The following is a 115,343-nucleotide window of genomic DNA, read 5'->3' as shown; positions in this document are numbered from 1 at the left end:
AATTCAGCTTAGTGCCGTTCAAGAGGCAATGAATCAAATGATGGGTTCTGCTGCAACATCCATGTCTACGGTATTTAGTAAGAAAGTGGATATTTCCCCACCTTCCATCGATTTGATGTATATACCTCAAGGAGAGGGAGAAGAAAACCTTCCTGATCAAGATCTATTAGTAAAAGTATCATTCTCATTGAAAATCGGAGATCTCATTGACTCGAGCATCATGCAGCTCTTGCCCTTAAGTTTTGCCAAGAGTCTGGTGGATGAATTAATGAATGGTGGAGCTACTGATGAAGTTGCAGCAGCGGTTACACCGACCGTGGAACATCCTACTGCTCCACAAGCAGAGCCATATAGCGGTATGTATGAGGAACCTGTCCATGCTTCCCATCAGCAGACATCTCATCAGCATTTGGGGGGACAAGGGGGGTATGGAGAAACCGTAAATGTACAACCCGCTACGTTTAGTAATTTTGAACCGACAACATTGGGTCAACAGGAAACAAAAAATTTGAATATGCTACTAGACATTCCTTTGCAGGTCACAGTTGAGCTCGGAAGGACGAACCGTTCGGTCAGGGACATACTTGAGTTATCATCTGGTTCCATAATAGAGCTTGATAAACTAGCAGGAGAACCGGTTGATATCCTTGTGAACAGTCAATTGATGGCTAAAGGAGAAGTAGTAGTGATAGATGAGAACTTTGGTGTCAGAATTACAGACATTGTAAGTCAAAGTGATCGTATTAAAAAACTTAAATAACCTAGACGATGATGGAGGATGACGTAATGGCTAATAAAATTCTAATTGTAGATGATGCGGCTTTTATGAGAATGATGATTAAAGATATTTTAACGAAAAATGGGTTTGATGTAGTAGGAGAGGCAGCCGATGGAAGTCAAGCTGTTGATAAATACAAGGAACTGAAACCTGACCTTGTCACCATGGATATTACGATGCCAGAAAAAGATGGTATTGCAGCTCTAAAGGAAATCAAAGCAGTCGACGCCGGTGCGAAAATCATTATGTGCTCTGCAATGGGTCAACAAGCAATGGTGATTGATGCCATACAAGCGGGTGCAAAGGATTTTATCGTTAAACCATTCCAGGCCGATCGTGTAATCGAAGCCATTCAAAAAGCTCTAAGCTAACGATTAGTAAGAAGGTGCATGTATTGAAAAAGATTCAAATTCTAGTGAGTCTTATTGTTTTTATCATTACTGCAAATGCTGTAAATCTAACAGCATTTGCAGAAGTGAATAATGTCAAGGACTGCATAGAACATCCAGAGAAATGCAATGAACAGCAAAATAATGAGGCTGACGCCTCTGAATCAGGTGTTGCTACCTCAGTTACTTTTTCGGATTATATTAAAATGATCTTTGCTCTTATCTTTGTAGTTGCTCTCATATATTTTTTGTTGAAATTTATAAATCAAAAAGGAAGATCCTTTCAACAAACAAAATTAATCAATCATTTAGGTGGAACGCCTCTTGGGGGAAATCGTTCTGTCCAAATGGTTAAGGTAGGCAAACAAGTACTGGTACTCGGTGTAGGAGAAGATATTCAGCTATTGAAAGAGATTCAGGATGAAAAAGAAAAAGAAGAGATACTATCCTTTTATCAGGACGCTCAATTTCCCGATGCCAAAACCGCCGTTTCCAGTTGGTTAGCAAAGGTAAAAAGTCCTTCTCAATCATCTAACACAAGCTCATTTCAATCACATTTGAAATCACAGCTTGAGGAAATGAAAAAAGGAAGAAAGAAGATGTTTAAGGATTTAAAGAATAAGGAGAATCATTCTGATGAATGAATTCATGGAGTTTTTTAATAGTAGTTCTGCAGATAATGTATCGACAAGTGTTAAGCTGCTATTACTATTTACCGTCCTTTCACTGGCACCCAGTATTCTGATATTAATGACATCTTTTACCCGGATCATGATTGTCCTATCCTTTGTCAGGACTTCTCTTGCCACACAGCAAATGCCACCGAATCAGGTATTGATTGGAATTTCTTTATTTCTTACGTTTTTTATCATGGCTCCAACTTTTCAAGAGGTAAACGATGAAGCATTGACTCCTCTTTTTAACGAAGAGATTAATCTTGAAGAAGCTTACGATAAGGCTTCGATCCCATTTAAAGAATTTATGAGTAAGCACACAAGACAAAAGGATTTAGAGTTGTTCTTACAATATTCCGGGGCTGAACGACCCGAATCTGTGGAAGACATTCCTCTTACATCCTTAGTACCGGCATTTGCGTTAAGTGAAATTAAGACGGCTTTTCAAATAGGATTTATGATTTTTATTCCTTTCTTAGTCATCGACATGGTAGTAGCGAGTGTCTTGATGTCCATGGGGATGATGATGCTCCCCCCTGTTATGATTTCATTGCCTTTCAAGATTTTACTGTTTGTGTTAGTAGATGGCTGGTATTTAGTAATAAAATCTCTTTTACAAAGTTTTTAAGTAGGTGAGTTTCAATGAATGCTGAATCTGTTATCGCGATAGCGGAGCGTGGAATATATGTAACCCTCATCGTTTCTGGTCCATTACTGCTGTTAGCCCTTGTAGTAGGATTGATCGTCAGTATTTTTCAAGCAACAACACAAATACAGGAACAAACTCTTGCGTTTATTCCTAAAATCGTGGCGGTCTTGATCGGGATTGTTTTCTTTGGACCTTGGATGTTAACGAAGCTTGTGACGTATACCTCACAAATCTTCTCAGATTTAACAAGGTTCGTAGGGTAAGAGAATGGAAGAGCTTGTACCCATTCTATCGGTATACTTACTAGTGTTTGTAAGGGTTTCGGCTTTTTTTGTTACGATGCCTCTGTTTTCATACCGTAACATACCTGCACAACATCGGATCGCATTCTCGGTGGTGCTCTCTTGGGTCATGTATTATACGATTGAATCTGCGGCATTTGAAATCAACGGCCACTATTTTTTATTGATCATGAAAGAAGCCATGATCGGTCTTTTCATCGGTTTTGTTGCCTATATGATTGTTACGGCCATTCAGATAGCCGGGGGATTCATAGATTTTCAAATGGGGTTTGCCATTGCCAATGTGATCGATCCTCAAACAGGAGCACAAAGCCCCTTGATGGGACAATATCTCTATACATTTGCGCTTCTTTTATTGCTTGCTCTTGATGGTCATCATCTGCTCCTGGATGGAATTTTTTATAGTTATCAGCTGATCCCAATTGATAGTCCGTGGATACCTTTTGGAGATGAAAGATTAATTGACTATGTTATGACATCTTTTAACTCAATGTTCATCATTGCTTTTCAAATGTCGATTCCTGTCGTCGCAACGCTGTTCCTTGTAGATGTGGCCTTGGGGATTGTGGCTCGTACTGTACCGCAGTTAAACGTCTTCGTCGTAGGATTTCCTATCAAGATTGCCGTTGCATTTATCGTGTTGTTCATTGTAATGGGAGTGATGTTTGCTGTCATGCAGCAGCTTTTTGAAATGATGTTCGTGACCATGAGAGATTTAATGAAAATTATTGGAGGCACATAATTTGAAGTGGCTATCATTAGACCTACAGTTTTTCAGTGGGGAAAAGACGGAGAAAGCGACTCCGAAAAAAAGGGATGACGCGCGGAAAAAAGGACAAACAGCAAAAAGCCAGGATGTGAATACAGCAATCATACTTCTTGCCGTCTTTTTGTTCCTTACCTTCAGTGCTTCATATATTGGGGATATTGTGTTCGATCTCTTTAATCAAACCTTTCAGGAATACATGCTGATGGAGCTGACAGAGAATACAGTTCAAATCATAACCATGGATATTATGAAAGAGCTTGCATTACTTCTCGGTCCGATTATGTTAGTGGCCTTACTTGCCGGATTGTTTTCGAATTATATACAAGTAGGAGTCATGTTTACGACTAAACCGCTTGAGCCCAAGTTAGAAAAGATTGATCCGATTAAAGGGTTTAAGCGCATCTTCTCTTTAAGAGCAATCGTTGAACTATTAAAATCCATTCTAAAAATTTCCTTCGTAGGTGCAATCACGTTTGTCATTCTCTGGAAGAATATTGATCAAGTGTTAAGCTTATCGTTTAAATCAGTGGGTGATTCATTAGCGACGATGGCGAGCTTAACTGTACAAATGGGAATCGCTGCTTCACTAGCGTTACTATTCTTATCTCTATTCGATTTTCTTTATCAGAAATATGATTTTGAAAAAAACATTCGAATGTCAAAGCAGGATCTAAAAGATGAACATAAAAACATCGAGGGCGATCCTTTAATTAAATCCAAAATTAAGCAGAGACAGCGTGAAATGGCCATGAGACGCATGATGCAGGAAGTTCCTGAAGCGGATGTGGTGATTACAAACCCTACTCACTTTGCCATTGCTCTTAAATACGATGAGAATAAAATGGATGCGCCTTATGTAGTGGCCAAAGGCGTGGATTATCTAGCACAGAAGATTAAATATATCGCCAATGAAAACGATGTGGTTATGGTGGAAAATCGTCCTTTAGCCAGGTCCCTTTATGACTCGGCTGAAATAGGCGATGCCGTTCCGGAAGAATTTTTCAAAGCAGTTGCAGAAATTTTAGCTTATGTTTACCGAATAAAAAATCAAATGTAAGCAGTTAGGAGAGAAACAATGTCAGCAAGAGATTTATCCGTACTAGCCAGTGTCATATTAATCGTTGCCATGCTTATTATCCCGTTCCCATCCTGGTTATTAAGCTTATTGATCATCGTTAATATTTCACTTGCACTCCTTGTACTCCTAACCTCTATGAATATGAATGAACCATTGCAATTTTCTATATTTCCTTCCCTATTATTATTGTTAACACTTTTTCGATTAGGTCTAAATGTTTCCACAACGAGATCGATCCTTAGTAAAGGTGAAGCAGGGGACGTTGTGGAAACGTTTGGAACATTCGTTGTAGGAGGAAATATTCTCGTCGGTCTCGTAGTATTCATCATCCTCATCGTGATCCAATTTATTGTCATAACAAAAGGGTCTGAGCGTGTGTCCGAGGTTGCGGCAAGATTTACCCTTGATGCGATGCCTGGTAAGCAGATGAGTATAGATGCCGATTTGAATGCTGGGATGATATCAGAGCATGATGCCAGAAATCGTCGGGAAAAAGTAGGTCGGGAAGCAGATTTCTATGGTGCCATGGACGGGGCATCCAAGTTTGTTAAGGGGGATGCCATAGCTGGAATTGTCATTGTCATGATTAATTTAATCTTCGGTATTATCATCGGCATGACACAACAAGGGCTGCCTATCGCCGAAGCGGCAACCCGTTATTCCTTACTGACAGTCGGAGACGGAATTGTCAGCCAGATTCCTGCCCTATTGATCTCAACAGCCACGGGCATTGTGGTAACAAGAGCCGCATCTGAAGGAAATCTGGGACAGGATATCATGAATCAGCTACTGGCTTATCCTGCGATGCTGTATGTAGCTGCCTTCACGATCTTCATGTTGGGTGTAGCAACTCCTATTAATGATATTTTAACTATTCCAGTGGCAGCCCTATTAGGGGTAGGAGCCTTCATGCTTTCAAGGTCACCTAAGGAAAATGAATCTGACTTGATGGAAATGGAAGAAGAAGTAGAGCAGGACGAAATGAAAAGTCCGGAGAGCGTCGTGAACTTACTGAATGTGGATCCGATTGAATTTGAGTTCGGCTATGGTCTGATTCCCCTTGCCGATACGAATCAGGGAGGAGATCTCCTTGACCGGATTGTAATGATACGACGTCAATTAGCGATAGAGCTGGGGCTGGTCATACCTGTAGTAAGAATCCGGGACAATATACAACTTCAACCGAATGAATATCGCTTGAAAATTAAAGGCAATGAAATGGCCCGTGGAGAGCTTTTGCTTGATCATTATTTAGCCATGAGTCCAGGTGTGGAGGATGACTCCATTGAGGGAATTGATACAATCGAGCCCTCATTCGGTCTTCCGGCTAAATGGATTTCAGAAGAAATGAAAGAGCAGGCAGAAATATTCGGATATACGGTTGTGGATCCGCCTTCAGTGGTGTCAACCCACATAACCGAAATGATTAAAACAAATGCTCATGAGCTTCTGGGCAGGCAGGAGACGAAACAGCTCATTGATCATTTACAGGAATCCTACCCAATATTAGTGGAAGAAGTGACGCCGAATCCTTTAACTGTAGGTGAAGTACAAAAAGTATTAGCCAAGTTGTTAAAGGAAAATGTGTCTATCAGAAACCTGCCGATTATTTTTGAAACACTTGCTGACTATGCCAAAATGAGTTCAGATACAGATCTTTTAGCTGAGTATGTTAGGCAATCGTTGGCTAGACAAATTACCAGTCAATATGTTCAAGGAGATGCTTCCTTAAAGGTTGTGACTATGTCAGGAAAGGTTGAAAAATTGATTGCCGACGCCATTCAACAAACGGAGCATGGAAATTATTTATCCATGGATCCCAACGATTCTCAAGGAATCCTGGAAGCAGTCGCATCTCAAGTGGAACAGTTGTCTCTTATGGAGGAGTCACCGATTATTCTGTGTTCCCCTGCCGTGAGAATGTACGTAAGACAATTAACAGAAAGGTATTTTCCTCAAGTACCTATCATTTCATATAACGAATTAGAAGCAAATGTAGAAGTACAAAGTTTAGGGGTGGTGAATGTCGGATGAAAGTAAAGAAATATGTAGCACCTTCCATGAATGAGGCAATGAAAAAGGTCAGAGCTGAATTAGGGGATGATGCCGTCATCCTAAATTCTAAAGTAGCATATACGGGTGGTTTCATGGGGTTATTCAAAAAGAAAATGATTGAAGTCATTGCTGCCATTGATCCAGAGGTTGAGAGTGAAAAGATAGAGATGAGTAGAATGAAAGCTACATCTGCACCAATTGCTCCTCCTTCTCAATCCGAAAAAAAATACGAAGTTCCTAATAAATCGGTAGAGTCAGAATTAAAAGAACTAAAACAAATGATTTCTACTATTAAATCAAAAAATCAATTCGAGAAATTCGCTGAAGATGTTCAAGAAATCTTGCTATTTCTCAAAAATCATGACATTAGTGACACAACTCTCTTCCGATTGGGAGACTATCTTGAAGAGAGAATCAAGAGTGGATTTCTTCCAGGGAACAATCGAAATGAATGGGCTAAACAGGAAGTCAAACATTTTCTGGATGGTCTTCTGAAAGGAATCGCTTTGGGTGGTATGAGTTACAAGAAGAAATACATTAACGTGATAGGCCCAACGGGTGTGGGGAAAACAACTACTTTAGCGAAAATGGCGGCTGAAGCAGTCATTGAGAAACGGATGAAAATAGCTTTCATCACGACAGATACATATCGTATTGCAGCGATCGAGCAATTAAAGACGTATGCAGGTCTGTTGAATGTTCCAGTTGAAGTAGTCTATAAAATAGAAGACTTTAAAAAAGCAATCGATAAATTCCAAGACTACGACCATGTTTTCATTGATACTGCAGGCAGGAATTTTAGAGAAAAGAAATATGTAGATGATTTGCGGGGAATTATTGACTTCGATCACCATATGGAGACGTTCCTGGTTCTTTCCCTGACGAGCAAGGAGAGGGATATGAAGGAAATCATTTCACAGTTTTCTTCTATTGACATTGATCGGTTTATTTTCACGAAACTAGATGAAACATCCAGTTACGGTTCTATGATCAATATGATGACAGAGGTGAGGATCGGTGCATCTTATGTAACGATCGGTCAGGATGTACCGGAGGATATTACCGAGGTGAATGTTGAAGAAATAGGTCATTTGCTTATGAAAGGATTTCGATATGAAAGATCAAGCATATAACCTAAGGCGGAAAATGCTCATAGGCGACTCTTCTCCCGCTAAAACGATTGCAGTAGTAAGCGGAAAGGGGGGGGTTGGAAAATCGAATATCTCCACCAACCTTTCCGTTTTGCTTGGTAAAGAAAATCAGAAAGTATTATTAGTTGACCTGGATATCGGCATGGGAAATATTCATATTTTACTAGGAAGTCATCATTCTTACTCAATCATGGATTATATTGAGGAAAAAGAACTAGATATCAACACAATTATATGTGACAATGTTCATGGTATTTCTTACATAAGTGGGGGGAATGGTCTTAAAAATATAGTGGAGTGGAAAGAGAAGCAGATAGAACGGTTCTTTGAAGTGATGGAGCATGCAGTTCAAAAGTATGATTACATTCTTTTTGATATGGGTGCAGGAGCTACGAAAGAGACGTTGGAATTTCTCTTGGCGATGGATGAAATCATTGTTGTCACAACACCTGAACCTACCTCGATTACAGATGCCTACTCGATGATGAAATATATTTATTTGAGGGATCCAGAGAAACCGTTCTATCTGATATGTAATCGGGCAGAATTCAAGAAGGAAGGTCTTGAAACGATTACGAGATTACAAGAAACGGTGAGGAAATTCCTCCAAAAGGAGATAGTTTCTTTAGGGGTCTTACCTGAAGATTCAACGGTAAGGAAGGCGGTCATTCATCAAACACCCATAGTTGTCGGATACCCTGCTTCAGAAATGACCTTAAGTCTGCGTACGATGTTGTATCACCTCGTCGGGGGATCGAATCGACCAGTGAGTAAACAGGCAGGCTTTTTAAAGAGTATGAGAAATTTATTTTTTGGGAGGTAAAATTCCTGAATGAAAAAAGTTCTAGTTGTAGATGATTCAGCATTTATGAGAAAACTTATTAGTGATTTTCTAACAGCCTCTAAACAGCTAGAAGTGATAGGAATTGCTAGAAATGGTGAAGACGCGATTTCAAAAATTAAAAAACTCCGTCCCGACGTCGTGACCCTTGACGTGGAAATGCCAAAGATGAATGGAATAGAAGCCTTAAGGAGAATCATGGGGGAGTGTCCGGTACCTGTCGTGATGCTCTCATCTACAACCAAAGAGGGGGCGGAGGAGACTGTCAAAGCCATGGAGCTTGGAGCTGTTGATTTTATCGCGAAACCATCTGGAACCATTTCATTGGACCTTCATAAAGTTCAAGATGAAATGGTTGAAAAAGTAATATCGGCAAGCAAGGTGAATTTGACGAAAATAACCAGCGCTTTTCGAAAAAGGACAGAGTCGGAAGATTCAAGTGAACCTGCTAATGGAGGTGTACCAACGTTACCTTCTGAACTTAAATGGAGCAGGGATTCACCGAAATTGATCCTTATAGGAACATCAACAGGAGGTCCACGCGCTTTACAGCAGGTGCTTACAGAATTATCTCCTCAACTGGATGCACCAGTGGTAGTGGTACAGCACATGCCGCCCGGCTTTACCAGCTCACTAGCCAATCGGTTAGATGGTCAATCCGCCATTAAAGTGAAGGAAGCGGAGCATGAAGAAATCCTCCAAAAAGGAACAGCATATATAGCACCGGGTGGTTTTCATACAAAAGTGGTCGAGCATGGAGCACGTTTAGCCTTTGAACTATCAAGAGAAGAAGCACCACGAAATGGTCACAGACCTTCCGTTGACATATTGTTCGAATCCGCATGCCTGCTTCGAAATTATGGCAAAATAGCTGTCATTATGACTGGGATGGGCTCCGATGGCTCTGAAGGATTAATCAAGCTTAAAGAAACAGGCGAAGTGAGAGCCATTGCAGAATCAAAAGAGACTTGTATTGTGTTTGGAATGCCGAAATCGGCTATCGCTACAAATTTAGTAGACAGCGTGGAACATATCGAGGATATTTCTCAATCTATTATGAAGTACATGTTGTAGAGAGGTGTGGAGCACATGGAATTGAGTCAATATTTAGAAGTTTTTATAGAAGAGAGTAAGGAAAATCTACAAACCTGTAATGAGCAATTACTGGAATTGGAGAAAAATCCTGAAAACCTGGCGATTGTTAATGAAATTTTTCGTTCAGCTCACACGTTAAAAGGAATGTCTGCAACGATGGGGTACGAAGATTTAGCAAACCTTACCCATAAAATGGAGAATGTTCTGGATGCTATACGTAATGAAAAAATTAAAGTGACACCAGAAATATTAGATGTAGTGTTTAAATCCGTTGACGACCTGGAAGCAATGGTGTTTTCTATCGCGGATGGCGGAGATGGAAAACGGGACGTGACAGAAGTAGTCACCCTCCTCCAAGCAATTGAAAAGGGTGAAAATTTACATTCAGCAAGTAATGAAGCTGCCGCAACCATAGCCCCTGAAATACATACATTGTCCATGAAGTATGAAGCATTTGAACAAACCGTTATTCAGCAATCCTTCGAGCAGGGATTCCGTTGCTTTGAAATTACCGTTTCCTTGCGGGATGATTGTCTGTTAAAAGCCGCAAGAGTATATATGGTTTTTGAAGTGCTGGAAAAACTCGGAGAAGTCATTAAGTCTTTCCCAACTGTAGATCAGCTGGAAGAAGAACAGTTCGATCATTCCTTTGTTATAGCTGTTGTGTCAAAAGAGGATGCAAGTGACATAGAAAAGAGTATACGTAACGTCTCTGAGGTTGAAGAAGTCACGATAATGGAACTGACCTCACAACATATTCACAACAAAGAAATGAATGCAATGGAGGAACAGTCAGGGGAAGCTGTTGTAATAGAACAGGAAGACAGGATACCTAAAGAAACAAATAAAACATCCAAACAATCGAATCCTTCGAGTAAAACGATACGTGTAAACATTGAGCGACTGGATGTACTGATGAACCTTTTTGAAGAACTTGTCATTGATAGAGGCAGATTGGAACAAATCTCAAAAGATTTAAATAATCCGGAATTAAATGAAACGGTTGAAAGAATGACACGGATTTCCGGAGACTTACAAAGCATCATCCTCACTATGCGGATGGTTCCTGTAGAAACGGTATTTAACCGCTTTCCCCGAATGGTAAGACAGCTTGCAAGAGATTTAAATAAGAAAATTGAACTGGAAATCATAGGGGCAGAAACAGAACTTGATCGGACGGTGATCGATGAAATCGGTGATCCTCTCGTCCACTTAATTCGAAATGCCCTGGATCACGGAATTGAAATGCCTGAGATTCGCTCAAAAAATGGTAAGCCTGAGCAAGGGACGGTCAAGCTGAAAGCCTATCATAGCGGAAACCATGTATTTATTGAACTTGAAGATGATGGTGCAGGTATTAATAAACAGCGAGTGATGGAGAAAGCGATTCAAAAAGGAATTGTATCAGATGAAGTTGCGCAAACCTTATCCGATAGACAAATCTATGAACTTATCCTGGAATCAGGTTTTTCAACAGCTGACCAAATCTCAGATATCTCTGGTAGAGGTGTTGGATTGGATGTAGTTAAAGCGACGATTGAGTCATTAGGTGGTGCCATTACAATTGACTCCAGTGCTGGTCAAGGATCATTGTTTTCTATCCAATTGCCATTAACCTTATCGATTATTTCTGTCATGCTTGTTGAGGTTGAAGCTGAGAAATACGCAATCCCGCTTTCTTCCATTATCGAGACGGCCATAGTAAAAAAAGAAGAGATCATGAATGCACATAATCAAAGAGTGATAGATTTCAGAGGCAAAGTGGTCCCGTTGTTATTCCTGGAGGATGTATTCGAAGTTCCTAAAGATTCAAAGGATGAAGAGTTTTATTCTGTCGTGGTTGTCCGAAAAGGAGAAAAAATGGCAGGATTAGTAGTGGGTTCATTTATTGGTCAACAGGAAATCGTCCTAAAATCATTAGGGAACTATCTTAATGATGTATTTGCCATTTCAGGTGCAACCATATTGGGTGATGGGCAGGTAGCACTGATTGTTGATTGCAATGCATTGATTAAATAGGAGGTAAGGGAAATGAGTGTAGTGACAGAGACGATGGAAGACCTAAAGCTTATCGTATTTCAATTGGTGGATAAGGAATATGCCATTCCTGTCGAACAGGTCCGATCAATTGAGAGGCTACAGCATATTACGAGAGTGCCTAGAACGGCTTCCTATGTTAAAGGTGTAATAAATTTACGTGGTGTCGTAACCCCCATCATCGATTTAAGAAGTCGGTTCGATTTATCCTCTTCTGAGCCAACTGAGAGCACCCGTGTGATTATCGTGGGTCTAGAGGATAAGGAAGTAGGATTGATCGTTGATGCGGCAAATGATGTGTTGGATGTAGAAAGAGAAATGATTGAACCATCACCGGGAGTTGTCGGAGTAGTAGAAGCAGAGTACATTGGTGGGGTAGTAAAGCAAAATAAACGATTATTGATTCTACTTCATTTAGACAAAATACTGCAATCCATCTAAGGGGAACAGATACGAATGGGTTATGAGAAGAAAATTTCGGCAATGCACTTAGATATTTTGAAAGAAATCGGAAATATTGGAGCGGGGCATGCAGCAACTGCCCTCTCTACTCTTCTGGATAAGAAAATTGACATGAAGGTACCCAGTGTCCAGGTTGTTACATTCGATGAAATGATGGACATGGCAGGAGGACCGGATAATGTGGTCGTAAGTGTGTTCTTAAGAATTGAAGGGGATGCACCAGGAAGTATGTTTTTTTTATTACCTCTTGAACAAGCTTCTACTTATATTCGAACAATGATACAGGATCGTTCGTTTTCCTTTAGTGAACCGCCGTATTCAGAATTGGGTTTATCAGCCATGCAAGAGTTAGGGAATATTCTCTCGGGTTCTTATTTGTCTTCCTTATCCGACTTTACGAGTCTTAAGCTATTACCTTCAGTTCCCGCTTTATCTGTAGATATGGCAGGTGCCATTATCGGTTTCGGATTACTGGAAATTTCACAGGTTAGTGATTACGCGATCGTCATAGATACAGCCTTAAAAGAAGAAGAATTGGAGAAATCTGAAAGTGTGAAAGGTCACTTCTTCCTCTTGCCGGATCCCGATTCATTTGAAATCATTTTCCAATCCCTCGGTGTGAAGCTATGATTGTGGTGAACACAGTGGTAAGGGTGGGTATTGCAGATATGAATATCGTTAGTAATGGAAGTTCAATTCGCACATCGGGCTTAGGTTCTTGCATTGGGGTGGTATTATACGATGAGTTCATTAAATTGGCTGGTATGGTCCACGTCATGCTCCCTCATTCATCGTTAGGGAAAGAGCCTTCCATGAATTTAGCTAAATACGCAGACACTGGAATAGATGAACTCATTCACCAACTGGGAGAACGGGGTGCGAAAGTGGAGAGACTTAAGTGCAAAATGGCGGGCGGTGCACAAATGTTTCAATTCAAAGCAAAAAGCGATGTGATGAGAATAGGCCCAAGGAATGCTGAAGCGGTCAAAGAGGCTCTCTTGAAGCATCGAGTGCCCATTGTAGCAGAGGATTTAGGTGGTAATAAAGGGAGAACCATTGAATTCTTCACGTCGACTGGAATCCTTCATGTTCGCACGGTAAATGAAGGAACAAAAGAATTATGAGTTTATGAAAAGCTTCAAGGAGCAGATGTAACAGGAAAGATCCACTCGTTTTCTCATACCATGGAGTTCTATACCTTAAAGCAGGTTTCAAGGAAGAAAATAGTAAGCAAGGAGGATTCTTATGTCTCAGCAACCCCCTCGAACAGATGAACAACTATATTGGGAGAAATGGATTAACAGTCGTGATACCCAGGCAGGTGACATGTTAGTGAAGAAATACATGCCCCTTGTGTCATATCATGTTCAGAGAATTTCCGTTGGGCTGCCAAGAAACGTCTCGAGAGAAGATATAAAGAGTCTTGGGTTAATGGGTTTACTGGATGCACTTCAGAAGTTTGATCCAACAAGAGATCTAAAGTTCGATACATATGCTTCGTTCAGAGTCCGGGGAGCCATTCTCGACGGACTGAGAAAAGAAGACTGGCTACCAAGATCAACAAGAGACAGGGCGAAAAAAATCGAAGCCAAAACAGTAGAGCTGGAGCAGATTTTATTACGCCACGTGACCGCCGAGGAAGTAGCTGCATCATTAGAGATGGCTCCTGAGGAAGTATATCAAACCACCAATGAACATTTCTTTGCCAATATCCTTTCCATGGATGAGCAACTAACCGATGAAGATCATGAATCTCAAAGCTATTCTATTAAAGATGATAAGACGATCACACCTGAGGAAGAAGTGTTAAAAGGTGAAAAGGTAACAGAGTTAGAGGAAACGATTCTAACACTTTCTGATAAAGAGCAGCTTGTGTTAAGCTTATTTTATAAAGAGGAATTAACTTTGACGGAAATCGGGGAAGTCATGAAACTATCAACCTCACGAATCTCACAAATACATTCCAAGGCCATTTTTAAACTGCGCAATTTATTAGGCTCTTGAACCACTCTATTGACAGAACGGTCCACACAATGAGCCCAAACCATAGATGTTGATGGACTGTTCCGACGAAATACGGTTTAAAGGAGCAGTCCTTTTATATGCTTAGGAAAAACTAAAATCAAACTAAACTAAGGTGATGACATGGTAACATTCCTGCTTTTTATATCTTTTCTTCTTAATATCGTTTCCTTGCTTGCGATCGTCATTTTATATTCAAGGCAAACTCGTTTTCTTAACATGGAAAAAGAACCAAAGAAAATGATCAAGGAATTGGAAGAAGTCATTTCTACTTATCTGATAGAAATGAAAGAAGAGAATGAAGAGTTCATTAGGACTTTTAATCATCATTCTAAAAGTCAAACACGTATCACTGACAAAACGGACGATGAGAATGTAAACAGTTCCCCGCTTCAAACCAATCCCAAGTGGTCAGGAGCAGGATATAAGCAAGCTTCAATGGCCTATCAACAAACACCAACACCACAAGTGGGAGCTGTCGAAAAAAAGTTGGAAGTGAAACCAACAGTAAAAACCAACGAAGATCCCCTTATCCAACAGGTTCTCTCACTAAAAAAAGAAGGGATGACCATCGAGGAAATAGCTCAAACCGTCGGAAAAGGGAAAACGGAAATTGAGCTCCTGCTGAAATTCAGTCAAATTATGTAGGAATGTCTTGATTGGTTGGAATAGGTGTGCTATAGTATTCATGGTGTGATTACACACGTTTCTCGATTGAGGTAGATGGTGCTATTCAAACGAATAGTTTCTACTACAAGATGACGGAAACGGAGGAGAAAACAAAAACCATTTAGGAGGAAACACACATGTCAGTAATTTCTATGAAACAATTGCTAGAAGCTGGTGTACATTTCGGACACCAAACTCGCCGTTGGAACCCAAAAATGAAGAGATATATCTTCACTGAGCGTAACGGTATCTACATCATCGACCTTCAAAAAACAGTAAAAAAGGTTGAAGAAGCTTACAAGTTCGTGAAAGAATTAGCTGGTAACGGCGGTAAAGTTCTTTTCGTTGGTACGAAAAAACAAGCACAAGAGTCTGTTAAAGAAGAAGCAGAACGTGCAGGTATGTACTACATCAACCAACGTTGGTTAGGTGGAACACTTACTAACTTCGAAACAATCCAAAAGCGTATTTCCCGTCTTAAAGAAATTGAAAAAATGGAAGAAAACGGAACGTTTGAAGTACTACCTAAGAAAGAAGTAGTACAACTTAAAAAAGAACACGAACGCTTAGTGAAATTCTTAGGCGGAATCAAAGATATGAACACGCTACCTGATGCATTATTCATCATCGACCCTCGTAAAGAGCGTATTGCTGTAGCTGAAGCTCGTAAACTTCATATCCCTATCGTGGGTATTGTAGATACAAACTGTGATCCGGATGAAATCGATGTTGTCATTCCTGCGAATGACGATGCAATCCGTGCAGTTAAGCTTCTTACAGGTAAAATGGCAGATGCTATTTTAGAGGCTAAGCAAGGTGAAGAAGCAGCTGTAGCAGCTGAGTAATGAATGGAAGGTGATAAGAGGGCTTACCCTTATCACCTTTTTTTAAAGAGTATTCACATTTACTGTACTCAAATCGAGAGACAGTACATTTTTGACTAACACCCATGGGTGATATAGTCTACATAGTTAAAATAAGGAGGAAACCCACTATGGCAATTACTGCACAAATGGTTAAAGAACTTCGTGAAAAAACTGGCGCTGGAATGATGGATTGTAAAAAAGCGTTAACAGAAACTGATGGAGATATGGACAAAGCAATTGACTTCTTACGTGAAAAAGGAATTGCAAAAGCAGCTAAAAAAGCTGATCGTATTGCAGCTGAAGGTACTACTTATATTGCAAGCGAAGGGAATACTGCTATCATTTTCGAAGTGAATGCAGAAACTGATTTCGTTGCGAAAAACGAAAACTTCCAAAGCCTCGTTAAAGAATTAGCAGATCACTTACTAGCTAACAAACCGGCTTCTGTTGAAGATGCTCTAGAACAAAAAATGGCGAATGGTTCAACTGTAAGTGAATTCATCAACGCCGCTATCGCTAAAATCGGAGAAAAAATCACTCTACGTCGTTTTGAAATCCGTACTAAAGGTGATAACGCTGCATTTGGTGAATACCTGCACATGGGTGGCCGTATTGCTGTTCTGACAGTAGTAGAAGGCACAACAGATGCCAATGTAGCGAAAGATGTTGCTATGCATGCTGCAGCATTAAATCCTAAGTATGTATCCCGTGACCAGGTTTCTGCTGAAGAAGTAGAACGTGAACGTGAAGTACTTAAGCAACAAGCATTAAATGAAGGAAAGCCTGAAAACATCGTAGAAAAAATGGTTGAAGGCCGCCTTGGAAAATACTTCGAAGATATCTGTATCCTGGATCAGACATTCGTTAAGAATCCAGATCAAAAGGTACGTCAATACCTTGAAGCGAATAAAGCTACTTTAACTGATTTCATCCGTTACGAAGTAGGGGAAGGTCTTGAAAAACGTCAAGATAACTTCGCTGAAGAGGTAATGAGTCAAGTTAAGAAATAATAAAAGCTAAACAATTCTTAGTAGGGAACACTTAGCGTGTTCCCTATTTTTCAAGAAAAATTCTATTTTTATGGAGGTTCCCATGAGCGTTCCTAAATACAAACGTGTCGTTCTGAAACTTAGTGGAGAAGCATTAGCAGGCGATGATGGCTTCGGAATAAACCCTTCTGTTATTAAAAATGTTGCAGAAGAAGTAAAAGAAATTGCTGAACTTGATGTTGAAGTTGCAGTTGTCGTTGGTGGAGGTAATATCTGGCGTGGTAAGATAGGTAGTGAGATGGGAATGGATCGTGCATCTGCTGACTATATGGGGATGCTGGCTACCGTAATGAATTCTTTGGCTCTTCAAGACAGCCTTGAGCAAATTGGCATCGAAACCAGAGTTCAAACTTCAATCGATATGCGTCAAGTGGCAGAGCCTTATATCAGACGCAGAGCCATCCGTCACTTAGAGAAGAAACGTGTTGTGATTTTTGCAGCAGGTACCGGAAATCCTTACTTCTCAACCGACACAACTGCAGCACTTCGAGCTGCTGAAATCGAAGCAGAAGTCATCCTGATGGCTAAAAACAACGTAGATGGTGTATACTCAGCAGATCCTAAGAAGGACGAGACGGCTGTTAAATATGAAGAACTATCCTATTTAGATGTTCTGAAAGAAGGTTTGGCTGTAATGGATTCAACAGCTTCTTCTCTTTGTATGGACAATGATATTCCACTTATTGTATTCTCTATTATGGAGGATGGGAATATTAAGAGAGCCATCACAGGTGAAAATATAGGTACAATCGTTAGGGGGAAAGCATAATGCCAAATACGATCATTACAAACGCAAAAGAAAGAATGACAAAAGCTATTCAAACATTTTCTCGTGAGTTAGCAAGTATCCGTGCAGGAAGAGCAAACGCATCTCTACTTGATAAGATTACAGTTGATTACTATGGTGCACCGACACCTGTTAATCAATTAGCCGGTATTTCGATTCCGGAAGCTCGAATGTTAGTCATCCAGCCTTATGATAAATCAGCTTTAGGTGATATTGAAAAGGCGATATTGAAATCAGACTTGGGAATTACACCTACAAGTGACGGGAACATTATCCGGATCGTTGTTCCTGCATTAACAGAAGAACGTCGTAAAGAACTTGTGAAGCTTGTGAAAAAAGAAGCTGAAGATGCAAAAGTGGCGATCCGTAATATTCGTCGTGATGCAAATGATGATCTTAAGAAGAAAGAGAAAAGCGGGGACATTACAGAAGATGACCTTCGTGGATATTCTGATGATGTTCAGAAAGCAACAGATGACAGCATTGTCAAGATTGATGGCATTGCAAAAGATAAAGAACAAGAAATGTTAGAAGTATAATTAATCATATTCTAATCCTAAGGGGCTGACCTATAAGTGAACTCATATTCCTTATGGGCCGGTCCTTTTGTTTTATGCTTGTTTAGAGTGTTTATGATGATAGTCGTTTTTTCCTTTTCTCTGATTGCCTGATTTTATTCGTTTAGAGAAAAAACATCGTTTACACGTTCAAAATACATATATGAATGTACATAATCTAATTTCTTAAAGATATCTTCCTTATTTTTTGATATGATAGTAAAGGTAAATATTTTTTGGATTGTTGGTGGAGGATTTTTTATGCTAAACAAGCTTAAGCAATGGAAACGACAGCAAACTTCCGAAGAAGTGGATGATCGATTTCAAGAATTAGTAAAACACCCGATTCCGGGTCATATAGCTATTATTATGGATGGTAATGGACGATGGGCCAAAAAAAGGGCCTTACCCAGAGTCGCTGGACACCATGAAGGCATGAAATGTGTGAGAAGAATAACGAAATTGGCAAACGAATTAGGTGTAGAAGCTTTAACTCTATATGCTTTTTCAACTGAGAATTGGAAACGTCCAAAAATGGAAGTTGAGTTTCTCATGAAGTTGCCAGAAGAATTTCTAGGAACATTTCTACCTGAATTAGTAGAAGAAAACGTTCAGGTGAAAATGATGGGTTCTCCGGATGCCTTGCCGAACCACACTAAGAGAGCCGTCACTAAGGCGATGGAAGCTACGGAGAATAATGACGGTCTGATATTAAACTTTGCTTTAAATTATGGCAGCCGCTCAGAAATTATAGATTCTATGAAGCATGTCTTAAAAGATGTTCAGAATGGAATACTAGATGAGAACCAATTGAATGAAGAAGTATTTTCAAGTTACTTGATGACGAAAGATTTAAAAGATCCAGACCTGCTTATTCGAACGAGTGGAGAAATCCGCTTAAGTAACTTTATGCTTTGGCAATTAGCTTATACAGAGTTCTTTTTTACAGACGTACTGTGGCCGGATTTTGGCAAGGAACATTTATTAGAAGCAATTGAAGCATATCAAGGACGTTCAAGAAGATTTGGTGGGTTACAAAGCGAGGAATCCTAATGAAACAAAGAATTATTACAGCAGTGATAGCTGCAGCAATATTTTTGCCAATCATCATTTTTGGTGAAACACCATTTATTATTTTAATGTATCTTATTGCTTCCATCAGTTTATATGAAGCTTTAAAGATAAGAGGGCAATGGATTTTTACCATTCCCGGGTTATTATCTTTAGCATTGTTATGGGTATTTTTGATCCCAACCGATTCTATCGGGATCATAGCAGATTTTGGCTATTCCAAAATCGAAATGGCCTTTCTTGCCGTGCTGCTCTTCTTAACATATACAGTAGCAACTAAGAACCGTTATACATTCGATGATGTGTCTTTTGCTCTGTTAAGCATTTTATATGTAGGAATTGGTTTCTATTACTTTATGGAGATCCGTTTGGATGAAGGAGTACAGTTTGTTTTCTACGCTTTATTTATCATATGGGCAACCGACTCAGGGGCTTATTTCATCGGAAGAGCATTGGGGAAAAAAAAGCTATGGCCTGAAATCAGTCCTAATAAAACCATCGAAGGTTTTGTTGGTGGGATAATTTGTGCCATCGTAGTTGGAGTCATCATGACGTTTTTCACAGATCTTGATATGTCCATTCCTAAACTTATTATCGTGACTGCTATTCTATCTGTCTTTGGGCAAGTTGGAGACCTGGTCGAATCAGCTTTGAAAAGACATTACAAAGTAAAAGATTCCGGGCATTTATTACCGGGACATGGTGGAATGCTCGATCGTTTTGATAGTTTATTATTTGTGTTTCCCCTTCTACACTTTCTTTTATAAAGGTAGAAGGCTTCTAGCGGGAGGAGTGTAGTTGTTGAAAAAGATTAGCTTATTGGGAGCTACCGGTTCTATCGGAACCCAAACCCTTGATGTAATCCGTGAGCATCCTGAAGAATTCAAACTGACAGCTATGTCTGTTGGCAGAAATATAGAAGAAGCTAGAAAAATGATTCTAGAATTCAGTCCTCAATTGATTTCTATTCAACGAAAAGAGGATGCTGAATTACTAAAGAAAGAAATGTCATCTTCTGTAAAGGTCCTTTATGGGGAAGAAGGCTTGGTGGAGGTGGCTTGCCATCAGGATGCGGACCTACTTGTTAACGCAGTGCTGGGAAGCGTGGGACTTCACCCCACATTACAAGCCATCGAGTCAGGGAAAATGATTGCGATTGCCAATAAGGAAACGCTTGTAACGGCTGGACATCTGGTGATGGAGGCTGCCCGGAAAAAGAATACTTCTTTACTGCCGGTTGATAGTGAGCATTCTGCCATATTCCAGGCGCTACAGGGAGAACAAGAAAAGAATATTGAAAAACTGATCATTACAGCATCCGGAGGCAGCTTCAGAGACCGGACGAGAGAAGAATTAGTGGGTGTCACAGTAACAGAAGCTTTGAACCACCCGAACTGGTCAATGGGAGCAAAGATTACCATCGACTCTGCTTCAATGATGAACAAAGGGTTAGAGGTCATCGAAGCACATTGGTTATTTGGTATTCCTTATGACCAAATTGAGGTGGTGCAGCATAGAGAGAGCATAATCCACTCCATGATTCAATTCCACGATTCATCTGTGATGGCTCAATTAGGCACGCCTGATATGCGTGTGCCGATTCAATATGCTTTAACCTATCCGGACAGACTTATTAGACCAGGTAAGAGATTGGACTTAGTCAGAATGGGTAAGCTTCATTTTGAAGAGATGGATTTAAATCGTTTCCGCTGTCTTGCTTTCGCCTATGAAGCAGGACGGATCGGCGGTAGTATGCCGACGGTACTAAATGCTGCAAATGAAGCGGCAGTTTCCATGTTCCTGGAAAACAAGATATCTTTCCTTGACATTGAAACGTATATTGAGAAGGCTATGTCTACTCATCAAGTGATACATAGACCAGATCTTGAATCTATACATGAGATTGATCAACAGACTAGACAACTCGTTTCAAGCTGGTTGTAGAGTACTTGGGCATGTTTACATGTTCTGTAACGTAGTATGATAGTGGACATGTTTCTTACCTATACTTCAAACATTGAGATCTGTTACCAACAGGTTATAAAAAAGGTGGTTTTTTATTTGCAAACGGTGATTGCCTTTGTTGTTATTTTTGGAGCTTTAGTATTTTTTCATGAGCTTGGACATTTAATTTTCGCTAAGCGTGCAGGTATTCTATGCCGTGAATTCGCAATAGGGTTTGGTCCTAAAGTGTTTTCATACAAAAAGGATGAAACTACCTACACGATTCGCTTATTGCCTCTTGGGGGCTTTGTCCGAATGGCCGGGGAAGATCCGGAAATGGTTGAGCTAAAGGCTGGGCATCGGGTTGGTCTTGTACTCGATCAGGATGAAAAAATAAAAAAAATTGTCTTAAATAACAAAGATCGCTATCCGAATATTCGTGTCATTGAGGTAGAAGAAGCGGATTTAGAGCACAGACTGCATATTCGTGGATACGAAGAAGAAGAGGAGGAACTGAAAACCTTTTTGATTTCCAGGGACGCCGTATTCATTGAAGATGGTGTCGAGACACAAATCGCTCCCTGGGATCGACAATTTGCATCTAAGTCATTACCCCAACGGGCGATGGCCATTTTTGCAGGGCCGCTATTTAACTTTATTTTAGCATTCTTCATTTTCATCCTTGTAGGCTTATTGCAAGGGGTTCCTACGAATGATCCTGTTCTTGGTGAACTCACAGAAGATGGGGCAGCAAAAGAAGCCGGCCTTCAGAAAAATGACGTGATTTTAAGTATAGATGGTAAAGAGATTTCGACATGGGATGATATTGTCACCATCATACAGAAGCACCCAGGCGATGAGCTGCGGTTTAATGTTGATCGTAACGGCTCAAACACAGAAATTCCAGTCACCCCAAAACCTCAAGAAATAGAAGGGGAAGAAATAGGGATCATTGGTGTTCATAGTCCTGTTGAAAAGTCACCTCTCAAAGTAGTGACCAATAGTGCACAACAAACCTATGAATGGACCAAAATGATTTTTGTTCTATTAGGAAAGCTTGTGTCCGGGGAGTTCTCAATTGATGCATTATCAGGGCCGGTCGGAATCTATCAGTCAACGGATGTTGTTGCTAAATCAGGTATATTCTACCTAATGAGATGGGCAGCCATCTTAAGTATCAACCTGGGAATTATGAACCTTCTGCCAATTCCTGCCCTTGACGGAGGCAGACTCCTGTTCTTCGCAGTTGAAGCGGTAAGAGGGAAGCCGGTGGATCGCCAAATGGAAGGAATGGTCCATTTTGTCGGGTTTGCCCTTCTCATGGTTCTCATGCTCGTTGTTACATGGAACGACATTCAAAGATTTTTCTTATAAAATATGATGCATGAATCATGAACAGGCAGTTTCTCCCTCCAGAATCAAAAAAATGAGGGTGTCACTGCCTGTTGATTTAAGATAAAATAGTGAGAAGGAAATTCCCACACTACATAAATAATATATATGGTAACTGAGGTGCTAAATAGATGAAGCAACGTAATACATTCATTCCTACTTTAAGAGAAACGCCAGCTGATGCAGAAATTAAGAGCCATCAGCTTCTCTTAAGAGCAGGATTCATAAGACAAAATGCAAGTGGTATTTATAGCTTTTTGCCATTAGGAAATAAAGTATTAAAAAAAGTGGAAGAGATTGTTCGTGAAGAATTAGATGCAGCCGGTGCTGTTGAAATGCTCATGCCTGCCCTGCAACCTTCCGAGCTCTGGAAAGAATCGGGACGCTGGGGAACGTATGGCCCTGAATTAATGAGAATGCATGATCGCCATGATCGTGAATTTGCCCTTGGAGCAACACATGAGGAAGTGATTACAAGTTTAGTAAGGGACGAAATTAAATCATATAAACGTCTACCCCTCACCATGTATCAAATTCAAACAAAATTCCGTGATGAAAAGCGTCCACGTTTTGGACTCCTTAGAGGAAGGGAATTCATTATGAAGGATGCCTATTCATTCCATTCTTCTTCTGAAAGCCTGGACGAAACATACGATGCATTATTTCAGGCGTATTCAAATATATTCAGCAGATGCGGGCTGAATTTCAGAGCAGTTATCGCTGACTCTGGAGCAATGGGCGGTAAGGATACACATGAATTTATGGTATTATCTGAAGTCGGCGAAGATACGATTGCATACTCCGATAATTCCGATTATGCAGCGAATATCGAAATGGCTGAAGTAGTGGATTCCTATACTCAATCCACTGAAAATATGCTTGAAATAGAAAAGCTATCAACACCAGAGAGTAAATCGATTGAAGAAGTTTCCTCTTTCCTATCTATTGAGAAAGCTCAATGTGTGAAGTCGCTACTATTTAAGGTAGATGATGATTATGTATTGGTATTATCCCGTGGTGATCACGAAATTAACGATATCAAAGTGAAAAACCTTCTAAATGCCAGTGTAGTTGAATTGGCATCAGCCGAAGAAACCAAAGAGCTCATCGGATGTGAAATTGGATCAATTGGCCCTTGTTCATTAGATAAAGATGTAAAAATTGTTGCTGATCAAGCAGTTAAATACATTCGAAACGGTGTAGCCGGAGCAAACGAAGTAGGCTACCATTACACAAACGTAAACCCTAAACGTGATTTTGAGGTTTCTCAATACGCAGATCTTCGCTTCATTCAAGAAGGTGACCCTTCTCCTGACGGAAATGGTACGATTGTTTTCGCAAAAGGAATCGAAGTGGGACATGTATTCAAACTGGGGACAAGATATTCAGACGCATTAGGCTGCTCATTCTTAGATGAAAATGGCCGATCTCAATCGATCATGATGGGTTGTTACGGAATAGGTGTCTCTCGTACCCTTGCAGCAGTTGCAGAGCAATTCAATGATGACAATGGTCTGGTTTGGCCAACGAACCTTTCACCATATGACCTTCATTTAATTCCGATTAATATGAAGGATGAATCACAGGCTACACTTGCAAACGAACTATATGACAAATTTAACGAGAATCGTTATGATGTATTAATGGATGACCGGAATGAGCGTCCAGGAGTTAAATTCGCTGACTCTGATCTGATTGGACTTCCAATTCGTATAACGGTCGGGAAGAAAGCAGGAGAAGGCATCGTTGAAGTGAAAGTAAGAAGAACAGGTGAGATGCTGGAAGTGCATAAGGACGAGCTTCTACCAAAACTGCAAGAACTATACAAGACTCTTTCTTAAAAAGAAAAGGGCTCGACTTTAAAGGAGGCAATCCTTAGCTGTCAGCCCTTTTTCTACTGTAAATAACACGATTAGAAATGGGGGAGAAGGATCATGGAAGAAAAGCCCCTGGGCAAAAGAGAGAGGTTTCAACTGTTGCTAAAGCAATTAGGGTTAACAGAGGATGCGTTTGTGAAGTACTTTCAAAACGCTGAAATTGAAAAACTAGCGGTGTTTCGCAAGGAGAAGAAATGGCATTTTTACTTTACATTCGAAGAAATCATTCCGTGTAACGTGTGGAGTAAATTTTCAATCGCACTGCAAACCTCCTTTAAACATATTGCAAACGTCGGATTTACGATAAAAGTGGTGAATACCCAAATATCAGACCAGCACATTTTAGATTATTGGCAGGACTGTGTGAAAGAAATTCAAGGTATATCACCGCCATTATTAAAATTATTAAATACTCAAAAGCCGAAAATCAATGGAAATAAAATTATTGTTCAGGCTTCCAATGATACAGAAGCAACACAGTTAAAAAGAAAATACGGTGAAATGATCACCTCTACTTTCGAAAACTTTGGTTTTCCTAAACTAGTGTTGGATGCAGAGGTAAGTCAAGTAGAGGAACAAAACAGTGAGTATGAGAAATTTTTAGAAGAAAAGCTTAAAGAAGATCAAGAGAGAGCCCAACAAGCTCTTATTGAAATGGAAAAAGCTGAAAAAGAGGAAGCAAGTGATGCACCCAGTGGTCCATTCATGCTTGGTCTTACGATTAAAGACGATGCTGACTTCCGAAAGATTGAAGAGATTTATGATGAAGAACGACGAATCGCCATTGAAGGTTATGTTTTCGATTGTGAAACACGTGAATTACGTAGCGGTCGTACTTTATTAACATTTAAAGTAACAGACTACTCAAGTTCGATCCTGGTCAAAATGTTCTCGAGGGACAAAGAGGACGCTGCTATCATGAACAATATGAAAAAAGGTATGTGGGTCCGTTGTCGTGGAAGCATTCAAAATGATACATTCGTACGTGACCTGGTGATGATCGCCAACGATGTGAATGAAATCAAACCGGTTCTGAGATTGGATACTGCTCCTGCTGATGAGAAAAGAGTGGAGCTTCACATGCATACTCCAATGAGTCAGATGGACGCCGTTTCTTCAGTGGCAAGTCTTGTTGCCCAAGCAAAAAAATGGGGGCATAAAGCGGTTGCTATAACGGATCATGCCGTTGCGCAATCTTTCCCGGAAGCCTACAGCGCAAGCAAGAAAAATGATATTAAACTTCTCTATGGTGTGGAAGCCAATCTTGTTGATGATGGGGTTCCAATTGCCTATAACGACCGGGATCTACCTTTAGAAGATAGTACTTTTATTGTCTTTGACGTTGAAACGACTGGACTTTCGGCCGTTTACGATACCATCATTGAACTCGCCGCGGTGAAAATCAAAGATGGTGAAGTCATTGATAAATTTGAATCGTTTGCCAACCCTCATCATCAGTTATCCGCTACAACAATTGAATTAACGGGGATCACCGATGATATGGTGCAAACGGCACCTGAAATAAACGATGTTCTTCACGACTACCATAAATGGGCAGGAGAAGATATATTAGTTGCACATAATGCTTCCTTTGATATGGGTTTCTTGAATGCGGGGTATCAAAAAGCAGGACTGCCTAAAGCGACTAACCCTGTCATCGATACTCTGGAGCTTGCCAGACTACTGTATCCTCAATTCAAAAATCATCGTTTAAATACGTTAGCCAAGAAATTTGATATTGAACTGACCCAGCATCACCGAGCGATCTATGATGCGGAAACAACTGGATATTTGTTATTGAAAATGCTGAAGGATGCCGTTGAAAAAGGAATCACCAATCATAATCAATTCAATGATTATATGGGGAAAGGTGATGCATACAAACGGTCAAGACCATATCACTGTACACTGATTGCCCAAACGGAAGAAGGCTTAAAGAACCTTTATAAACTAGTATCCATTTCTCACATGAATTATTTTTTCCGTGTTCCGCGAATTCCCCGCTCTCAGCTTCAAAAGTATCGAACGGGAATTCTCGTAGGTTCAGGCTGTGACAAAGGCGAAGTGTTTGAAGGGATGATGCAAAAAGGGAAGGAAGAAGTTGAGGAAACTGCTCAATTTTATGATTACCTGGAAGTTCATCCAAAAGAAGTCTATCAACATTTAATCGAGTTGGATTTGGTACAAAGTCACAAAAACCTTGAAGATATCATTAAAAACATTGTGGATCTCGGTAAGAAATTGGATAAGCCGGTAGTGGCTACCGGTAACGTTCATTACTTAAATGAAAACGACAAGATTTACCGGAAGATTCTCGTAGGCTCTCAAGGCGGGGCGAATCCGTTAAATCGACACGAACTTCCTGATGTTCATTTTAGAACAACGAATGAGATGCAGGATGCATTCTCTTTCTTAGGGAAAGAAACAGCGAAAGAAATTGTTGTGGATAACACCAACAAAATAGCCGATCTTGTAGATGTAATTAAACCAATCAGAGATGATCTTTATACGCCTAAAATTGAAGGCGCAGATGAAGAAATGCGTCGCATGAGTTATGCCATGGCGAAAAGCATATACGGAGATAAACTACCTGAAATTGTAGAAGCAAGGCTCGAAAAGGAATTAAAGAGTATTATCGGGCATGGATTCGCAGTCATTTATTTAATCTCACATAAGCTCGTGAAAAAGTCACTGGATGATGGGTATCTGGTAGGTTCCCGTGGATCAGTAGGGTCATCATTTGTTGCGACAATGACAGAAATAACGGAAGTAAATCCTTTACCTCCCCACTATGTATGTCCATCTTGCAAGAAATCCGAGTTCTTTGATGATGGATCGGTAGGATCCGGGTTTGATTTGCCGAATAAAGATTGTCCTGATTGTGGAATTCCATACAAGAAGGATGGTCATGATATTCCGTTTGAAACATTCCTTGGATTTAAAGGAGACAAAGTTCCTGATATCGATTTGAACTTCTCAGGTGAATATCAGCCTAACGCCCATAACTATACGAAGGTTCTGTTCGGTGAAGATAATGTATATAGAGCAGGTACAATCGGTACAGTAGCGGAAAAGACCGCCTACGGGTATGTAAAAGGCTACGCCAATGATCATCAGCTGCAAATCCGCGGAGCAGAAATCGATCGATTGGTAAGTGGATGTACCGGAGTGAAAAGAACAACCGGACAGCATCCTGGAGGGATCATCGTAGTACCTGATTATATGGATATCTACGATTTCTCACCAATTCAATTTCCTGCTGATGATTCAAGTTCGGAATGGAAAACAACACATTTTGATTTCCATTCCATTCATGATAATCTTTTGAAGCTTGATATTCTTGGTCATGATGATCCAACCGTTATTCGCATGCTTCAGGATTTATCAGGTGTCGATCCGAAGACGATTCCGACAGATGACCCTGAAGTGATGAAAATCTTCAGTGGAACGGAATCGCTTAGAGTGACAGCGGATCAAATCATGTGTAAGACCGGGACGCTTGGAATCCCTGAATTCGGTACACGGTTTGTTCGTCAAATGCTTGAGGATACAAAACCGACGACATTTTCAGAGCTTGTTCAAATATCAGGACTTTCACATGGTACTGATGTATGGCTTGGCAATGCACAAGAGCTTATTCATAATAATATTTGTAATCTGAGCGAAGTAATCGGATGTCGTGATGATATTATGGTTTATCTTATCTATCAAGGACTCGAGCCTTCACTTGCCTTTAAAATCATGGAATTTGTACGTAAAGGGAAGGGACTGCAGGATGAATGGGTAGAAGAAATGAAAAAGAATGGGGTACCGGACTGGTATATTGATTCTTGTCTGAAGATCAAATATATGTTCCCGAAAGCCCATGCCGCTGCCTATGTATTAATGGCTGTTCGTATCGCTTACTTTAAAGTGCATCATGCTCTGCTTTACTATGCTGCTTACTTCACCGTTCGTGCAGAGGATTTCGATATTGAAGCCATGGTGAGGGGATCTCAAGCAGTCAGGGCTAAGATAGAAGAAATCAACAGCAAAGGCCTGGATGCATCTCCAAAAGAAAAGAACACGTTAACAGTACTGGAGTTGGCACTTGAAATGTGTGAGCGGGGATACAAGTTCCAAAAGGTAGATCTGTATCGTTCACAAGCGGCTGAATTTGTGATAGATGGAGATTCATTGATTCCACCGTTCAACTCGATTCCCGGGCTTGGGACAAATGCGGCCATCAATATTGTGAATGCAAGACAGAATGGGGAGTTTCTCTCAAAAGAAGATCTTCAACAAAGAGGTCGCGTCTCCAAGACAATCATCGAGTACCTGGACAATCACGGCTGCTTGGAAGCCTTGCCGGATAAGAACCAATTATCCCTATTCTAAGCTGATACCATGGGAATTGTTTGCATAAAAATGTTGATTATGGTATATTTTTATTGGAAATACTAAAGATAGCTCTAAAGGTAGAAGAGTGGGGTCGCACCCCACTCTTTCGTTATTACATGGAGATTTTTTGAACTATCATTTCTAGTCTTGGTGCAAGATTTTCATATAGACCAGGAGGTAAGTATGAGCAAAATAACAACACTTGTAGAAGAAATTGTTACGCCAATCTTAGACGACATGTCATTAGAACTCATCGACATGGAATATGTGAAAGAGGGATCCAATTGGTTTCTTCGTGTATTTATCGACAAAGATTCTGGTGTTGACATTGAAGAATGCGGAATAGTAAGTGAAAGACTTAGTGAAAAGTTAGATGAAATTGACCCAATTCCTCATAATTACTTTTTAGAAGTTTCTTCACCAGGAGCTGAACGTCCTTTAAAGAAAGAAAAGGACTTCGAGAAAGCCATCGGCAAAAACGTTTATGTGAAAACATATGAGCCGTTGAACGGTGAAAAGGCCTTCGAAGGCACACTTCTTTCCTATACTTCAGACCAATTAGCATTAGAAGTAACCATTAAGACTCGAAAAAAGAAGGTTGAAATTCCAACAGATAAGATAGCGATCGCACGATTAGCTGTTACATTTTCATAGGAACTAACCGCACTATAAAGGGGGATGAAACCACCATGAGCACTCAGTTATTAGATGCTCTTACTGTTTTAGAGAAAGAGAAAGGCATTGCAAGAGATGTCATCATTGAAGCAATTGAAGCTGCACTTGTGTCGGCTTATAAACGAAATTTTAACCAAGCACAAAATGTCCGTGTAGACCTCAACCTTGAAACGGGTACGATGAGAGTTTTCGCTCGTAAAGAAGTTGTAGACGAAGTATTTGATTCCCGCCTTGAGATTTCTGTCGAAGACGCGGGGGAAATCAACCCTAGCTACGAGGTTGGAGACGTTGTTGAGTTGGAAGTTACACCAAAGGACTTTGGCCGTATCGCTGCCCAAACGGCTAAACAGGTTGTTACCCAACGAGTAAGAGAAGCTGAAAGAGGAATTATCTATTCCGAATTTGTGGATCGCGAAGAAGATATCATGACAGGTATCGTTCAACGTCAGGACAATCGTTTTATCTATGTGGCACTAGGCAAGATTGAGGCGCTTTTACCAGTGAGCGAGCAGATGCCAAATGAAACATATAAACCTCATGATCGCATTAAAGTGTTTATTACAAAGGTTGAGAAGACGACAAAAGGTCCTCAAATCTTTGTTTCAAGAACACACCCCGGATTACTGAAGCGGTTATTTGAAATCGAAGTTCCTGAAATCTTTGATGGAACGGTAGAAATCAAATCTGTTGCACGTGAAGCCGGAGATCGCTCTAAAATCTCTGTTCATGCAGAAAATTCTGAGGTAGATCCCGTTGGAGCTTGTGTAGGAACCAAGGGGGCACGTGTACAGGCAATTGTAAACGAATTAAAAGGTGAAAAAATTGACATCGTTCAATGGTCAGAAGATCCTGTAACATTCGTAGCCAATGCATTAAGTCCATCGAAAGTGCTGGATGTACAGGTAAATGAAGATGATAAAGCGACAAGAGTAGTTGTTCCGGATTATCAACTTTCACTTGCAATCGGTAAACGTGGCCAAAATGCCCGTCTTGCAGCCAAATTGACAAACTGGAAGATTGATATCAAGAGTGAAACAGACGCTCGTGACCTGGGATTATATCCTCGAGAAGAGTCATTCCTTCCGCAAGATGAAGAGGAAGAGTATGATAACGAGCCTTTAAATATTGATTTCGACAATCAAGATTAAGAGGTGAGTAAGATGAGTGTAAATAAGAAGATCCCGTTGCGCAAATGTGTGGCAACGGGTGAAATGAAACCGAAGAAAGAAATGATACGGATTGTCCGCTCGAAAGAAGGGGAGGTTTCCATCGATCCCACCGGTAAGAAGTCTGGGCGTGGAGCTTATCTTTCCAAGGATAAAGACATCATTTTACAAGCTAAAAAGAAAAATACATTAGCCAATCAATTACAAGCGAAAATAGATGAATCTCTTTACGATGAATTGATTAGCCTTGTGGAGAAGGAGTAACGTTTAGCGTATGAATCAAAATCGTTGGATGTCACTTTTAGGATTGGCGAATCGGGCACGTAAGATTATTTCAGGTGAAGAACTTGTTATTAAAGAAGTTCGTAGTGGACGAGCAAAACTTGTCATTCTTTCCAAAGATGCTTCTGCTAATACGTACAAGAAAATCACGGACAAATGTAAATCCTACAATGTCCCGGTTAGTTTGGTGGATAGCAGAAATGATTTAGGTCAGGCCATTGGAAAAGAAGCCAGGGTAGTGGTGGCTATAATGGAAGCAGGCTTTGCCGGGAAATTATCCGAACTGCTCGATGAATCTCAGTGGGGGTGAACATATGAGCAAGATGCGTGTTTATGAATATGCAAAAAAATACAATGTTTCAAGCAAAGATGTTATCGGAAAATTAAAGCAACTGAATATTGAGGTATCAAACCATATGGCAACTATAGAAGACGACGCAGTAACAAAGTTAGACGCGATGTACAAAGGGAATTCAGGCAGTCAGAAACCAAGCCAAAAGGATTCTAATGCAAATGCTTCAAAGACAGAAGAAGCTCCGAACAAAGAAAAAGTAAAATCAGCACCGAAAAGTCGTGAAGGAAAAAAACACGAACAACAGCACCAATCAAAGGAGAAGAAGGTCTTCAATAATAATAATAACAACAACAAAAACAAAAATAACAAACAAAATAGGCAAAATAAAAATTTCAAACAGGCTCCTCAGCAACAGCAGCCTGCAAAGAAAAAAGAACTTCCTTCAAAGATTACGTTCTCAGAGTCATTGACAGTTTCAGAGCTTGCGAAAAAGCTTCACAAAGAGCCTTCTGAAATCATTAAAAAGCTCTTTATGCTGGGTGTAATGGCAACAATAAATCAAGAATTAGATAAAGACTCAATTGAGCTGATTGCAGGAGAATATGGAGTCGAAGTAGAGGAAGAGATCAAAATAGATGCCACTGATCTTGAAGTATACTTCACTGAAGATACACAAGAACAAGTAGAAGAGCGTCCGTCTGTTGTGACAATCATGGGTCACGTTGACCATGGTAAAACAACTCTGCTTGATTCCATCCGCAACACAAAAGTTACGGCAGGAGAAGCTGGTGGAATCACTCAGCATATCGGTGCGTATCAAGTAGAAGTGGACGAAAAGAAGATCACCTTCCTTGACACACCTGGACATGCTGCCTTCACAACGATGCGTGCCCGCGGTGCTCAAGTAACGGATATTGCGATCATTGTTGTTGCTGCTGATGATGGGGTCATGCCTCAAACAGTTGAAGCAATCAACCATGCGAAAGCTGCTGAAGTTCCAATTATCATTGCCGTTAACAAAATGGACAAAGAAGCTGCGAATCCGGATCGTGTAATGCAAGAACTGACGGAATACGAACTGGTTCCTGAAGCGTGGGGTGGAGACACAATCTTCGTACCACTATCTGCATTATCGGGAGAAGGTATCGATAATTTACTTGAAATGATCGTTCTTGTTAGTGAGGTGGAAGAGCTTAAAGCAAATCCGAATCGCCTTGCTCAAGGTACGGTAATTGAAGCACAATTAGACAAAGGCCGGGGATCTGTAGCGACTTTACTTGTTCAAAACGGGACATTAAAAGTTGGAGACCCAATCGTAGTAGGAAATACATTCGGTCGTGTTCGCGCAATGGTCAATGACCTTGGTCGCCGTGTGAAAGAAGCAGGTCCATCTGCTCCTGTTGAAATCACAGGTTTAAATGATGTTCCTCAAGCTGGAGATCGTTTCGTTGTATTCGAAGACGAGAAAACGGCTCGTTCCGTTGGTGAAGCTCGTGCTTCTCAAGCTCTGCAAGCACAGAGGGGAGAGAAGTCTAAAGTAAGCCTTGAGAACCTGTTTGAACAAATGAAACAAGGTGAAATGAAGGACCTCAACCTTGTTCTTAAAGCAGACGTTCAAGGTTCAGTAGAAGCTCTTGCCGCTTCATTGCTGAAAATTGAAGTTGAAGGTGTAAATATTCGTATCATCCATACTGGTGTCGGAGCGATTAACGAATCAGATATTACACTGGCAGCAGCGTCCAACGCCATTGTTATAGGTTTTAATGTTCGCCCTGATGTAAATGCGAAACGTACAGCTGATACTGAGGGAGTAGAAATTCGATTACACCGTATTATCTATAAGGTAATGGAGGAAATTGAAGCTGCTATGAAAGGGATGCTGGACCCTGAATTCGAAGAAAAAATCATTGGTCAAGCAGAAGTTCGTCAAACATTTAAAGTGTCTAAAGTTGGTACAATTGCGGGAAGCTATGTAACAGAAGGTAAAATTTCTCGCGATAGCGGCGTTCGTCTAATTCGTGATGGAATTGTTATCTTTGAAGGTGAACTGGATGCCCTTAAACGTTTTAAGGATGATGCGAAAGATGTAGCCAAAGGTTACGAGTGTGGTATTACGATTAAGAACTTTAACGATGTGAAAGAGGGCGACGTAATCGAAGCCTTCATCATGGAGGAAATTACACGTAAATGATCACATATGTAGAATGTGAGTGCATGATTTATGATTCTCACTCTTTAAAAGAAAAGCAGGCGGTCCTGCAGAGGGTCTTGTCACGCCTCAAACAAAAATTTAATGTATCTGTCTCTGAAATCGGACACCAGGATGTATGGCAACGTACCAGGATTGCCATCGTCACCGTCGCTTCTTCTAAAGGAGCCAGTGAAAGAGAAATTGAGCATGCATTGAAATTCATTGATTCTTTTCCAGAGTGGGAGAGACTGGAGACCAAAATCGAGTCATTATAGAGAGTTGCTTATGTTCCAACATATAACCATTAACGATATATAAGAGGTGATATTGATGAGCCATCGTGCGAATCGTGTTAGCGAGCAAATGAAGAAAGAGCTCAGCGATATTATCGGACGAAAAATAAAGGACCCACGCATTGGCTTTGTTACAGTTACAGATGTGCAGGTAACTGGTGATTTACAACAGGCAAAAGTGTATATTACCGTTCTAGGTGGAGAAGACCAAAGAGAAAACACGCTTAAAGGTCTGGCGAAGGCAAAAGGGTTCATCCGTTCTGAAGTAGGACAGCGAATCCGTCTACGCAAAACACCTGAAATTATTTTTGAGTTTGATGAATCGATTGATTATGGTAATCATATTGAAACTTTATTAAGAAAAGTTCAAGATGAACCAGAAGAGTCTAAAGACACAGAAGAGTAACTAGAAAGGGCTGATCCGGAGGGAACTACAATTCCAATGGATTAGTCCTTTTGTTTTCTAATTGTTGTATTAAAGAAAGAACAATAGTGGAGGTATTAAGATGAATGGAATCCTGCCCCTATGGAAGCCCCGTGGCATGACGTCCCATGATTGTGTATTTAAATTAAGAAAGCTCCTTAGAACGAAAAAGGTCGGCCATACAGGCACACTTGATCCGGAAGTATCTGGTGTACTTCCAATTTGTATTGGAAGAGCGACGAAGATAGCTGAGTACATTACAGCATCGGGAAAAACCTATGAAGGGGAAGTCACGCTCGGTTCCTCGACTACGACAGAAGATGCTTGGGGTGAACCAGTTGAAGAGAAGACGGTGGACCGTACGATTACCAGAGCAGAGGTTGAGGAAATTCTCAGAAGTTTAACCGGCGATATTACGCAAACCCCTCCAATGTATTCAGCGGTAAAGGTAAACGGTAAACGGTTATATGAGTATGCAAGACAAGGGATTGAAGTTGATAGACCATCAAGAACCGTTCATATCCATAAGCTTCAATTACTGGAGGAGTGGGATGAGTTAGACAGGAATGATCCGGCTTTTTCATTTGAAGTAGCTTGCGGCAAAGGTACATATGTGAGAACCCTTGCTGTTGAAATTGGAAATAGACTTGGATATCCAGCTCATATGTCAGCCCTTACCCGTACACAATCAGCCAGTTTCAGGAAAGAGGACTGTATTACCTTAGAAGATGTAAAAGAGTTCGTTGATAATGAGAATCCACAAGAACTTCTTCTTCCACTGGAAATGGGCCTTTCTCATTTGCCGAAAATGGCAATTAATGATACATTAGCAGAGAAAGTGAAGAACGGAGCACGCTTGGAAGAGCCTGAGGATTGGCCGGAAACCAGAGAGGTAGTGATGGAGTATCATGGTAAGGCTATTGCCATCTATCGCCGTCATCCGGACAAACCAGGGGTCATCAAGCCTGTCAAAGTGCTTTTCAACGACTAGTGAAAAAGGTGAAATACTGTGAAAGTGATAACTGTACATCATCCACATTCAATTAGTAAGAATGATTTTCCACCCCTTGTATTGGCTCTGGGGTACTTCGATGGAGTGCATAGAGGACATCAGAGGGTAATCAGGGCAGCAGTAGAAAAAGCGAAGGAGCTCAAGGCTTGCAGTGCGGTGATGACATTTGATCCTCATCCTTCAGTTGTGCTTGGTCATAAACACAAGCATATACACTACATAACACCTCTGGAAGATAAGAAAGAAATAATAGAGGAACTGGGTGTGGATTATTTATTTATTGTCCGTTTCACTTCAGAATTTGCAAGTCTGATCCCTCAGGACTTCGTTGATCAATATATGATTGGGCTCAATGCACTGCATGTAGTAGCAGGCTTCGATTACTCATATGGACGTTTAGGAAAAGGGACGATGGAAACACTTCCATTCCATTCACGCGATATGTTTACTTCTACTACAATTTCGAAGCTTACAGATGATGATATGAAAGTAAGTTCAACGTTCATAAGAGAAAGCCTTAAAGAAGGCGACGTAAAGAAGGTTCGTCAGCTCCTGGGCAGGCCGTTTAAAATGAAAGGGACAGTCATACATGGGGATAAGAGGGGCAGAAAAATTGGCTTTCCTACTGCCAATATTGAGTTGGCCTACGACTATCTGACCCCTAAAGTGGGAGTGTATGCTGTTAGAATGAAAATTCATGATAAATGGTTCGATGGTGTATGCAATATTGGTTATAAGCCTACTTTTAAAAATCCTGATGAATACTCTCTATCAATTGAAGTTCACATTTTTGATTTTCATGCATCAATATATGGCGAAGAAGTGTATATAGAATGGTATGAAAGAATTAGAGATGAACAGAAGTTTTCGGGGATAGAGGAATTAATCTCGCAAATTCAGAAAGATAAAGACAAAGCGATACACTACTTTTCGGAAATTTGAGGTTTATACTTGATTTTTGTTGAAAAGAGTAGTATTCTAAATAGCGTATGAAATGAACCTTTGCTTGGCATCACGATTCACCAACGGCTGCTCAGTAACAGGGGATTTGAAAGAAATTATTAGGAGGTGAAAAGGATGGCTATCACTAAAGAACGTAAAAACGAACTTATCAGTGAATACAAAGTACATGAGAACGATACTGGATCTCCAGAAGTTCAAATTGCTGTCCTAACTGAAGAAATTAATAACTTGAACGATCACTTACGCGTTCACAAGAAAGACCACCACTCTCGTCGCGGTCTTCTGAAAATGGTAGGTCACCGTCGTAATCTATTATCTTACCTACGTAAGAAAGATGTACAACGCTACCGTGAGTTAATCAACAAATTAGGTTTACGTCGATAAACAGACAAAGGAAGCGGGATTATGTCCCGCTTTTTCTTTAGTTTTGATAAGTGGAAATCATTGTATGATCCCCCACTTATTTTTAAATATTTTTATCGCGAAAAGTATTCAATTATATAGTTTTTGTCTAAAATACATAATATGTACATAAGAGTTAATTCGAATCTTTAATGCGAGTAAATAGAGCTTTCCATTGAGAGTTCTTACTATAGTTACATAGTTCCTTATGTTATTCACCAAAGCGAATATAACGGCACAAATGTGCATGATATAGATTAGTTTATTTACAATATTTATCCGGGTTAGGTACAGACCGAACCCTTTAGTGATATATAAAGAGAGGGGCACACTTTATGGAACAAACTAAACAAACCTTTTCCATTGAATGGGCAGGAAGAGAATTAACGGTCGAAGTAGGCCAATTTGCCAAACAAGCCAATGGAGCGGTAATGGTACGCTACGGAGATACTGCGGTATTAAGTAGTGCAACAGCTTCAAAAGAGCCAAAACCACTGGATTTCTTCCCACTAACTGTGAATTATGAAGAAAGATTATACGCAGTTGGTAAAATTCCAGGAGGATTTATTAAACGTGAAGGGCGTCCGAGTGAAAAAGCGATCCTGGCAAGCCGTTTAATCGACCGTCCTATCCGTCCATTGTTCGCAGATGGATTCCGTAATGAAGTACAAGTAATCAGCATAGTGATGAGTGTAGACCAAAACTGTTCATCTGAAATGGCAGCTATGTTCGGATCTTCACTTGCACTATCTGTTTCTGATATCCCATTTGAGGGTCCGATTGCTGGAGTAATAGTTGGTCTGATTGATGGAGAATTTATTATTAACCCTTCAGTGGAGCAGCTGGAGAAAAGTGAGATTCATTTGTCAGTAGCCGGTACGAAAGATGCCATCAACATGGTTGAAGCAGGTGCAGATGAAATACCGGAAGAGACAATGCTTGAAGCAATCATGTTTGGTCATGAAGAAATAAAGCGTTTAGTTGCCTTCCAAGAGGAAATTGTTGCTAAAGTCGGTAAAGAGAAATCAAAAATTCAACTTGTTGAACTTGATCAAGCCGTTGAAGCTGAGGTTCGTTCATTATGTGAAAGCGAACTGATCCCTGCGATTCAAGTTCAAGAAAAACATGCCCGTGAAGACGCAATTAAAGCAGTAAAGAATAAAGTGATGGCTGTTTATGAAGAAGAGAAAGAAGCCGATGAAGCTACACTAAAGCAAGTGAAAAAAGTATTAGACAAGCTTGTTAAAAATGAAGTTCGTCGCTTGATTACTGAAGATAAAGTGCGTCCTGATGGTCGTAAAGTCGACGAAATCCGTCCACTTTCTTCCGAGGTTGGTTTATTACCAAGAACACATGGTTCGGGACTGTTCACTCGTGGACAAACCCAAGCACTAAGCATTTGTACATTAGGGGCTTTAGGAGATGTTCAGGTTCTTGATGGTCTAGGAATTGAAGAATCAAAACGATTCATGCATCATTATAATTTCCCTCAATTCAGTGTAGGGGAAACAGGCCCAATCAGAGGACCAGGTCGTCGTGAAATCGGACATGGAGCACTAGGGGAAAAAGCCTTGGATCCCATTATTCCAAACGAGAAAGACTTCCCGTACACAATCCGTCTTGTTTCCGAAGTACTTGAGTCAAATGGTTCAACTTCCCAAGCAAGTATCTGTGCCAGTACATTAGCGATGATGGATGCCGGTGTTCCTATTAAAGCACCTGTAGCAGGGATCGCCATGGGTCTGATCAAATCTGGTGAAAACTATTCCATCTTAACGGATATTCAAGGGATGGAAGATCACCTGGGTGACATGGACTTCAAAGTAGCTGGGACTTCTAAGGGTGTAACCGCTCTTCAAATGGATATCAAAATTGATGGGTTATCTCGAGAGATTCTTGAAGAAGCACTTCAACAAGCGAAAAAAGGAAGAATGCAGATCCTTGATAGCATGTTAGCAACAATAGGTGAAGCAAGAACCAGCCTTTCTCAATATGCACCGAAAATCTTAACCATGCATATTAACCCTGATAAGATCCGTGATGTTATTGGGCCAAGTGGTAAACAAATCAATAAAATCATCGACGAAACAGGCGTTAAGATTGATATTGAACAGGACGGAACGATCTTCATCTCTTCTACTGATGAAGAAATGAACAAAGTTGCTAAGAAAACAATTGAAGATATCGTAAGAGAAGTTGAAGCTGGACAAATGTACTTAGGGAAAGTAAAACGAATTGAAAAATTCGGTGCATTTGTAGAAATCTTCAGTGGTAAAGATGGACTGGTCCACATTTCTGAACTTGCAGAAGAGCGTATTCGCAAAGTAGAAGATGTAGTAGCCATAGGCGATGAGATCCTTGTTAAGGTTCTTGACATCGATAACCAGGGTAGAGTCAACTTGTCTAGAAAAGCTGTTCTAAAAGAGCAGCGTGAAAAAGAAGAACAAAACCAAGCATAATCTTTTGAGATTGGCAGGCTGTCCTGTAAGGAGCAAACGCTCCTGAGGGGGCGGCTTTTTTTATCTGTGGAGCTATCATTCAGGGCTGAAGGAGTAGCCTTCTCTTTTGTATCAGTCAGCTCCGGGGCTTAGAGGCTCGAGGTCATAAGACAAACATGCCCAAAAGGCAAAATGCTCCTTTCCGCCATGTTTGCCATATGCTAGTCGCCTCTGAGCAAAGCCCCTCCGCTTTTGTATCATCTAGCTCCGGGGCTTAGAGGCTCGAGGTCATAAGACAAACATGCCCAAAAGGCAAAATGCTCCTTTCCGCCATGTTCGCCATATGCTAGTCGCCTCTGAGCAAAGCCCCTCCGCTTTTGTATCATCTAGCTCCGGGGCTTAGAGGCTCGAGGTCATAAGACGAACATGCCCAAAAGGCAAAATACGCCTTTCCGCCATGTTCGCCATATGCTAGTCGCCTCTGAGTAAAGCCCCTCCGCTTTTGTTCTACCAGGTCCTTTTCCTTCATATGTTTTTATGAGAAGGAAGGTGGACAGGTATGGAAAGAAAATACTTGATTGGAATTAGTCTAATTGCTATTCTGACTTTAGTTGTCGTTGAAAATCCGTTATCAGATCAGTATGTGACAGGACTAAAACAAGAATCGCTAGAAGTGAATGGAGTTAGCCAACCAAATGATCTAACTCGAAAAATAAAAGAAGAAGCAAAATTGAGAGAAGTCCCAGCTCAAGATGCTGTAATAGATACAGTTTGGAAAGCTACACCAGGATATAATGGTTTGAAAGTGGATGTAGAAGCGTCTCTTCAAAATATGAAAAAAGAAAAATCATTCGATGAAGATAAACTGATCTACAAGCAAATCCCTCCTGAAAAGCACTTACCTGATTTGCCTGCTTCCCCTGTTTACCGGGGGAATCCGGATAAACCAATGGTCTCCTTTATTATCAATGTAGCATGGGGAAATGAATATATCCCGGATATGCTTGGAACTTTGAAAAAACACCAAGTATATGCTACGTTCTTTTTAGAGGGGAGATGGGTGAAAAATAACCCGGACTTAGCGAAGATGATCGTGGACGCAGGACATGAAGTAGGTAATCATTCATATTCTCACCCGGATATGAAAACATTGGAGTCAGCCAAAGTAAGAGAAGAATTGAAAAAGACCAATGAAATGATTGAAGTGACCACAGGGGAGAAAGTGAAGTGGTTTGCTCCACCAAGCGGCAGCTACCGGAAGGAAGTCATAAATATCGCAGACGAAATGCACATGAGAACGATTATGTGGAGTGTGGATACGATTGACTGGCAAAAACCACAACCCAGCGTGTTAATCGAGCGTGTGATGAGTAAGATGCACAAGGGGGCAATTGTACTTATGCATCCGACAGCTTCAACTGCCAATTCGTTAAACATGTTGATCCTTCAAATAAAAGAAAAAAATTTAAGACTTGGTACGATCTCAAGCTTAGTTAAAGAAGAGAGAATCGTAGAAGACGTCGATAATTCGTCACAACAAGGAAATAGTAATAAGAAGCAGTAAGTTTGCATCATGAATAGGAGGAAATTTCTTGATAAAAAAATATACATGCCAAAATGGACTAAGAATCGTGCTGGAGGAAATACCTCACGTCCGCTCTGTAGCGATTGGGGTCTGGATTGGGACCGGATCACGAAATGAAACGGAACAAAATAACGGGATATCCCACTTTCTGGAACATATGTTTTTCAAAGGAACAAAAACGAAAACGGCCCGTGAAATAGCAGAGTCCTTTGACAGCATCGGCGGACAGGTCAATGCATTTACTTCAAAGGAATACACCTGCTATTATGCAAAAGTATTGGACAATCATGCGGATTATGCATTACATACACTTTCTGATATGTTCTTTAACTCTACCTATGTGGAAGAGGAATTGAATAAAGAAAAAAATGTAGTGTATGAAGAGATTAAAATGTATGAAGATACCCCTGATGATATCGTTCATGACTTACTTAGCAAGGCAATCTATGAAGAGCATCCGCTTGGCTATCCGATTCTAGGAACGGAAGAAACTTTGAACTCATTCAATCAAGCTAAATTAAAAGAGTATATGCATGACATGTACACCCCGGATCAAGTAGTGGTGTCTGTAGCAGGAAATGTGGATGAAACATTCATCAAAGAAGTTGAGAAGCTATTCGGATCTTATGAAGGCGGTAAAGGACCTGAGAACCGTGTGAAACCTGCCTTTCACAACAATAAGCTTGCCAGGAAAAAGGATACAGAACAAGCCCATTTATGCTTAGGGTTTGACGGCTTGCAAATCGGGCACCCGGACATTTATAACCTGATCGTATTAAACAACGTGTTAGGTGGCAGTATGTCATCCCGTCTGTTTCAAGAGGTTCGCGAACAAAGAGGACTTGCGTATTCTGTGTTTTCTTATCACTCCGCATATGAAGATAGCGGAATGGTTACCATTTATGGAGGGACAGGGGCCAATCAGTTAGATCAATTATTTGATACGATCGACAGCACCCTGCAAGCCCTAAAAGATGATGGAATAACGTCTAAAGAATTACTAAACAGCAAAGAGCAGTTAAAAGGTAACCTTATGTTGAGTTTAGAAAGTACGAATAGCCGCATGAGTCGTAACGGGAAAAATGAACTGCTACTAAAACGCCATCGAACGCTGGATGAGATTGTCGAAGAAATCGACGGCGTTACGATGGACAAGGTAAATCAGTTAGCCATTGACATCTTTAAAGATGATTATGCATTATCCCTTATCAGTCCAGATGGGAATCTTCCCCAAAATATGAGGAAATAACTTGAAAAGCAGACTTTTTAGTCTGCTTTTTTGAATGGATTATGACATTGCATAAGAATAAGGAAGAAATTCTTCTAAAAAAAGTGGACAGTGTATACACTGTAATACAGAGTTTTTTTAGGGAGGAAACCTTCATGAGATTAAGCGAGTTAAGCGGAAAAGAAATAGTCGATTATAAAAAAGCAGAACGACTTGGTATTCTAGGGCAAACCGATCTTGAATTCAATGATAAGTCAGGAAGTATTAATGCGCTTATCATTCCAACCGGTAAATGGCTGCGAAAGCAAGGTGGAGAAATCCGGGTACCTTGGCATCAAATCAGAACAATCGGAGCTGATATGATCATTCTGGAAGTATCGAATGAATAACGAAATAGATCGTTTATTAAAACGGGGCCTCCCCGTTTTTTTATTTGATTTTAATTAAAAAGGCTTTTTCGCGAAGTTTGTTGTTTTGTAACATAATATCTGCCATGGCTCTGTCAATCAGTGTGTGCTTGATGGTGAGGGGAACCGCTCCGCTTGCAGCTAGCGTTCGGCCGAGCCTCCTCAGCTTAGCCGAACAGGGGCTCGGCAAGCCCGTACTTCCGTTGGAGTCTACGCAGTTCACCATCTATAAGAAAATTTCGAGACAGAGCTAAAAAGTGAAAATACAATCTTTTAGAAAACAGCATTTCTATTAGATTATTTTAAGATTTTCTAGAACACAAGCAGAAATCCACCAGTTTACCTTAAAATGAGGCTGTTTTTGTTTAGGTTTTATTAAAACAAACCGATCCTAAGAAAGTTGCTTGTAGCGGAAGGTGCTCTACTCCTACGGGAGAAGCGGGACAGTCCGAAAAGCGGAGGGGCTTTGACCAGGGGCGACAAGCATAAGACGAGTCTGCCGGAAAGGCGACTTTTGCCTTTTTGGCAGACTTGGCTTATGACCTCGAGCCCCTAAGCCCCGCAGATAGACAGGTGAGACCCCACGGGCGCATGCGCCGAGGAGGCTCACCGCCCGCCCCACGGAAAGCAACTCCTACTTTCTACTGTAAAATAGCAACAATGTATTCGAAAAAAGCCTTTAAATAAGAAGGTCTTTCTTCATAATATTGAATGTAATCAGTGCAATATGAAGATACATATTTGTACCACTTGAATGAAACTTGTGTACCACCATTATCCCCACCTGACCGCTCACAACAGCTCCCTTACAAAAACAATCCCACATTCTAAACCGTCTCTTCCTGCTTTTCTTCTCACCCATTAGGTATGAGCAACATACACTGTTGAAGTGAAAAGGGATTTAGAATAGCGATTATGTAAAAAGTAGGTGAAATCAGTGATGCTGACCGGAATGCAGATCGCAGTTCTAGGCGGAGATGCTCGTCAACTTGAGATTATTCGGAAGCTTACTGAGTTAGATGCAAAGATCTCACTCGTAGGTTTTGAACAACTAGATCATGCCTTTACAGGGGCTACGAAAGAAAAGCTCGATGAAGTGGACTTTTCAATTATTGATGCCATAATCTTACCTGTACCCGGCACGAATCTACAAGGGGAAATTGATACGATTTTTTCCAATGAGAAAATCGTTTTAACAGAAAAAATTGTGTCTCAGACGCCAGAGCACTGTACGATCTATTCAGGAATTAGTAATAAGTACTTGGATGAAATAATGTCTTCAACGAACCGGAAACTTGTTCAGTTGTTTGAGAGAGACGATGTTGCCATTTATAATTCTATTCCTACAGTAGAGGGAACGATTATGATGGCTATTCAACATACAGACTTTACGATTCATGGATCTACGATTGTCATATTGGGTCTGGGTAGGGTAGGTATGAGTGTAGCTAGAACGTTTCATCATTTAGGCGGAAAGGTGAAAGTGGGTGCTCGGAAAAGTGAGCATCTGGCCAGGGTGACTGAAATGGGCTTAGAGCCATTCCACTTAGATAACTTAGAAAAAGAGGTTGAGAATTGTGATATATGTATTAACACAATTCCAGTGCATATAGTGAAGGCTGCTGTGATAGCCAAAATGCCAGCTCATACATTAATCATCGATTTGGCTTCAAAGCCTGGAGGTACAGATTTTCGTTATGCTGAAAAACGGGGAATTAAAGCATTGTTAGCCCCGGGATTGCCTGGGATCGTGGCACCTAAGACAGCTGGCCAGATACTGGCGAATGTACTTTGTCAATTGTTAGAGGAAGATCTTGGTTTAGGAAAGGAGAGTTCATCATGAGTGTGAAAGGAAAACGAATCGGGTTTGGTCTGACAGGTTCTCATTGTACGTATGATGCCGTATTCCCGGAAATCGAACGATTAGTGAATAACGGTGCAGAAGTGATGCCGATTGTGACTTCAACTGTTATGAATACGGAAACGAGATTCGGTAAAGGAGAAGACTGGATTAAGCGAATTGAGGACGTTACAGGTCATAGGGTAATCGATTCAATCGTAAAGGCAGAACCACTTGGTCCTAAAATTCCATTGGATTGTATGGTGATTGCTCCCCTTACAGGAAATTCAATGAGTAAATTCGCAAACGCAATGACAGATTCTCCAGTGTTAATGGCTGCTAAAGCGACTCTTCGTAATCATCGTCCTGTAGTACTGGGTATTTCGACAAATGATGCTCTTGGTTTAAACGGTGTAAACCTAATGAGATTAATTTCAACCAAAGATATTTACTTTATCCCATTTGGGCAGGATGCACCTGAAAGCAAACCGAAATCAATGGTAGCCAGAATGACGCTGATTCAGGAAACCATAGAAGCGGCTATTGAAGGAAGACAGCTTCAGCCTGTCGTAATCGAAAAATATTTAGATTAATAGCTTAAGAAGGCTATCACCTAGTACCTGTTATGATGGCCTTCTTTTCATGTATAAATAAATTTAAAGTTATTAGTAAATAAAAATAATCAAAGCATATATATAAAATTCCCTATTGTCGAATAATTGTTTATGTTAAAATATTCTTTATTATAGTAATAGACTAAAAGGATATACCTACTATGAGAATACTAAATGGTTGGAAGGAGAGAAGATTTTGAATACAGCGGGATTTCATGTAGCGGTTGTCGGTGCCACAGGTGCAGTTGGACAACAAATGCTACAAACATTAGAAAAAAGGGACTTTCCAATAAAACAATTGACATTATTGTCTTCAGCCCGTTCAGCCGGGTCCATCGTTACCTTTAAAGGGAAAGAATGGACGGTTGAAGAAGCTAAGCCTGAGAGTTTTGAAGGGGTAGACATTGCTTTATTTAGTGCAGGGGGTAGTGTATCCAAACTTCTTGCTCCTGAAGCCGTTAAACGTGGAGCTATCGTCGTCGACAATACCAGTGCATACCGAATGGATCCAGATGTTCCTCTTGTTGTTCCAGAGGTGAATGAAGAAGATATCAAACTTCATAATGGAATCATTGCGAATCCTAACTGTTCTACGATCCAGATGGTGGCAGCACTTGAACCGATTCGTAAACAATATGGTTTATCGAAAGTAATCGTGTCAACCTATCAAGCCGTTTCAGGGGCAGGTGCAGTGGCCATTGATGAGCTTCATGAACAATCAAAAGCCATATTGTCCGGTGAATCATTTGAGCCGAGTGTACTACCTGTAAAAGGGGATAAAAAGCATTATCAGATAGCTTATAATGTCATTCCTCAAATTGATAAATTCCAGGAAAATGGCTTTACATTTGAAGAAATGAAAATGATCAATGAAACAAAAAAAATTATGCATATGCCGTCATTGAAGGTATCTGCAACATGCGTAAGATTACCTGTTGTAACAGGTCACTCAGAAAGTGTATATATTGAAATTGAGAAGGGTTCTGTAACAGTAAATGATATCCACTCACTGTTAAAAGATGCTCCTGGAGTAACTTTAGAAGACGTCCCGGAAGAACAGATTTATCCGATGCCTGCACATGCAGTAGGAAAACCGGATGTATTCGTAGGCAGGGTGCGTAAAGATCTTGATGAAGATAAGGGCTTCCATATGTGGGTTGTGTCTGACAACTTACTAAAGGGAGCGGCTTGGAACTCAGTTCAAATCGCAGAAAGTCTAATGAAACTTGGTATAATTAAATAACGAAGAGGGACCATTTCAGCTATAGATCTATTTATTTCCACTATTCGTTCTCACATACCTCTTGAACATATGACAATGAGGTGTAGTCATGAAAGTGATCGTTCAAAAATTTGGTGGAACGTCTGTACGTGATGAGGCAAGTCGCTTAAAGGCACTTGCCCACACAAAGCAAGCGATTGATAAGGGATATAAAGTGGTGGTAGTCGTTTCAGCTATGGGAAGAAAAGGTGAACCTTACGCTACGGACTCCCTATTATCACTTATCGGTGGCAGGAATACTTCAATAAGTAAGAGAGAGCAAGACTTATTATTATCTTGTGGAGAAATCATTTCCAGCCTGGTCTTCTCTAACATGCTTCTTGAACATGGTATCCGATCAACAGCTTTAACTGGTGCTCAAGCCGGGTTCCGAACGAATAAAGATTTTAACAATGCGAAGATTTTGGAAATGAGATGCAGCCGTTTGGTCAAAGAGCTTGAAGAACACGATGCAGTGGTAGTTGCTGGCTTTCAGGGTGCAACGAAAGATGGTGATGTCACCACGATCGGCAGAGGTGGAAGTGATACTTCAGCTTCTGCTTTAGGAGTGGCATTAAATGCTGAATTCATCGATATATTTACCGATGTTGAAGGGGTCATGACTGCCGATCCCCGTATTTCATCGAAAGCAAGACCTATTACGGTTGTCTCTTATAATGAAGTATGTAATATGGCATATCAGGGAGCAAAGGTGATTCATCCAAGAGCTGTTGAAATTGCGATGAATTCGAATGTTCCAATCCGGATTCGTTCTACTTATTCAAATGGTGAAGGGACGCTTGTGACAACACTTGAAAATTCGAAAGCACACAAAGAATTCCGGAGTCATCCCGTAACAGGAATCGCCCATGTACCCAACCTTACGCAAATAAAAGTATTTGCTAAGGAAGATCAATACAATCTACAAGCTGAAGTCTTTAAAGCGATGGCCAAAGAGGGAATAAGTGTTGACTTCATTAACATCTCGCCACGGGGAGTTGTTTATACTGTTGCTTCATCCCTGGCAGAAGATGCGATTTCGGTTCTAAACAAAATAGGTCATAAACCTATTGTAGAGACAGAATGTGCTAAGATTTCAGTAGTGGGAGCCGGGATGACGGGTGTTCCAGGTGTGACTTCAGCCATCGTATCTTCTCTGTCCAACGAAGGAATTCGAATCCTCCAGTCAGCAGATAGTCATACGACTATTTGGGTTCTAGTGAAAGAGATGGACCTGATCAATGCGATTAATGCACTTCATGATACGTTTCAACTAGAAGAGAGAACCGCTACATTCAGGGTAGGATAAACTTAAGAGGAGAGTGACAAGATTGAATTTTGGCCGCGTTTCTACGGCGATGGTTACCCCATTTGACCGTAAAGGTAATATAGATTTCACCAAGACGACCCAATTAATTCAGTATCTGATTGAAAATGGATCAGATTCGTTAGTAGTAGCCGGGACGACTGGTGAGTCTCCAACTTTGACAAAAGAAGAAAAGATTGCTTTATTTCGACATACAGTGAAAGTGGTAAACGGAAAAGTACCTGTGGTTGCCGGGACGGGAAGCAATAACACCCACGCCTCAATTGAGCTTACCAAGAAGGCCGAAGAGGCAGGCGTAGATGCCATCATGCTGGTGGCTCCTTACTATAATAAACCTAGTCAGGAAGGATTGTTCCAGCATTTCAAGGCAATTGCTGAATCAACAACCTTGCCTGTCATGCTTTATAATATCCCGGGGCGTTCGAGCGTCAATGTTACTCCGGAAACCATTATTCGATTATCAGAGATTGAAAACATTGTAGCTGTAAAAGAAGCAAGCGGTGACTTGGATAGCATGACTGAAATCATTTCACATACATCAGACGACTTTATGCTATACAGTGGTGATGACGGACTTACTCTCCCTGTATTGTCTATAGGTGGAACGGGAATCGTGTCAGTTGCCTCACATATCATCGGAAACGAAATGCAAGAGATGGTTGCTGCATATACAGGTGGAAATCATTCCAAGGCAGCCGGTCTGCATCAAAGACTTCTTCCGGTCATGAAAGGGTTATTTACCAGCCCGAACCCAACTCCGGTTAAAACAGCCCTACAGATGAAGGGTCTGGACGTTGGATCTGTCCGCTTACCATTAATTCCACTGACAGAAGTGGAAAGAGCAAAGCTGTCTCAATTATTACAAGTATTATCTTAAGCAAAAGACTGTGAAGGCCATCCTTCACAGTCTTTTATTATAGATAAGAAAGAAGGCACTACAATCAGTAATAGATTAATTTATTTTAAAGAAGAAGGATTTAGTTCCATTGTATCGAAATAGTAATGTAGTAAAAATGAATGCAGTCTTTTTCCTAATCTTATTATAGGAAGGATTAAATTGGTTGTACTCCCAAAATATTATCAAGTATAATAAACGTAACTGATTGAAGATCGGGAAAGGCACAGCATAGGAGGACATAATGTGAGTAAGTCAAAGAATGAAAGTATAAAGATCATTCCGCTCGGAGGAGTAGGAGAAATTGGTAAGAACATGTACGTGATTGAAGTGGATGATGAGATTTTCGTGGTCGACGCAGGGCTGATGTTCCCTGAAAATGAAATGCTCGGAATTGACATCGTCATACCTGACATTCAATACCTGATTGAAAATAAAGAACGTGTGAAAGGAATCTTTTTGACTCATGGACATGAGGATAGTATTGGAGCGGTTTCATACGTACTTAATAAGATTAAAGCTCCTGTTTACGGAACCCGTTTAACGAATGCTCTTGTAAAGGCACGATTGAAGGATGAAAATGTCAGCGCTGATGTGAAATTCTATACGATTCACTCAGATAGCTATCTCACTTTCGATGGAGTGAATGTAACGTTCTTTAAAACCACACATAGTATTCCGGATTCAGTTGGTGTATGTATACATACATCTGAAGGAGTCATCGTACATACCGGGGAATTCAAATTTGATCAATCTGCTAAACACCTTTATCGACCGGATTTAGGAAAAATGGCTCAAATCGGTGAAAAAGGAGTGCTATGTTTGTTGTCTGATAGCACAGAAGCGGAGAGACCCGGCTACACAACATCCGAGGCCGTCATTGAACAACATATAACAGACGCTTTACGAATGGCATCCGGTAGAGTGATTGTAGCTTGCTTTGCATCTAATTTAATACGACTACAGCAAGTTTTTGACGCTGCAGATCAAAATAATCGAAAAGTGGTCGTAGTGGGTAAGAGTTTGAAGAGAGTATATGATGTAGCATTGAAATTAGGCTATCTTCACGTCCGGGATGAGATGATCATCGGAATGGATGAGATTGGTGATTATCCTAAAGATGAAGTCGTCATTATCGCTACCGGAACACAAGGAGAACCGTTTGAAGCACTGCAGCGGATGTCAAAACGCTCCCATCGTCTTGTGAATATTGAAGAAGGAGATACAGTCCTTATTACGGCTTCACCTTCGCCCGGCATGGAAGTCATTGCAGGAAAGACAATTGACATGCTTTATAGAGCAGGAGCAAACGTCTTGACCGCTAATAAGAAAGTTCATGTTTCAGGGCATGGGAGTCAGGAAGACCTAAAGTTTATGTTAAATATCATGAAGCCGAAGTATTTCATTCCTATACAAGGTGAGTATAAAATGCTGGTGGCCCATACCCAGATCGCTCACGACATCGGTCTTCCGTATAAGCAAATTTTCATTTTGGATAAAGGAGATGTGCTTCAATACAAGGACGGTAAGATGAGAATGAGCGGCCGGGTACAGGCTGGAAATGTGTTAATTGATGGAATTGGTGTAGGGGACGTAGGGAATATCGTCCTTCGTGACCGTAAACTATTATCAGAAGACGGTGTCTTTACGGTCGTTGTGACGATTAACCGCAGATCCAAATCGATTGTGTCAGGTCCTGAAATTATATCACGCGGCTTCGTTTATGTGAGGGAGTCAGAAGAGTTGATTGAAGGAGCTGGAGGCATCGTAACGGATGTAGTACATTCCTATCTACAGAAAGGCTCATTTGAATGGACAACCATTAAACAAGATATCAGAGATCAGCTCAATTACTATTTATTCAATAAAACACGAAGAAGACCAATGATTTTACCGATCATCATGGAAGTTTAATGAGTGAGGCTATTTGTTCAATAACAGATAGCCTCCGTTTTTTATTTGATCCTAAAGTATAAGTATGAAAACACTCCCTTATTAAAATAATAACAAGAGAATGGAATGAAAAGGAGATGTTTTCATGGAAGATAATCATGGACGTATGCAGGATCAGCCAAATAAAGGCCAAGATGATAATAAAGATAAACCATCAGGATTAATGGAAAAGATACAGCAATTAGGGCAAACAAATGTCCCGCAACTCTCTCAGGATTCCAACATCCATTGCTTGACCATTGTAGGACAAATAGAGGGGCATATGCAGCTTCCACCACAAAATAAAACAACGAAGTATGAACATGTTATTCCTCAGCTCGTAGCCATTGAGCAAAATCCTAAGATAGAGGGATTGGTGGTTATATTAAACACGGTAGGTGGAGACGTGGAAGCGGGACTCGCCATTTCTGAAATGATCGCTTCACTTTCTAAACCTACAGTTTCTGTTGTGCTAGGTGGAGGACATAGTATCGGTGTACCGATAGCCGTATCATGCGATTTCTCATACATTGACTACTGATAACACAAATGATAAAATCCTTATATATCAAGCGTTGGAGGCCGATATCAATGTATAGCAAAACTGATTATAAGATCACTAACATCATAAATTACGTTCGTAAATCAAGACGAGATGAGGAAAGAGAACGTAAAACTGGTGAGGATACACTAAACGAACAAAAAAAGCTAATGGCTAAAATCCTTGACGGTTACGGAATACCTTACATACAAAAGTTTGAAGTTGGTTCAGGTGATAAAATAGCAACACGTCCAGTCTTTCAAGAAGTATTACAAGAACTAAGACTAGGAAAGTATGACGCTGTGGCAGTAAAAGAAATATCACGTCTAGGGCGTGGTTCTATGTCGGATATGGGTATCATTTATGATTTATTAGTTGAACAGCGTATTTACATCATTACACCTTCAAGAATCTATGACCCTAGAAATAGTTCAGATCAGCGTCAAATACGTTTTGAAATGTTCTTCGCCAGAGAAGAATTTGAACAGATCAGGGAACGTTTAACAGGTGCTAGATATTCAGCAGCTATGGAAGGAAAGTGGATGGGGCAAATTCCTTTTGGCTATACTCGTAACCCTAAAACATTAAGATTAGAACCTAAAGAGGACGAGGCTAAAATAGTTAGAATGATATATGATTTATTTGTAAATGGTTATGAAGGTAAAGAAGTACGTGAACGTGCAATAGCGACAATTTTAAAGCGTCTAGGCATAGAATCTGCTAGAGGAAAGAAATATTGGGATACAAGCCAATTAAAACGAGTATTAACGAATGATACTTATATAGGTGTATCTAGGTTTAGAACTACTGAAACGATAGACGGTAAAGTTAAAAAACGTCCTGTAGAAGAACATATAATAGTTCCTGAGGCACACGAACCAATCATTAAAGAAAGTGTTTTTTATGAAGTACAGCGACTAAAGAACAATAAAGCAGTACCTAGAACTAAATTTGATGGGGATAGATACGAATTAACTGCTTTATTGACGTGCAAGTACTGCGGGAAAAGGCTTGTAATTAACCGTTATAACCGTAAAAGAAGAAGTGGGTCAAGTTATATAGATAGTTATATTCGTTGTCGTAATGGCTGTGTAACGGTCAAATACGAACCTGTAGAACAAAAGGTTATTGGGCTTTTAAAATACCTTTCACAGCTTGACGAGGGGCTTCTACAGGAAATGTATGAGGCTACAGCTGAAAAGCATGACGAGAACGAGAGAGAACTCTATAAGGCTGAAATAGTTAGATCAATTGGACAGAAAAAAGAGGAATTACAAAAACGTTTAAAGTTCATTCAGGAAAAGCACTTTAAAGGTGTCTATTCTGACGAGGATTTTTTAGAGTTTAAAAAGGAGATTGACGAGGAATTAAATGAAGTTGAAAAAATGGAACAAGGGAACAGCTTTTTAGAAGTCAGTGCCACTAAAGAAGAGGTGGACGTAAAGAAGGTAAAGAACAGTGTCAATAATATACTAACAGCATACAACCAGCTAGACAGTGCTGAGAAGAAGAATAAGTTATTAAGAAGTACATTTGATGAAATAGTGTTAACTATATTAGAAAAGGGAACAAAAAGCAAAGAACCTAAGTTACAGCTAGAACCTACTTTGTCATTTAAGTTTTGGCAAGGCTTAGCAGAATAAGTTAGATTCAATGTCAGGTTAATTAAAGCCTGGCATTTTCTTTTGGACAAAAAAAACCCCCTAACAGCTATTAAGCCATTAGAGGGAAAGGAAAAGGTTATCTCACTACTACTACTATGAGATTATATTCACACCACTGTTTAAAGTGGCATTACTTTTAGTTAAGGTTATCTAAGGCTTATGCCTTGCTTGGTCTTTCAGACCTTCGCCAATACTTAACTATCTATTACTTATTACTATCATAGCTATCATTGGTTATATCTTAGTGGTTGTTTTTAGTTATGGTGGAAGTGGTTTTCTTCCACAGTCTTTTATGTTTCGATCTTTAATACTGTTATTACTGTTACAGCGTTATCTTATAGTTAGTTATCTTTAAGGTTCTTCTATTACTAGTTTCTGAACACCCCTCGATTTACAGGCAGAAAAATGAACAAATTTTATACAAACGCTAGAACCCTTGATACGACTGGTTTTCTTTAAAGTCACAAATTTAGGGATTAACCTTAGTGACCCTGTACGGATTTTAAGGTATTTGTTAATCACAAAAAGAGGGATTATTAAAATTGTGATTATTAAATTATGCGAACCCTTGATAAATAAGGCTTTTTGAAGTTTGTTAATCACAAGGGATTTATAATAACTGTGAATCATTGATATTACTGGATTTGTCTACATTATTAGTCACAACCTATTGTGATTATTAAAATTGTTCCTAAAAAGTGAAAAAGCCCAGCCCATTACAGGCTAAGCAAGTTCACCGCAAGGTCAACTAACGCTATCACTAGCATTATGTCAATCTTACTTGAAACCTCGAATTCAATCTTGATTTCCATTTGTTTCACCCTTTAGAAGGGGTCGGATTACCGCCGTAGCAGAACCCACTTCTTTTCTAAAAAGCTTATCCTTATTTTACTATCATTTACCTGTTACTGTAAATAGTTTCTAGCTGTTTTAACTTGAATTAAATTGCTGTGAACGGTCAAGAAGGGGATTAGTCAGAATTATGCTTGGTTGCCTCGAATACAGACCACCCCTCAAAACTTTTTTAACGCACAATCCTTTATTGTCAACCATTTACGATATATAGTAAACACTTAAAATTGTCGCTGTTATGCACTAAGCACAATAGCCCTTTTTTGTTATATGTCTTAAATGGTTCAAAAGAATTGAAATAAAAAAAAGAGGCTAACACATGTTATAGTGTCGCCTCGTATTCCTTCACCTTTTTATAGAAAGTCGCCTTTTTCATTTCTACAGCGTCCATAAACTCAACAGCTTTCATCTTTCCAGCTTTCCACTCTTTGTATAGCTTAGTCCACTGTAAGGGCAATTCTAACGCTGGTCTACCTAAATGCTTACCCTGTGCCTTAGCAACGTTTATACCTTCTCTTTGACGCTGTAGGATAGTCTCACGTTCTTGCTGTGCTATGGAAGTGTAAACCTCTATGATAATGTTGTTAATCATATCTATAACCCATTCTTGCCCCTCAGGAACGTCTTGCATAGTGGTAGGAAGGTCAATGATCTTTACTCTAATACCTTCTTTCTTAAACTGTTCTAAATAGTCCTTGATCTGTGCCTTATTACGTCCTAAGCGGTCAATAGACTTGATATAAAGAGTGTCACCGTTACGCATAGCTTTAAGCATGTTCTGAAAGCCCTCACGTTCCATATCCTTGCCACTAGCCTTATCACTATAGATATACTTCTCGTCCGTTACAAAGCCTTTTAAAGCCTCATATTGACGATCTAAATTCTGTTCCTTAGTTGATACACGAATATAACCAAAATTGATTCCTGACATAATTAAAACCACCGTTTCTTTTAGTTGATAGTCTTAATATACATCAACTGTCTATAAAGGTCAATTACTTTTTAGACGTTCATAAAGGTTTATTTTCTTTTCTTAATAGACGCTATACAGGGCAATTTTTCACCGTCTAATATGGTCTACCTTTTTAGACTGGAATATTTTAAACAAGTTATATTCAGAATTAGTTTAATATGGTAATATTTATGTAATCCCATTTAAAGCTTGTGATGTGTGCCTAGCACCGCAAGGTGACTTTAAATTGGGGGAATGCCAAATGTTTAATTTAATCTTGGAAGTCTCAATACCACTTGATATCGTGATTGCCGTTACGATTCCGATAGTGTGGAAAATTGGGGCGGGAAGACCACCGAAATAATGGTGGTTTTTTTTGTTTATGAAATTATCAAAAGTAAAGGTGTATAGGGGTAGTGAAAAAACAAGGGTACAGGGGTATCAGTGAGACGGAACTTACAGCTACATACAGCACCCTCACATAAATAAGCCATATACAGCCCCTATATAGAGGACATACACAATAGACATAGTAAGAAGGGAAGGGTAGAGGCAACAGCACCACCACAGGACAGCACACGAGGACAAGGAAGAAGAACAAAGGAAAGAAGAAAGAGAACAAGCAACATGCGAGGACAGGACGACAGGCAAGGACACGAGGGAAGGAAGGACAAAGGAAAGAAGAAAGAAAAGAAAGAAAGGAATGAATAACAGTAGATCAGTAGCCCTACTAATAGAGGTGACAAAGTTAGGCACAGCAAGGCATAAGGGGTACGGGATGGGGGCTAGGTACCTGTATGGGTGGGTTCTGGTGTCTGGATCGAATACGCATAAAAAATGAAACCTTTTGCTGGTAAAGATTGGGTGTTTCTGAGGGCGATTCTGAGGCAATTAACTTTTACTAGTAAGGTATTGATACACTTAGTTCCCTGTACAGCTATATAGACAAGGGGTGGTTAGGGATTTAAGGTTTTAGAAATGGCAAAGCAGCGTTAAAAATTTTTTTACCAGTTTTCTAAAACTTTTTAGGGGTAAGCTGGTACAAGTATGAGGAACATAAAAAAGAAACGAGGCTAAAGGCGTAAACGCCCTATTAGATTAGCCCCGCTTTTTCTAAATGATATTTAACTGTGCCATGACTTAAATTCAGGTATTTAGCTAATTGATTTACGTTATCAAATTCCCCTTTATTGTAAAGATCAATTATTTGCTGTTTACCCTTTTTATTTAAAGTCTTACTAACTTTGATCTCTTTAGAACCTCGTCCACTTACCTGTGTCATTCTGTTCCCAAACCTATCCCCATATGGCATAGAACAGATATGTTTTTGATGATCTTTACCTAATATCCATCTAGGTTTTCCGTAAAATTCTACTTTACACTTTTCACAATGATGAAGGATAATAGCGTCCTGAGTTATGAACCTTTCTATAGGCTGTATTCTGCCCTCAGGATAACGTTTATCTAATAAGGCTTGATACTCTTTGTTTTCGGCTTCATACTTGCCTAAGTATAATTCACCTGTTGGGTACTCTTTAGAACTTGCGTTAGCACCACTATCTATAATGACAGGGTTAACCCAGGGTTTAATAAATTCCTTAGGTTCGTCAATAAGTGCCACACGTTCCACTGGTGCAACCTCTATAGGTTTCATTGCTTTCATTTGTGCCAGTTTCTTCATTTGTTTTTTCATTCTCTTTTTACGTTGCCTCTTGTTTGCCATAGCATAACAGCCCCTTTCCTTTTTACCTGTTAAAAGTGTAGCTAGAAGGTAGTTTTACAGTCTTAATACGTAAGCCAATGGTTTTACCTTCACGATCATTTTCAACCCTTAAAACTGACGCTATAGGGTCGTTTTTTAACCTATTGATATGCTTGGGAACTGTAGTGTAAATATCCCATAGCTTAGATGAAGGGTCGTACATGATAACAGTTTCTTGTTCCTCTTTTTCGTAATATGCCATTTGTCTTGATCTCCTTTAAATAAAAAAGCCACCAGCGTTAGCTAGTGACCTCTTTAGTAATTTCTTTAGCTTTTGCGACCTTTTCAGCACGTTCTTTTTCTTCCTGTTCGATCTGTTTAGTTAGCTGTTCTTTTACACCACTGTCAGCCATTTGTTTTAACATTGCCTCACCAATGGACTTATCATTTACAGGTGATTCCTCTTTATAGTCACCAGCTTCATTCTGTAATGCAAGACCTAAGTTTAAAGCCATAACAGGTGGCAAGTCTTTAAGTACCTCAGTGTTACCTTTTCGCAATTCAGCTAGGATTTCACTTTTCACTAATTGAGTAGCTGTCATTAAGTTAGCCATATTATTTCACGTCCTTATCTTCGTTAGTTTCTTTAGCTATCATACTTTGAGGCTTATTTGGTTGCCCCCCACGACAAGCTGAGAATACATCTTTCTTAGATACAACAGAATCACTAAACCAGCCAAAAGTAGGGGTGTAACGTTCTGCATTAAAGCTATATTCCAAACGAGGAAATTCTTCTTTAACCTTGCTATCTTCAAATACTTCATAAATGTCAGGGGCAATTTCATTGTACTGTCTTTGCATCTGTACCCCGATTTCACTAATTTCTTTTAGCATTTCATATCGGTAACGTTCTGCAATCTCAACAGCATCATATCCATTCAAGTTAGCACCGTCTTTTCTAATAGCGTCACGATAAACAGGGGTGAACTCTAACTTTAAAGCTGTTCTTTCTTCCTTTAGTTCCTCTAAAAGAACTGTAATGATTTCCGTCTTTTGTACAATCTCTTTGTTACGTACTTTTAAATAAACCTTTTCTGATACAGGGGCGTTTTCTAGTTCTAACATGTTGCCTGTCATTTCGTCCTGTAATGCCATTAGATCAGCTTGTAATTCCTGTTCTTGTTTGTCTAATTCCTCAACCTTTGCATGATATTCAGCAATAGCCTTATTAGTTTCTGTGAATAGTTTTCTTACTTTTACGCTTTCCATGTTTTCATACCCCCGATAGTGTAGTGAAATAATTCAATAGCAATTAGTAGTAGTAGTGCAATTGTAAACATTACTTGTAACCTTTCCTTTCCTTTTGTTCGATTATAGTTTTAATAGACACTAGTTCCACGTTACTAATACGTAAACGGTTAACAGCGTACTTTAATTTTTCATGATAATAAGGCGTGAACTCTAATTGTCCTTTTTCCAGTCTGCAAATAGTAGCTGGGTCAACCTTCATATAGTGGCTAAATTCAGCCAGTGTTTTATTTCTAGCGTGTCGAATAGGTTTAATATATCTGTGATTGTATTCCATGTTATATGGCAATCTTGAATTAACTGTGTACATTGTTTTCACCTCTCTTAGTTAGTAGTTCAAAAATATTGAATTGAAAAGCCAAATAAAAGAGGCATGGCAACCGAATGCCACACCTCAGCTAATGGGAGAATCAATTCAATGTCATTTTCACCGTAGGAAAGACATACAAACTGTTAAGCCTGTTTAACTTTCCCTTACTCTATAGTTCATGGGGTTGAACGGATTACTGGTAGACATGAGAAGTTTTTAAAAAAGTTTTGTCCTGAATGTCCTATTCCGTTCCTTTATTACAAGTAAGTGTTTGTAAGGATAAAAAGTTAACACCCTACAAATACTATTCCAAATAATGGACAACTATGAAAGGACGTATATATAATGAAGAAACTCGAAAAAGAATATGAAGTGGTAGCAGAATTTGAACAGGATAACTGTATTTATATAATTAGACAACCAAAAACACCACCAACGGAAGAAGAATTAAAAGACTACTATTCCAATTTAGCTAAAGTGCTTTATAATTAAATAAGAAATGAATTTAGCCACTCATTTTAGGGTGGCTTTTCTTTTTATATTCATTGCAGTTATCAGTAGTTGTACTATTCTTACATTGCGAGCACTGCTACAATGACAATCCATCCGGTTCGCTTAACGGGATTGGTGATCGGCGTACCACAGACATTTGAGTACTTGGATAAAATGCAGGATCGGGTAGTTAGTTTCGTTACGAAGCACAGCAATATAACGGAAGAAGATTTTAAAGAGCTGATGTTTGCAAAAGGTAACCTCACACGGGATATCGGTACGAATGTGGTCGGTGATGATGCCGTCGAATATGGCCTGATAGATGGAATCGGGGGCATTGGGACAGCCATTAAAAAGATTAATGAGTTAATTGAGATGAAGAAGCAATCGGAGCGACAAGAGGGGCTGGTTCAATGATCCTTTATACAGTGGTTCCCAATGATCTTGTATTTCCAACAGATGCAAGTGAATTCAGTGGTCAAATGATGATGGAATATCAAGGTGTTCCTATCCTTGTTCAGCAGGAGGAGAACCGGTATCGAATTGTCAGGGTCATGAGTAGTGACCCTGCACATTTTCTCGATAATCAGATTTGCCCAGGTGAATTTATCAGCAATTAAGGAAGAAAGAGGATTTTCCCGAAATAGTGGTTATGCTATAATATTACTGGAAGAGACAATCATAATGATACTTTAAGTTCACGGGAAGGGTCTGACACCTTAGGCACATAGATTGCCCCAAAGGATCAGCCCTTTCTTCATCTTTATGTACATATGAAGAAAGACTTCAATAGAATTTAGGTGAATTGGATTGGCAAAACGAAAAAAAAGAAAAAAACGATCTGCAACGAGTTCAACCTTAAAACAAACCATTAAATATGAAATTACAGGAATGATCCTCGCTGCCCTCAGTTTGATTTCAATCATTGAGCTTGGAGCTGTAGGGAAAGCAGTGGTGTATTTCTATCGATTCTTTCTGGGTGAATGGTATATGGTTGCCCTCCTGTGGATGCTGTATGTGGCAGGATACCTCATGATTAAACGAGAGATTCCTATGTTATTTAGTCGCAGACTTATTGGGATTTACATCATCATTGCGAGCTTCTTGCTATTGAGTCATGTGAAATTATTTGATTTGCTCTCAAATGATGGTTCTTTCGATAATCCAAGTGTCATCATGAATACGTGGGATTTGTATTGGATGGATGTAAGTGGGGAAACGAGTACATCGGATCTTGGAGGAGGAATGATAGGGAGCGTTCTATTTGCCGTTTCTTATTTTCTATTTGACTCGCAAGGAGCAAGGATTGTTAGTGCAACATTCATATTAATCGGAATAATACTAGTGACAGGTAAATCCATCGGGGATGTGCTAGGAAGAGCTGGAAAGCGCTTTGGTGCATTCTTAAACGGACAATGGTCGGCATTCAAACAAGATATGAGTGACTGGAGAGAAGATCAGTCAAAGAAAAAAGAAGTAAAAGAAAAGAAAAAGAAAGAAGTTCATGTGAAGCAGGTGGAAGCGGTTGAAACACTGCTGCCTCAGGAAGAGGAAACGAGAGAACCGATTATCTCAAACTTCGCGGAACGCGCATACGGAGGGGCTCAGACTAAAGAAGAACCATCCGTTACAGGAGCGGGAATGAATGATGAAAAAGATGATAAAAAGTCCGATTCAGAAGGAGAAGCGGATGCTGCACCACCGATTACGTTTACTGAAGTAGAAAATAAGGATTATAAACTTCCTTCTATTTCGTTATTAAAGAGTCCTAGAAAAACAGATCAGAGTAATGAATATCAACTGATTCATGCCAACGCAGCCAAGCTTGAACGAACTTTCCAAAGCTTCGGAGTAAAAGCAAAAGTTACACAAGTTCACTTAGGCCCAGCCGTCACCAAGTATGAAGTCCACCCGGACGTAGGTGTGAAAGTAAGCCGCATCGTGAACCTTAGTGATGATTTAGCATTGGCTCTTGCGGCTAAAGATATCCGAATCGAAGCACCCATCCCAGGGAAATCGGCTATCGGTATTGAAGTTCCTAACTCAGAGGTGGCCATGGTGTCTTTAAGAGAGGTGCTTGAAGCCAAGGAACATAATAAACCGGATGCCAAGCTCCAAATTGGTTTAGGACGGGATATTACAGGTGAAGCCGTACTTGCAGAATTGAATAAAATGCCTCACTTACTTGTAGCCGGGGCCACAGGAAGCGGGAAGAGTGTCTGCATTAATGGAATCATTACGAGCATTCTAATGAGAGCTAAACCTCATGAAGTCAAGCTCATGATGATTGATCCGAAAATGGTTGAATTGAATGTATATAATGGGGTACCGCACCTATTGGCTCCTGTTGTAACAGATGCCAAGAAAGCTTCACAGGCTTTAAAAAAGGTTGTAAGCGAAATGGAACGGAGATATGAATTGTTCTCTCACACAGGAACCAGGAATATTGAAGGCTACAATGACTACGTTAAGAGGCAGAATCTGGAGAACGAAGAAAAGCAGCCACTGCTTCCATACATTGTGGTCATAGTGGATGAGCTGGCTGATTTAATGATGGTTGCTTCTAACGATGTAGAAGACGCTATAACCAGACTTGCACAGATGGCACGTGCTGCAGGAATCCATCTAATAATTGCGACGCAACGTCCTTCTGTTGATGTTATTACAGGGGTCATCAAAGCGAATATACCATCAAGGATTGCGTTTGCCGTATCATCTCAAACCGATTCCAGAACCATTCTGGATTCAGGGGGCGCAGAAAAACTATTGGGTAGAGGAGACATGCTCTTTATGCCTGTAGGGGCTTCAAAGCCTACAAGGGTTCAAGGTGCCTTTTTATCTGATGAAGAAGTTGAAGAAATCGTTGATTTTGTCATTTCCCAACAAAAGGCACAGTATCAGGAAGAAATGATTCCAGATGAAATACAAGAAGATGAGAAAACGGGCGAAGCTGAAGACGAACTTTATAATGATGCAGTTCAGTTAATCGCTGAAATGCAAACGGCTTCCGTTTCCATGCTTCAAAGAAGATTTAGAATTGGTTATACAAGAGCAGCACGATTGATTGATGAGATGGAAGTAAGAGGAGTCGTTGGGCCTTATGAAGGAAGTAAGCCGAGAACCGTCTTGATCGGTAAACCTTCAGAAGAGCAAAGCTCTTAACAAAAGGTGTGTTACCCTATTCAAAGTGAACGGGTTAACACACCTTTTTTATGTAAAATTCAAGGAGGAAATCTCAAAATGTATCCGTTCTTAATGAGATTATTCTAGTTTATCCACTAATGTGTTATACTATTAAAAGCGTTTACAATTGTAATGGCGTTGTTTTAATTTTGTAAAGATTGATCATCTAAAACAACCTTATTGTAAATTATTTGTAAAAAAACTCCATGAAACCCTATTCATTCTTAAATAATTACTATTTTTTTACAAATAAGGATTTTAAATTGTCATTCTAGTCATTTTTTTCGACAAAATCACACAATGCTATTTATTTATGAAAAGAAAAGTGTTATAGTATTTTCGATTAGTAGGAAAGATATACATCAGAGGTCTGATCTCTTGAGAAAATTTGGTGGTGGTTCCAGTGACAATAAAGACAGATAATCGACATTTATACTTACAAGTGATAGACCGTTTGAAGAAAGATATCGAAGCGGGAGTATACAAAGAAAAAGAAAAACTCCCATCTGAATTTGATCTCTCCAAACAACTCGGTGTGAGTAGGGCTACTCTCCGTGAAGCTCTCAGAATTCTTGAGGAAGAAAGTGTCATCGTACGACGTCATGGGGTAGGTACATTTGTAAACGCTAAACCGCTCTTTACTTCTGGTATTGAGCAGCTGAACAGTGTAACGAACATGATTAAGCAGGCAGGAATGGAGCCAGGGACCATATTCTTAAGCTCAACAACTCAAGAAGCTACTGAGGATGATGTGAAGAGGTTTACTTGCAATGAAGAGGACGACGTGATCCTGATTGAACGAGTTCGTACTGCAAACGGGGAACCGGTTGTGTATTGTGTAGACAAAATTCCTGAAAAGATTATGCCGAGGAATTTCACCCATGAGGATAATTCGATTTTCACCGTTTTGGAAAAACGCGAGAATAAGAGAATCACTCATGCTGTTGCACAAATAGAACCTATGGGATATCACGATAAAATCTCCCCTATTCTAAATTGTGAACCTGAAACGGCACTACTCGTTTTAAAGCAAATGCATTTTGATGAAAACGATGAGCCGATTTTGTACTCAGTAAACTATTTTCGGTCAGACAAATTTAGCTTCCACGTATTAAGAAAGCGTGTATAACAACAATCCATCTTTCTACTAATTTATTACAATATTAGGGGGTACTCTAGGTGAAAAAACGTAAAATTGGTTTAGCGTTGTCATTTGTTCTAGCTGCAGGTACATTATTAGGTGCTTGTGGAACAAGCGAGGACAAAGAAGGTGCATCTAGTGGTGAAGGTAACAAGAAAGAAGATCAATTTACAGTAGCAATGGTTACGGATGTTGGTGGAGTAGATGACAAATCTTTCAACCAATCTGCTTGGGAAGGTTTAAAAGCTTTCGGTAAAGAGCACGACTTAGAAAAAGGTAAGGAAGGTTATGACTACCTACAATCACAATCTGATGCTGACTATGCTACTAACTTAAACACATTAGCTCGTCAAGACTTTGACTTAGTATATGGTATCGGCTTCCTTATGGAGGGTGCAATCAATGACATTGCACAACAACAAAAAGATTCTCATTTTGCAATCGTTGATGCTGTTGTAGAACAACCAAACGTTGCAAGCATTATGTTTAAAGAACAAGAAGCTTCTTTCCTGGCTGGTGTTGCAGCTGGATTAGCTACAAAAACGAATAAAATTGGATTTATTGGTGGTATGGAAATCCCGGTAATCGAGCGTTTCCATGCAGGGTTCATAGCTGGTGTAAAATCAGTTAAACCAGATGCAGAAATCGTGGCAGACTATGCAGGAGCTTTTGATAAAGCTGAACTTGGTCAAACGATCGCTTCTAAAATGTACTCTCAAGATGTAGATGTTATTTTCCATGCAGCTGGTGGTACTGGTAATGGCTTATTCAAAGAAGCACGTGACTTAAAAGAAAAAGATCCATCCCGTGAACTTTGGGCGATCGGTGTTGACTCTGATCAAGTTGCAGAAGGTAAAGTTGGCGACCATAACATTGTTCTGACATCTGCATTGAAACGTGTTGACAACGCAGTTAAAGACCTTGCAACAAAAGCTCAAGACGGAAATTTCCCTGGTGGAGAACAAATCTTATACGGTCTTAAAGAAGACGGTGTAGGACTCGCTGAATTAAATGAAGAGCTTTCAAATAAAGATGAAGTAATGCAAAAAGTTGATGAATGGAAAGAAAAAATTAATAGTGGAGATGTGACTGTTCCAGAATCTGTTAAAGAAGCGGAGTCTTTCTCGGCTAACTAATTTTAAAAGGGATAAGCGGGCCAAGGATAGCCGGTCTCTTATCCCTTTTTTAAAAGAAATATTCATAATAATTAAAAATTTAATTGAAGTATAGAAATGTTTTCTATCTTTCATTTAGATTTTTATTCGGGGAAACCCTTTTTTTCTAGCGTGTTAAGGTCTGACCTCTAACTACTAGATAAATATCCCTACCTACGCAAGGAGTGAATAGCAATGGATTATGTAATTGAGATGCTGAATATCCGTAAAGAATTTCCAGGCATCGTAGCAAACGATAATATTACCCTCCAGCTCAAAAAAGGTGAAATTCATGCGCTTCTTGGTGAAAATGGAGCAGGTAAGTCTACACTGATGAATGTATTATTTGGACTTTATCAACCTGAGCAAGGAGAAATTCGTGTAAGGGGACAGAAAGTGAACATCACCAATCCCAATATCGCCAACGACTTAGGGATCGGAATGGTTCATCAGCACTTTATGCTCGTGGATACCTTTACAGTAACAGAAAATATTATTCTCGGAAGAGAGCCTAAGTCCGGTGCAACGGTGGATATTAAAAAGGCAGAGAAGGATATTATGGAAATTTCAGAAAGATATGGTTTGAAAGTGGAGCCGTCTGCTAAAATTTCTGAAATTTCAGTAGGTATGCAGCAACGTGTGGAGATCTTGAAAACACTTTATCGCGGGGCTGAAATTTTGATCTTTGATGAGCCAACGGCGGTACTGACTCCTCAAGAAATCAAAGAGCTTATTCAAATTATGAAAACTCTTATTCAAGAAGGTAAATCTATTATTCTTATCACCCATAAGCTAAAAGAGATTATGGAAGTGTGTGATAATGTAACCGTTATCAGAAAAGGTAAAGGGATTGGGACTGTGAAAGTATCAGAGACTGACACGAACCATCTTGCCAGTCTGATGGTAGGGCGTGAAGTAACCTTTAAGACTGAGAAAAAAGAAGCAAATCCTGCGGGCAATGTACTTGAGATTCGTGATTTAAAGGTGAAAGATCATCGGAATGTTCCCGTAGTAAAAGGATTGAACCTTGAAGTGAAGGCAGGGGAAATCCTGGGTATTGCAGGGGTCGACGGCAATGGGCAAAGTGAACTGATAGAAGCTATTACAGGATTATACAAAACCGATGGTGGCTCGATAAAGCTGAATGGAAAAGAAATAGTCAATATGAAACCGCGCAAGATATATGAAACAGGTGTAGGTCATATTCCTCAGGATCGTCACAAACATGGATTAGTATTAGATTTTCCGATTGGTGAAAATATGGTTCTACAAACCTATTACCAAAAGCCCTATTCCAATAAAGGGGTATTAAGCTATAAAAATATTTACAATCAAGCAAGAAAACTAATCTCAGAGTTTGATGTAAGAACACCTTCGGAATATACTCTTGCCCGGGCATTGTCCGGCGGTAATCAACAAAAGGCGATTATCGGCAGGGAAGTTGATCGTGACCCGGACTTATTGATTGCGGCTCAACCGACTCGTGGTTTGGATGTAGGAGCCATTGAGTTCATTCACAAACGCCTTATCGAGCAGCGGGATAACGGGAAAGCCGTTCTATTGCTTTCATTTGAACTAGATGAAATCATGAATGTAAGTGATCGTATTGCCGTTATTTATGAAGGTCAAATCGTAGCGATTGTGAATCCAAAGGAAACGACTGAACAAGAGCTAGGACTATTAATGGCTGGATCAAAGAGGAAGGAAACGGGGGAGAACACAAATGTCTAATCGATTAACAAATATATTAATCCCGGTTATTTCAGTCCTTTTAGGTATTATTGTAGGAACCATTATTATGCTTGTGAGTGGGTATGATCCGATTGCCGGATATTCTGCGTTATGGCAAGGTATTTTCGGTGAAATCTACTATGTAGGGGAAACGGTACGTCAAGTAACACCATACATTTTAGCAGGGTTGGCTGTGGCCTTTGCCTTTAGAACCGGTTTATTCAATATCGGGGTCGAAGGACAATTGATTGTAGGCTGGCTTGCTGCTGTTTGGGTAGGGGTTGCTTTCGATGAGTTACCAAAAGTCATTCATTTGCCCCTTGCCATCACTGCAGCAGCATTAGCTGGAGCGTTATGGGGCTTTATTCCTGGATTACTTAAAGCGAGATTTCGTGTACACGAAGTAATTGTAACAATCATGATGAACTATATTGCTCTTCACGTCACGAATGCGATTATCCGTGATGTGTTAACAGAGCGTAAAGATCGTACGGATTATATCGCAGAAACGGCATCACTTAAGTCTCCGTTTTTCGAAAGCTTAACGGATTACTCTCGCCTGCATTGGGGAGTTTTCATCGCCCTTCTGTGTGTATTTATCATGTGGTTCCTATTAGAGAAAACGACTCGTGGATATGAACTGCGTTCCGTAGGTTTTAACCAGCACGCTTCTCAATATGCAGGGATGAACGTAAACGGAAACATTATCCTTTCTATGGTCATCTCAGGAGCATTTGCCGGACTCGCTGGTGCAATGGAAGGTTTAGGAACATTTGGCTATGCCTCGATTAAAGGAGGATTTACAGGGGTCGGATTTGATGGGATCGCTGTAGCACTATTAGGAGGTAATGTAGCAATAGGTGTTGTGTTCGCAGCATTATTATTTGGAGGACTTAAAGTGGGGGCGTTAAATATGCCTCTTGAAGCAGGTATTCCAAATGAATTGGTAGACATCATCATTGCCCTTATTATTTTCTTTGTAGCATCTGGTTATATGATTCGTTATCTAATTCAACGATTTAGTAAAAAGGGGGTGAAGTAAGTGGGCTTTATTGATATCTTGACAATCCTTATTCCATCAACATTATTGTGGGCATCACCACTTATTTTCACTGCTTTAGGCGGAGCGTTCTCTGAGCGTTCTGGTGTCGTTAATATTGGACTTGAAGGTTTAATGGTCATAGGGGCTTTCGCAAGCATCGTTTTCAATCTTGCTTTCTCAGACGTATTCGGTGATGCTACTCCTTGGGTAGCGCTGCTCATAGCCATGGTAATGGGAGGGTTACTAGCCGTCTTACATGCTGTTGCTTCTATCACGTTCAGAGCTGATCAAGTAGTATCCGGTGTGGCAATCAACCTGCTTGCTATTGGATTAACCCTTTTCTTAGTAAAACGTATTTACGGGAAAGGTCAAACTGATATTATTTCTGAAGGATTCGGGAAAGTGGATGTGCCGTTACTGAATAAAATTCCAGTGATTGGAGATATTTTCTTCTCCAACACTTACTGGCCACCATTTGTAGCCATTCTTGTGTCTGTCATCGTTTGGTTCATTATGTTTAAGACTCCATTCGGTCTCAGATTGCGTTCCGTAGGTGAGCATCCAATGGCTGCCGACACAATGGGAATCAACGTAACGAAAATGCGCTATATCGGCGTCATCATTTCCGGGGCTTTTGCAGGAGTAGGTGGAGGAGTATATGCCCAGTCCATTTCCTCGGACTTTAGTCATGCAACGATAAGCGGACAGGGATTCATGGCCTTAGCCGCTTTGATCTTCGGTAAGTGGCATCCGCTTGGTGCAATGGGTGCAGCATTATTCTTTGGATTTGCTCAAAGCTTAAGTATCATCGGATCAAGTATTCCGTTATTTGAGAATATTCCAAGTGTATACCTGCTAATCGCTCCTTATGTGTTGACCATCCTTGCACTTACCGGATTCATCGGGCGTGCAGATGCACCTAAAGCACTTGGTACACCGTATATTAAAGGAAGTCGTTAATCACATAAGCACCAATCAATAAAAGGTATCTCGACACTCGAGGTACCTTTTTTGTATGCTCATTTCTCTCTCATAGCAACATAGTTTACGAAAACAGCTTATTTGAAGGTTCATTTCGCAAAATTTGTTGTTTGATAAAATGAAATCTGCCAGGGGCTCTGTCAACCAGTGTGTGCTAGAAGGTGAGGGGAACCGCTCCGCTTGCCGCGCACGATCGGCCGGCCTCCTCAGCTTAGCCGAACGGGTCTCGGCACGTTCAAAATCCGCCGGAGTCTACGCAGTTCCCCTCACCTTCTATAAGAAAATTTCGTGACAGAGCTTAAAAGTAACAAAAACAATCTATAGAAAACGGAATTTTAGAATACAAGAGAAAATCGACCACTACTCTCTTTACAATAGTCTATTTTACCGTTGGAGCAAAAAAGACTATTTACAAATAAGATTGTTATTCTTTCCTATTTTTTTCATTCAAGGAAAGGATTTAGGCTATCATGACGATAGCATTTGGTCCATATGCCTTGGGGCTTGGTGCTCCATACACGGACAAATCAAAGAGATTGTTTGATCCATTTGAAAGGATAGTTCAATGATCCGCCAATTTATGAATTAACCTAAATTTTTTTACACCTTTGTAGATAACTTTGTAGATAATTGGTTTTGGGAACAAACCCTCAACGGATTCTACAATAGGAGCTTTCTTATGTTTGTCTATCTATATTTATAGGAAATAAGAATGTAATAGCACAGAGTGGATGGTAGCGGAAGGCACTTGACTCCTGGGGGAAATAGAGGAAAGGGAGACCCCACAGACGGAACGTCGAGGAGGCTCGACTTCCTCCCCGGGGAATCTTGTACCTGGAGCGGAAAGGAACGTTCCATGGTTTTACACTACCACTCATTCAAAAGATAAGTTTACTTTTTAGGAATCTACGCATAAACAGTGGGTTAGACCCCAAAGGAGCGACGAGAATGCTCACCGGCCGCCCAGCGGAAAGCGGGAATCCTGGAGCGGAAATCAACTACTACTTTTTCTGTTTACGAAAAGAGCCTTTTTAGAAAATATAAGAACGAACATATTGAATATTTTACAATCATATAATAGTTTACTCTATGGGTATTTTTCCAATAGAGGAAGATGCTTGAAATCAACATATCACTACATGTATAGTTATACATAAATGCCGCACAATAAAGGTGTTTATAACTTTTTTGATTTCAAAAATGATGGAAGTGTGGAACTAAGGAGGACGGTACGATGACAGCCATAAATGAAGTAGTAAAGAAGAAACAGGGATACACGCTACATATCGTTCAAACGGATAAGTATAAAACCAACAGTCTGATTTTGAAAATGAAAGCTCCATTAGATCAAGAAACAGTGACCTTACGCGGATTACTCCCTCATGTGATGCAAAGCAGTACAAAAACCTATCCGAGTACAACGGAATTAAGATCCTACCTTGATGAATTATATGGTGCTAACTTTTTTACGGATTTAGGTAAAAAAGGTGAGTACCACGTGGTCAGCATGTCAGTTGAAATTGCCAACGAAAAGTTTTTAAGGGACTCGGAGCCTTTACTTCAAAAAGGAATAGAATTTTTAGCAGATGTCCTGCAAAATCCTCATATTGAAAATAACGAATTCGATAAGAAAACGGTCGAGAAAGAAAAACGAAACCAGAAGGTAAGAATACAGGCAGTATATGACGATAAAATGCGCTACGCTAATTCCCGGCTTGTAGAAGAAATGTGTAAGGGGGAGCGATTCGCCCTTCATGTTAATGGAATTAGTGAAGAAGTAGAGTCCATTACGGCCAAGAGTTTATATGAATATTATCAAAAAGTCATGAATGAAGATCAATTCGATCTTTATGTCATCGGCGATGTAGATGTTGCGGAAGTTGAAAATCTGTGTGATCAACTCCTCCAATTAAACGAACGTACCCCTCTCGAAGTCGATTCATCGGAAGTGAAGCAAAAAGAAAGGGAAAACGTCGTGAAAGAAAAGCAGGATGTGAAGCAAGGTAAGCTTAATATGGGCTACCGGACACATACTCAATATGGCGATGATGATTACTTTGCCCTTCAGGTGTTCAATGGCATATTCGGTGGATTTTCTCATTCTAAATTGTTCATAAATGTGAGAGAAAAAGCGAGCTTAGCCTACTATGCAGCAAGTAGACTAGAAAGTCATAAAGGATTATTGATGGTTATGTCCGGCATAGAATTTGAGAAATATGATCAAGCTGTTGGAATCATCAATGATCAGCTGCAAGCCATGAAGGATGGAGACTTTACGGATGGCGAGATCGAACAAACGAAAGCGGTCATCCGCAATCAACTGCTTGAAACCATTGATACGTCCCGTGGGTTGGTTGAGGTCCTTTATCATAATGCTGTCGCCCATGAAGAAATTGATTTAAAACACTGGCTTGATGAAATTGAGAAAACGACGAAAGAAGACATCGTGAAAGCAGCAAATAAAGTTGAACTTGATACCATCTACTTTTTAACAGGAATGGAGGGATAAAGATGAAGAAAATTTCCTTCGATCAATTACAGGAAAACTTATATTATGAAAAAATGTCTAACGGACTGGATGTCTATATTCTCCCGAAAAAAGGATTCAATAAGACGTATGCTACGTTTACGACGAAGTACGGAAGCATCGACAATCATTTTGTCCCTCTAAACGAAGAAGGATTCGTTAAGGTTCCAGATGGAATCGCCCACTTCTTGGAACATAAATTGTTTGAAAAGGAAGATGGGGATGTATTTCAGCAATTCAGCCGCCAGGGAGCGTCGGCTAATGCTTTCACATCCTTTACACGAACGGCTTATTTATTCTCAAGTACCACCAATGTGGAACGAAATTTAGAAACGCTTATAGACTTTGTTCAAGACCCTTATTTTACAGAAAAGACAGTGGAAAAAGAAAAAGGCATCATCGGACAGGAAATCACCATGTATGATGATAACCCTGACTGGCGATTATATTTTGGCGTGATTCAGAATATGTACAAAAATCACCCTGTGAAGATTGATATTGCAGGAACGATTGAGTCCATCACACCAATCACGAAAGATATGTTGTATCAGTGCTATAACACATTCTACCACCCAAGCAATATGCTTCTCTTTGTAGTGGGGTCAGTGGACCCGGATCAAATCATGAATCAGATTCGTTCGAATCAGGAAAAGAAGGATTATGAAAAAATGCCTGAGATTAAGCGGAGATTTGATGAGGAACCAGAAACGGTTGCTGAGAAGAAGCAGGTCCTTAAGATGAACGTGCAAAGCCCTAAGTGCCTGGTAGGACTTAAAGCGCCTGAACCCCAGCAGCAAGGCAAGGAAATGCTTCGACAAGAGCTTTCGATGAACGTTTTCCTTGATATGTTATTTGGTAAAAGCTCAACGTATTATTCTGAACTATACAATGATGGATTGATTGATGAAACATTCCACTATGACTATACACAAGAAAATGGCTTTGGATTCTTAACCGTCGGCGGGGATACGGAAAAGCCGGATGAGCTGGCCGAGAAGGTACAATCGCTGCTACTTAAAGCCAAACAAGAATCTCTCTTTACAGAAGAGGGATTAGAAAGAACGAAGAAAAAGAAAATTGGTGCGTTTTTACGTGCCATTAATTCGCCTGAGTTTATTGCAAATCAATTCACACGCTATGCTTTTAACGAAATGGATCTTTTTGAGGTCGTACCAACACTTGAATCATTGAAGTATAATGATATTCAAACCGTTGCGAGTAATATTATCAGTGAAGAGCGCTTTACGGTGTGTCAGGTAGTACCAAAATCATAATATCGGAGGGAGCTGCCCTAGGGTAGTTCCTCTCTTTATGTGGACATTGAGGTGGAAACAGATGAAATATGCTTTAATAACAGGGGCTTCAGGGGGAATCGGAAGCAGTACGGCTTTAAGCTTGGCAGAAGAGGGATGGAATTTATATTTACATTATCATACGAATGAAAAAGCTATAATAGAGCTGCTACATAAGATTGAAAAGTATGGGGTGGAGGCAATCCCCATTCGGGCGAATCTTGCCCTCCCGAGAGAAGTCGGGAGTCTCGTGAACAGTATCTTCCAACTTGATGCCATTATTTATAGTAGTGGGAATTCAAGCTGGGGAATGTTTCAAGATCAGACTGAAGAAGAGGTGGACTATTTGATTAACGTTCATGTGAAAAGTCCTTTACTTCTCATTCAAATGTTATTGCCTAAGCTGATAGAACGTAAGGGGAGTATTGTAATGGTAAGCTCCATTTGGGGACAAATAGGCGGAGCGTGTGAGGTCGTTTATTCAACTGTTAAGGGGGCGCAATTGGCATTTGTGAAATCATTGAGTAAGGAGCTTGCTCTAAGTGGGGTTAGGATCAATGCAATCGCTCCAGGAGCAGTTGATACAACAATGATGAGTTCGTTTTCTGAAGGGGAACTAGAAGCTCTTCGGGAGGAGATTCCAATGGGGCGTCTCGCTCAGGCAGCTGAAATTGCCGACTCGATTCAATTTCTCACTTCTACCAAAGCCTCTTATATAACTGGTCAAACCATCTCCATCAATGGTGGATGGCATACTTGAAAAAGTTTTTTAGGCAAATGATTAAGACGAATAATTTTTCCTCCTGGATACAAACTAAGGTTGTATTTCAATAAAGGAGGTCATGACAAATGTCTGTATTAGATAACTGGTCTGATTGGAAAAACTTCTTAGGTGACCGTCTTCACCAGGCTCAACATGGTGGAATGGAAAATGAAACGGTTTCAGACTTAGCTTACCAAATTGGTGACTACTTAGCGAATCAAGTCGAAGCTAAGAACGATCAGGAAAAAGTGTTAGCGGATTTATGGTCTGTCGCTTCTCCTGAAGAACAACATGCCATTGCGAACATGATGATTAAACTTGTTAATAACAATAGTACTCGTTAAGGAGAGGGATTTCTTCCTCTCCTTTTTCTTATATATACCGCTTCATAAAGAATCACTTTAGACAGAAGTCATTCTTTTCGGGTGAAGTCTATACTTCTTTACTATAAACAGCTTGTGAGGATAAAATGAGAAATTGTACATATTTATGTAGGTTTTGCTTTTCTATTACCGGAAAATCATTTATTATAATACCTAGATGTTTAAATAATTTTTCCGAATTATGTCGATTTTTATCAAATTGGAATGTCACAGTTTTTTCAGGAGGGAACCAATGGAACGCAAAGAATGGTATTTAGAATATGAAATTCAAAAAAATCGTCCAGGCCTCTTAGGTGATATTTCCTCGTTATTAGGAATGCTTTCTATAAATATAGTGACGATAAATGGAGTAGATGAAGGCAGAAGGGGAATGCTTCTTCTTGCAAACAATGATGAACAGATAACGAGGCTCGAGTCCATCTTACAAACGATGGATACAATTAATGTAACAAAGCTCCGAGAGCCGAAATTGCGGGATCGCCTTGCCGTTCGTCACGGCCGTTATATCCAGCGAGATGCCGATGACAAGAAAACGTTTCGGTTTGTTCGTGATGAGCTGGGTTTATTAGTAGACTTTATGGCTGAGCTATTTAAGCAAGAGGGACATAAGCTTGTTGGGATCAGAGGAATGCCCCGGGTAGGGAAGACCGAATCCATCGTGGCATCAAGTGTATGTGCAAATAAGAAATGGCTCTTTGTCTCTTCTACTTTATTAAAGCAGACAATAAGAAGCAAGCTGATTGAAGACGAGTACTCATCTGAAAACCTATTTATTATTGACGGTATCGTTTCAACTCGCCGTGCAAGTGAAAAACACTGGCAACTAGTAAGGGAAATCATGAGATTGCCCGCTGTGAAAGTAATCGAACATCCTGATGTATTCGTTCAAAACTCGGAATATTCACTTGAAGATTTTGATTATATCATTGAACTTAGAAACGATCCTGATGAAGAAATTACATATGAATTAGTAGAACAAAATAATCTATTTCAAAATTCCGATTTTGGAGGTTTTGATTTTTAATATTGGAAGGTGTTAAGTGGTGACGGAATTAGGAAATCGTTTAAAGGAAGCCCGTGAAGCTAAAGGTTATAGCCTCGATGATTTACAAAGAATAACAAAAATTCAAAAACGCTATTTGATTGGGATAGAAGAAGGCTCGTATGACGCGATGCCTGGGAAGTTCTATGTGCGTGCATTTATTAAACAGTATTGTGAAGCGGTCGGTCTTCCTCCTGAAGTGATTTTTGAGGAGCATAAGGATGAAATTCCGACAACTTATGAAGATGAGATACCGGTTTCCCTTTCCAGGGTTCAGTCAAGAAAGTCTGTATCAGAAAGCTCTACCAAGGTATTTGACTTCGTGCCCAAACTGCTTATAGCCCTGTTTGTTATTGGTGCCTTGATTGCCGTATGGGTATTCTGGCAGGGGAAAGTGGGAGATAAAGCCCCTGAGACACAACCTTCAGAAAATCAGGAGCAAGTCGCTGTGGATGAAAACCAAACGGCTGAAAGTGAAGAGCCCGAAGAAGAAACCAAAGATAAAGAAGAAACAGGAGAAAGTAAATCTTCAGAAGATGAAAATGCTAAGGAAGAAAAAGAACAAAAACCAGAACAATTATTAGAGGCTGTTAATACTTCAGGCTATAAAACAACCTATGAACTAAAAAATGCAGATGAATTCAAGCTGGAGTTATCTGCTACGGGTGATACTTGGGTCGGTGTATATAACACGAAGGATGAATTGTTGTTTGAAGGGTTATTAAAAGAGGGTAATAAAAAGGACTTTGACTTTTCCTCCGAAAAGCTTGCTTATCTTGTAATCGGTAACGCTTCAAATACAAATATTTCCGTAAACGGCAATCAACTTGAGTACAAGGTATCTTCTTCGGATGTTGTAAGACAGGATATTATCATTAACTATGAACCTAAAGCGACACAATAATTGAGATGAAAGGAGTTTTAATAACTCCTTTTTCTTACATACTATAGCTAGAACGTGTTTTTTAAGTATTGGAGGTAGAAAGGTGAACTTACCTAATAAGATTACAGTTTCAAGGATATTTTTAATTCCATTATTTTTAATCATTATGCTTGCACCTTTAAACTGGGGTAACATGATGTTTCTTGGGGCAGAAATGCCGGTCAAGCACTTTGTAGGGGCTTTGATTTTCATCATTGCGGCAACAACCGATTGGGTAGACGGTTATTATGCACGAAAGCTTGACCTCGTGACGAACCTTGGGAAGTTCTTAGATCCATTAGCGGACAAATTGCTTGTATCCGCTGCCTTAATTGTTCTTGTTGAGCTTGGCCTTGCCCCGTCATGGATTGTCATTATCATCATCAGCCGTGAGTTTGCGGTAACAGGCCTTCGCCTTGTGTTAGCCGGAGAAGGGGAAGTGGTTGCTGCGGGTCAATTGGGCAAGATCAAAACATGGGCACAGATCATCGCTATTTCAGCGCTGCTTCTGCATAACGCCATTTTCGAACTGATCAATCTGCCATTTGCGACCATTGCTCTTTGGGTGGCTATGTTCTTTACTATTTGGTCTGGATGGGACTATTTCAAACATAACAAAAAAGCATTTGTAAATTCGAAATAAAACGTTTTAACAAGGGGATTGATTCTACTGGAATCATCCCCTTCTTTACATAAATGACAGGGGGAATAAGGATGAATGCAGAAATCATAGCGGTAGGATCAGAACTACTATTAGGTCAAATTGTCAATTCCAATGCTCAATTCATTTCAGAGCAACTGGCTGAAATGGGGGTGAATGTCTACTACCACACTAGTGTTGGAGACAACCCTGAACGATTGCAGCATGCGATTTCAGTAGGTCAAGGGAGAGCAGAATTGTTGATTTTCACCGGTGGACTTGGACCGACGAAGGATGATTTGACGAAAGAAACCATTGCGCAGTCATTAGGTACCACTTTGACCATGGACGAAGATGCGTTGGGATCAATAAAAAGTTATTTTAAAAAAGTCAATCGGGAGATGACCCCCAATAATGAAAAACAGGCGCACATTTTAGCTGGATCTCAGGTATTGAAGAATGAATACGGTATGGCTCCCGGCATGCTATTGAAAAAAGGTGGTAAAGCATACATGCTTTTACCCGGGCCTCCATCTGAAATGAAACCGATGTTCAGTACTTACGGCAAACAGGCGATCCTTACTTTATTAAAGAAGAAAGAAATCATCCATTCCCGGGTCCTGCGCTTTTTCGGCATTGGGGAAGCTCAGTTGGAAACAGAATTAGAATATCTGATTGATCAACAAACCAATCCAACCATTGCTCCACTGGCGGGTGACGGAGAAGTTACACTGAGGCTGACTGCCAAACACGAATCGAAAGATGTCGCCATCACACTTTTGGATGAGTTAGAAATTGAGATTATGAATATTGTAGGAGAATACTTCTACGGTTACGATCGGGATTCTCTCGTTGAGGTGGGATTCAAATTATTAAAAGAGAAAGGTTTCACACTATCCTGTGCAGAGAGTTTAACCGGGGGCCTCTTTCAAGCTCAATTAGCGTCATTACCAGGTACATCCTCCATCCTGAATGGTGGGGTAATTTGTTACCAGGATGAGGTCAAGAAGCAGGTACTCTCCGTGAAAGAGAGTACGCTTAAACAGCATACCTCAGTAAGCGAAGAGTGTGCACAAGAGCTTGCAGAAAACGTAAGAGAACTTTTATCCTCCGATATCGGGATCAGCTTTACAGGTGTGGCAGGTCCCGGATCACACGGAGGGCAACCTGCAGGAACCGTTTGGATTGGGTTGTCCATGAAAGATCAACCAACTAAAACGTTTTTATTGAATCTTGGTGGCGGACGAAATGCTAACCGAATGAGAACGGCAAAGTATGGTTGGTATTATTTGATTAAAGAATTGAGTAAGTAATTGTAGTTAGGCTGTCTTCTGAGATGGAAGACAGTTTTTTTGTGTGAAACTCCTCTAAATTCAATCCAAATGACTCATAGAAAAAAACCGAATGAATGTTCGATTTTTTTCTTGTTTTCTATTATAAAAACGTTTATAGTATAGATAGGTTGGATTTGAGACAAGCTTATAAGTTGTCAATTTCAAGTTCTATATTCAAAGGAGGAAGATTTGTGAGCGATCGTAAAGCAGCCTTAGATATGGCGTTAAAACAAATAGAAAAGCAGTTTGGTAAAGGCTCAATCATGAAGCTTGGGGAGAAAACGGATAGAAACGTAGTAACATGTCCAAGTGGTTCACTTGCACTGGACGCTGCTCTTGGAATAGGCGGATATCCACGTGGAAGAATCATTGAGGTATATGGTCCGGAATCATCCGGTAAAACAACAGTAGCACTTCATGCCATTGCAGAAGTCCAGGCTCAAGGCGGTCAGGCGGCATTCATTGATGCAGAGCACGCACTTGATCCTGAATACGCGCAAAAGCTTGGGGTAAACATAGATGAATTATTGCTTTCTCAACCGGACACAGGTGAGCAGGCACTGGAAATTGCTGAAGCGTTAGTACGTAGTGGGGCAGTGGACGCCATCGTTATCGACTCTGTTGCAGCACTTGTACCGAAAGCGGAAATCGAGGGAGAGATGGGAGATGCTCACGTAGGTCTTCAAGCCCGCTTAATGTCACAGGCTCTTCGTAAACTTTCAGGTGCCATCAACAAATCGAAGACCATCGCGATTTTCATTAACCAAATTCGTGAAAAGGTTGGAGTCATGTTTGGAAATCCTGAGACGACTCCTGGTGGACGCGCACTGAAATTCTATTCTTCTGTACGTTTAGAAGTCCGTCGTGCTGAAACACTTAAGCAAGGAAATGAAATGGTGGGGAACAAAACGAAGATTAAAGTCGTAAAGAATAAAGTAGCTCCTCCTTTCCGTGTAGCGGAAGTAGATATCATGTATGGTGAGGGGATTTCTAAAGAAGGTGAAATCGTCGATCTTGGATCTGAACTTGATATTGTTCAGAAGAGCGGTGCCTGGTATTCTTATAACGAAGAGCGCTTAGGTCAAGGTCGCGAGAACGCGAAGATTTTCCTTAAAGAAAATCCAGAAATTCGCAGCGAAATCATGCTGAAAATCCGTGATCATTACGGATTGGATACAGGTCGAGCTGAAACCGATGATCAAAGTGAATTAAGCCTTTTAGAAGACTAACCACAAATATGAGAAGCAGCCATTTTCGGTGTGCTTCTCTTTATTATGTATGATAAGCTATTGATTGGTAGAAAATAGTAATACTGTTTTTTTCTAAAGCTAATCGCTTATAGTTGTGAAGAGCATGTGAATGATCGTTTTCTGATGATAACTTCTATATTCAACAAAAATCTTCAAATAGATGGATGGGGTCAAAAAATCATCCATAACCCCAGAGTGACAGTGTCAATTTATGTCGATTGGAAAAAATCCCTTGAGAAATCTAGTGATGGAGGGCTCAACCCCTTGACAATAAATTTTCAGAGATTTAAAATTAACATGTATATTTTACAAATTTTTCGAATGAATATTTGAAAGCCTAGCGCTGTATATTTTGTTCTACTTGAGCAATGTACAAGCCGACATGTAAAAGACATGATGACAGTTCATAGCAAGAGGAGGTGAAATAATGCAACCTATAACAATCATCTCCATTTTGCTTGGCCTTATCGTCGGTGTAGTTGTTGGATACCTAATTCGTAAGTCCATTGCTGAAGCAAAGATTGCTGGTGCAAAAGGTTCAGCAGAGCATATTTTAGAAGATGCTAAGCGCGAGGCAGATGCTCTGAAGAAAGAAGCACTATTAGAAGCAAAGGACGAAAATCATAGACTTCGCACAGAAATGGAAAATGAACTTCGTGAACGAAGAAATGAATTGCAGAAACAAGAAAATCGTTTAATGCAAAAAGAGGAAAACCTCGATCGAAAAGATGAAACGCTTGATAAGCGTGAAGCCTTACTTGAAAGAAAAGAGGGGACCCTTAACGAGAGACAACAACATATTGAAGAGATGGAAAGCAAAGTGGACGAGATGGTACGATCACAGCAAACAGAGCTAGAACGTATCTCGAGCTTAACTCGTGATGAAGCGAAAGGAATCATTCTTGACCGCGTTGAAAATGAGCTCTCCCATGATATCGCCATTATGGTCAGAGAGCATGAAACACGTGCGAAGGAAGATGCAGATAAGAAAGCGAAAGAAGTCCTTTCACTGGCTATACAACGTTGTGCTGCTGAACATGTGGCAGAAACAACGGTTAGTGTTGTGAACCTACCGAATGATGAGATGAAAGGTCGAATTATTGGGCGAGAAGGACGTAACATTCGTACGCTGGAAACGTTAACAGGAATTGATCTGATTATTGATGATACTCCTGAAGCAGTTATTCTTTCTGGTTTTGATCCGATTCGTAGAGAAACGGCTCGAATTGCATTAGAGAAGTTAGTTCAGGATGGACGTATCCACCCTGCACGAATTGAAGAGATGGTCGATAAATCCCGACGTGAAGTGGATGAATACATCCGTGAAATTGGTGAACAGACAACCTTTGAAGTTGGCGTTCATGGTCTTCACCCGGATTTAATTAAAATCTTGGGACGTTTAAAGTATCGTACAAGTTACGGTCAAAACGTTTTAAAACACTCAATGGAAGTGGCGTATCTATCGGGGTTACTAGCAGCAGAGCTTGGTGAGGATGAAAGACTCGCTAAACGTGCTGGATTGCTTCATGATATCGGAAAAGCGATCGACCATGAAGTAGAAGGAAGCCACGTAGAAATTGGTGTTGAACTGGCAACGAAGTACAAAGAACACCCTGTTGTCATTAACAGTATTGCCTCTCACCACGGAGATACAGAGCCTACGTCCATCATTGCCGTACTGGTTGCTGCAGCTGATGCTTTATCTGCTGCGAGACCTGGCGCAAGAAGTGAGACGCTGGAAAACTATATCCGCCGATTAGAGAAGTTGGAAGAAATCTCAGAGTCATATGAAGGCGTTGAGAAATCGTTCGCGATCCAGGCTGGACGTGAAGTTCGTATTATGGTTAGACCAGAAGCCATTGACGATTTGGAATCTCACCGATTAGCAAGGGATATCCGTAAACGGATCGAAGATGAGCTCGATTATCCAGGCCATATTAAAGTAACGGTCATCCGTGAAACAAGGGCTGTCGAATACGCGAAATAAGAGGTTGACTCGAAAAGGATATCCCTTTTCGGGTCAGCTTTTTTTATCGTTTTTATGATCCGGGAGGAAATGATGATGGATCCATTCCGGATGAATAGACGGCAAGTTATTTGTGATACAATAACTACAAGACTGAATACATATATATAGAAGGGAATTTTCATGAAAATTTTATTTGTTGGAGACGTTGTCGGTTCAATGGGCAGGGAAATGATCACGGAATACCTGCCGAAGTTAAAAAAGAAGCATTCACCTGATTTCACCATCGTTAACGGGGAAAATGCTGCTTCAGGCAGAGGGATCACGGAGAAGATTTACAAACAATTTTTGCAAGATGGTGCCAATATGGTAACTCTCGGGAATCATACTTGGGACAATAAAGACATTTTCAATTTTATTGACTCATCGAAACAAATGGTGAGACCAGCGAATTTCCCGGAAGGAACCCCTGGGAGCGGTCTGGTATTTGCTGAAGTGTATGGAAAAGAGGTTGCCGTTATCAATGCCCAAGGTAGAACTTTTATGCCTCCCCTTGATGACCCGTTTAAGGCACTGGATGAACTTGTACACGAAGCAAAGAAGAGAACGTCCATTATCTTCGTTGACTTTCATGCAGAAGCAACAAGTGAAAAGCAGGCTATTGGCTGGCTTTTGGATGGACGGGTATCTGCTGTAATAGGCACCCATACACATGTGCAAACAGCGGATAACCGCATCCTGCCCAATGGCACAGCATTTATGTGTGATGTCGGTATGACAGGCCCATATGATGAGGTATTGGGAATGAGTAAGGATTCTGTTCTGAAGAGATTTCAGACCAGTTTGCCTGTTCGTTTTGAAGTTCCGAAGACAGGACGGAAAATTTTGAGTGCCTGTTTAATAGATGTTGATCAAAAAACGGGTAAAGCCAAAAAAATCGATCGTATTTTAATTAACGAAGATCATCCATTTATGGCAGAATATTAAATGTTTTCTTTCCTTTTTTCAGTGAGACCGGAATGATTTGTCCATTTCCTGAATATAGTATCAGTGGAATCATTTATACCAAGTTTGTTCTTTACCACGGACATACGGTATGGGGGAAATGACAAGGAGGAAAAGGAATGGAAATATTAAAAGTTTCAGCAAAATCTAATCCTAATTCTGTAGCTGGTGCACTCGCCGGTGTTCTTCGTGAAAGAGGAGGAGCTGAGATTCAAGCTATTGGTGCAGGGGCTTTAAATCAAGCCGTTAAAGCAGTTGCGATTGCCAGAGGCTTTGTTGCTCCTAGTGGTTTAGATTTGATATGTATCCCGGCATTTACAGATATTCTGATCGATGGGGAAGAGCGTACGGCGATAAAGTTAATAGTGGAACCAAGATAATAAACCATAGGCGGCTGTTCATTAAAGAGGGGATTCTTTAGTGGACAGCCTTTCTATTATTCCATAGTATTATGAATAGGGAAGTCAGGCACTTGAAAGGATGAAAAAACATGTTATTTGATGCACACTGTGATGTATTGATGAAGTTATACTTAGAACCGGGGAAGAAAGCATTTCAATCTAAGCACACTTTACATATTACCTATCCACAACTGGTGGAAAGCAGAAGTAAGATACAATTATTTGCTATTTATATCCCATCCAATTTGAAGCCGGGTCAACGATTTCAAGCTGCCCTGGAAATGGTGAACTTATTTCATAATCAAATCCTGAAACCCAATCCTAAGCTTAAATTTGTCACTTCGAAAAAAGATATTGAAAAATTAGCGCATGATGAAATCGGGGCAATGCTTACACTTGAGGGCATTGAAGCGATAGAAGAGGATCTCACCAAGCTTGAAATTCTTTATCGGCTTGGGGTCCGTTCTGCAGGATTAACGTGGAATTGGGCCAATGCTGCAGCAGATGGAGCACTGGAGCCAAGGGGTGGAGGATTAACCAATTTTGGCCGTGAGGTCGTTTCATTCTTAAACGGGAACAGGCTGTGGACAGATGTTTCCCATTTATGTGAGAAAGCATTTTGGGATACAATCGAGATTGCTGAATATCCCATTGCTTCTCACTCGAATGCATACTCCATTTGTCCAAATCCCCGGAATTTGAAAAACGAACAAATTGAAGCGTTAATCAAAAAGGACAGTGTCATGGGGATCACGTTTGTACCGCCATTTCTAAACAAAAAAGGTACAGCGGTGATTTCAGATGTCATCAGGCACATCGAACATGTTTGCAGTTTGGGTGGAGAGGATCATATTGGCTTTGGATCAGATTTCGATGGGATATCGGAAACGGTACAGGGGCTATCATCATTCGATCAATATAATAACTTAATCAACACACTTCAACGATACTATAGCGAGAAACAGGTGAAAAAATTCTTGTTCGAAAACTTTGTTGGAAGATTACCAGATTGATTACTAAACCGGCCATTAAAGAAATACCTTTAATGGTTTTTTGTCCCTGTATTAAAGAGTTTACATTCATAATCTCTTTAATACAGTAGTGATTTAAATAGAAAAGTGATAAACTGATAGAGTGAATACAAAGAAAAAAGTTGCAACAATACTTTGTAGTGATAGATTGTTTGAACAAAAAGAAGAGAATACGCTTCTCTAATAGATGTTGCAAAAATTGATAGAAGGGGTGTAATAAATGAAGGAACAACTTTCATGGAAAGTTGGTGGCCAGCAAGGTGAAGGGATAGAGAGTACGGGTGAAATCTTTTCTATGGCCCTCAATCGCCTTGGGTATTTCTTATATGGTTACCGCCATTTCTCCTCTCGTATTAAGGGAGGACATACAAATAACAAGATTCGGGTAAGCACAACACAAGTGCGTGCGATTGCTGATGACTTAGATATTTTAGTTGCATTTGACCAGGAAACGATTGATGTGAATTATAAAGAATTACATAGCAATGGTGTGATTATAGCAGATGCGAAGTTCAAGCCTGAAAAGCCTGAAGATACGGATGCTTCTCTCTATATCATCCCTTTCACTCAATTGGCTACAGAACTAGGGACGTCGTTAATGAAGAATATGGTAGCGGTAGGTGCGACCTGTGCCGTTCTCAACCTGGATCCAGACGTTTTCAAGGAGGTAGTGGAAGAAATCTTCGGCCGTAAAGGTGAGACCGTAGTAGAGAAAAACATGGAAGCCATCAAGCAAGGATTTCAAACGATGAAAGATGAGCTTGGAAGCAAGGTCGGTTCATTACAACTGAAGGAAGCCGATGGAAATAAGCGCATGTTCATGATCGGGAACGATGCGATTGCGCTTGGTGCTCTTGCTGGTGGGGTTCGTCTGATGGCAGCATATCCAATCACTCCTGCGTCTGAAATCATGGAATACCTTATTAAGAAGCTCCCGATGGTCGGTGGAACGGTTATCCAGACAGAGGATGAGATTGCAGCCGCAACGATGGCAATCGGGGCGAACTACGGGGGAATCCGTTCATTCACTGCATCGGCAGGACCTGGTCTTTCACTTATGATGGAAGCAATCGGCTTATCCGGTATGACAGAGCAGCCTTTAGTAGTGGTGGATACTCAACGTGGAGGTCCATCCACGGGACTTCCAACGAAACAGGAGCAGTCCGATTTAATGGCCATGATTTATGGTACGCACGGAGAGATTCCTAAGATCGTCCTGGCTCCAAGTACTGTACAGGAAGCGTTTTATGATACAGTAGAGGCGTTTAATTTAGCCGAGGAGTACCAATGTCCAGTCATCATTCTTTCTGATCTTCAGCTATCATTAGGGAAACAAACGGTTGAACCTCTTGATTACAGCAAAGTGGAAATTCGTAGAGGAAAGCTTGTTGGCAATGAATCAGAGTTAAATGAATTAGAAGCGAAGAAATACTTTAAACGTTTTGAAGTGACTGAAGATGGTGTATCACCACGTGTCATTCCTGGAATGAAAAACGGTATTCACCATGTAACAGGAGTCGAACATGATGAAACAGGGAAGCCTTCTGAATCTCCAGTAAACAGACAGGCACAGATGGATAAACGTATGCGCAAGGTGGAAAGCATCCGCTTTAATAGTCCAATCCACACTCATGCACCACATGAAGAAGCCGATTTATTATTAGTTGGTTTCAACTCGACACGTGGAGTAATTGAAGAAGCAATGGAGAGACTTGAAGCAGATGGAGTGAAAGTGAATCATGCTCATGTCCGCTTAATCCATCCGTTTCCGGCAGATGTACTGGAGCCACTGATGCAATCAGTGAAGAAAGTGGTCGTGATTGAAAATAATGCTACAGGACAATTAGCCAATATCATTAAAATGAATGTAGGGTATGGGAGTAAAATCACGAAAATGACAAAGTATGATGGCACACCATACTTACCAAATGAAATTCATTCAAGATGTAAGGAGTTGATCTGATCCATGGCTACCTTTAAAGATTTTAGAAATAATGTTAAACCCAATTGGTGTCCTGGGTGTGGTGACTTCTCTGTACAAGCCGCGATTCAACGGGCATCGGCAAATGTGGGGCTAGATCCTGAACAATTGGCTGTCGTATCCGGAATCGGTTGTTCCGGACGTATATCAGGTTACATTAACTCGTACGGGTTTCATGGCATTCACGGACGTTCCCTGCCTATCGCACAAGGTTTAAAAATGGCTAATAAGGATTTAACTGTTATCGCTTCAGGTGGGGACGGAGATGGGTTTGCCATCGGCCTTGGCCATACGATCCATGCGATCCGTCGTAATGTAGATGTCACATACATCGTTATGGATAACCAGATTTATGGGCTGACAAAAGGCCAAACCTCTCCGCGTTCATCATCTGGTTTTAAGACAAAGTCAACACCTCAAGGAAGCATAGAGCCAGCACTGGCACCGATGGAAATGGCACTAACAGCAGGAGCAACCTTCGTTGCCCAAAGTTTCTCTTCGGACTTGAAAGAGCTGACGGCTATAATTGAAGCAGGACTTAATCATAAAGGCTTCTCATTAATCAACGTATTTAGTCCTTGCGTCACATATAACAAGATTAATACGTATGACTGGTTTAAAGAGAACCTGACTAAGCTCTCAGATGTTGAAGGGTATGATCCATCCAATCGTGAACAAGCAATGAATACGCTTATGAAGAAGGATGGAATGGTGACTGGATTGATCTATCAAAACAAAGAACAGCCTTCATACCAAGATCTTGTGACCGGGTATTCTGAAGAGCCATTGAGCACACATGATTTAAGGTTAGATGAAAATAAATTTGATGAATTAGTCAAAGAATTTATGTAATAGAAGAAACCGGGCTCCTTACTTAGATGCCCGGTTTTTTAATTTATTGATTTCTTCATTTAAGTGAGCATTTGTGAATTGCAGGTGCTGAATTGTGTTTTCATAGCTTTTCATTTTATTTTTCATTGCAACTGACTCATCCTCTTGGAAACTAAATACGTCTTCCTTCATACGTTTAATGTTCTTACTTAGTGCATGAAGGGTATTGGTATAGGACTCTTTTTCGTCCAACATTTTTTTTAGTGATGTTTCTATCTTTTTGATATAGGCTGATTTTTCGATTTGCATTTTGGATGCCTGTTCAAGCTGATTCGCTTTGGTAGTAAGTAAGTCCTCGTAATGGAATGTGAATTCTGAAAAAGTTTGTTGGACTTCATACAATTCTATTTCTCTTAAGTAAAGTTGAGCCTTTAAGGATTCGTTCTGATTCAAGAGATTATAGTTTTTATGTTCCTCAAAGCTATTCAGTAAGAGCAAATGTTGTTTCTGTAATGTCCCCTCAATTTTCAATTCTTCAATTAGCTCCTTAAACTTCAGAAGTTCCATTTCTTTTACGTAAAGCTCATTATTTAAGGATTCGTTCTGATCCGTGAGGTTATTGTTTTTATGTTTTTCAAAGCTATTCAGTCTGCGTAAATGTTGTTTCTCTTCATTCCACTCAATCTTCAGTTCCTCGATGAGCTCTTCCATCTCCAGTAATTCTATTTCTTTTATATATAACTGTTTTTCCATTTGTTGTTTATTTGTCGTTAGTAATTCTTTTTCTTTTATTAGATAACTATGTGCCACTTGTGATGAAATGATTTCTTTTTCAAGGGCAGTCTTAGTTAAATAATTATGTTCGACCAGTGTTTTTACTTCGGATGAGTAGAGGAGATTTATTTTACGCAGTTGATCCTTTAATTGATTAATGGTGTATCGAAGCTTTTTTATTTCCTTTTCCTGAGATTTAAGGGCAGATTGGTATTTTAAGAATGATTGCTCATTTTCTGCATCTTTTTTTTCAATCTGCATTCGAAAATCTTCATTCGAGTTTTCTAAACGTCGATTTTCTTTTTTTAAGAAATTGTATTGGCGGGCAAGATAGTGCTTTTCCAAGGTTGAACACTTATGTTTGTATTTTTCCAATTCAGATTTATAATGGATGATTTGCTGTTGAAGTTGGATTGAGGAAAGTTGTTTCATGAATGATTGCTCCTTTCTGCATACATTCTTTTGCTATTATGTATATGTACTGAACGAGACGAACGCTAGTTGTCCATAAAATAAGCCATGTAAACTTCCCAGCGTTTACATGGCTTTAGAATATTTATAATTAATATCATTGCAATGATAGGAAAATCATTCACGTTCGTAATATTCATTTAATGAGGTAGCGTAACCACTTAGAGGCATAGATCAAACACTTTATAATAACATTTCATTTAATTGTAATTTTCAAAATTTCACATATTAAGTGTAGCAAATTGATAAAGGTTCTACATTCCCCCTTTCCTTATGTTATATGATATGTCGCTTTATAAACAGGAGTACAGTCAAATGTCTATAGAATTAGCCTATTTTTTAATAGTATTCGAAAAACTATTAATAAGCCTATTAATTTTTTTTGAATAAATAGGTATTTACTCTATACCAAATTCTGTATCGTCCATAGGATATAGTGTGATATAAATATTCATTTAAAGGAAGGAAGGATTTTTTTGAAGAAGCGTAAACAAATTAGGGGTTCCCAGACTCCTACACCATCTCCGTCTCCGATTCCACTGGATCCGAATGATTTAGCACCAGAATGTATTCGTGTAGACAAAGTATATGACTGGGTGTTCTTTGCGAATAAGTATGAGAACAAGAATTTCATCCCTGATGAAGCTTGTCGTGCAGCAGTCAGCGCGGCTCTTGCGGCAGGTCAAAGAGTAGAGGTGCAAACAGCTCCTGTTGACCCATCTGATGTAAGTGTCACTGGTACCATTCTAGAAAATGGTAATCCTGGTAGAGTCTTGATTGTTTGGACAGTACCTGTTGAAGTAACAATTCTTATCGATGGTGTAGCAGAGTGTTCATTTACTGTGCGTACACAATTTACCGATGAGATTATGCTTTGTGTGCCTACTGGTATCACCAATGAAAATTTAAATATCAGAGCGACTCAAGTCATTGCCAGCTCAGGAGGAGTATTAATGGGACCTGATCCATTCGGGCCTATGATTCCTTTAAAAGTTGTCCTATGTAAAGACGTCCAAGTAGAATTTCCAGTCAAACTAGAAGTCCTGGCTAAGTTCTGTTTCCCGCGTCCTAACAATATCAAAGTACCTGAAGAAAAACTTCGTTGTGATTTAAGCCTATTAGAGTTCCCTCGTCAATGTCCAGGATTATTCCCGGTTGATAACTGTGAATGCCAGGCGACAGCTCTTGCAAGAAATGAAGATACTGAAGCAACATTCGGAACTGGTGCAACAGCTGATATAGTAACGGGTCTATCAACTTTAAGAGCTGAAATTTGTCAAGAATGCTCACTTGCAGACAGCACATGGTCTTACTCTTTCACTGATACAGAAGTAGGTCCTACTCCAGCACCGACTGCAACAGGATTCCAACCTGACTTCACCTTTACGTTCGATCCATCATCTATCGATAGAGTAACCTGTGGTGACGATGCTCTTACTGCAGTTGGAGAAGGAATTCGTTACTTTGACGGTGCACCTGAACAATTATTCTATGAACTTCAAATTTTTGATGCACCTACAGAAGGCTTCCGCTTAATCTTAAGAAATACAGCTAATGTTGTAATCTTCGATAGTGGAGTAGTAGATGCGTTGGTTGAGTTTGGTGAGTGCGAAACATTCGCAGACTTACTTGGAGACTTAGATGACTAATTAAATGAGGGAGAGAGAGAACTCTCTCCTTTTTTTTAACATGTAAACAAACCATACATAAGATAATACAAAGAATTATTGGAGGTGAAAAAGGTGACCGAGGAGGAGTATAAGCTTAACCATGGCACAGACTACCCGGAGTTGATGAATGATATTCATATGATATCTGAAGAACTTGAATCTCTCTATAATCATTATTCGAGACGAATAAAAAATGTGTCAGAAGAATTGTCCAAAGAAAGATCCAAACATCTGGTCTATCAATCAGAAATTGCGGAAAATCATCATACAATCCTACTGTTGACAGAGCAAATTGAATTTCTGCTTCAAAATATTGAAATGAAAAATGAATTTGATCTTCAACTGCAACAGGAATTAATGAAGGAATCCCTTTCCCCTGAACCTGAGTTGACCAATGACAAAAACGTTCGGGTAGCATATCAGGAAGAGAGCATCCATGGTAACTCAAAGGATGTTCATCTTGCACCTACACCAATCCCGGAAGTTAAAGTATTTTACGAAAGTGCTCAGAGTCACATGAAATCGCCACTCGAGAAAATTAAAAATGGAGCGATCTCTTTATTAATTGAAACGAATGAGTATTTTCTGTCAGAGAAAAAAAAATCCTTAGAAGTTGAAGTATATAATAACGCTTTCATTACTCTGATTGATTGGTTACGAATGCACCGAAAACAATACATGCGTCCAATTAAAGAAAGGTGGTATACAATAGTGTGGAAATTTTTATGGGGTAAAGAAGAGGAAAACAATCATCCGGAAATACTGAAGAAACTTAATCTGATTGAAGAGCAATTGGTATCGTATTCAATGAAATTCAATGAAGTCAAGGAGACGTTGATAAGGAGCAATGAAAGCGAGGAAACAACCAAGAGTTATTTACAGAAAATAGGTGTATTGAACGATGAGTTAAAGAAAATCGAAGAATATTATGAGGATGAACTTCATTCATTAAAGAATCAATTGGAAGATTATAAACAAAGAGAAAAAGACCTTGAAAAAGAAGTAAGTTTATTGAATGAAAAATATACAGGTAAGCAAAAGGAAAAAAGTAATCGTGAAGTTGAAATGGAAAAGGAGTTGGATAAGCTAAAGAAAGATCTTCAATCTCACTCCAATAAGAAAAACGAAATTTACAAAAATATGAAGCAGCAGAAAAAGCAAGTTCCTCATGTTAATCCTCAATTCGATGAATATGGCAATATCCCTATGGCATCTGAATCAAAACGTACCATGTTTAATCCCAACAAGTATATAAGGTGAATTGAAAGGGGGGATAAAAATGCAATCCAAAGATCTCAACAATATTTATAAGCGGAGAAAGAGAGTACCCATTGGAATTAAGAAAGAGGATCGAATCAAAATGGAAGTTAAGAGGACGAAATTTAAATTTAAGGGATGCGGGTGCAACGCCTAAAGAAATCGTAAGAATGCCCAAGCGCGTATACAAAAGGATCATGATTGAGGTTAAAAAGGGGCTTCCGAATGAAGCTTGCGGGTTAATTTCGGGATCCATTAATCTTTGTCAGACAATTTGGCCAATGAGAAATACAGAACCTACACCATATTCTTTTGCCATTGATCCCGATGAACAAGATCACGTCATGGGTGAAATGCTTCATAAAAGGGAAGTTTTTATGGGGATATATCATTCCCATCCGTATGGAAGTCCTGTCCCTTCAAAGGACGATGTTACTTTCTCACAATTTCCGGAGGTTTATTATTTTATAGCCGCTGTCGGAGGAGGGAAAGAAGAAATAAGATGTTACAAGATCAATAATGGGAAGGTTAAACATATCGACATTGTGATTGAATGAAAGAGTGCTGAATGCACTCTTTTTCTATGGACTGGGTGATGATACAAGCACTCTTCTGTCATTTACATAGATTGGTATTATCACTTACTTTGATGAAAGAGGGGAACTAAGTGAAGGTATCTATTATTATTCCATTTTACAATTGCGCATATATTGACCAAGCCATTCATAGCGCTCTTTGTCAGACCTATAAAGATATTGAAGTCATCGTTGTGGATGATGGTTCAACTCAATATGTTGAAAAAATCCAACCGTTCAAAAACCGGATAAAGTATATAAGGAAGTCAAATGGTGGAACGGCCTCCGCTTTAAATGCGGGCTTAAGGCAAGCAACAGGGAAATATTTTGCATGGTTGAGCTCAGATGATATGTTTCTAGAAAGCAAAATCGCGAGGCAACTAGCGTATATGAAGTCAATTAGCTCTAAAGTATCTTATACAGCATTTAAAACTATTGATATAAATAATAAAGTGGTGAACGAGATTCACTCCAGGAGAATGAATAGAGATGCATTTCAGAGACTCCTATTAAAAGCATGTCCTGTGAATGGATGCACTGTAATGGCGGAAGTCGATTTAATAAAGCAGGCAGGGTGGTTTGATGAGAGACTGAAATACACACAGGACTACGAGATGTGGTGCCGCTTGAGCCTTTATACTAAGATGCATTATTTGGATGAAGTGCTTGTGTTATATCGGGTCCATTCCAGAATGGGTTCTGCCAAACACGGGGTGGGAATGGTGAAAGAATCACAGTATATCCAAAGGAAATATCAGAATTTCTTTAAGGTGGCCCGCAAAAAGAACTAACTATATCTAACAAAAAATCATCAATCAATTGGGTTTGTTAATTGATTGATGATTTTTTAATGTTCGAGGTATTTAGAAGGAGTAGGACAAATAGGTCTCCCTTATTCCATCTTGAATGGAATAGTGAGGTTTCCAGGATAAAATACGTTTTGCAAGAGTGTTATCTAAACAACTATGCTTAATATCTCCCTGTCGATCTACTGTATGGAAGGTGTGAATTTCATTATTATGATAATTCTTCAATAAATCGATTAATTGGAGAATCGATGTTCTTTCCCCGGTACTTATTTGCATCATCATCTGCTTACCATTGTCGGCTGCAGCAATATTTGCTTCCACCACATCTTGTACAAAAACATAGTCCCTTGTTTGCAGCCCGTCCCCATTGATTTTTAATTGTTCATGCTTCTTAAGTTTCTCCAGAAATACAGCAATGACCCCTCCTTCTCCTTTAGACGTTTGCCTGGGTCCATAGACGTTTCCATACCGAAGGATGGTGAATGGAATCTGGAAGGTATCGTGAAATAGTTTTATATAGTTTTCAGCGGTAAGCTTTGATAAACCATAGAACGATATGGGGGAAGTCTTGTGTGATTCGTCAATCATTTCACTGGAGACATTCCCATAGACGGCTGAGGTAGACGAAAAGACGAAATTCTTCACAGGATAATGCCTGCACGCATCCAATAAATTAATGGTTCCTGCAACATTTGTGTGCATATCATCGAGTGGGGAAGAGGTGGATCGGGACACATCAGCCTGGGCAGCCATGTGAAAAATATAATCGGGTTTTTCCTTAAGGATGACTTTTTGTGCCGCAGGAGTAGAAATATCCAACTTATGAAAAGAGGCTAAAGGATTTATATATTCCTTCTTACCGCTGCTTAAATTATCGATAATATGAACACTATAGCCTTTAGAAATAAGTGTATCCACTAAATGGGAGCCTATAAACCCTGCCCCGCCAGTAACGAGTGCTTTCAAATGACATCTCACCTTTTGCTATTTTTAATAGCATATGCTTGTGGACGAAGTTTTGATTGAACATGAGCCCTTAAATCAAAAGGAATCTATAAACCTATGGACTTTAGCATTTGTGTAAAATGTTTACAGTACTGTGCATGACTGAACTGAGATTTTAAGTGAAGCAGAGCATTTTCGATGATGTAATTACGGAGTTTGGAATTGTGCATGAGTTCTTCGGCTTGTTGAACGGCATGCTGAATGTTTCCGATTTGATAATACTTACCAGATTGGTTATGCAAGATCGAACTCCTCACTCCATCTGAGTCTGTTGTAAGAACGGGGCACCTGCAACTCATAGCTTCTAACAAAGAATAGGGAGCCCCCTCCACTTTTGAGGTTGAGCAAAGAAACCCTCCGGAATCGCCGATTCTCGAAAAGTAACCAGGCATTTGATTATTCGGTACATTTTGTAACACATGTACATATTTATCTAGGTTCAATCTGTTTTTCAATTGGATAAAATCGTTTCGCTCCTTTGGGGTGGACAAGCTTGGGTCCTCAAACATGTATAAATCAATCATTTCATTCGTTTTAATTAATTGATGACCAATGTGTAAAAATTCACGCCAATTTTTGTTGTCCTCTAATCTACCAATCCAGGCAACAATAGGTCTATCTTTTTTAGGATGCTTTTGGTAGGTGAAGGCTTTATGATCAAAGCAATTATTAAACTCAAAAATAGGAGTGGATTTGAAGAACTCTCTGAAAATCACCCCTATATGGGGAGTCTTGGGATACAGGAGTGCATGACAATACTTCTGTACATACGGAATTGCATTTTGTAATTGTGCCCGAGCTACATTCTGAGGTCCAAACCCTTGAATCTCAAGAATGATTTTCCCTTTAAATCCTAGGTTTCTGAACCTTTCCATCGCCGCATAATCAGAAGTGATCACCATGGCATCATACTTTCCCTTTTGCAAAATGTTCTTGATCTCCTGATCATCATTCGTAATGAACACATTTGATTTCTCATGATTCAATAAATCTCTCCGTTTACTGTAATATAAAAAATCACACCGGATCCCCGCTTGTTTTAGGGCGATGGATCTTTGCCTGTTTAACGTTTCAACCCCTCCACTAGGTACATAAAAAACGAATAGTATTTTCATTTGATATCCTCCAATCATTTAATACGAGCAAATAAACAATCCTATTATTCTTATATGTAAGTTAACCCTGTTTGTAGAGGGCTAAGTGGCTAATATTTTGGAGAATGACTTATTTTACTTAATTTTTATGTCAAAAGATACAAGCAGTACATAGAATATCGGGAGAAGTTATTCGGTACGCCTTGAACTATTTGTAGTTGTTAGAATCCGGACCTGCTATCCGGTTGAAGTAGAATAATTTTAAATATAATGAGGTGATAGGGTTGAAAGATTTATACCTTGTAGGGGCAGAACAAAAGTCAAAAGTGATGAAGGATTGGGAACAGTTTAAAAAAGCAGTAGTCTTAAAGTTGGATGTGGCGACCAAAGAAGCAGAAAGAGTCATCGAATATAATTCTCCGCAGGAGGTCCGTCCTGCACATGAAGCTTCCATTTCATTTACGGCCGCGTCATTAAAAGATGATAGGCTGTTTGTATGTACCCAAACAGAAATCCTAGTCTACAATGCCTTTACGCATAAGCTCATAGACTATTATAGTTTACCATTATTCAATGATGTTCATCATGTGAAACCAAGGAAGAATGGAAACCTTTTGGTCGCTAACACAGGATTGGATATGGTAGTTGAAATAAACCCAGCAGGTGGGATCGTAAATCTCTGGAATGTGATGGCCGAAGGGCCTTGGAGCCGATTCGACCCAAATATTGATTATCGAAGAGTTCCTACCACAAAACCGCACCTGTCACATCCCAATTTTGTTTTTGAACTAAATGATGAAATTTGGGTGACCAGGTGCCTGCAAAAGGACGCCATTTGTTTAACAGACAGAATGAAGAGAATAAACATAGGTCGTCAGCTAATACATGATGGGGTCGTCTATAATGGGAAGATCTATTTTACACAAGTTGACGGAAGAATAGTCATCGTAAACGCGAAAACACTTAAAATGGAGAGAGTAGTGAACCTTGTAGAAATCAGCAAACATCAAGAGAAAATCGGATGGTGCAGGGGAATTAAGCCTATATCAGAAGATTTGGTGTTGGTGGGATTTTCTAGAATACGTCCATCAAGTAAAAAAAATAAAGACGGCTCAACTAAATATGTTGGTGATTTTGGTGTCATGCCAACAAGACTATCATGTTTCAATATTAAATCAAACATGCTTGTTTGGGAAAAAAATCTTGAGGAGTATAACTTCAATGTAATTTATTCAATTCATTGAAATGGCGGCTATTCGTTAATCAATCAAGAAGCATGACCGTAATACATCATTTTGTTAAATGGAGTGAAATACATGTTACCAAGAAAAAATTACCTTAGGCATGTGTATGGAAAACGTGGATCAGGCGTTAATAGTAACGGGCATAGAATCCACAATTCTTTGAATCACAAGAAACTCACCATACCAGATACACGATTAAAATCCATCCTAGAACAATTTACAAAGGATTGATGGTTGATGAATATATTAATTGCGACAGTGTTTCCTCTACCAGGGGGAGGTATCTGGTCTTTTGTCTCTAACTTGTCGACTTATCTTGTCGGGCAAGGTCATAATGTAGATATTTTATGTACAAGGGATAATAACTCAAAAGTAGTTATATTGGGTAGTGAGACAGTGATTGATCTTAGCCAGTATCGTTCCTATGTTGAAAAGAAATTAATGAGATCTGTTCCCCATTTGGCGAGAGATCCCTGGGTATATCATGTGGAATTAAATCGGTATATATTTGAGCAGGGTGTTTCCAATGTTGACATGACTAAGTACGATATCATTCATGCACAGGATGTCATTTCCGCGGTGGCACTAAGTCGTGTTAAGCCCTCGGGGGTCCCGCTGATTACCAGTGGTCATGGATATTTAACTGGTGCCATATTCCATCAGTATAAATCCTTGAATACTAGTATAGAGGATCAAGCGATATGGAACTCATTCATACTTCAGTATTATGCCCGTCTTGAACAAGTAGGATATGAATCCAGTGATTTCATCCATACTTCAAGTCAATGGATGAGAGGAATCATCGAAAAAGAATTCAAAATTGATACATTCAATATTCAAACCTATAAATATGGAGTAGAGCTTTCTCATTTTAATGTTGATTCCCCTTTCGAGCGTAAGGGTGCGAAGAAGATCATATTAGTCAATAGTCGCCTGGTCTATTTAAAAGGACTGCACAATTTAATAGAAGCTCTCTCATTCTTGAGGTCAAGGGATAAGTGGGAATGTTGGATTTTGGGTGAGGGGGAACTTGAAACAAGCTTAAAAGAAAGTTGCCGAAAACTAGGGGTCGAGAAGAATGTATTATTCTGGGGAAATACTTCAAAAGTGAAAGAAGTATTATACCAATCGGACATGCTTGTTCTTCCGAGCCTGCAGGAAAATCAGCCTTTTGCAGTAATAGAAGCACAGTTACTCGGTGTTCCTACAATTGTTAGCAATGCTGGAGGACTTCCGGAGATGGTTGAAAACAACAAGAATGGTTTCATTATAGAAAAAGGGAATAGCAGGCAGTTGTCGGAGAAGATAGAATTCCTTTTGAATAATCCAGCAATACGCGACCAAATGAGTAAATATGCTTCTCAAAAGGGGAAAGAAATGTGGGATGTAAATACATTAGGACGGAAAATGGTCCAGCTATACTCTAAAGCCATTCAAATGAAAAACAGTATCAGGTAATGTCTGGTGGGGCATTCGCCTTTTTTGAAAATAGAGAGAGTAGTCTAGGACATGACCCCCTTCTAAACATAAATATATAAGAGAAAGAAAAAGGAGAGGTGATCATGAAGATTGTAACTGTTTTGGGAACGCGGCCAGAGATCATCCGATTGAGTGTAATCATGAAGAAGTTGGATCTGCTGGCGGATGACCATATTATTGTCCATTCAGGGCAGAATTTTACCCACTCCTTAAATGGGATCTTCTTTAAAGAACTGGGATTAAGAGAGCCGGATTATGTGTTGGCAGGTAAACAACAATCACTTGGAGAACAACTTTCATCTTTATTTAAAGAGCTGGAGAAAATCTTACTGAAAGAAAAACCGGACAAGGTACTGGTGTTGGGGGATACAAATAGCGGTTTGAGTGCAATCCTCGCAGAAAGAATGATGATTCCTGTCGTCCATATGGAAGCTGGAAATCGTTGTTTTGACTTGAATGTACCTGAAGAAAAAAACCGGAAAATTATTGATGCAGTATCTTCCTATAATCTTGTTTACACACCATACAGCAAAACCAATTTACTCAATGAGGGCATGACATCCAGTAAAATCATCATTACAGGAAACCCGATATTCGAAGTTCTTAATCAATATGATGTACAGATTGAAGGTAGCTCCATCCTTCAAGAGTTAACTTTGGAGAAAAAAGAATACTTCCTGGCGACCATCCACCGTGCCGAAAACGTTGACAACCCGACACATTTATCTACTATCGTGAATGCACTTAACCAACTGGCCGACACTTATAAAAAGAGGATTATCCTCAGTACTCACCCTAGAACTCGATCCAAACTACATTCATCCCCACATTTACAATTACATCCATTAATCGAGCTTCACGAACCATTCGGTTTTTTTGACTTCATAAAACTTGAGAAGAACGCGTTTTGTGTGTTGACGGACAGCGGGACAGTTCAAGAGGAATGCTGTATATTTCATATTCCGACTGTAACGGTCAGAAAGACAACGGAGCGGCCAGAAACGGTGGATTGCGGCAGCAATTTCATTTCCGGGTTAAAGGAAACGGCCATTTTAAATGGTGTGAAGGTAATGTGCTCGAAACCATCACAATGGATTTGTCCAGCCGAGTATCTTGATACAAATGTTTCTGATAAAGTGATTAATATTCTACTAGGGGGTTCAGACATTGTTTACTAATAAAACAATTCTTGTGACTGGGGGTACTGGATCATGGGGAAATGAACTGGTATCTCAACTGCTTGAAAAAGATCCAAAGGAGATTCGTATATTTTCCAGGAATGAAACGAGTCAGGTATTAATGAAACAAAAATTTGAGAATCATCCTAAGTTGACGTTCATCATTGGGGATGTAAGAGACAAAGAAGCGGTTTCGGAAGCCACTCGACGGGTCGATTACATCTTTCACCTGGCTGCTCTAAAGCACGTTCCTGTCTGTGAATTCCAGCCTTTGGAGGCATTGAAAACAAACGTAATGGGCACACAGAATATTATAGATTCAGCAATTGAAAATAATGTTGAAAAGGTCATCAATATCTCCACTGATAAAGCCGCGAACCCTTCCAATTTCTATGGATTTACAAAAGCGATGGGAGAGAAATTGATCATTAATGCAAATGTAATAACGGATAAAACAAAGTTTGTCTGTGTTCGTGGAGGAAATGTATTGGGTACAAATGGAAGTGTCATACATGTATTCAAGCATGGAATCAAGACCAAATCTAAAATCGGTATTACAGATAAAAAAATGACCCGTTTTTTTCTTACGATCAAGGATGCTATTAAACTGCTATTCAAGGCAACATTTGAAAGTCATGGAGGAGAAATCTTTGTTATGAAGATGCCAACGTGTAAAATCATCGATCTTGCTCAAGTATTAATTGATCAGTACTCACCTGACAAGGAAGTGATTGTTGAGGAATCAGGAATCCGTCCAGGAGAGAAACTCCACGAGCTTCTCTTAACTGAATTTGAAAGTCATAATACAATTGTGTATGATAACGAGTATTTTGTCATCCTCCCAACCATACCTATCAAGGGGTTAATGGAATATTACGAGGACTTCCCCCAAGTAGATTTAGATACGTATTCTTCCAGTGACAATATCATACAGTATGAACAGATCAAAACAATGCTGAAAGATGGGGGTTTTCTAGAATGAACATCCTCGTTCTGGGGGGCCACGGAATGGCAGGTCACGTCATCGTAGAACATTTGAAACGTTGTGGCCATCACGTTTTATATACGGTTAGAAAAGAAGATCCCAAAGGAATCTTATTAGATGTAAGGGATCTAGAAAATGTAAGAAAGGTCGTTTTGGAGCATAAGGTTGAAATCGTCATCAACGCCACAGGACTTCTTAACGATTACGCCGAAACTCATGTGAAGGAAGCCATCCAAGTGAACAGCCTTTTACCGCACTCATTGATGGACATGGTAAATGAATACGGAGGTAAACTGGTCCACATCAGCACAGACTGTGTTTTTTCTGGAGACAAAGGAAAGTATACTGAAAAGGACCAAAAAGATGGTTGGAACGTTTATTCCCAATCTAAATCACTTGGCGAAATCGAAACTCCGCCTCATCTGACCGTCCGTACTTCCATCATAGGCCCGGAATTAAAAAAGGACGGTATAGGTCTCCTCCATTGGTTCCTTCAACAGAGAGGAAGTATAAAAGGATATAAAAATGTCTTCTGGAATGGTGTAACGACCCTTGAATTGGCAAAGGCCATTCAAGCTTTGATAGTGGAGAATATTTCAGGGCTATATCATTTGAGTGTCGATGAAACGATATCCAAATTTGAGCTCCTGCTTTTATTCAAGGAAATTTTCGAGCACGATGAAGTAGATATTTTCCCTGTAGAGGAGCCAGAGCATGATAAGACTCTTATTCATACAAGAAGGGATTACAAGTTTCCGGTGAAAGGCTACAGGGAGATGCTGAATGAACTTCGAGATTGGATGAAAGAGAAATGAGTAAAGTCTTCATTACGGGTGCATCTGGTTTTACAGGAAGGCATGCATGTGAGTATTACGTTAATAAAGGGTATGAGGTCTACGGTGCAGTTCGTCACCTTCAACATCCCCAGAAAAAGGTTCGACAGGTGAACTGTGATTTGATGAATGCAGATGCTTTAAGTGATATACTTAAATCTATTCAACCGCGTTTTATCCTTCACCTTGCTGCTCAGAATCATAGTGGTCGCTCGTGGGAAGATCCGATCTCCACCATAAATACAAATGTAATAGGAACGATGAATCTTCTTGAGGCAGTAAAAATAGCTGTGCCCCAATCCACTATTCTCATCGTAGGCTCTGTTATCGAGTATAATCCATGTCAATCACAACATCCCAATCATCCTTATGGCTTATCTAAATATATGCAAATTCTCATATCATCCAGTTGGTCAACGTTCTATGACCTGGATATACGAATAGCAAAGCCTTCCAATTTGATTGGCCCAGGGAATTCCAATGGCATATGCTCACTACTTGCCCAAAAATGTTTACATTACCGGAAAGATAAATCGAAAACCTTTCACTTTCATAATATCCTCGATCATAGGGATTTTGTAGATGTAAGAGACGCTATTGTAGCCTACGATTTAATTCTGCTTAAAGGGGAAAGGAATCATAGCTATACGATAGCCAGAGGTGAAACCTTCACCTTTTTAAAGATTGCAAAAATGCTGAAGGAGCTATCACAAAGCGATCTTCCATTATTTACTGACCACTTTCACCACACACCTGACATTCATTTTGAAAATACCTCTCTACGTCAATTATTCTGGAAACCCACCTTATCACTGCAAGAAAGTTTGAAAGATATCCTCGAGTACTTCGAAAAAAACCATTGAGCGGGCATCTCATTGCGACGGGAAACTCTTTGTCGTAATGAGATATTGATGTTCACTAAAAGAAAATGTTGAACTTTTTGAACAAATCTTCGATGTCGATCTTTCTTCTGCCTACATATTGAGCTCTTTTAAGCAGTACACCATCTTTGATCACTTTTTTTTCTATGGCAGCAGGCGAACCATGTATGACAAGTGTTTTCGCTTTTTTTATTCTTTTATTATCAAAATGAAGGTAAGCCATTCTTAATAAGTTATAGTATATTCCTTCATAATTAACGTTGTAAGGATGAATGGTTCTAAATAAGTGAAGAGCTGTTACCTGTGGGTCGCAGTGGCAGCGATATCCAAAAAGCCATAATTTGAGCGATAATTCCACATCTTCATGTCCCCACGTTGAAAACCCCGTTTCGAATCCGCATATATCGTTAAACACTCTCTGGGACGTAATGATACAAGCACCTGGTAAAACTGCTGTTTCAAACAATGACTTCCGTTTCTGATGCCATTTGATTTTGAGTGAAGGGGTCAAGGATTGGCCATATCCCTTGATGGATGGATCATCAAGGGATCCTATGGCAGGGCATACAGCGTCGCTTGTCCCCTTGACGATATGATAAACCAAACGGTCAATCCAGAAATTTTCGAACGTCATATGAGCATCACAAAATGCTAAATATGGATATTTAGCTCTTGAAGCCCCCAAGTTTCTGGCATTTGCCGGACCTAGTGCATTTGCACGGACATACTTCACTTTGTGTCGGTGTAAGTAATTTTCCAGAAAATTGCAGCATTTATCTGTGGAACCATCATCCACTATGATGGCTTCAATCTCAATATTTGTCTTAACCGTAAACAATGAGTCCAAAGTCATTTTCACATTCTTACCTTCATTACGTACTGGAAAAATGATTGATACTTTTGGAGGCTCTTTTCCCATAGTATCGCTCCTTTGCTCTGATATAGTTTACGGTAGTGTATGGGGAAAACGGTTTTTTCGTGAATGCAGAAAAAGGCTGCTTCTTTTAGCAGCCGGAATTATATTAAGATATGGAACAGAGAAAAGAGGGGTTAGTGAGAATTTCCTTGTTGTAGACAAGAGGATTGCCTGTCTCATATTCTACCACTTGCCCGTTTGCTTCTTCTACAATTATTTGCCCCGCAGCTGTGTCCCATTCCATTGTAGGTGCTAATCGGGGATAATAATGAGCACTGCCTTCTGCAATCATACAGAACTTCAAGGAACTTCCAATAGAAGAAAACTCAAGTTTCCCTTCCTGTACTTGTAAAAGGGCAACATAGTCCTGAGTGGCTTTGGATAGATGGGACCTGGATATGAGTACTTTTTTTCTCAATGAGGATGAGGAAGTGATCAATGTCGATTTTCTATCCCCGGAAGTACCCGCATGCAATATCTTGAAAGCGCCTTTGTTTTTTTCAGCGTAATACAGAATATCAAGGGCAGGGGCGTATATTACTCCCAATACAGGTCGATTCCCTTGGATGAGAGCGATATTGACGGTGAATTCATCATTCTTCTTGATAAATTCCTTCGTTCCGTCCAGGGGGTCAATCAACCAAAATGAAGACCAGTTCTTTCTCTCTTTAAAGGGGATTGTGTCGCCTTCTTCACTGAGTAGGGGGATATTTATCGAGAGCTTACATAGTTCAGTCTTTATATATTCATGAGACAACTGGTCTGCAAGAGTTAAGGGTGATAAATCTGCTTTTTGATGAATGTTATACGTATCATCGTATACTTCCAAAATTCTTTTTCCCGCTTGTATCGCAATTTCTATTATGTCCTTCACCAAATCGTTTTCAACTCCTTATAAGAGAATCCTTTAAATAAGGTTTCTAAATCAATCGATTGTTCTTTAAATACTGGACGATTTGTTCGACAGATTCTTCAATGGACTGGCATTCTGTGTCAACGATGAGTTCAGGCGATTCAGGAATTTCGTAAGGTGAATCAATTCCCGTAAAGCCTTTGATTTCACCCTTAACTACTCTTTCATAAAGCCCTTTTGGATCTCTTTTTATGCAGGTCTTAACGCTTGCATGAACATAAATCTCAATAAATTCTTGTTGTTGGAAAAGAGATCTCACGAATGCTCTATCTTCTTTTAAGGGGGAAATGAATGCAGCTAATGTTAATACTCCTGCATCGACAAACAGTTTTGACACTTCTCCAACTCTTCTGATGTTTTCTTTACGGTCTTCTATTGAAAATGATAAGTCCTGATTCAATCCATGTCGAATATTATCGCCATCAAGTCGGTAAGTGTGTATCCCGTCTTCATGCAATGCTTTTTCAACCTCGACTGAAATGGTTGACTTTCCTGAACCGGACAATCCTGTAAACCAAAGCAATGCACTATTATGCCCGTGTAACTTGTGTCGATTTGCTTTCACTACTTTTCCCTCATGCCATTTAATATTCTTTTTCTTCACCTTTTTACCTCCTTCGTTTCCGATATTCATAGCCAAAAGAAATATATCAGCACTACAGTTGTGAGCATCGTAATGATATTCAGGGGTATCCCCACCTTAAGGAAATCCTTAAACTGATATCCTCCGGGACCATATACAATAAGGTTTGTTTGGTAACCGATTGGAGTTGCAAAACTTGCTGAAGCAGCAATGGTCACCGTGACGGCCAATGCAATCGGATCTAAATCCATTGTCCTTGAAACTTCCAGAATAATAGGAAACATCATGACTGCAGCGGCACTGTTAGTCATCATTTCAGTGAATAGATTGGTTAGAAGATAGATTGCCAGGATAATGGCAAATACTCCCAGAGGTCTGGAAGCTTCCATTAATAAAGTAGCAATATAAGCGGCAACACCTGAATTTATTAAGGCATATCCAATGCCAAACGAACAGGAAACCAGTAACAATACATTCCATTGGATAGCATTTTTCACCTCTTGTGCAGATACAATCTTTAATAAAAATAATACTAAGGCGGTACATGCCATTCCTGTCAGCATGGATATAAAGCCTAATGTCACCAATAGGATCATAGTTCCCAATAATGCGATAGAGAACCATCCTTGCTTTGATTGTTTGTGAGTGCTGATTTTATTATCAATTGGTGTTGCGTAATAAAAGTCATTTGTATGGACTTTTTTATGAAAATCAGATCCAGTAACGAGTAACAAAATATCTCCAGGCTTTAAAACAACATCCCCAATTTTGGCTTTTAAACGCTGATTTTGCCTATGAACAGCGATGACGGCTGCATTGTGTCTACTCCTGAAATTCGTATCTTTGATCTTTTTATATAATAAGGTTGAATGATGTGATACGACAGCCTCTACCAATTGATGAAAGGGGAAATATGAACCGTTATTACTTTGTAATTGAAGCCCTTTACTGAACTGAAGCTCCGTTATGGTCGTAATGTCCCCTATGAAAATTAAACGATCATTTTCTTTAAGAATGGTTGTATTTGTGACAGGGGTAATAATTTCGTCATCACGAATAATACTGACAAGAAATAGTCCTTTTAAGCTCCTTAATCTGGCCTGTTCAACAGTTTTGTGGATATATGGAAATTCTTCAAGTACTAGGATTTCACCTGTAAACTCCCTCAAGGACTCTAGGTTTGTAATGGGGCTGCTTTGACGGACTGGCAACAAGTAAGAACTGAAAAATACAAGGTAACATAAACCAACGAGGGTTATTGGAACCCCGATCTTACTAAGTTCAAAAAAAGTGAAGCCCCGAAGGTTATGATCAAGAAGTAAACCATGCACGACAAGATTCGTCGATGTTCCAATGAGTGTAATAGTACCGCCAAGAATCGTCGCATAAGAAAGGGGGATCAGGAATTTTGAAGGGGAAAGATGATGATCTTCACACCACTTCTTAACAAGAGGAGTGAATGCAATGACAATGGGAGTATTGTTAAGAAAAGCTGATAGGAAAGAGATTGGGAAGAGAATCTTGGCAAGTATGTGTTTTCTTGAAGTTGAATGATTCAGCAACATCTGAAAAACGCGATCTACAATTCCGCTGTTTTGAATACTACCAGCTATTATAAACAATAAACCGATGGTCAGCATCCCTTCATTAGAAAAGCCCCTTGTAGCTTCCTGAGGCGTAATCACACCTGTTAATACGAATAGGAGAAGAGTTGCGGGTAGAACGATTTCGGGCCGTTCCAATTCAAAGACCAGGCATGAGAGCATAACAATCATTCCAAATATTACAATATAAAATTCTATCATGATGTCGTCTCCTTGTGGTATACCTTGATCTATGAATCACGGCTCATTTCATTTATAAGTACTTCAATCACTTCTGGTCTTGAAAATTCCTTTGGTGGCATGATCCCATCCTTTAACATTTTCCGTACTTTGGTTCCGCTCAAATGAATGTGAAATTCATCGTCATGAGGGCACGTTTTTGTCGTCGCCATCGTAGCGCACTTAATACAATAAAATGCATGTTCAAATTTTAAAATCTCTATTCCTATCTCTTCTTTTGTAAATTCTGAGAAGATTTTCTGAGCATCAAATGTTCCATAATAATTCCCAACTCCAGCATGATCTCTTCCCACAATGAAATGTGAACAGCCGAAATTTTTCCGTACTAAACTATGGAATACAGCCTCACGAGGCCCGGCATATCTCATCGCTGCAGGAAAAGTAGACAATAGGACCCGATCTTTAGGATAGTATTCATCGAGTAGTTTTTTATAGCTTTTCATTCGAATCTCTGCAGGGATATCGTCTTGCTTTGTGTCTCCTACTAAAGGGTGAATCAATAGTCCATCGACATTTTCCAGGGCTGTTTTTTGAAGGTATTCATGGGCCCGGTGTATGGGGTTCCTTGTCTGGAATGCGACGATGGTGTCCCAACCTAATTCCGTATATCGTTCCCTCAATTGTTTTGGTGATTGAAAATCCCTTCTGAAACCATCAGGGTATTGAAGAAGCTTAACGGGTCCAGCTACATACACATCCTCTTTTGTAAAGGTCTTCTGAACACCGGGGTGAAGTTTGTCCAATGTTTTAAATACGAAAAGCGCTTCTGCTTCTTTACAGTATTCATACATTTCTTGTATATCCATCATACCGTAGACCACTCCATCCTCTCCTTTAAGAAAAACGGTATCACCAATTGAAAGACTATCCTTCAATCGTTTAGAAATAGGGAGCGTAATAGGTAAACTCCAAACCAGCCCATTTGCCAATCGCATGTCTTTCAGCACATTCAGATAGTCTTTTTGGTTCATGAATCCCTGTAAGGGGCTAAAGGCACCTGTGGCAATCAGAACTAAATCGGAAAGCCCCCATGAATCCAGCGTGATGGATGGAAGGGAGGACATTCGAGTCAATAGCTCATCACGTTCTTTCTCTTTTACTACCTGGTCAATGAGTTTACCGCCATGAGGGGTAATCATAGAAAATTCTCCTTTCATATAACATCGATTTTATTAAATAATGCAGACAGTAACATGATCATCACCATTAAAATGATGAAGTGTAGATTGATCACCTGACTCTTACTAGTTTATGTGAAAAACAATGAGAGGAGAGGGCTGTAGTATAAAACAAACATCAGCCTACCCTTAAAACGAAAGCATCTTTTTTTAGTACCGCTAGACGTAAGGCGAAACTTTTAATAATAGTATTTTGGGTCATTAAGTTCTGATTGACTTCCTCGATAAAAGGAGCTGGATGAACCATAAACACAAGCGCATCAATATTGGCGTTTGTGACATAAGAAAGAACTAAATCATAATTTATTCTCAGTTTTCATAAGATACATAGACAACATCAGGAGGGTGGTGAGCATTTATATGAATTTAAAGGTCAATGACCATGAATGGGGATCTATACCAGCGCACTTTTTAGCTGCCATCCAATTTTATTGTGCAGAGAATAATCTTCAATTTCACTTGAACGAAGAAGAACAAATCGTGGAAGTGAGGAGTTCTCTTTATGGAAAAAGATTGTGGCTATCAGTGAATACAAAAGATGAAGATATAAATAGTCAAATAAACGACAAAGTGATAGAGGTACTAACTAATTATGGAATTGAAGTTTCCACAAAAAATGATACTGAAAGACTGATGGAAGGCGATTTATTTGTTGAATTCGTGTTAAGTAAATCGAAAGGAGGTAACCAGTTAATTTCTGTTGGACATAATGAAAGACTGAATTCCATTAATATAAAAAAAAATCTCTCTAGTTATAAAGATGAACTGCCATTTAAAGGGTATTACTTGTTACCTGATTACCATTCCATTCCTCACCTCAGATGTTCTATGTTCTGTAAGGAAGAGGAGTTTTTATTAAAAGAAGCCCCTAATATTCTCACTCAATGTGTTCTAAAAACGCTATTTGGTAATCAGAAGCCGAGTTTAATTGATTTAAATGTTTTACATCTTTTTCAAACCACAACTGAGCAAGTGGGAGAAAAAAACATAAAATTGAGAGAAAAGAAGAAATTTAATCCCGATATTCAAATGGATGATAAAACATACGAAGAAATCAAAATGAGAAAAGCGAATCGAAAAGTACGTGAAGTCCAGGAAAAAAGGGCAAATGCTGAAATATATTTTGATTACAATTTATTACCCAATCGGAAATTAGAGCGCTATACGATCAAAGCCGATTTCTTTATTAAGAACACTGGAAACATAGATTTAATCAACCCAAAAATCTGCCTTCGAATGGATCCACCTGATAAGATCGAGATTGGAGGACAGATACTGCCCCCTGAAATGAGTGATGTTTTTTCCATTCAAGGACAAAGTGGAGCACAAGGGTGGAAGTATATCGGTAATGACTGGTTGGAAAAGGCTTATTCTACCGGTGATTATTGGATAGAATCCATACAGGAATCATCCATCTCACCAGGAGAAACAATGGCAGTGGAAGGCTTGCAATTTACAATTGAAAACCTTGAAGAGCAAGAGGCATCAACCATTTTAGGGTTTGTGTTGTTCGAAGAACAAGAGCTTCAGTTTAGCTCAAACAATAAAATTAAGATTACATTTTAATTTTAACCAAATTAACCCAAAACGTTGCCACTGGAATTCCAGTGGCAACGTTTTTATTTCTTCTCATTTTTTGTTGAATGATGATCCCTTTGTGCTGTAATTTTATCTCCTGGAGGTTTTTGACGGGGGGTGATGATATGGGTATGACTTTTCTTTTGGTGCTCAACCAGACGTTTCAGCTCAAAGAGATTGTTAGTCATTTTGGAATTATGGTCACGAATGGAATCGACTTCTTCAATAAACTCTACAAATCGTTGCTCGACGTCTTCAAACTTTTCCATTAGTACTTCATTCTGTTGCATGAAGTGAAGCTCTTGCTCCTGCTCAACGGCTTCAATCCGCTCATCCTGTTGCTTCGCCCGTTGATCAATATCTGCAAATTGTGTGGAGAGCCACCACTCATTTTCTTCAAAATGCTTTTGGTACTGGCCAATAAATGTTTTAATATGATCCATCTTTTGTTTTTCTGATTCTATTAATTGATCCTTAGCGAATTGCAATGAATCGAGTGTATGCTTTCTCTCAGCCATCAGCTTCTCTAACTCTTCTGTTTTAGAAATCAGGCTATGGAACATCTCTTTCTTCGTCTCTTCTGAATGATTCAATGCTGCATTTAAATCAGCAATATGTTCTTGTTGGCTATGGATCTTTGTATTTAAGGAATGGTTTAGTTGTAATAGTGTTTGATTTTCATTGATGATCGCACTATTTTCAGTAGATGATTTGTGTTGGCTTTCTTTTAGCTTGGAAAGGGAAAGTGACAGGTTTTTGGTATCGTTCTCCTTTTGGAGTAGCATTTTTTCTAGCTCATTAATGGTTTCAATCTTATCTTGAAGAAGTTTTTCCTTCTGGTGAAGTGCGAGACGGACGGAATTTATTTCTTCTTCCAGCTTGGATAAGGAAAGTGACAGGTTTTTCCGCTCCGCTTCAGTTTTGAGCAGCGTACTTTCAAACTCTTTAATCATTTCAACCTTTTCCTGAATTACATCTTCCTTATTGTGAAGCTTATGACGAATAGAAACCACTTCCTCTTCCAGCTTGGAAAAGGATACTGACAGATTTTTGCGCTCATTTTCAATTTGGAGGAGCCTTTGCTCTAATTCATGAATGGTTTTCACCTTTTCATAAAGAAGTTCTTCCTTGTTGTGTAGTTGATGATGAAGGGCATTAACTTGCACCTCCAGTTTTTCTTTGCCCTCTTTAAATCCATTTCGATCCTTCATCAGCTCTTCCTCAGAAACCCGGTTAACTTCAATTTCCTCGTTTAGTTTCTCTAAATTGATGAGTAGTGAAGATATACGTTCTTTATAATGCTGAACCTCTGCATACAGATAGCTTTCTTGTAATCTTTCAATGGTTTGGTTTAGTTCATCTATTTTGGAATGGAGGTATAATTTTTCTTGGTTTTCTATGTGATACATAGGAGTCTTTATTTCATTCTTTGCTATTTGAATCTCCTCCCTGGGTATTTGTCTTACTTTACGTTATGCACCATTTGCAAGGGTAGTTACATGGATGAAAGCCCATTTATCTAGGTATGCAGGAAGTTACGAACAAATTTCAACACTTAAGCGCCTCTATTGTATGTAGCCTCAAAAACCTTTATACTATTATAATGTGCAATAATGTATATCTTCTTCGTTTATTTTATAATAGAAGATAAGCGGTTTGGTTATAGAGGTAGAAAGGGGATTTTTCATGAACGAAGAGCAACGAAAACATGGACAACAAACGAAGTCTGTTATTCCATCGGACCAAAAATCCGAAAAGGACTACAGTAAATACTTTGAAAGTGTCTATATCCCACCATCGTTAAAAGATGCCAAAAAGCGTGGGAAGGAAGAAATTAAATATCATAATGACTTTACGATTGATGATCAATATAGAGGTTTAGGGGAAGGCAAGAAATTCTATATTCGTACGTACGGTTGTCAAATGAATGAACATGATACAGAAGTGATGGCAGGGATTTTCATGGCATTAGGCTATGAAGCGACGAATTCGACTGATGATGCAGATGTTATCCTTTTAAATACATGTGCGATTCGTGAAAATGCTGAGAACAAGGTGTTTGGAGAATTAGGGCACCTGAAGCATTTGAAACGGGAAAAACCTGAGCTATTAATCGGTGTATGCGGGTGTATGTCCCAGGAAGAATCTGTTGTGAATAAAATCCTGAAAACATACCAGCAGGTTGATATGATTTTTGGAACCCATAACATTCATCGTCTTCCTAAAATCCTGTCCGATGCTTATATGTCCAAAGCAATGGTCGTAGAAGTTTGGTCTAAAGAAGGGGACGTCATCGAGAACCTTCCGAAGGTACGCCGCGGTAACATTAAAGCATGGGTGAACATCATGTACGGGTGTGACAAGTTCTGTACATACTGTATCGTTCCATACACACGCGGTAAGGAACGGAGCCGCCGTCCTGAAGAAATCATTCAGGAGGTACGACACCTTGCCGCCCAGGGGTATCAGGAAATCACTCTTCTTGGTCAGAACGTGAATGCCTACGGTAAAGATATCGAGGATCTTGAATATGGCTTAGGAGATTTAATGGATGACCTTCGAAAAGTGGATATTCCACGTATTCGATTTACGACGAGTCACCCGAGGGATTTCGATGATCATTTAATTGAAGTCCTCGCGAAAAAAGGGAATCTGGTTGAGCATATTCATTTACCGGTTCAATCCGGATCGACAGATGTTCTAAAGATCATGGCCCGTAAGTATACACGTGAGCAATTTCTGGAATTAGTAAGGAAAATTAAAACGGCGATGCCGGACGTTGCTCTTACAACTGACATCATCGTCGGATATCCGAATGAAACCGACGAGCAATTCGAAGAAACACTTTCTTTATATCGGGAAGTTGGATTTGAATCGGCTTTTACGTACATCTATTCTCCTAGGGAAGGTACTCCTGCGGCGAAAATGAATGACAATGTACCGATGGAAGTCAAAAAAGAGCGGCTTCAACGATTAAATGCAGTTGTGAAGGAATACTCTGCTGAAGCAATGAAGAACTATAAAGGACAGATCGTCGAGGTGCTCGTGGATGGAGAGAGTAAGAAAAACCCTGACATCCTTGCCGGCTATACCCGACGCAGCAAGCTTGTTAACTTCAAGGCTCCTAAAACAGCCATTGGAAAAATTGTAAAGGTTAAGATCACAGATGCTAAATCGTGGTCACTGGATGGAGAAATGGTCGAAAAAGGCCTGATTGGATCAGAATTTCAAGAACCGGTAGAGGTGAATTAATATGGCAAAGTACACAAAAGACGATATTATGAAGCGGGCAGAAGAGCTTGCAACGATGATTGCTGAAACAGAAGAAGTTGATTTCTTTAAACGCGCTGAAGCTCAGATTCACGAAAATCAAAAAGTGCGTGAAATGATTGCAAGTATTAAGAGCTTACAAAAACAAGCGGTAAACTTCCAGCACTATGGTAAGACAGAAGCGTTAAAAATGGTTGAAGAAAAGATTGAAAACCTGGAAAAGGAAATCGAGGCCATTCCAGTCGTCCAACAATTTAAAGAGTCTCAAACGGACGTGAATGATTTACTGCAAATTGTTGCTTCAGTTATTTCTAATAATGTGACGGATCATATCATTGAAACCACCGGGGGAGACATACTCCGTGGTGAAACCGGATCACAAGTGAAAAACTCTACGCCTGGAAGCTGTTCTTAATAGAAGAATGGTGTAATTAGGTGGATAATTGAAATAAAAACGATCTCTGCTTAAAGGAATGTCCCTTTCATGCGGAGATCGTTTTTTGTGTTTTGTTTGATCTTTTGCTAATGTTTCCTTTTTCGTTTTAGTTGTGCGCTCCATTAAAGAAAAGTCTGGTAGGGTACTTCGGAGCCTCGTCACATCCCGGCCAGTATTTCTAAGAACATGATCCCTTTTTCGTCTTGCCTTGCTTTTTGACATGAATACATCCTCCTCTTCAAATTATCACTACATTGCTGAATCTTAGTTTACCACTTTTCTATGGTGGCGGGTAGTGCATTCCGGAACATTCAATGGGTATTCGCATACAATACATTATCTCGCAACAGTCCCATTATGTAATTAAATTTACTCGCACAAACACCTAGATAGTCGCATAAGATGAATTGAAAATGAATGAGGAGGTTCGCTCGAATGGCAGAATATAGAGAGATTATTACTAAAGCGGTCGTAGCGAAGGGACGTAAATTCACACAGTCTCATCATACGATTAGCCCGCCGCATAATCCATCGAGCATTTTAGGCTGCTGGATCATTAATCATCAGTATGAAGCACACAAAGTAGGCAAGAAGGTTGAAATTCACGGTTCATACGATATCAACGTATGGTACTCCCATAGTGACAACACAAAGACATCCGTTGTAACAGAGAGAGTACAGTATACAGACTGCATTAAGTTGAAATACCGTGATCCTGATTGCTTAGATGATATTGAAGTATGTGCTCGAGTACTGCAACAGCCGAATTGCTGCGAAGCGGTTATTTCACCAAACGGTAACAAAATCATTGTTCACGTTGAACGTGAATTCCTAGTGGAAGTTATAGGAGAAACGAAAGTATGTGTCCTTGTAAATCCTGAAGGTTGTGACGATGAAGATTGGGATTGCGACTTAGATGATGAAGAATTTGAAGAGTTAGATCCAGACTTCTTAGAAGGAGACGAAGAATAGCATTTACTAGGAAGACGGCCTCTTCCTAGTTTTTTCTTCTTCAGAGTTTAAGGGAATTTATCGCATAAGGGATGGTAAACAGTACAGGGGGCATCTCTCTAGATGCTCTTTTTTTCGTGGGATAAACCAACCACTTGTAAAGGTGATTGGTTTTTTAGATTATAGAATAAGGAATAAACTGATGAGCGCACATGTAATAGAAGCAATTAAGCCAGTGAGGAGGGGTTTAAATCCTAACTGAGTGATGTCTTTTATCCTCACTTGAAGACCTACTGCTGCCATTACCATGATGATCATAAATTTTGAAGAAATCTTAAGGAAAGATTCGATTGTTTCAGGAATGAAACCAAATGTATGAAGGATAGAGACGGCCAAAAATAAGAAAACAAACCAGGGGAATGCCTTCCTGTATTGAGATTCACCTTTATTTCTCTTTCTTATAAAAAATGGTAAACAAAACATCACAGGAATCAAGAACAATGTACGGGCAAGCTTCACTGTCGTTGCCACCTCTCCTGCTTCATCCCCAAAAGCATATCCAACAGCAACTGCTGACGATGTGTCATGTACGGCTGTACCTGCCCAAATGCCGAACGATAAATCAGACATGTGGAGGAGATGGCCAATGATTGGATACATAATAAAAGCGATTAAATTGAAAAATACAATCGTCGATAAAGCATAGGCTGTTTCATTTTCTTTCGCACCAATGATTCCCTTCACAGATGAAATAGCCGTAGCCCCGCAAATACTGGTGCCGATTCCAATTAACAAGCTTAACCGTTTGTCGATACGAAGCCATTTCCCGACGAGATACGTCACGGTAATACCGAGGGAAACCGACAAAAATATAACCCATAATGCTTTTTGACCAATAAGAAGGATATCATACAGGCTCAAACCGACACCAAGAAATACGATGGCCACTTTCAACAGTGTGTTTAAGGTAAATTGTATACTTGGATCCCATGTTGAAGGAAGTTTGATTATATTTTGAAGAATGACACCGATAATAATCGCAAATAACAAACTCCCGATCAGAGGAAAAAGTGCTCCCAAACCTTTAGATAATAAACTGATTAAAACAATGATGATCATGCCCCAAGCTTCCTTAGGAAGAAAGGAGCCTATTTGTAAGTCATGCTGCAATGTCCGATAGCTCCTTTGTGAAGAATCAACTATCCCTTAGTATAGTACAACCTATTATAGACGTGAACTCTAAAACACTATTCATTTTATTGTATGTTAAAATAGAAAAGATATAGAAACAAAACACCTAGTATTGAAAGGATTTTTTACATGAAAAAGATTTTAGTTCTGGCAGAAAAGCCTTCTGTCGGTAGAGATATTGCCAGAGTACTTCAGTGTACGAAAAAAGGAAATGGATTCTTAGAAGGAAACGACTATATCGTCACTTGGGCCCTTGGACATTTAGTCACATTAGCAGAGCCCGAAAGTTATGATGACCGCTACAAAGCATGGAAGCTTGAGGATTTGCCTATGCTTCCCCCATCCCTTAACCTTGTGGTCATTAAGAAAACAGGGAAGCAGTTTAGCTCAGTGAAATCACAAATGAACCGTCCGGATGTCAAAGAAATCGTCATTGCCACTGATGCCGGCCGGGAAGGGGAGCTTGTTGCCCGCTGGATCATTGAGAAAGCCCGGGTAAATAAACCGCTGAAACGATTATGGATTTCATCTGTCACCGACAAAGCAATTAAAGACGGATTCAATAAACTGAAAGATGCCAAAAAATATGAGAACCTATATGCAGCCGCCCAAGCGAGATCTGAAGCCGATTGGTATGTGGGAATGAATGCAACCAGAGCTTTGACTACCAAGCACAATGCACAGTTATCATGTGGACGTGTACAAACACCTACGTTAAGCATCATTGCCCAGAGGGAAGAAGAAATCAGGAACTTTAAACCACAAACCTATTATGGCATACAGGCCACAACGGATCGCGGTACGTTTATTTGGTCAAACCGTAAAAATAAAGATACGAAAACATTTTCTAAAGAAGAAATAACACACGTCATGAAATTATTGAAGGACAAAAAGGAAATCACTATTCAGTCAGTAAAAAAATCACAAAAGAAAAATCACGCTCCTTCATTATATGATTTAACAGAATTGCAAAGAGATGCTCATAAGATCTTTGGCTATTCTGCTAAAGAAACACTATCCATCATGCAAAAATTGTACGAGCAACATAAATTAGTAACCTATCCAAGAACAGATAGTAAACATTTATCCAGCGATATGGTCGCTACGTTGAAGGACCGATTGAAAGCAGTGAGCGTACAACCTTATCGCAAAATGGCTCATTTAGCGTTGCAGAGCTCAAAACAACTTTCAAAAGCATACGTTGATGACCAAAAGGTGACGGATCACCATGCCATTATACCTACGGAGGAGACACCTTTCCTCCAACGGTTACAGGATCGTGAAAGAAAGGTCTATGATTTAATCGTGAAACGCTTCTTAGCCGTATTCTACCCTCCATATCTGTATGAACAAACGACTATAGAAGCCTCGATTGGTAGTGAAACCTTTCAGACGAAAGGAAAGCGGATTGTAGAAATCGGTTGGAAAGAAATATATGATTTTGATTCAGAAAAAGATCAATTGCTATCAAAAATGGAAGTAGGGGATATGTTTTCTGTTCTGGCAATAAAAGAAACCGAAGGACAAACGAATCCTCCCGGCCGTTTCAATGAAGGAACACTTCTATCCGCTATGGAAAACCCAAAAAAGTTTATGAAGGAAAGCAACAAAGAGCTTCTCGACACCATACATGAAGCCGGGGGACTGGGTACAGTTGCGACAAGGGCAGATATTATTGAAAAGCTTTTTAACTCAGGAGTGATTGAACCGAAAGGAAAAGAAATTCTTATTACGTCTAAAGGAAAGCAATTATTGGAATTGGCACCTCTTGAATTACAATCCCCGACACTTACAGCAGAGTGGGAGCAAAAGCTTGAAAAAATCGCAAATGGATCTCTTAATAAACAAGAATTCTTAAAAGAAATTAAAGACTATACCAATAAGTCGGTTAATGAAATTAAGAACTCTACTAAGAAATACTCTCATGATAATATAACCGGTACGAAATGTCCTGACTGTGGAAATCTGATGCTGGAAATAAAAAATAAGCATGGGAAGAAATTGGTCTGTCAAGATCGCGAGTGCGGTCACCGGAAAAATATTAGCAAAAAAACCAATGCGCGATGCCCTAATTGCCATAAACGCTTAGATCTAAGAGGAGAAGGGGAAGGGCAGATGTTCACATGTGTGTGTGGACATAGAGAGAAACTTTCAACCTTTAACGATCGCAGAAAAAAAGAAAAGAATAGCAAAGCAACCAAAAGGGATGTAAATAAGTATTTGAAAACACAGCAGAAGGGTGAGCCGGTCAACACTGCATTAGCTGATGCTTTAGCCAAATTAAAACTGGACCAGTAATTTTTTATAGGGATGACTCCCTATTTTAGGAGTCATCTCTATCTTTTTTTGATTATAATTGGTAGAATATTTGTAATTATGTGAAAATGAGGTGAGTGTGATGACATCAATTACCATTCAAGAATTTTTTGAAGCAATTGAAAAAGGTGACACAAAGACAGTAGAACAGTCATTGAGAAATGACACAAATCTTTGTAACGCAGATAATGAACAAGGCTTAATAGCATTAGGGGTGGCTGCACATTATGGTCATATGGAGATCGTCGAGCTTCTGCTGAATTTTGGTGCAGATATCAATTCCATTTCAAATTCGAAAGTTTCCTACATTCCTTCTAATACGGCTTTACATGCTGGAATAGCCGGGAAAGCCTCTAAAGAACTGTTGGAGTTTTTGCTAAAACAAGGAGCGAATGTAAATCAGCCCGATTCATCGGGGCACACACCGTTACATATTGCTGCTTTCGACGGAAGTGAAGAAATTGTGTCCCTGTTACTGGCTCACGGAGATGGACAAGAGATACATTCAGGAAATGACCGTACTCCATTGGAAATTGCAAAGGAAAGGGGTAATAAGGAATTTATAAAAGCTCATGAAGAATTTGCAAAAGGAAAAGTACAGTAGCTTCCAACATGTAACTTGCACCTCTTTTAAGGGGTGTATTTTATTTAAGCAAATGATTCACTGGATATGTATTATGTTATAAAACTTTTTTCAAATAATGTAATCCCTTACATCATTGATTTAACAATCTTTGGTGCGAAATAAAATCGCTTATTTATTCGGAATAAATAATACTTTTAGAAAATTCTGTTGTTTTTTGTCGTTTCTCATATTAAAATAAACGTTAATTTCATTTACTGAAGGGAGGACATCGTGATGCTAACATTTCTTGCATCCATCTGTATTCTAGTAGTAGGTTATTTCATTTATTCAAAGGTGGTAGAGAAGATTTTCGGTATTGATGATACCAATGTGACTCCTGCATACTCAAAGAAGGACGGCTTAGACTATATGCCCATGAGCTGGTGGAAAGCAAGCCTGGTTCAATTGTTAAACATTGCGGGGTTAGGTCCGATCTTCGGGGCAATTTTAGGTGCTTTATATGGACCTGTAGCATTCCTATGGATTGTGATTGGAACCCTATTTGCTGGAGCGGTTCATGATTACTTTTCAGGAATGTTATCTCTTAGGCATAATGGAGCTCAGTTTCCTTCTATCGTAGGAAAATATTTAGGAAAACCTGTACAATCCGTTATGAACATTTTATCAATCGTGCTGATGATTCTCGTAGCCGCTGCTTTTACATCAGGCCCTGCACAACTAATGACAGAGGTTACACCGCTTAATTTTATGACGTCTCTTGTCATTATTTTTACATACTTTC

At 39.7% G+C, this 115,343-nt stretch carries 104 protein-coding genes and 2 pseudogenes (2 of these 106 cut by a window edge); 90 read left to right on the top strand and 16 right to left on the bottom strand.

The window, feature by feature from the left end; translation table 11 throughout:
- From fliY to AC6CIB_RS05275, 49 genes and pseudogenes are all read left to right on the top strand, one after another.
- Positions 1-760, top strand: the 3' portion of a protein-coding gene (gene fliY, locus AC6CIB_RS05515; protein WP_498278509.1) for a flagellar motor switch phosphatase FliY. It extends 407 nt beyond the left edge of the window; 760 of the gene's 1,167 nt are visible here — the last part of the coding sequence; its start codon lies beyond the left edge, outside the window; it ends in the stop codon at positions 758-760.
- 26 nt (positions 761-786) lie between these two features.
- The gene (locus AC6CIB_RS05510; RefSeq protein ID WP_113968213.1) at positions 787-1,149 is read left to right on the top strand and encodes a response regulator; all 363 of its coding nucleotides are present in this window, start codon (positions 787-789) and stop codon (positions 1,147-1,149) included.
- A 23-nt stretch (positions 1,150-1,172) separates the two neighbouring features.
- Positions 1,173-1,811 (top strand): flagellar biosynthetic protein FliO, encoded by a 639-nt coding sequence (locus tag AC6CIB_RS05505; RefSeq protein WP_498278507.1) that lies wholly within the window; start codon positions 1,173-1,175, stop codon positions 1,809-1,811.
- A complete protein-coding gene (gene fliP, locus AC6CIB_RS05500; RefSeq protein WP_044337390.1) occupies positions 1,804-2,469 on the top strand; it encodes a flagellar type III secretion system pore protein FliP in 666 nt (221 codons plus the stop codon). The genes AC6CIB_RS05505 and fliP overlap by 8 nt, the downstream gene beginning before the upstream one ends.
- 14 nt (positions 2,470-2,483) lie before the next feature.
- Positions 2,484-2,753: a flagellar biosynthesis protein FliQ gene (gene fliQ / locus AC6CIB_RS05495; protein ID WP_044337389.1), complete on the top strand. Its 270-nt coding sequence runs from the start codon at positions 2,484-2,486 to the stop codon at positions 2,751-2,753.
- A 4-nt stretch (positions 2,754-2,757) separates the two neighbouring features.
- Positions 2,758-3,534, top strand: a complete 777-nt coding sequence (fliR, locus tag AC6CIB_RS05490) for a flagellar biosynthetic protein FliR (protein WP_498278505.1) — start codon at positions 2,758-2,760, stop codon at positions 3,532-3,534.
- A 1-nt stretch (position 3,535) separates the two neighbouring features.
- Positions 3,536-4,618 (top strand): flagellar biosynthesis protein FlhB, encoded by a 1,083-nt coding sequence (gene flhB / locus AC6CIB_RS05485; RefSeq protein WP_498278503.1) that lies wholly within the window; start codon positions 3,536-3,538, stop codon positions 4,616-4,618.
- A gap of 18 nt (positions 4,619-4,636) precedes the next feature.
- A complete protein-coding gene (gene flhA / locus AC6CIB_RS05480; RefSeq protein WP_498278501.1) occupies positions 4,637-6,673 on the top strand; it encodes a flagellar biosynthesis protein FlhA in 2,037 nt (678 codons plus the stop codon).
- The gene (gene flhF / locus AC6CIB_RS05475; RefSeq protein WP_498278499.1) at positions 6,670-7,827 is read left to right on the top strand and encodes a flagellar biosynthesis GTPase FlhF; all 1,158 of its coding nucleotides are present in this window, start codon (positions 6,670-6,672) and stop codon (positions 7,825-7,827) included. The genes flhA and flhF overlap by 4 nt, the downstream gene beginning before the upstream one ends.
- Positions 7,808-8,668, top strand: a complete 861-nt coding sequence (locus AC6CIB_RS05470; RefSeq protein WP_498278497.1) for a MinD/ParA family protein — start codon at positions 7,808-7,810, stop codon at positions 8,666-8,668. The genes flhF and AC6CIB_RS05470 overlap by 20 nt, the downstream gene beginning before the upstream one ends.
- 9 nt (positions 8,669-8,677) lie before the next feature.
- Positions 8,678-9,760, top strand: a complete 1,083-nt coding sequence (locus AC6CIB_RS05465) for a protein-glutamate methylesterase/protein-glutamine glutaminase (RefSeq protein ID WP_498278495.1) — start codon at positions 8,678-8,680, stop codon at positions 9,758-9,760.
- A 15-nt stretch (positions 9,761-9,775) separates the two neighbouring features.
- Positions 9,776-11,800, top strand: coding sequence for a chemotaxis protein CheW (locus AC6CIB_RS05460; RefSeq protein WP_498278493.1), 2,025 nt, complete (start codon positions 9,776-9,778; stop codon positions 11,798-11,800).
- Positions 11,801-11,833: 33 nt separating this feature from the next.
- Positions 11,834-12,259 carry a chemotaxis protein CheW gene (locus tag AC6CIB_RS05455; RefSeq protein WP_498278676.1) on the top strand — a complete coding sequence of 142 codons (426 nt, stop codon included), beginning with the start codon at positions 11,834-11,836 and terminating at the stop codon, positions 12,257-12,259.
- 15 nt (positions 12,260-12,274) lie between these two features.
- Positions 12,275-12,910, top strand: coding sequence for a chemotaxis protein CheC (locus AC6CIB_RS05450; RefSeq protein ID WP_498278491.1), 636 nt, complete (start codon positions 12,275-12,277; stop codon positions 12,908-12,910).
- Entirely contained in the window at positions 12,907-13,404 is a 498-nt protein-coding gene (locus AC6CIB_RS05445; protein WP_498278489.1) for a chemotaxis protein CheD, read from the top strand. The genes AC6CIB_RS05450 and AC6CIB_RS05445 overlap by 4 nt, the downstream gene beginning before the upstream one ends.
- A gap of 121 nt (positions 13,405-13,525) precedes the next feature.
- Positions 13,526-14,284, top strand: coding sequence for a FliA/WhiG family RNA polymerase sigma factor (locus AC6CIB_RS05440; protein WP_498278487.1), 759 nt, complete (start codon positions 13,526-13,528; stop codon positions 14,282-14,284).
- A 141-nt stretch (positions 14,285-14,425) separates the two neighbouring features.
- Positions 14,426-14,950, top strand: coding sequence for a hypothetical protein (locus AC6CIB_RS05435; RefSeq protein WP_498278485.1), 525 nt, complete (start codon positions 14,426-14,428; stop codon positions 14,948-14,950).
- Between the two features lie 158 nt (positions 14,951-15,108).
- Entirely contained in the window at positions 15,109-15,816 is a 708-nt protein-coding gene (gene rpsB, locus AC6CIB_RS05430) for a 30S ribosomal protein S2 (protein WP_498278483.1), read from the top strand.
- 149 nt (positions 15,817-15,965) lie between these two features.
- Positions 15,966-16,847 carry a translation elongation factor Ts gene (gene tsf, locus AC6CIB_RS05425; protein ID WP_498278481.1) on the top strand — a complete coding sequence of 294 codons (882 nt, stop codon included), beginning with the start codon at positions 15,966-15,968 and terminating at the stop codon, positions 16,845-16,847.
- A gap of 82 nt (positions 16,848-16,929) precedes the next feature.
- Positions 16,930-17,655, top strand: coding sequence for a UMP kinase (pyrH, locus tag AC6CIB_RS05420; protein ID WP_148968763.1), 726 nt, complete (start codon positions 16,930-16,932; stop codon positions 17,653-17,655).
- Positions 17,655-18,212, top strand: a complete 558-nt coding sequence (gene frr, locus AC6CIB_RS05415; RefSeq protein WP_498278479.1) for a ribosome recycling factor — start codon at positions 17,655-17,657, stop codon at positions 18,210-18,212. The genes pyrH and frr overlap by 1 nt, the downstream gene beginning before the upstream one ends.
- 279 nt (positions 18,213-18,491) lie before the next feature.
- On the top strand, positions 18,492-19,283 hold the full coding sequence (gene uppS, locus AC6CIB_RS05410) for an undecaprenyl pyrophosphate synthase (protein WP_498278477.1): 792 nt from the start codon (positions 18,492-18,494) through the stop codon (positions 19,281-19,283).
- Positions 19,283-20,068 (top strand): phosphatidate cytidylyltransferase, encoded by a 786-nt coding sequence (locus tag AC6CIB_RS05405; protein ID WP_498278475.1) that lies wholly within the window; start codon positions 19,283-19,285, stop codon positions 20,066-20,068. Before uppS ends, AC6CIB_RS05405 begins: the two co-directional genes overlap by 1 nt.
- A 34-nt stretch (positions 20,069-20,102) precedes the next feature.
- On the top strand, positions 20,103-21,245 hold the full coding sequence (gene dxr, locus AC6CIB_RS05400; protein WP_498278674.1) for a 1-deoxy-D-xylulose-5-phosphate reductoisomerase: 1,143 nt from the start codon (positions 20,103-20,105) through the stop codon (positions 21,243-21,245).
- A 117-nt stretch (positions 21,246-21,362) separates the two neighbouring features.
- On the top strand, positions 21,363-22,619 hold the full coding sequence (gene rseP, locus AC6CIB_RS05395; RefSeq protein WP_498278473.1) for an RIP metalloprotease RseP: 1,257 nt from the start codon (positions 21,363-21,365) through the stop codon (positions 22,617-22,619).
- 149 nt (positions 22,620-22,768) lie between these two features.
- Entirely contained in the window at positions 22,769-24,478 is a 1,710-nt protein-coding gene (locus AC6CIB_RS05390) for a proline--tRNA ligase (protein ID WP_498278471.1), read from the top strand.
- A 93-nt stretch (positions 24,479-24,571) separates the two neighbouring features.
- Entirely contained in the window at positions 24,572-28,891 is a 4,320-nt protein-coding gene (locus tag AC6CIB_RS05385; protein ID WP_498278469.1) for a PolC-type DNA polymerase III, read from the top strand.
- A 186-nt stretch (positions 28,892-29,077) separates the two neighbouring features.
- Complete coding sequence (rimP, locus tag AC6CIB_RS05380) at positions 29,078-29,548, top strand: ribosome maturation factor RimP (RefSeq protein WP_498278467.1); 471 nt, start codon at positions 29,078-29,080, stop codon at positions 29,546-29,548.
- Positions 29,549-29,583: 35 nt separating this feature from the next.
- Complete coding sequence (gene nusA, locus AC6CIB_RS05375) at positions 29,584-30,717, top strand: transcription termination factor NusA (RefSeq protein WP_498278465.1); 1,134 nt, start codon at positions 29,584-29,586, stop codon at positions 30,715-30,717.
- A 12-nt stretch (positions 30,718-30,729) separates the two neighbouring features.
- Complete coding sequence (gene rnpM, locus AC6CIB_RS05370) at positions 30,730-30,999, top strand: RNase P modulator RnpM (RefSeq protein WP_113968187.1); 270 nt, start codon at positions 30,730-30,732, stop codon at positions 30,997-30,999.
- A gap of 10 nt (positions 31,000-31,009) precedes the next feature.
- Complete coding sequence (locus AC6CIB_RS05365) at positions 31,010-31,327, top strand: YlxQ family RNA-binding protein (RefSeq protein WP_149155540.1); 318 nt, start codon at positions 31,010-31,012, stop codon at positions 31,325-31,327.
- 4 nt (positions 31,328-31,331) lie between these two features.
- Positions 31,332-33,503 carry a translation initiation factor IF-2 gene (infB, locus tag AC6CIB_RS05360; RefSeq protein ID WP_498278463.1) on the top strand — a complete coding sequence of 724 codons (2,172 nt, stop codon included), beginning with the start codon at positions 31,332-31,334 and terminating at the stop codon, positions 33,501-33,503.
- Positions 33,500-33,778 carry a DUF503 domain-containing protein gene (locus AC6CIB_RS05355; RefSeq protein ID WP_498278461.1) on the top strand — a complete coding sequence of 93 codons (279 nt, stop codon included), beginning with the start codon at positions 33,500-33,502 and terminating at the stop codon, positions 33,776-33,778. Before infB ends, AC6CIB_RS05355 begins: the two co-directional genes overlap by 4 nt.
- Before the next feature lie 55 nt (positions 33,779-33,833).
- Entirely contained in the window at positions 33,834-34,202 is a 369-nt protein-coding gene (gene rbfA, locus AC6CIB_RS05350) for a 30S ribosome-binding factor RbfA (protein ID WP_148968773.1), read from the top strand.
- Between the two features lie 100 nt (positions 34,203-34,302).
- The gene (gene truB, locus AC6CIB_RS05345; protein ID WP_498278459.1) at positions 34,303-35,211 is read left to right on the top strand and encodes a tRNA pseudouridine(55) synthase TruB; all 909 of its coding nucleotides are present in this window, start codon (positions 34,303-34,305) and stop codon (positions 35,209-35,211) included.
- A gap of 18 nt (positions 35,212-35,229) precedes the next feature.
- The gene (gene ribF, locus AC6CIB_RS05340) at positions 35,230-36,174 is read left to right on the top strand and encodes a bifunctional riboflavin kinase/FAD synthetase (RefSeq protein ID WP_498278457.1); all 945 of its coding nucleotides are present in this window, start codon (positions 35,230-35,232) and stop codon (positions 36,172-36,174) included.
- 135 nt (positions 36,175-36,309) lie between these two features.
- On the top strand, positions 36,310-36,579 hold the full coding sequence (rpsO, locus tag AC6CIB_RS05335; protein WP_034760125.1) for a 30S ribosomal protein S15: 270 nt from the start codon (positions 36,310-36,312) through the stop codon (positions 36,577-36,579).
- A gap of 353 nt (positions 36,580-36,932) precedes the next feature.
- Positions 36,933-39,056, top strand: a complete 2,124-nt coding sequence (gene pnp / locus AC6CIB_RS05330; RefSeq protein WP_498278455.1) for a polyribonucleotide nucleotidyltransferase — start codon at positions 36,933-36,935, stop codon at positions 39,054-39,056.
- Positions 39,057-39,594: 538 nt separating this feature from the next.
- Entirely contained in the window at positions 39,595-40,599 is a 1,005-nt protein-coding gene (locus AC6CIB_RS05325) for a polysaccharide deacetylase family protein (RefSeq protein WP_498278453.1), read from the top strand.
- Between the two features lie 28 nt (positions 40,600-40,627).
- A complete protein-coding gene (locus tag AC6CIB_RS05320; RefSeq protein ID WP_498278451.1) occupies positions 40,628-41,869 on the top strand; it encodes a M16 family metallopeptidase in 1,242 nt (413 codons plus the stop codon).
- 134 nt (positions 41,870-42,003) lie between these two features.
- Positions 42,004-42,237: a YlmC/YmxH family sporulation protein gene (locus AC6CIB_RS05315; RefSeq protein ID WP_113968177.1), complete on the top strand. Its 234-nt coding sequence runs from the start codon at positions 42,004-42,006 to the stop codon at positions 42,235-42,237.
- A 958-nt stretch (positions 42,238-43,195) separates the two neighbouring features.
- On the top strand, positions 43,196-44,098 hold the full coding sequence (dpaA, locus tag AC6CIB_RS05310) for a dipicolinic acid synthetase subunit A (RefSeq protein WP_498278449.1): 903 nt from the start codon (positions 43,196-43,198) through the stop codon (positions 44,096-44,098).
- Positions 44,095-44,688, top strand: a complete 594-nt coding sequence (locus AC6CIB_RS05305; protein WP_498278447.1) for a dipicolinate synthase subunit B — start codon at positions 44,095-44,097, stop codon at positions 44,686-44,688. The genes dpaA and AC6CIB_RS05305 overlap by 4 nt, the downstream gene beginning before the upstream one ends.
- Before the next feature lie 214 nt (positions 44,689-44,902).
- Entirely contained in the window at positions 44,903-45,952 is a 1,050-nt protein-coding gene (gene asd, locus AC6CIB_RS05300) for an aspartate-semialdehyde dehydrogenase (protein WP_498278672.1), read from the top strand.
- Positions 45,953-46,040: 88 nt separating this feature from the next.
- Positions 46,041-47,279, top strand: a complete 1,239-nt coding sequence (gene dapG / locus AC6CIB_RS05295; protein WP_498278445.1) for an aspartate kinase — start codon at positions 46,041-46,043, stop codon at positions 47,277-47,279.
- 22 nt (positions 47,280-47,301) lie between these two features.
- Positions 47,302-48,174, top strand: a complete 873-nt coding sequence (gene dapA / locus AC6CIB_RS05290) for a 4-hydroxy-tetrahydrodipicolinate synthase (RefSeq protein ID WP_498278670.1) — start codon at positions 47,302-47,304, stop codon at positions 48,172-48,174.
- Positions 48,175-48,438: 264 nt separating this feature from the next.
- Positions 48,439-50,106, top strand: coding sequence for a ribonuclease J (locus tag AC6CIB_RS05285; protein ID WP_498278443.1), 1,668 nt, complete (start codon positions 48,439-48,441; stop codon positions 50,104-50,106).
- Positions 50,107-50,251: 145 nt separating this feature from the next.
- Positions 50,252-50,656: pseudogene (locus AC6CIB_RS05280) on the top strand (ClpP family protease); the annotation flags it as partial.
- 59 nt (positions 50,657-50,715) lie between these two features.
- Positions 50,716-52,308: a recombinase family protein gene (locus AC6CIB_RS05275; RefSeq protein ID WP_498278441.1), complete on the top strand. Its 1,593-nt coding sequence runs from the start codon at positions 50,716-50,718 to the stop codon at positions 52,306-52,308.
- Positions 52,309-53,503: 1,195 nt separating this feature from the next.
- Here the strand turns inward: AC6CIB_RS05275 and AC6CIB_RS05270 are convergent.
- From AC6CIB_RS05270 to AC6CIB_RS05250, 5 genes are all read right to left on the bottom strand, one after another.
- Positions 53,504-54,112: a recombinase family protein gene (locus AC6CIB_RS05270; RefSeq protein ID WP_498278439.1), complete on the bottom strand. Its 609-nt coding sequence runs from the start codon at positions 54,110-54,112 to the stop codon at positions 53,504-53,506.
- A 1,114-nt stretch (positions 54,113-55,226) separates the two neighbouring features.
- Positions 55,227-55,856 (bottom strand): NUMOD1 domain-containing DNA-binding protein, encoded by a 630-nt coding sequence (locus AC6CIB_RS05265; RefSeq protein WP_498278437.1) that lies wholly within the window; start codon positions 55,854-55,856, stop codon positions 55,227-55,229.
- A 22-nt stretch (positions 55,857-55,878) separates the two neighbouring features.
- Positions 55,879-56,097 carry a hypothetical protein gene (locus AC6CIB_RS05260; RefSeq protein WP_498278435.1) on the bottom strand — a complete coding sequence of 73 codons (219 nt, stop codon included), beginning with the start codon at positions 56,095-56,097 and terminating at the stop codon, positions 55,879-55,881.
- Positions 56,098-56,134: 37 nt separating this feature from the next.
- Positions 56,135-56,449 (bottom strand): hypothetical protein, encoded by a 315-nt coding sequence (locus tag AC6CIB_RS05255; protein ID WP_498278433.1) that lies wholly within the window; start codon positions 56,447-56,449, stop codon positions 56,135-56,137.
- Position 56,450: 1 nt separating this feature from the next.
- Positions 56,451-57,104, bottom strand: coding sequence for a hypothetical protein (locus AC6CIB_RS05250; protein WP_498278431.1), 654 nt, complete (start codon positions 57,102-57,104; stop codon positions 56,451-56,453).
- 694 nt (positions 57,105-57,798) lie between these two features.
- Between AC6CIB_RS05250 and AC6CIB_RS05245 the strand changes: the two genes are divergently transcribed.
- From AC6CIB_RS05245 to AC6CIB_RS05130, 24 genes and pseudogenes are all read left to right on the top strand, one after another.
- Positions 57,799-57,945 carry a hypothetical protein gene (locus AC6CIB_RS05245; protein ID WP_498278429.1) on the top strand — a complete coding sequence of 49 codons (147 nt, stop codon included), beginning with the start codon at positions 57,799-57,801 and terminating at the stop codon, positions 57,943-57,945.
- Positions 57,946-58,020: 75 nt separating this feature from the next.
- Positions 58,021-58,362, top strand: a pseudogene (locus AC6CIB_RS05240) (ATP-dependent Clp protease proteolytic subunit); the annotation flags it as partial.
- A complete protein-coding gene (locus tag AC6CIB_RS05235) occupies positions 58,359-58,565 on the top strand; it encodes a YlzJ-like family protein (protein ID WP_498278427.1) in 207 nt (68 codons plus the stop codon). The pseudogene AC6CIB_RS05240 and the gene AC6CIB_RS05235, both read left to right, overlap by 4 nt.
- A 190-nt stretch (positions 58,566-58,755) precedes the next feature.
- Complete coding sequence (locus AC6CIB_RS05230) at positions 58,756-61,107, top strand: DNA translocase FtsK (protein WP_498278425.1); 2,352 nt, start codon at positions 58,756-58,758, stop codon at positions 61,105-61,107.
- A 424-nt stretch (positions 61,108-61,531) separates the two neighbouring features.
- On the top strand, positions 61,532-62,257 hold the full coding sequence (locus AC6CIB_RS05225; RefSeq protein WP_113968169.1) for a GntR family transcriptional regulator: 726 nt from the start codon (positions 61,532-61,534) through the stop codon (positions 62,255-62,257).
- A 50-nt stretch (positions 62,258-62,307) separates the two neighbouring features.
- A complete protein-coding gene (locus AC6CIB_RS05220) occupies positions 62,308-63,405 on the top strand; it encodes a BMP family lipoprotein (protein ID WP_498278423.1) in 1,098 nt (365 codons plus the stop codon).
- Positions 63,406-63,618: 213 nt separating this feature from the next.
- Positions 63,619-65,154, top strand: a complete 1,536-nt coding sequence (locus tag AC6CIB_RS05215; protein WP_498278421.1) for an ABC transporter ATP-binding protein — start codon at positions 63,619-63,621, stop codon at positions 65,152-65,154.
- A complete protein-coding gene (locus AC6CIB_RS05210) occupies positions 65,147-66,196 on the top strand; it encodes an ABC transporter permease (RefSeq protein WP_498278419.1) in 1,050 nt (349 codons plus the stop codon). Before AC6CIB_RS05215 ends, AC6CIB_RS05210 begins: the two co-directional genes overlap by 8 nt.
- The gene (locus AC6CIB_RS05205) at positions 66,197-67,156 is read left to right on the top strand and encodes an ABC transporter permease (RefSeq protein ID WP_498278417.1); all 960 of its coding nucleotides are present in this window, start codon (positions 66,197-66,199) and stop codon (positions 67,154-67,156) included.
- A gap of 1,255 nt (positions 67,157-68,411) precedes the next feature.
- A complete protein-coding gene (yfmF, locus tag AC6CIB_RS05200) occupies positions 68,412-69,686 on the top strand; it encodes an EF-P 5-aminopentanol modification-associated protein YfmF (protein WP_498278415.1) in 1,275 nt (424 codons plus the stop codon).
- A gap of 2 nt (positions 69,687-69,688) precedes the next feature.
- Entirely contained in the window at positions 69,689-70,978 is a 1,290-nt protein-coding gene (gene yfmH, locus AC6CIB_RS05195) for an EF-P 5-aminopentanol modification-associated protein YfmH (RefSeq protein WP_498278413.1), read from the top strand.
- Between the two features lie 61 nt (positions 70,979-71,039).
- A complete protein-coding gene (gene ymfI, locus AC6CIB_RS05190; protein WP_498278412.1) occupies positions 71,040-71,756 on the top strand; it encodes an elongation factor P 5-aminopentanone reductase in 717 nt (238 codons plus the stop codon).
- An 89-nt stretch (positions 71,757-71,845) separates the two neighbouring features.
- The gene (locus tag AC6CIB_RS05185) at positions 71,846-72,103 is read left to right on the top strand and encodes a DUF3243 domain-containing protein (RefSeq protein ID WP_498278411.1); all 258 of its coding nucleotides are present in this window, start codon (positions 71,846-71,848) and stop codon (positions 72,101-72,103) included.
- Between the two features lie 271 nt (positions 72,104-72,374).
- On the top strand, positions 72,375-73,166 hold the full coding sequence (locus AC6CIB_RS05180) for a DUF3388 domain-containing protein (protein WP_113968160.1): 792 nt from the start codon (positions 72,375-72,377) through the stop codon (positions 73,164-73,166).
- Between the two features lie 19 nt (positions 73,167-73,185).
- Positions 73,186-74,088: a helix-turn-helix domain-containing protein gene (locus AC6CIB_RS05175; RefSeq protein ID WP_498278410.1), complete on the top strand. Its 903-nt coding sequence runs from the start codon at positions 73,186-73,188 to the stop codon at positions 74,086-74,088.
- An 82-nt stretch (positions 74,089-74,170) separates the two neighbouring features.
- Positions 74,171-74,749, top strand: coding sequence for a CDP-diacylglycerol--glycerol-3-phosphate 3-phosphatidyltransferase (gene pgsA, locus AC6CIB_RS05170; RefSeq protein ID WP_498278409.1), 579 nt, complete (start codon positions 74,171-74,173; stop codon positions 74,747-74,749).
- 71 nt (positions 74,750-74,820) lie between these two features.
- Positions 74,821-76,059, top strand: a complete 1,239-nt coding sequence (locus tag AC6CIB_RS05165) for a competence/damage-inducible protein A (protein ID WP_498278408.1) — start codon at positions 74,821-74,823, stop codon at positions 76,057-76,059.
- Between the two features lie 212 nt (positions 76,060-76,271).
- Positions 76,272-77,309, top strand: coding sequence for a recombinase RecA (gene recA, locus AC6CIB_RS05160; RefSeq protein ID WP_498278407.1), 1,038 nt, complete (start codon positions 76,272-76,274; stop codon positions 77,307-77,309).
- Between the two features lie 448 nt (positions 77,310-77,757).
- Complete coding sequence (rny, locus tag AC6CIB_RS05155; protein ID WP_148969297.1) at positions 77,758-79,317, top strand: ribonuclease Y; 1,560 nt, start codon at positions 77,758-77,760, stop codon at positions 79,315-79,317.
- A 162-nt stretch (positions 79,318-79,479) separates the two neighbouring features.
- Positions 79,480-80,283, top strand: a complete 804-nt coding sequence (locus tag AC6CIB_RS05150) for a TIGR00282 family metallophosphoesterase (protein WP_498278406.1) — start codon at positions 79,480-79,482, stop codon at positions 80,281-80,283.
- A gap of 137 nt (positions 80,284-80,420) precedes the next feature.
- On the top strand, positions 80,421-80,681 hold the full coding sequence (gene spoVS, locus AC6CIB_RS05145) for a stage V sporulation protein SpoVS (RefSeq protein WP_034760060.1): 261 nt from the start codon (positions 80,421-80,423) through the stop codon (positions 80,679-80,681).
- A gap of 110 nt (positions 80,682-80,791) precedes the next feature.
- The gene (locus AC6CIB_RS05140; protein WP_498278405.1) at positions 80,792-81,715 is read left to right on the top strand and encodes a dipeptidase; all 924 of its coding nucleotides are present in this window, start codon (positions 80,792-80,794) and stop codon (positions 81,713-81,715) included.
- A 238-nt stretch (positions 81,716-81,953) separates the two neighbouring features.
- Positions 81,954-83,696, top strand: coding sequence for a 2-oxoacid:acceptor oxidoreductase subunit alpha (locus AC6CIB_RS05135; protein WP_498278404.1), 1,743 nt, complete (start codon positions 81,954-81,956; stop codon positions 83,694-83,696).
- A gap of 3 nt (positions 83,697-83,699) precedes the next feature.
- Positions 83,700-84,566 carry a 2-oxoacid:ferredoxin oxidoreductase subunit beta gene (locus tag AC6CIB_RS05130; RefSeq protein WP_498278403.1) on the top strand — a complete coding sequence of 289 codons (867 nt, stop codon included), beginning with the start codon at positions 83,700-83,702 and terminating at the stop codon, positions 84,564-84,566.
- Positions 84,567-84,584: 18 nt separating this feature from the next.
- Here the strand turns inward: AC6CIB_RS05130 and AC6CIB_RS05125 are convergent, their stop codons facing one another.
- Positions 84,585-85,751, bottom strand: coding sequence for a hypothetical protein (locus AC6CIB_RS05125; protein ID WP_498278402.1), 1,167 nt, complete (start codon positions 85,749-85,751; stop codon positions 84,585-84,587).
- A 515-nt stretch (positions 85,752-86,266) separates the two neighbouring features.
- Between AC6CIB_RS05125 and AC6CIB_RS05120 the strand changes: the two genes are divergently transcribed.
- From AC6CIB_RS05120 to AC6CIB_RS05105, 4 genes are all read left to right on the top strand, one after another.
- On the top strand, positions 86,267-87,439 hold the full coding sequence (locus tag AC6CIB_RS05120; protein WP_498278401.1) for a BMQ_0737 family morphogenetic spore coat protein: 1,173 nt from the start codon (positions 86,267-86,269) through the stop codon (positions 87,437-87,439).
- 93 nt (positions 87,440-87,532) lie between these two features.
- Entirely contained in the window at positions 87,533-88,720 is a 1,188-nt protein-coding gene (locus tag AC6CIB_RS05115; RefSeq protein ID WP_498278400.1) for a hypothetical protein, read from the top strand.
- Positions 88,721-88,791: 71 nt separating this feature from the next.
- A complete protein-coding gene (locus AC6CIB_RS05110; RefSeq protein ID WP_498278399.1) occupies positions 88,792-89,274 on the top strand; it encodes a M67 family metallopeptidase in 483 nt (160 codons plus the stop codon).
- A 110-nt stretch (positions 89,275-89,384) separates the two neighbouring features.
- Positions 89,385-90,083, top strand: coding sequence for a glycosyltransferase family 2 protein (locus AC6CIB_RS05105; RefSeq protein ID WP_498278398.1), 699 nt, complete (start codon positions 89,385-89,387; stop codon positions 90,081-90,083).
- Positions 90,084-90,155: 72 nt separating this feature from the next.
- Here the strand turns inward: AC6CIB_RS05105 and AC6CIB_RS05100 are convergent, their stop codons facing one another.
- Positions 90,156-91,067: an NAD-dependent epimerase/dehydratase family protein gene (locus AC6CIB_RS05100; RefSeq protein ID WP_498278397.1), complete on the bottom strand. Its 912-nt coding sequence runs from the start codon at positions 91,065-91,067 to the stop codon at positions 90,156-90,158.
- Between the two features lie 86 nt (positions 91,068-91,153).
- Positions 91,154-92,221: a glycosyltransferase family 4 protein gene (locus AC6CIB_RS05095; RefSeq protein WP_498278396.1), complete on the bottom strand. Its 1,068-nt coding sequence runs from the start codon at positions 92,219-92,221 to the stop codon at positions 91,154-91,156.
- A 263-nt stretch (positions 92,222-92,484) separates the two neighbouring features.
- Between AC6CIB_RS05095 and AC6CIB_RS05090 the strand changes: the two genes are divergently transcribed.
- The 6 genes from AC6CIB_RS05090 to AC6CIB_RS05065 all read left to right on the top strand — a co-directional run bounded on the left by AC6CIB_RS05090 (position 92,485) and on the right by AC6CIB_RS05065 (position 98,782).
- Positions 92,485-93,444 (top strand): hypothetical protein, encoded by a 960-nt coding sequence (locus tag AC6CIB_RS05090; protein WP_498278395.1) that lies wholly within the window; start codon positions 92,485-92,487, stop codon positions 93,442-93,444.
- A gap of 237 nt (positions 93,445-93,681) precedes the next feature.
- Positions 93,682-94,902, top strand: coding sequence for a glycosyltransferase family 4 protein (locus AC6CIB_RS05085; protein ID WP_498278394.1), 1,221 nt, complete (start codon positions 93,682-93,684; stop codon positions 94,900-94,902).
- Positions 94,903-95,006: 104 nt separating this feature from the next.
- The gene (gene wecB, locus AC6CIB_RS05080) at positions 95,007-96,101 is read left to right on the top strand and encodes a non-hydrolyzing UDP-N-acetylglucosamine 2-epimerase (protein WP_498278393.1); all 1,095 of its coding nucleotides are present in this window, start codon (positions 95,007-95,009) and stop codon (positions 96,099-96,101) included.
- Positions 96,091-97,083, top strand: a complete 993-nt coding sequence (locus AC6CIB_RS05075) for an SDR family NAD(P)-dependent oxidoreductase (RefSeq protein ID WP_498278392.1) — start codon at positions 96,091-96,093, stop codon at positions 97,081-97,083. The genes wecB and AC6CIB_RS05075 overlap by 11 nt, the downstream gene beginning before the upstream one ends.
- Positions 97,080-97,901 carry a dTDP-4-dehydrorhamnose reductase family protein gene (locus AC6CIB_RS05070; protein ID WP_498278391.1) on the top strand — a complete coding sequence of 274 codons (822 nt, stop codon included), beginning with the start codon at positions 97,080-97,082 and terminating at the stop codon, positions 97,899-97,901. The genes AC6CIB_RS05075 and AC6CIB_RS05070 overlap by 4 nt, the downstream gene beginning before the upstream one ends.
- Entirely contained in the window at positions 97,898-98,782 is an 885-nt protein-coding gene (locus AC6CIB_RS05065) for an NAD-dependent epimerase/dehydratase family protein (RefSeq protein ID WP_498278390.1), read from the top strand. Before AC6CIB_RS05070 ends, AC6CIB_RS05065 begins: the two co-directional genes overlap by 4 nt.
- Positions 98,783-98,837: 55 nt before the next feature.
- Here the strand turns inward: AC6CIB_RS05065 and AC6CIB_RS05060 are convergent, their stop codons facing one another.
- From AC6CIB_RS05060 to sat, 5 genes are all read right to left on the bottom strand, one after another.
- A complete protein-coding gene (locus tag AC6CIB_RS05060) occupies positions 98,838-99,719 on the bottom strand; it encodes a glycosyltransferase family 2 protein (protein ID WP_498278389.1) in 882 nt (293 codons plus the stop codon).
- Between the two features lie 103 nt (positions 99,720-99,822).
- A complete protein-coding gene (gene cysQ, locus AC6CIB_RS05055) occupies positions 99,823-100,590 on the bottom strand; it encodes a 3'(2'),5'-bisphosphate nucleotidase CysQ (protein WP_498278668.1) in 768 nt (255 codons plus the stop codon).
- Between the two features lie 46 nt (positions 100,591-100,636).
- The gene (gene cysC / locus AC6CIB_RS05050; protein ID WP_498278666.1) at positions 100,637-101,263 is read right to left on the bottom strand and encodes an adenylyl-sulfate kinase; all 627 of its coding nucleotides are present in this window, start codon (positions 101,261-101,263) and stop codon (positions 100,637-100,639) included.
- On the bottom strand, positions 101,260-103,017 hold the full coding sequence (locus AC6CIB_RS05045; protein ID WP_498278388.1) for an SLC13 family permease: 1,758 nt from the start codon (positions 103,015-103,017) through the stop codon (positions 101,260-101,262). Before AC6CIB_RS05045 ends, cysC begins: the two co-directional genes overlap by 4 nt.
- A 29-nt stretch (positions 103,018-103,046) precedes the next feature.
- Positions 103,047-104,195 carry a sulfate adenylyltransferase gene (sat, locus tag AC6CIB_RS05040; RefSeq protein ID WP_498278387.1) on the bottom strand — a complete coding sequence of 383 codons (1,149 nt, stop codon included), beginning with the start codon at positions 104,193-104,195 and terminating at the stop codon, positions 103,047-103,049.
- A 564-nt stretch (positions 104,196-104,759) separates the two neighbouring features.
- Here sat and AC6CIB_RS05035 point away from each other — a divergent pair.
- Entirely contained in the window at positions 104,760-105,800 is a 1,041-nt protein-coding gene (locus AC6CIB_RS05035) for a hypothetical protein (protein WP_498278386.1), read from the top strand.
- A gap of 53 nt (positions 105,801-105,853) precedes the next feature.
- Here AC6CIB_RS05035 and AC6CIB_RS05030 read toward each other — a convergent pair whose 3' ends face one another.
- A complete protein-coding gene (locus tag AC6CIB_RS05030; RefSeq protein WP_498278385.1) occupies positions 105,854-107,221 on the bottom strand; it encodes a hypothetical protein in 1,368 nt (455 codons plus the stop codon).
- 277 nt (positions 107,222-107,498) lie between these two features.
- Between AC6CIB_RS05030 and miaB the strand changes: the two genes are divergently transcribed.
- Entirely contained in the window at positions 107,499-109,064 is a 1,566-nt protein-coding gene (gene miaB, locus AC6CIB_RS05025) for a tRNA (N6-isopentenyl adenosine(37)-C2)-methylthiotransferase MiaB (protein ID WP_498278384.1), read from the top strand.
- 1 nt (position 109,065) lies between these two features.
- Positions 109,066-109,497, top strand: a complete 432-nt coding sequence (locus AC6CIB_RS05020) for a YlbF/YmcA family competence regulator (protein WP_498278383.1) — start codon at positions 109,066-109,068, stop codon at positions 109,495-109,497.
- Here AC6CIB_RS05020 and brfA read toward each other — a convergent pair.
- On the bottom strand, positions 109,459-109,740 hold the full coding sequence (gene brfA, locus AC6CIB_RS05015) for a ribosome rescue factor BrfA (RefSeq protein ID WP_498278382.1): 282 nt from the start codon (positions 109,738-109,740) through the stop codon (positions 109,459-109,461). The two genes, AC6CIB_RS05020 and brfA, sit on opposite strands and share 39 nt — an antisense overlap.
- Before the next feature lie 213 nt (positions 109,741-109,953).
- Between brfA and AC6CIB_RS05010 the strand changes: the two genes are divergently transcribed.
- Positions 109,954-110,490 (top strand): outer spore coat protein CotE, encoded by a 537-nt coding sequence (locus AC6CIB_RS05010; RefSeq protein ID WP_113968133.1) that lies wholly within the window; start codon positions 109,954-109,956, stop codon positions 110,488-110,490.
- 159 nt (positions 110,491-110,649) lie between these two features.
- Here the strand turns inward: AC6CIB_RS05010 and AC6CIB_RS05005 are convergent, their stop codons facing one another.
- Entirely contained in the window at positions 110,650-111,639 is a 990-nt protein-coding gene (locus AC6CIB_RS05005; RefSeq protein ID WP_498278381.1) for a YeiH family protein, read from the bottom strand.
- Positions 111,640-111,789: 150 nt separating this feature from the next.
- On the opposite strand from AC6CIB_RS05005, the gene AC6CIB_RS05000 reads away from it, so the two are divergent.
- The 3 genes from AC6CIB_RS05000 to AC6CIB_RS04990 form a co-directional block, all read left to right on the top strand.
- The gene (locus AC6CIB_RS05000) at positions 111,790-113,958 is read left to right on the top strand and encodes a DNA topoisomerase III (protein ID WP_498278380.1); all 2,169 of its coding nucleotides are present in this window, start codon (positions 111,790-111,792) and stop codon (positions 113,956-113,958) included.
- 100 nt (positions 113,959-114,058) lie between these two features.
- Entirely contained in the window at positions 114,059-114,580 is a 522-nt protein-coding gene (locus AC6CIB_RS04995; protein ID WP_498278664.1) for an ankyrin repeat domain-containing protein, read from the top strand.
- Positions 114,581-114,835: 255 nt separating this feature from the next.
- Positions 114,836-115,343 carry the start of a carbon starvation CstA family protein gene (locus AC6CIB_RS04990; protein ID WP_498278379.1) on the top strand. The gene runs 941 nt beyond the window's last position, so only the first 508 of its 1,449 coding nucleotides appear in the window; it begins with the start codon at positions 114,836-114,838; the stop codon falls past the right edge of the window.

The sequence above is a fragment of the Rossellomorea sp. GQ25 genome (assembly GCF_059758515.1).
The sequence above is the reverse complement of the archived record's forward strand: the minus strand, read 5'-3'. Positions and strand labels throughout refer to the sequence as shown.

Excerpts from the sequence above, each read along its gene's own strand:
- AC6CIB_RS05365 (WP_149155540.1), top strand. The coding sequence starts at position 31,010 with ATGAATCAAAATCGTTGGATGTCACTTTTAGGATTGGCGAATCGGGCA.
- AC6CIB_RS05510 (WP_113968213.1), top strand. The coding sequence starts at position 787 with ATGGCTAATAAAATTCTAATTGTAGATGATGCGGCTTTTATGAGAATG.
- AC6CIB_RS05270 (WP_498278439.1), bottom strand. The coding sequence starts at position 54,112 with ATGTCAGGAATCAATTTTGGTTATATTCGTGTATCAACTAAGGAACAG.
- AC6CIB_RS05045 (WP_498278388.1), bottom strand. The coding sequence starts at position 103,017 with ATGATAGAATTTTATATTGTAATATTTGGAATGATTGTTATGCTCTCA.
- rpsB (WP_498278483.1), top strand. The coding sequence starts at position 15,109 with ATGTCAGTAATTTCTATGAAACAATTGCTAGAAGCTGGTGTACATTTC.
- AC6CIB_RS04995 (WP_498278664.1), top strand. The coding sequence starts at position 114,059 with ATGACATCAATTACCATTCAAGAATTTTTTGAAGCAATTGAAAAAGGT.
- miaB (WP_498278384.1), top strand. The coding sequence starts at position 107,499 with ATGAACGAAGAGCAACGAAAACATGGACAACAAACGAAGTCTGTTATT.
- AC6CIB_RS05245 (WP_498278429.1), top strand. The coding sequence starts at position 57,799 with ATGAAGAAACTCGAAAAAGAATATGAAGTGGTAGCAGAATTTGAACAG.
- AC6CIB_RS05140 (WP_498278405.1), top strand. The coding sequence starts at position 80,792 with ATGTTATTTGATGCACACTGTGATGTATTGATGAAGTTATACTTAGAA.
- AC6CIB_RS05355 (WP_498278461.1), top strand. The coding sequence starts at position 33,500 with ATGATCACATATGTAGAATGTGAGTGCATGATTTATGATTCTCACTCT.
- AC6CIB_RS05455 (WP_498278676.1), top strand. The coding sequence starts at position 11,834 with ATGGAAGACCTAAAGCTTATCGTATTTCAATTGGTGGATAAGGAATAT.
- AC6CIB_RS05260 (WP_498278435.1), bottom strand. The coding sequence starts at position 56,097 with ATGGCATATTACGAAAAAGAGGAACAAGAAACTGTTATCATGTACGAC.
- AC6CIB_RS05325 (WP_498278453.1), top strand. The coding sequence starts at position 39,595 with ATGGAAAGAAAATACTTGATTGGAATTAGTCTAATTGCTATTCTGACT.
- AC6CIB_RS05390 (WP_498278471.1), top strand. The coding sequence starts at position 22,769 with ATGAAGCAACGTAATACATTCATTCCTACTTTAAGAGAAACGCCAGCT.
- AC6CIB_RS05010 (WP_113968133.1), top strand. The coding sequence starts at position 109,954 with ATGGCAGAATATAGAGAGATTATTACTAAAGCGGTCGTAGCGAAGGGA.
- uppS (WP_498278477.1), top strand. The coding sequence starts at position 18,492 with ATGCTAAACAAGCTTAAGCAATGGAAACGACAGCAAACTTCCGAAGAA.
- AC6CIB_RS05135 (WP_498278404.1), top strand. The coding sequence starts at position 81,954 with ATGAAGGAACAACTTTCATGGAAAGTTGGTGGCCAGCAAGGTGAAGGG.
- AC6CIB_RS05235 (WP_498278427.1), top strand. The coding sequence starts at position 58,359 with ATGATCCTTTATACAGTGGTTCCCAATGATCTTGTATTTCCAACAGAT.
- AC6CIB_RS05255 (WP_498278433.1), bottom strand. The coding sequence starts at position 56,449 with ATGGCTAACTTAATGACAGCTACTCAATTAGTGAAAAGTGAAATCCTA.
- AC6CIB_RS05000 (WP_498278380.1), top strand. The coding sequence starts at position 111,790 with ATGAAAAAGATTTTAGTTCTGGCAGAAAAGCCTTCTGTCGGTAGAGAT.
- AC6CIB_RS05465 (WP_498278495.1), top strand. The coding sequence starts at position 8,678 with ATGAAAAAAGTTCTAGTTGTAGATGATTCAGCATTTATGAGAAAACTT.
- rny (WP_148969297.1), top strand. The coding sequence starts at position 77,758 with ATGCAACCTATAACAATCATCTCCATTTTGCTTGGCCTTATCGTCGGT.
- AC6CIB_RS05250 (WP_498278431.1), bottom strand. The coding sequence starts at position 57,104 with ATGGAAAGCGTAAAAGTAAGAAAACTATTCACAGAAACTAATAAGGCT.
- fliR (WP_498278505.1), top strand. The coding sequence starts at position 2,758 with ATGGAAGAGCTTGTACCCATTCTATCGGTATACTTACTAGTGTTTGTA.
- flhA (WP_498278501.1), top strand. The coding sequence starts at position 4,637 with ATGTCAGCAAGAGATTTATCCGTACTAGCCAGTGTCATATTAATCGTT.
- AC6CIB_RS05030 (WP_498278385.1), bottom strand. The coding sequence starts at position 107,221 with ATGTATCACATAGAAAACCAAGAAAAATTATACCTCCATTCCAAAATA.
- AC6CIB_RS05275 (WP_498278441.1), top strand. The coding sequence starts at position 50,716 with ATGTATAGCAAAACTGATTATAAGATCACTAACATCATAAATTACGTT.
- AC6CIB_RS05460 (WP_498278493.1), top strand. The coding sequence starts at position 9,776 with ATGGAATTGAGTCAATATTTAGAAGTTTTTATAGAAGAGAGTAAGGAA.
- frr (WP_498278479.1), top strand. The coding sequence starts at position 17,655 with ATGCCAAATACGATCATTACAAACGCAAAAGAAAGAATGACAAAAGCT.
- yfmF (WP_498278415.1), top strand. The coding sequence starts at position 68,412 with ATGACAGCCATAAATGAAGTAGTAAAGAAGAAACAGGGATACACGCTA.
- AC6CIB_RS05070 (WP_498278391.1), top strand. The coding sequence starts at position 97,080 with ATGAACATCCTCGTTCTGGGGGGCCACGGAATGGCAGGTCACGTCATC.
- AC6CIB_RS05065 (WP_498278390.1), top strand. The coding sequence starts at position 97,898 with ATGAGTAAAGTCTTCATTACGGGTGCATCTGGTTTTACAGGAAGGCAT.
- brfA (WP_498278382.1), bottom strand. The coding sequence starts at position 109,740 with ATGTCAAAAAGCAAGGCAAGACGAAAAAGGGATCATGTTCTTAGAAAT.
- AC6CIB_RS05060 (WP_498278389.1), bottom strand. The coding sequence starts at position 99,719 with ATGGGAAAAGAGCCTCCAAAAGTATCAATCATTTTTCCAGTACGTAAT.
- fliP (WP_044337390.1), top strand. The coding sequence starts at position 1,804 with ATGAATGAATTCATGGAGTTTTTTAATAGTAGTTCTGCAGATAATGTA.
- rnpM (WP_113968187.1), top strand. The coding sequence starts at position 30,730 with ATGAGTGTAAATAAGAAGATCCCGTTGCGCAAATGTGTGGCAACGGGT.
- AC6CIB_RS05180 (WP_113968160.1), top strand. The coding sequence starts at position 72,375 with ATGGAACGCAAAGAATGGTATTTAGAATATGAAATTCAAAAAAATCGT.
- AC6CIB_RS05305 (WP_498278447.1), top strand. The coding sequence starts at position 44,095 with ATGAGTGTGAAAGGAAAACGAATCGGGTTTGGTCTGACAGGTTCTCAT.
- flhF (WP_498278499.1), top strand. The coding sequence starts at position 6,670 with ATGAAAGTAAAGAAATATGTAGCACCTTCCATGAATGAGGCAATGAAA.
- AC6CIB_RS05445 (WP_498278489.1), top strand. The coding sequence starts at position 12,907 with ATGATTGTGGTGAACACAGTGGTAAGGGTGGGTATTGCAGATATGAAT.
- AC6CIB_RS05315 (WP_113968177.1), top strand. The coding sequence starts at position 42,004 with ATGAGATTAAGCGAGTTAAGCGGAAAAGAAATAGTCGATTATAAAAAA.
- AC6CIB_RS05185 (WP_498278411.1), top strand. The coding sequence starts at position 71,846 with ATGTCTGTATTAGATAACTGGTCTGATTGGAAAAACTTCTTAGGTGAC.
- AC6CIB_RS05020 (WP_498278383.1), top strand. The coding sequence starts at position 109,066 with ATGGCAAAGTACACAAAAGACGATATTATGAAGCGGGCAGAAGAGCTT.
- AC6CIB_RS05085 (WP_498278394.1), top strand. The coding sequence starts at position 93,682 with ATGAATATATTAATTGCGACAGTGTTTCCTCTACCAGGGGGAGGTATC.
- pnp (WP_498278455.1), top strand. The coding sequence starts at position 36,933 with ATGGAACAAACTAAACAAACCTTTTCCATTGAATGGGCAGGAAGAGAA.
- AC6CIB_RS05150 (WP_498278406.1), top strand. The coding sequence starts at position 79,480 with ATGAAAATTTTATTTGTTGGAGACGTTGTCGGTTCAATGGGCAGGGAA.
- ymfI (WP_498278412.1), top strand. The coding sequence starts at position 71,040 with ATGAAATATGCTTTAATAACAGGGGCTTCAGGGGGAATCGGAAGCAGT.
- AC6CIB_RS05265 (WP_498278437.1), bottom strand. The coding sequence starts at position 55,856 with ATGGCAAACAAGAGGCAACGTAAAAAGAGAATGAAAAAACAAATGAAG.
- rbfA (WP_148968773.1), top strand. The coding sequence starts at position 33,834 with ATGAGCCATCGTGCGAATCGTGTTAGCGAGCAAATGAAGAAAGAGCTC.
- dpaA (WP_498278449.1), top strand. The coding sequence starts at position 43,196 with ATGCTGACCGGAATGCAGATCGCAGTTCTAGGCGGAGATGCTCGTCAA.
- AC6CIB_RS05440 (WP_498278487.1), top strand. The coding sequence starts at position 13,526 with ATGTCTCAGCAACCCCCTCGAACAGATGAACAACTATATTGGGAGAAA.
- tsf (WP_498278481.1), top strand. The coding sequence starts at position 15,966 with ATGGCAATTACTGCACAAATGGTTAAAGAACTTCGTGAAAAAACTGGC.
- yfmH (WP_498278413.1), top strand. The coding sequence starts at position 69,689 with ATGAAGAAAATTTCCTTCGATCAATTACAGGAAAACTTATATTATGAA.
- AC6CIB_RS05405 (WP_498278475.1), top strand. The coding sequence starts at position 19,283 with ATGAAACAAAGAATTATTACAGCAGTGATAGCTGCAGCAATATTTTTG.
- infB (WP_498278463.1), top strand. The coding sequence starts at position 31,332 with ATGAGCAAGATGCGTGTTTATGAATATGCAAAAAAATACAATGTTTCA.
- AC6CIB_RS05450 (WP_498278491.1), top strand. The coding sequence starts at position 12,275 with ATGGGTTATGAGAAGAAAATTTCGGCAATGCACTTAGATATTTTGAAA.
- AC6CIB_RS05095 (WP_498278396.1), bottom strand. The coding sequence starts at position 92,221 with ATGAAAATACTATTCGTTTTTTATGTACCTAGTGGAGGGGTTGAAACG.
- pyrH (WP_148968763.1), top strand. The coding sequence starts at position 16,930 with ATGAGCGTTCCTAAATACAAACGTGTCGTTCTGAAACTTAGTGGAGAA.
- spoVS (WP_034760060.1), top strand. The coding sequence starts at position 80,421 with ATGGAAATATTAAAAGTTTCAGCAAAATCTAATCCTAATTCTGTAGCT.
- AC6CIB_RS05125 (WP_498278402.1), bottom strand. The coding sequence starts at position 85,751 with ATGAAACAACTTTCCTCAATCCAACTTCAACAGCAAATCATCCATTAT.
- AC6CIB_RS05435 (WP_498278485.1), top strand. The coding sequence starts at position 14,426 with ATGGTAACATTCCTGCTTTTTATATCTTTTCTTCTTAATATCGTTTCC.
- AC6CIB_RS05470 (WP_498278497.1), top strand. The coding sequence starts at position 7,808 with ATGAAAGATCAAGCATATAACCTAAGGCGGAAAATGCTCATAGGCGAC.
- wecB (WP_498278393.1), top strand. The coding sequence starts at position 95,007 with ATGAAGATTGTAACTGTTTTGGGAACGCGGCCAGAGATCATCCGATTG.
- AC6CIB_RS05210 (WP_498278419.1), top strand. The coding sequence starts at position 65,147 with ATGTCTAATCGATTAACAAATATATTAATCCCGGTTATTTCAGTCCTT.
- cysC (WP_498278666.1), bottom strand. The coding sequence starts at position 101,263 with ATGAATATCGGAAACGAAGGAGGTAAAAAGGTGAAGAAAAAGAATATT.
- dapG (WP_498278445.1), top strand. The coding sequence starts at position 46,041 with ATGAAAGTGATCGTTCAAAAATTTGGTGGAACGTCTGTACGTGATGAG.
- sat (WP_498278387.1), bottom strand. The coding sequence starts at position 104,195 with ATGATTACCCCTCATGGCGGTAAACTCATTGACCAGGTAGTAAAAGAG.
- AC6CIB_RS05165 (WP_498278408.1), top strand. The coding sequence starts at position 74,821 with ATGAATGCAGAAATCATAGCGGTAGGATCAGAACTACTATTAGGTCAA.
- AC6CIB_RS05385 (WP_498278469.1), top strand. The coding sequence starts at position 24,572 with ATGGAAGAAAAGCCCCTGGGCAAAAGAGAGAGGTTTCAACTGTTGCTA.
- AC6CIB_RS05130 (WP_498278403.1), top strand. The coding sequence starts at position 83,700 with ATGGCTACCTTTAAAGATTTTAGAAATAATGTTAAACCCAATTGGTGT.
- truB (WP_498278459.1), top strand. The coding sequence starts at position 34,303 with ATGAATGGAATCCTGCCCCTATGGAAGCCCCGTGGCATGACGTCCCAT.
- rpsO (WP_034760125.1), top strand. The coding sequence starts at position 36,310 with ATGGCTATCACTAAAGAACGTAAAAACGAACTTATCAGTGAATACAAA.
- rimP (WP_498278467.1), top strand. The coding sequence starts at position 29,078 with ATGAGCAAAATAACAACACTTGTAGAAGAAATTGTTACGCCAATCTTA.
- fliQ (WP_044337389.1), top strand. The coding sequence starts at position 2,484 with ATGAATGCTGAATCTGTTATCGCGATAGCGGAGCGTGGAATATATGTA.
- AC6CIB_RS05215 (WP_498278421.1), top strand. The coding sequence starts at position 63,619 with ATGGATTATGTAATTGAGATGCTGAATATCCGTAAAGAATTTCCAGGC.
- nusA (WP_498278465.1), top strand. The coding sequence starts at position 29,584 with ATGAGCACTCAGTTATTAGATGCTCTTACTGTTTTAGAGAAAGAGAAA.